This is a genomic window from Micromonospora sp. WMMD998 (assembly GCF_029581235.1).
Taxonomy (GTDB): domain Bacteria; phylum Actinomycetota; class Actinomycetes; order Mycobacteriales; family Micromonosporaceae; genus Micromonospora.
Window position 1 is genome coordinate 5,152,706 of sequence record NZ_CP120740.1, and the last position, 114,607, is coordinate 5,267,312.

Here is a 114,607-nt window from a genome sequence, read left to right on the forward strand (position 1 = left end):
CCACGCCAGCGGACAGAGCGAGACCGCCCAACAGCTCTACCACCAGGCACTGACCATCGCCGAACGGCTGACCGCTACCGAACCAGACAACACCACCTACGCCCGCGACCTATCAATCTCCTACAACAAGCTGGGCGACCTCGCCCACGCCAGCGGACAGAGCGAGACCGCCCAACAGCTCTACCACCAGGCACTGACCATCGCCGAACGGCTGACCACCGCCGAACCAGACAACACCACCTACGCCCGCGACCTATCAATCTCCTACAACAAGCTGGGCGACCTCGCCCACGCCAGCGGACAGAGCGAGACCGCCCAACAGCTCTACCACCAGGCACTGACCATCGCCGAACGGCTGACCACCGCCGAACCAGACAACACCACCTACGCCCGCGACCTATCGATCTCCTACGAACGGCTGGGTGACCTGGCCCGCGACAGCGGACAAGCCGAGACCGCCCAACAGCTCTACCACCAGTCGTCGGCCATCCGCGAGCGGTTGGCCACCGCCGAACCAGACAACACCACCTACGCCCGTAACCTGTCGATCTCCTACAACAAGCTGGGCGACCTCGCCCACGCCAGCGGACAGAGCGAGACCGCCCAACAGCTCTACCACCAGGCACTGACCATCGCCGAACGGCTGACCGCTACCGAACCGGACAACACCACCTATGCCCGCGACCTGTCAGTTTCCTACAACAGGTTGGGTGACCTGGCCCGCGACAGCGGACAGAGTGAGACCGCCCGACAGCTCTACCAACAGACAATGACCATCGCCGAACGGCTGACCACCGCCGAACCGGACAACACCACCTACGCCCGCGACCTGTCGATCTCCTACGAACGGCTGGGTGACCTGGCGCGCCAAGCTGAAGACACCGAGACCGCGAAGAGGCTCCTGACCATGGCAACCCTCATCCGCCGGGCGCTTCATCGCCAAGAGCCGAATCGCGTTGACCTCGCCGAGGAGTTGGGCGTCACGCTCACCCAACTGAGCAGCGTGTTCAACGACGATGATCAGGTTGCCTTGACGACGGAGATCGTGGAACTACTCGAACCCTTCGAGCGGGCCGGCACCACGACACCGAAAGGCGCCGCAGTGCTCCATTGGGCACGGCGATAGCAACACACGCCAAACCGGCCCGTTCGATTCCCCGCCCGGCCTTACGCGCCGATGCGCTGCTCGGGCACCGACAGGCCGTAGAGCGCCATCAACTCCGGACTGTCGATCCGGCTGCCGTCGGCGACCGAGTCGCAGGAGATGTCGACGATCTGGTCCTTGTGCGCCAGCAGGTAGGGCCGCGCGCCGACGTCGGCGCTCGCCAGCGTGGCGATGCCGGGCCAGTGCCGGCGGCCGAAGAGCATCGGGTAGTTGCGCAGCCCCTCGTAGGTGGCGCAGACGAGCGCGTCCGGATACGGCAGTGCGGCCACCCGGCGTACCGCCGCCGCGGTGAGCCCGGGCATGTCCACCGGCACCACGACGACCGCCTCGACGGTGTCGTCGGTGAGCGCCGCGAGCCCGGCCCGGATCGACGAGCCGACCCCGGTCCCCCAGGCCCGGTTGACCACGACGGTGGCGCCGCTCAGGTCGGTGGTCCGCCGCACCTGCTCGGCCGCCGCGCCCAGCACGACCACGACCTGCGCGCAGCCCGCGTCGGCCATCGTGTCGATCATCCGGCTCACCAGCGGCTTCTCGCCCAGGTGCAGCAGCGCCTCGGGTCCGCCGATGCGGCGGCCCCCACCAGCGGCGATGATCATTGCAGCGATCCGGTTCAGCGGTGCCCCCTCGACCAGGGGGACGGACCGGGCACAGCAGCGCCCGGTCCGTCCCGTCGTACGCACACCGGGCCCAACGAGCGCGCTCGGGGCCGGGTAGCGGGGCAAAACGGAAAATTGCGTGACTATGCCGCATCTGCGTAGCAGGCCACCGTGGACAGGTCGAGCGGGAAGCGGACCGGGGTGTCGCCGAACAACAGCGTGGTGGCCCGCTCCCCGGCTGCGGTCACCGCCTCGGCGACCGCGCCGGCCTGGTCGGCCGGGCAGTGCACCACCACCTCGTCGTGCTGGAAGAAGACCAACTCGGCCTCGGTGCCGGCCAGCGCGGTGCGGAGCGTGGCCAGCAGCGTCGAGGCCCACTCCGCGGCGGTGGCCTGGATGACGAAGTTGCGGGTGAACCGCCCCCGCGAGCGGGCCGCCCGCGCCGACGGGCTACGCGGATCCGCGTCGACGTCCGGCGGCACCTCGTCCGCGTCGGCGAACCCGACCGCGCCCGGCGGGCAGGTGCGCCCCAGCCACGACCGGACCAGCCCACCCGCCTCACCGGTGCGCGCCGCCGCCTCGACGTAGCCGAACGCGGTCGGATAGCTCTTTCGCAGCACCGCCAGTGCCGGCACCGCCGCGCCGCCGGTCTGCCCGTACATCGCGCCGAGCAACGCCACCTTGGCCCGGGTCCGGTCACCGGCGAACGCATCCCGGGCCAGCGCGGCGTACAGGTCACCGGCGCCACCGGCGGCGGCCAGCCGCTCGTCGCCGGAGACCGCGGCCAGCACCCGCGGTTCGAGCTGGCCGGCGTCGGCCACCACGAACGTCCAGCCCGGATCGGCCACCACCGCCCGCCGGATCACCTTCGGGATCTGCAACGCCCCGCCGCCCCGGGTCGCCCACCGGCCGGAGACCACACCGCCGGGCACGTACTCCGGACGGAACCGGCCGCCGGACACCCAGGCGTCGCGCCAGGCCCACCCGTGCGCCGTCCAGATCCGGTAGAGCTCCTTGTATTCCAGGACCAGCGGCACCGCCGGGTGCTCCACCCCGCGCAGCACCCACGCCCGGGTGTTCGGCAACTCCACCCCCGCCCGGGCGAACGCCCGCAACAGCTCCGCGGGCGAGTCGGCGTGCAGATGGCGTACGCCGAACGCGGCGGCGATCCGCGCCTGGAGGTCGGCCAGCCGGCGGGGCGGCCCGCCCACCGGGGACGCCTCCCCGAGCAGCTCGGCCAGGATCGCGTCATGCACGTCGACGCGCCAGGGCAGGCCGGCCGCGCCCATCTCGGTGCCGACCAGCACACCTGCCGACTCGGCGGCCACCAGCAGCCGGAACCGGCCGGGGTGGGTGGTCGCCGCGACCCGGGCGAGCTGGTCGGCGTACACCCGGGTCAATGCCGTGAGGCCGGGGCCCGGCGGGCCGGACGGCGGGTCGAAGAGCGCGCCCTGGCCGTGGCCGGGCGGCTCCGGCGGGCGGGGCGTCGGGTCCGGTGGGACCGGCGCCCCGGTCAGCCGGGCCCAGGCGGCGGGCAGCGCGCGCGGCTCGCCCCAGCGGCCGGCGTGCCCGAGCAGCAACGCCTCGGTCAACTCGACGTCGTGGCAGCGGTCGAGCCGGACCCCGGCGCGCAACAGTGCCGGGTAGACGCCCGCGCCGGTGGCCCACACCCAGCGGGGCCGCTCGGCCGCCTCGCGGGCGGCGACGGCGGCGGCCAGGTCGGCCACCTCTTCGGCCGGGCCGGTCGGGCGGCCGTCGACGTCGAGCGGTTGCAGCGTCCCGCCGCCCCGCTCCCCCGCCACCACCGCCACCACCCGCACAAACGCGATTCTGCCTCCCCCCACCGACAGGGTGAGGTGTAAGGCGGGGGCCCCGCTTAACGTTTTCTGCATAGGCGGGGGCCCCGCTTAACACCAGGTGTTAAGCGGGGCCCCCGCCTAACGCGCGGCCCGGCCCGGGCCGGCCCGACCGCCAGGCACGTGGCGCGTGCGGTTACTTGCTGACGCCGGCGGTGAGGCCGGACTGGACCTGGCGCTGGAAGACGATGTACACGATCAGCACCGGCAGCATCGCCATGGTGACGCCGGCGAACAGACCGGACCAGTCGGACTTGTAGCCCTGGTTGACCGACAGCTCGATCAGCCCCTGCGCGATGACCTGGTGCTTCGGCTCACCGGCGACCGACTGCATGAGCAGGGTCGGCAGGTACCACTGGTTCCACTGGCCGAGCACGTTGAAGATGCCGATGCTGATCAGGCCGGGCTTGGCCATCGGCAGCATCACGCTGAAGAACGTGCGCGTGTGCGAGGCCCCGTCGACCGAGGCCGCCTCCGCGATCGACTCGGGCAGCGTCCGGAAGAACGAGTGCATGAAGAAGATCGTGAACGACAGCGACCAGGCCACGTAGACCAGGATCAGCATCGCGTGCTTGTTCGGGCCGAGCAGCGGGAAGCTGACCCCGGTGTTGTAGACGCCCTTGAACAGCGGCACCGCGGCCAGGTAGATCGGCAGCGTCAGCCCGGACAGGAACATCCAGTAGATCGGCCGGTTGCCGCGGAACTCGAACCGCGCCAGCGCGTACGCGGCCATCGAGCCGAGCAGCATCGTCAGGGACACGCTGAAGACGAGCACGACCAGCGTGTTGAGGAAGAAGCTGTCGATCCCGGCCGTCCAGGCCCGGGCGAAGTTGTCCCACTGGAGCGCGGCGGGGATCAACGACAGCGGCTCGCGGATCACCTCCGAGTCGGTCTTGAGCGCCGACATCACCACCCAGAGCAGCGGGTAGACCACCATGACCGCCCAGACGGCGAGGAAGAGGTGGGAGAAGCCGTTGAAGATCCGGCCGCCGAGGCCGTTGCCGATGCCCTGGGTCCGCCGGCCCGCGGAGGGCCCGGACGGCGGCTCCGTGTCGGGTCGGGCCCGGCCGGAGGTGTCTGTCACCGTGCTCATCGTCCAAACCTCCTTAGAACTCGATCCGCTCACGGCGGGTGATTCGTAGCTGGAGGGCGGCCAGCAGGATGGTGAAGATGGCCAGTGCCACGGCGATCGCGCAGGCGTAGCCGAACTGGCCCTTCTGGAACGCGTTGAACTGGATCACCGACGCGAAGATCTCGCTGGCGTGGTTCGGCCCGCCCTGGCTCGGCGTCATGACGAAGACCAGGGCGTACATGTCCAGCGCGATGAAGCCGAGGTAGACCCAGGCGACCGAGATGCTGTCCCGCAGCAGCGGCAGGGTCACCCGGAAGAAGGTGTGGAACCGGCCCGCGCCGTCGAGGATCGCGGCCTCGTAGATGTCCTTCGGGATCGACTGCATGGCGGCGGAGAAGAGCACCATGTAGAAGCCGGCGCCGCTCCACACCGCGATGAGCAGCAGCCACCACAGCACCGCCGGCACGCCGAGGAACGGTTCCGGGTCGGCGGTGAAGGCGATCGGGTTGTCCGCGTCCACCAGGCCGATCTTGATCAGCATTCCGTTGATCAGGCCCTGCCCGTCGGTGCGGTAGATCTGCTGCCACATGACGGCGATGACCACCAGCGACAACACCTGCGGGAAGAAGAAGATGACCTTGTAGAGGCCGGAGCCGAACACCCCGCGGATGCCGGCCCTGTCCTCGCGTCCGCCCACGTTGAGCAGGAACGCGAGGAACAGGGCCAGCGCGATCGTGAACAGCGGCACGGTGACCAGGAAGAACACGTTGTGCCAGAACGCCTTCCGGATCAGCTCGTCGGAGAACAGCCGGACGTAGTTGTCCAGCCCGACGAAGTGCTGGGAATCCGAGTACCCACCCCAGTCGGTGAGCGAGTAGCCCGCCGCCTGGGCGAACGGCCACACCACGTAGAACAGGTACAGCGCGACGGGCAGGGCCAGGAAGCCCGTGACGAAACGCGCGACTCCGTGCCGCATTGAACTCACTTCCTCGACAGCGTCAGGCGGTGCGGGTCTGCTTCTTGATCGACGAGTCCTTGGCGACCTTGTCGGCAGCCGCCTGCATTTTGTCGACGAACTGCGCCGCGGTGAGCCGGCCGGCCATCAGCTCCTCGGAGAGGTTCTGGCTCTCCTTGTCCAGGTCGGCGTAGAAGTCCGGGAACTTCACCGAGATGAGATCCCCGCTGCCGCCCTTGACCAGGGCGTTCGCGCTGGCCAGCGCGCTGTCCTGGACGTTGTCGCCGGAGCCCTTGGTGGATGCCAGCGACTTGGTCAGCTCGGCGAACTTCGCCGACCCGGTCTTGGACAGGATGGCCCGCAGGAACTCCTTCGCGGCCTCCTTGTTCGGCGCCTTGCTGGGCACCACGAAGCCCTCGCCGGAGGACGCGAAGACGTCCTTGGCGGCCTTGTCGCCGGGCTTGCTCCAGTAGTCGGAGATGGTCAGCTCGAAGCCCGGCGGGATGGTCGCCGCCATCTCGTTCTTCAGCCACGTGCCGACCTGGATGAACGCCGCCTTGCCGTCCAGCCACGCCTGCTGCGACTGGGTGTGGTCGAGCTTGCCCGGCAGCAGCAGCTTGTCCTTGACCAGCTTCTCCCACGGCTCCAGCGCGGCGACGACGCCGTCGACCTTCCAGGCCCCGTCCTTGAGGTTGTCGATGTCGACGACGGCCTGCTTGCCGACCGCCTTCCAGATGCTGGCGAACAGCGCCCAGCGCGGGTAGTAGCCGTGCGCCGCGTCGTGCACGTACGGCGCCATGCCCTTGGCCTTGATCTTCGGCGCCAGGGCGAAGAACTCGTCCCAGGTGGTCGGCGGCGTCCACCCCTCCTTCTTGAACAGGGCGGCGTTGTACCAGTTGCCCCAGACCGTGTAGGCGACGTTCACCACGTAGAACTTGCCGTTCTGGGTGCCGTCGGCGACGGTGCCCGGCAGCAGCGAGTCGGCGACCGTGCCCTCGCCGTCCCAGGCCGGCGCGGTGAGCAGGTCGTCGAGCGGCTCGATGGCGCCCTCGTTGATCAGCGTGCTGCGGTCCATCATGTCGGCGCCCGAGTTCATCACCAGGTCGCTCGGCTGGGTCGCCATCTTGGGCTGCTCTTCGGTCTTGATCTTCTGGGTGGAAGACATGTTGACCGTGACGTTCGGGTGCTTGGCGTTGAAGACGACCTTGTCCTCCTTCGCCCACTGGTCGCCCAGGCCGCCGTTGAACACGACCACCTTGACGGCGCTGCCGTCCTTGACACCGAACGGGTTGTCGTCGCTCTTGGCCGCGCCGCCGCTGTCGGACTTGCTCGGCTCGCTGCCGGCGCAGGCGCTGAGCAGACCGGCCGCCGGGATGGCCATCAGGCCGGCCGCGCCGGCGCGCTGGAGCAGGGTCCGACGGCTGAGGTCGGACTTCTCGGGGGTAACCGACATCTTGTCTCTCCTTGTGGTGTCGGGTCAGGCGGTCCGCCGGAGACGCCCGGCGTACCGCGACTCGAGGGCGAGGTTGTGCTCGTCCCCACCGGGGACGTTGGCGGAGAGGTAGATAGGGGGCACCTCTCCGGCCTGGTGGAACCGTCGTACGACCTCGGCGGTCAGGAGCTGCGCCAGCAGCGCCGCGGTGACCGACGAGACCGCACAGACCGCGCCGCCGCCCTCGAGCGGCAGCAGTGCGTCACCGTACGGCGCGCCGTTGTCCAGCACGACGTCGGCAAGGTCGACGAGCCGGCGACCGGAGGGGTGCCGAGGGGCGACCCGGGCCGTGTGCTCGACCGACGTGACCGCGATCAGGGGGTGGCCGCCCCGCTTGACGAGCGTCGCCAACTCGACCACCGAGCCGTTGATGCCGGACTGCGAGGCGACGACGAACACGTCCTCCGGTTGCGGCGCCGCCAGGGCGAGCAGATCGTGCGCCACCGCCGGGTCGCGTTCCAGCTTGGGATCGGCGAGCACGTCGCGGGGCGCGTCGCCGTGCAGCACGAGGTCGTGCAGGGAGAGTCGGTTGGCGGGGACCAGGCCGCCGGCCCGCGCCACCAGCTCGGCGGCGAACGCCTCCGAGTGGCCGGCGCCGAACGCCTGGAGCACGCCGCCGGCGCGCAGGCCGCCGGCGATCAGGTCCGCCGCGCGGTCCACCGCCGTCGCCTGGCTGTCCACCAGCCGGTCGAGCACCGGACGGACGGCGTCGGCGTACCCCTGGGCGCTGATCATGAGAGGGCCCCCTTCGCGGCCTTGTGCCCGTCGACGGCCTGGGCGGTACGCCGGAAGGCCGCGTGGGCGCGGTCGTGGGTGCGCTGCGCCACCGCGATGTAGAGCAGGTCGAGCACGACGAGCTGCGGGTGCCGGGCGGAGAGCGCGTCCGGCCGGAACGTGGTGGCCTGGCTGGCGGTGACCAGGACGATGTCGGCCAGCTCGGCGAGCGGCGAACGGGGGAAGCCGGTCAGCGCGACGGTGGTGGCCCCACGGCTGCCCGCCTCGGCGAGCAGCTCGATGGTCTCCCGGGTCTGACCGGTGTGGGAGATGCCGAGCGCGACGTCACCGGCGCTCAGCAGCGCGGCGCTGGCCAGTCCCTCGTGCACGTCGCTCCACGCCCAGGCGGCCACCCCGATGCGGTGCAGGCTGAACTGCATCTCCTCGCCGACCAGGGCGCTTCCGCTGGCGCCGAAGATGTTCACCCGGTTGGCGCCGGCGATGGCGACCGCGGCGCGTTCCACCTCGGCCAGGTCGAGCAGCGCGGCGGTGTCGTGCATGGCCCGGGTGTCGGCGGCCATGATCTGGTCGAGCACCCGGGACAGCGGGTCGCCCGGTTGGATCTCGCGGCCGATGTCGACGGTCCAGCCGGCGGAGCGGGCCCGGCCGGTTTCGGCGGCGATGCCGAGTCGCAGGTCGGCGTAGCCCTCGAAGCCCATCGCCCGGCAGAACCGGGTGATGGTCGCCGGTGAGGTGCCGCTCCGCTCGGCCAGCTCGACGATCGTCGCGCGGGCCGCTGCCTCCGGGTCGCTGAGCACGTGCTCAGCGACCCGGCGCAGGGCTCCCGTCAGCTCCGCCGCGCCGGCCCGGACCCTGGCCAGCACCCCGTCGACGCCCCGCCGATCGGTCGGAGCGGCGTCGACCACCGCGGTCCCCGCGGAAGTCTCGACCTCGTGCTCGACCATCGGCGGAAGCCTTTCGGAAAGGAGTGTTAACTGTTAGTGGTAAAAGTTCTTACTGAAGGCCCCTCCGTGTCAAGACCGTGGGCGAAGTTTTCAAACTGTTACCTGACGCATGGCCCCGATCTTGCGCCGGGCGGACCGGCCCGACCAGCATGGTGACCATGTCGGACACCGTCGTGGTCGGCCTCGACGTCGGGGGTACGTCCACCCGCGCCACCGCCCTGAGCCTCGACGGCGTACGTCTGGGCTCCGGCCGCGCGGGCGGCGGCAACCCGACCAGTCACGGCGCCGAGCGGGCCGCCGCCGAGCTGCTGTCCGCCCTGCGCGCGGCGCTCGCCGGCATCGATCCGACCCGGGTACGCGCCGGCGTGATCGGCCTCGCCGGCGCCGGCCGCCTCCTCGCTGACCCGACCGGCCGCGCCGCCTTCGACCGGGCCTGGTCCGAGGCGGGGCTCCGGTGCCCGTACGCGGTGCACGGCGACGCCCTGGTCGCCTACGCCTCCGGCACCGCCGCCCCGGACGGCACGGTGCTCATCGCCGGCACCGGCGCGATCGCCGCCCAGGTGCGCGCGCTACGCCTGGACCGCACCGCCGACGGTCACGGCTGGCTGCTCGGCGACGCGGGCTCCGGGTTCTGGCTCGGCCGGGAGGCGGTCCGCCGGCTCCTGGCCGTCCTGGACCGCGCCGACGCGCCGGGCGAACTGGGCCGGCGCGTGCTGGCGGAGCTGACCGGCAGCAGCGAGACGGCCGCCCGCCCCCGAGCGACAGTCGACGCCGTGGTGCAGGCGGTGACCCGACGCCCGCCGGTGGAGCTGGCCCGGCTGGCGCCGCTCGTCGTCGCGGCGGCCCGCGAGGGTGAGCCGACCGGCGGCGCGCTGATCGCGGAGGCCGCCGCGCTGCTGGCGGAGAGCGTGTCCCGGATCCGCCCCACCCGCGCGTCCGACCCGCTGGTGCTCGGCGGTGGTCTGCTCACCGGCGACACCCCGCTCGCCGACGCCGTCCGCGCCGAGCTGGCCCGCCGTTGGCCGGGCGCCCCGGTCCCCACCGCCGGTGACGGCGCGGCGGCAGCCGCCTGGCTCGCCGCCCGCGACCTGCCCGAGGTGTCCGACCCGGCCGCACTGCACGCCCGACTCGTCCCGCCGCCGGCGTAACCCGCACCGCCCTCCGTGCACCCCGCACGCCCTCCGCGCACCCCGCACGCCCTCCGCGCGGACGGCGCGGACGGATGGTGGCCTCCACGCCCTCTTTGGAGCCGAAGCAACCACGACTCAGCACCATCGAAAGCGATGGCCGGTTGAGCGAGTCGTTCCTGCCCCCAGCTCGGCGAGGCACCCGTGAGCGACCCCGGCCGCGTCGCCGAGCGCCCCAGGCGGGAACGCCCTCGGGTGCCTAGAAACTTGATGACGTAGATGGTTCACCGACGTCGGCTGCTCCGATCCGTCCGCGTCATCAAGTTTCTAGCCGCCGATCGGCCACCTCCTCCGCCGACGGCCACGCCGTGGCGGGGCACAGCCGTGGCGGGGCACAGCCGTGGCGGGGCACAGCCGTGGCGGGGCACAGCCGTGGCGGGGCACAGCCGTGGAGCGTGCGCCGTTACGGGCGCGGCAGGTCCAGGGTGCCGTGCCAGCAGAACACCTCGGGGATCGCGGCGTCTTCAGCCGGCACCGGGCGCGAGGCCGCTGCGGTCGGCACCGTGGCGCGGGGACCGCACAGCCGGGCCCGCCGAACCGTTCGGCGCGCCAGGCGGCGGACGGCACGGCGGGCCACGGGACACGGGCCACGGGCACGGGGCACGGGGCACGGGGCACGGGGGACGGGGCACGGGGCACGGGCCACGGGGCACGGGCAACGGGCCAGGCCGGGACGGCTCAGGGCAGGGCGGCCAGCGTGTCGGCGAGCCGGGTCCAGACCTTGGTGCGCCAGCCGCCGTCGAGCAGCGTGAAGGTACGTCGCTGGAGCGGGTCGTCCGGGTCGAAGCCGGCGTGTTCCAGGAACAGGCGGGTGCCCCGGCCCTCGGGCGCCAGCGTCCAGGTCACCACCGTGTCGAGCGTGCCGCCGCGCCAGGCCCACCGCATCCGGTGTGGCTCGTCGAGTTCCAGCACCTCGCAGTGGACCGTCCCGTCGAAGCCCTGCCCGGGGCGCGGGACGGTCCGCAGGGTGAACCGGTGCCCACGGGCCGGCCGGAAGTCGTTCGGCATGAGCCACCGGCCGATCAGATCGGAATCGGTCAGGGCGCGCCATACCTTTGCCGGCGGATGGGGCAGGAACTGGTCCACCGCGATGCGGGTCGGCTCACCCATCCGGCATCCCGTCCAACACCTCGCGCAGGCCCGCCAGGCGGGACCGCCAGAACCGCTCGTACGGGGTGAGCCAGTCGGCCACCTCGCGCAGCGGCTCGGGGCGCAGCGCGTAGAAGCGCTGCCGGCCGATCGGCTGCTCGGTGACCAGCCCGGCCTCCTTGAGCACCCGCAGGTGCTCGGACAGGCTGGGGCGGCGCATGTCGAAGCGGTCGGCGAGGCGCCGCACCGGCTGCTCCCCCTCCTCGCGGAGCAGCCGCAGCAGCTCCCGCCGGGTGGGGTTGGCGAGGGCCGCGAACACGTCCGGCTCAGACACGGGTCTCCTGGAGCACGATGCCGTTGCCGTCCGGGTCGGCGAACGTGACGTAGCGACCCCAGGGCGCGACCTGGACGCCGTCCTCGGCGAACGTCAGGCCCCGCTCGCGCAGCCGGGTGACGTCGGTGTCGAGGTCGTCGGTCTCCAGCACCAGGCCGCGCAGGGAACCGGGCGGCATGCTGTCGAACCAGGTGACGAGCGTCAACGTGGTCGCGGCACCCTTCGGGGCGACCTGGACCCAGCGGCCACCGGGCCCCATCGGATTGTCCCGGACCAGGTCGAGCCCGAGGACGTCGACGTAGAAGTCGCGGGCCCGGTCCTGGTCGCCGACGGGGACGGAAACGATCTGCACGTGGGTGACGGACATGGCCGTCAGCATAGGTAGGAAATTTCCTACCAGTCAAGCCACTTCATTATCCATATCGGTCGTCGATCGCTGGCATAGCCTCGGATGATGCGCCGCCTGCGGCAGCTCGCCGAGCGCACGCCGCCGGAGCGGGAGCGCTACGTCGACCTGCTCCGGGCGCTGGCGATCACCCTGGTCATGCTCGGCCACTGGGGCGTGACCGCGATCGGGTACGACCACGGCCGTCCGTCTGGTCACTCGGCGCTGGCCGACCTGCCCTGGGCCTGGCCGGTGACCTGGCTGGCCCAGGTGATGCCGGTGTTCTTCCTGGTCGGTGGCTACGCCAACGCGGCCTCCCTCACCGCCCTCCGGGGCCGGGGCGGGACCGCGACCGGCTGGCTGGCGGACCGCAGCGCCCCGGCTGGTCCGACCGACCACCATGCTGGTGCTGGTGCTGACCGCCGGCGCCGCGGTCGCCACCGTGCGCGGCGCCGAGCCGGCCGAGGTCCGTACCGTGGTCTGGTTCGCCACCATCCCGCTCTGGTTCCTGATCGCCTACTTCGTGGCGGTGGCGCTGACCCCGCCGATGTACGCGCTGCACCGCCGGTGCGGGCTGGCCGTGCCGGTGGTGCTGGTCGGTCTCGTGGCGCTCGGTGACCTGGGCCGGCTACTCGGTCCGGGCGAACTGGCCGGCGGCAACTACCTGTTCGCCTGGTTGGCCCTGCACCAGCTCGGCTTCGCCTGGTACGACGCCCGCGTACCCGAGCTTCCCCGCCGTCGTCGGCTGCCGCTGTCCCGCCGGGCCGGCGCGACCCTGCTCACCGGCGGCGTGGCCGCGTTGGTCCTGTTGACCGTGGTCGGGCCGTACCCGGTGGCGATGCTGCGCGTGCCGGGCGAGCGGCTGGACAACGCCGCGCCGCCGAGCCTGGCGCTGCTCGCCGCCGCCACCACCCAGCTCGGGTTGATCCTGCTGCTGCGCCGACCGGCCGGGCGCTGGCTGCGCCGGCCCGGCCCGTGGCAGGCGGTGATCGCGGTGAACGCGGTGGTGCTCACCGTCTTCCTGTGGCATTTGACCGCCGTGATCCTGCTGATCGGCCTGCTGGACGCGCTCGGCGTGCTACCCACTCCCCCGGTCGGCTCGTCGGCGTGGTGGGCCTGGCGGATCCCGTGGCTGCTGGCCCTTGCGGTGGTGCTCTCGGCCCTGGTCGCCGTCTTCGGCCCGGTCGAGGTCCGCACCCGCCGCCCGGCCGGCTCGCACCGCCCGGACACGACCGGTGGCCCGCCGGCCGGCAGCCCCGACACGACCGCTCGCCCGCCGGCCGGCAGCCCCGACGCGACCGCTGGGCGCGGGCGGGCGGGTCCGCCCGACGGTGGACACGGTGCGGCCTCGACCGCGCTGGCCGTCGCCGGGTACGCCGGGCTGGTCACCGGGCTGATGCTGAACAGCCTCGCGCCGAAGCGCGCGCCGGAACCGCTCGGCCTGCCCGTACCGACGCTTGTGGCGTACCTGGCCGGCGCGGGACTGCTGCGGCTGCTCAGATGGCGCGCCGCCCGCGGAGTCGGAGCCGACCGCCGGGTGGCTCAGCGGGCGGTGTCGGCCACCGCCCGCGCGAACACCTCCGAACGGTGCTCGAAGTTGCGGAACCGGCCGTAGCTCGGCGCGGCCGGGGACAGCAGCACCACCCCGCCGGCCGGGGTGAGCTTGCGCGCCAGCCCGACGGCGGCGACCAGGTCCTCGGCCAGCTCGGTGCGCACCGCCGGCAGCCCGGCCAGCGCCTCCACGATGCGGGGGCCGCTGTCCGGGATGCCGATCACGGTGATCTCCCGCTCGGCGAGATGCTCCCGCAGCGGCGCGTAGTCGAGCCCCCGGTCGGTGCCGCCGACGATCACGGTCAACGGCCGCCCCTCGTACGCGTCGATCGCGTGCATGGCCGCGTACGGGCTGGTCGCGAGCGTGTCGTCGACGAAGGTCAGCCCGGACGGGTCGGGGATCTCGGTGAGCCGGTGGGCCAGCCCCTGGAACTCGGCGACCGCCACGGCCAGGGTGTCCCGCCGCGCCACCACGTCCACGCCCAGCGCGTCCAGCACGGCCAGCGCGACACACAGGTTGCCCTCGTTGTGCCGGCCGACCAGCGGCAGCACCGCGCGCGGGAAGAGCGGCGCGTCGCGCAGGTGGAACCACGGCGTGCCGTCCGGGCCGCTGGCCACGTGGGTGGTGTCCGGTGCGCCGGCCCGGACCGCGGCCCGGTCGCCCAACTCCACGGCCAGCCGCGGGTCGGCGCCGTTGACCACCACCGTGTGCGGGCCGTGCGCGACCAGGTTCAGCTTGTCCCGGTAGTACTCCCGCTCGCCGCCGTGCGCGTCCAGGTGCTCGGGGAAGAGCGCGGTCACCACCGCCACCCGGGGCGAGTCGGTCAGGTCGGCGCACTGGTAGCTGGACAGCTCCAGCACGTACAGCTCCGCCTCGGGCAGGTCGAGCAGCGGCACCCCGATGTTGCCGCCGAACACGTTCGGCCGGTCCATCGCGGTGAGCAGGTGACTGATCAGGCTGGACGTGGTGCTCTTGCCCTTGCTACCGGTCACCCCGACGGTCCGGTCCGCGTGGTCGGCCATCCAGAGCGCGCTGCCCTGGGTCACGGGGACGGACCGGCGGCGCAGCTCCCCCATCCACGGGTGGGTGTTCGGCACCCCCGGCGAGCGGACCACCACGTCGGCGGCGGCCAGCCGCTCGAAGCCCTCCTCGCCGGTCACCAGCGGCGCCGCCGCCGCGAGCGGACCCTCCCAGGGCAGGGTGAGGAAGTTCGCGCTGTCGTCGACGGCGACCAGACCGGCCGGGCCGTGCGCGGCGATCGCGGTCACCGCGGCCCGGCCCTCACGGCCGGCGCCCCAGACGGCGACATGACGTCCGCGCAGATCAGACAGGCGCACGGGCTCTCCTCGGACTCGGTCGGTGCTCGGCGGGCGGGGTCCGGCCCAGCCGGACACGGGCGGACGAACCAGGGCCTAGTATGGCGTGTGCCCAACGAGCAGCTCCGGCGGATGGACGCCTTCACCTTCCCGTCCTACTCGATCGACTTCGCCACCGGCGAGGTCCTGTTCGACTACGCCCTGACCGGTCCCGACGGCGAGCGGCGGTTCACCGAGGTGATCACGCTCCCGCTGCCGGCCGAGCCGGTCTCCGACGCCACCGCGGCCACCCTCGGACGGGTGCTGGAGCTGCTGCACGTGGTCGCCGGCGTCAGCTACTACAAGGCCGCCGCGCCGCCCCGGCTGGTGCTGCCCGCGCCGCTGGGCGCCGCCGCCGTCGAGCTGGTCACCGCCGTCTACACCAAGGGCCTCGCCGAGTACGCCTACCGCAACGACCTGCCGTACGTGCTGACGTTGCGCCCCGAGGTGCCGGCCGGCTCGGTCGAGGCGGCTGCCCCGCTCGACAACTCCGACCGCCGTCCGCTGTCCGCCGTCGGCGGCGGCAAGGACTCCATCGTCACGCTGGAGGCGCTGCGCCGGGCCGGGTTCGACCCGGTGCCCTTCTCGGTCAACCCCAACCACGTGATCGTCTCCGTCAACGAGGCGTCCGACCTGGTGCCGCTCGCCGCCCGGCGCCGGCTCGACCCGGTGCTGTTCGAGCTGAACGCGGCCGGCGCGCGTAACGGGCACATCCCGGTCACCGCGATCAACTCCCTGATCGCGGTCGCCACCGCCGTGCTGCACGGGCTCGGGCCGGTGGTGATGTCGAACGAGCGTTCCGCGTCCGACCCGAACCTCATCTGGCAGGGCCACGAGATCAACCACCAGTGGTCCAAGGGCGTCGAGGCGGAGGGGTTGCTGCGTGCCGCGCTGGCCGAGCACGCCGGGCTCACCGAGCCGTACTTCTCGCTCCTGCGCTCCCTGTCCGAGCTGCACATCGCCCGGCTGTTCGCCGAGATCGACCGGTACGACGCGGTGGTGACCAGTTGCAACGCCGCGTTCAAGCTGCGCGACGCGAGCGAGCGGTGGTGCCGCGACTGCCCGAAGTGCCGGTTCGTCTTCCTGGCGATGGCGCCGTTCATGCCCCGCGAGCGGCTCACCGGCATCTTCGGCGGCGACCTGCTGGCCGACGGGTCCCAGCTCCCCGGCTACCGGGAGTTGCTCGGCATCGACGGGCACAAGCCGTTCGAGTGCGTCGGCGAGGTGGAGGAGTCGGTGGTCGCGCTGAGCCTGCTCGCCGAGCAGGCTCAGTGGCGGGACGCCCCGGTGGTCCGTGCCCTGGTCGCGGAGCTGCCCGACACCGCCTGGCAGGCGGCGTCCACCTCCGACGTCTTCACCCCCGCCGGCCCGAACTTCGTCCCCGCCCCCTACGCCAAGGCCCTCACCGCCCTGACCTGACCGGCCCCGCGCCGCACGCCCCACGGCCGCGCTTTCACGGAAAGCGTGGCCCTGTCACGCTTCACAGCCCCAGTTTCCGTGAAAGCGCGGCCGGGGGCGGGCGGTCAGATGGGGCGGACGGCGTCCAGGGCCAGCAGGGCCACGTGCAGGGAGAGGCACTGGTCGACCGAGTCGAGATCGGCGTCGAGGATGCGGCCGATGCGCGCCAGCCGCTCGTAGAAGGCCGGGCGGGACAGGTGCGCCGCCGACGCCGCCGCCGACTTGTTCCGCCCCCGCTCCAGATATGCGCGCAGGGTGCCGAGGAGCTGCTCGCGGGGGTGCTGGGCGTCGTAGGCGAGCAGCGCGCCGAGTTCCCGTTCGACGAACGTCTGCAATCGGGGCTCGTCGCGCAGCAGGTGCAGCAGTCCGGCCAGCCCGACGTGCGGCAGCCGGAAGCAGGGCAGGTCCCGCGGGTCGCGCCGGGCCGCCTCGGCGATCTGCCGCGCCTCGACAAGTGACCGGCGTGCCTCCCGCAGGCTGCCCACCCCGGAGCCGGCCGCGACGATGATCGCCGGACGGACCGCACCGTCGACCGGCCGCGCCGGGCGGGGTGCCGACGGGCGGGCCGGGGCGGCGTCGAGGCGTACCCGACGCAACGCCGTGGCGAACGCGGCGAGCGACTTCTCCTCGGCGGCCGGGTCGGGCAGCGCCAGCAGCGCGCCCACGGCCTGGTCGTCGACGGCGCTGGTCAGCGCCGTGAGCTTGGCGTCCCGCACGGCCTGGCCCACGGCTTCGGCGAGGTCGCGCAGCCGGGCCGGGCCGGCCTCCGGGCCGGTGTCGGCGCCCGGCGCGGCGGCGTCGCCGGCCGGGTCGTCGCTGCGGTGCCGGACGACCACGCCGACCAGGTGCCGCCGGTCCAGGGTGACGCCGAGCGCCTTGGCGCGCAGCGCCACCTCGTCCACCGGGCGGGAGTGGTCGATCAGCGCGGTCAGCAGCGTCCGGTGGATCTGCCGTTCCAGGCCCTCGGCGTCGCGGCGGATCAGCCGGCCCAGGGCCAGCGTGGAGGCGGCCCGTTCGATCAGGATGGTGAGCCGGGTCGGTGGGGCGGCCTCGGCCGCCGGCCAGCGCAGCAGCAGCCGTCCCCAGTCCTGCCCGCGCGCGCCGACGGTGGTGACCAGCCAGCCGCTGTCCGGGTCGTACGCGGTGCGCCCGGCCGGGCGGATCCGCCGGGAGTGCTGTTCCCAGCCGTCCAGCAGCAGCTCCGCGTTCTCCCCCGCCGGGTCGTACGCGAGCACCTGCCGGGACAGGTTCTCCAGCACCACCGGGCAGCCGGCCAGCTCGGCGGCCTGGCGCAGCACCTCGGCCGGTTCGGCGCCCTCCACGGACAGTTCGGTGAACCGCTGGTGGATCTCCTCGGTGGCGCGCAGCTCGGTGAGCTGGGCGTCCACGATCAGCGCGTGCACCGCCTCGGTGATCCGGACGAACGGCGTGCCCCGGCGCAGCTCGACCAGGGGCAGCCCGCGCCGTTCGGCGGCGGCGGCCATCACCCGGGGCACCCCGCTGACGTAGCGGCGGCCCAGCTCGACGACCAGCCCGGAGACGCCGACGCCGGCCAGGTCGCCGACGAACGCGCGCAGGCCGGCGTCGTCGGCGGGCAGCCCGATCCCGGTGGTGAGCACCAGCTCCCCGCCGCCGAGCAGGGTGGCGATGTCGGGCACCTCGGCCACGTGTACCCAGCGCACCGGGCGGTCCAGCCCGGCGTCGCCGGCGACGAGGCGCGGCGCGCCGTGGCGTACCGGCTCCAGGGCGAGCACCTCACGCACGGTAGGGAACACGGGCGACACGCTACCGTGCGTCACAACGGTGCCGGATGGGCTGCCCCGGTTCAGTCGACGCCGAACTCCATCGCGGCCCGGTCGAGCAGCTCGTCCTCGGCGGAGGGGACGCCCCGGGAGGCGATGGCCTCCGCGCCGCCCTGCGGCATCGCGCCGATCAGCCCGGTCGAGGCCGCCTGCGCGGCGCCGACCATCCGCTGCGGGGCGGCGCCGCCGACGATGCCGAGCGAGGCGTACTGCTCCAGTTTCGCCCGCGAGTCGGCGATGTCCAGGTTGCGCATGGTGAGCTGGCCGATCCGGTCGGACGGGCCGAACGCGGAGTCCTCGGTGCGTTCCATCGACAGCTTGTCCGGGTGGTAGCTGAACGCCGGGCCGCATGTGTCCAGGATCGAGTAGTCCTCGCCCCGGCGCAGCCGCAGCGTCACCTCGCCGGTGACGGCGGTGCCGACCCAGCGCTGCAACGACTCGCGCAGCATCAGCGCCTGCGGGTCGAGCCAGCGTCCCTCGTACATCAGCCGGCCCAGGCGGCGGCCCTCGGTGTGGTAGTTGGCCAGGGTGTCCTCGTTGTGGATGGCGTTGACCAGCCGCTCGTAGGCGGCGTGCAGCAGCGCCATGCCGGGCGCCTCGTAGATGCCCCGGCTCTTGGCCTCGATGATCCGGTTCTCGATCTGGTCGGACATGCCCAGGCCGTGCCGGCCGCCGATGGCGTTGGCCTCCAGCACCAGGTCGACCGGGCTGCCGAACTCCTTGCCGTTGATCGTCACCGGGCGGCCCTGGTCGAAGCCGATGGTGACGTCCTCGGTGGGGATCTCCACGGCCGGGTCCCAGAACCGGACGCCCATGATCGGACTGACCGTCTCGATGCCGGTGTCGAGGTGTTCGAGCGTCTTCGCCTCGTGGGTCGCGCCCCAGATGTTGGCGTCGGTGGAGTATGCCTTCTCGGTGCTGTCCCGGTAGGGCAGGTCACGGTCGAGCAGCCACTCCGACATCTCCTTGCGCCCACCCAGCTCGGTGACGAAGGCGGTGTCCAGCCACGGCTTGTAGATCCGCAGTTGCGGGTTGGCCAGCAGGCCGTACCGGTAGAACCGCTCGATGTCGTTGCCCTTGAAGGTCGAGCCGTCGCCCCAGATCTGGACGTCGTCGGAGATCATCGCCCGCACCAGCAGGGTGCCGGTCACGGCGCGGCCCAGCGGGGTGGTGTTGAAGTAGGCCCGCCCGCCGGAGCGGATGTGGAAGGCCCCGCAGGTCAGCGCCGCGAGGCCCTCCTCGACCAGGGCGGCGCGGCAGTCGACCAGCCGGGCGACCTCGGCGCCGTAGCTGAGCGCGCGGCCCGGCACGGAGGCGATGTCGGGCTCGTCGTACTGGCCGATGTCGGCGGTGTAGGCGCAGGGCACGGCACCCTTGTCGCGCATCCAGGCGACCGCGACAGAGGTGTCGAGGCCGCCGGAGAAGGCGATGCCGACGCGTTCGCCGATGGGCAGGGAGGTGAGAACCTTGGACACAAGGAAGATTATGCGTCAACGCGCATGGTCATGCAAGCGGATCGTCCCGACCGAGTTCCCAGCAGGCCACCGCCGTGGCCGCGGCCACGTTCAACGAGTCGACCCCCCGGCGCATCGGGATCACCACCCGCACGTCGCTGGCCGCCATCGCCGCCCGGGTCAGCCCGGCGCCCTCCGCGCCCAGCAACAACGCCGCCCGAGCCCGCTGGTCGCCGGTGAGCCGCTGGATCGGTACGGCGTCCGGCGCCGGCGTCATCGCGAGCACGGTGAAGCCCGCCGCCCGCACCTGCTCCAGGCCCGCCGGCCAGCTCTCCAGCTTCGCGTACGGCACCGCGAACACCTCGCCCATGCTGACCCGGACACTGCGCCGGTAGAGCGGGTCGGCGCAGGTCGGCGACAACAGCACGGCGTCCACCCCGAGCGCCGCCACGGCCCGGAAGATCGCGCCCAGGTTGGTGTGGTTGTTGACGTCCTCCAGGATCACCACCCGCCCGGCGGCGGACAGCACCTCGGCCGCCGCCGGCACCGGCTTGCGGTGGAACGACGCGAGCACGCCCCGGTGCACGTGGAAACCGGTGGCCCGCTGGAGCACGTCCGGCGTGGCCGCGTACACCGGGGTCTCGCCGGTGTCGAGGTCGGCGAGCTGGTCCGCGCGCTTCGCGTCGACCAGGTACGACCGGGCCGGGTAGCCGGCCCGCAGCGCCCGCCGCAGCACCAGCTCCCCCTCGGCGATGAACAGCCCGTGCGGGGGCTCCCAGCGGGTCCGCAGCTCCACGTCGGTCAACGCGCGGTAGTCGGCGATCCGGTCGTCGTCGGGGTCGGTGATCTCGTGGACGGGCACCGCACGATTCTGCCGTACCCCTGGCTGCCGACCTGCCGCACCCGCCGCCGGCCGGTCATGCCCGCCCGTAACGCAGCAGCACCGCGCGGCCGTCGAACGGGCGCGTCTCGACCAGCTCGAGTTCCTGGCGGGCCAGGTCGGGCAGCACCCGCTTTCCGCCGCCGAGCAGCACCGGGTGCACGACCACCTGGTATTCGTCGACCAGCCCGAGCGCGGCCAGCGCGGTGGCCGCGCCGGTCCCGCCGGTGACCAGCAGATCCCCGCCGAACCGCGCGCGCACCTCGGCCCACTCCGCCGCGAGGTCGCCGCCGCCGACCACCCGGGCCCCGTGGTCGGCCCCGGCGAGCGTGCGGGAGACGACCACCTTCGGGGTACGCCGCCAGATCGGCGCGAACGCCAGGTCGTGCGGGTGGTCGGAGATCGACTCGACCGCCGGCCAGTAGGACGACATCATCTCCCACACCCGCCGCCCGTAGACGAAGGCGTCGGCCCGCTCGGACAACCCGATGGAGTACGCGGACAGCTCGTCCCCCATCGCCGGCCAGTCGAACTCGCCGTTCACCCTGCCGCGAGTATCCGGGGAAAGTGTTAGGCGGGGCCCCCGCCTATACCGAAAGCGTTAAGCGGGGGCCCCGCCTTATCCCCGGCCCTGGAGCCAGCGGAGGAGGTCGGAGGGGAGGTCGCGGTTGTCGGGGCGGGGCGGGGTGGGCTGCTCGGGTCGCGGGCGCGGCTGCGGGCGCTGCGGGTTGCCGGCCAGCTCTCGGCTCGGCGCGGTGAAGTCCTTCACCGGCTTGCCGGCGACCGCCGTCTTGATCACCCGGGCCACCGCGTCGATCACCTTCGTCTGCACCGCGGAGCCGACCAGGTCGGTCGCGTCGTCCGGGTTGGCCGCGATGCCGGCGACGGCGACCTGCGGGGTGAACCCGACGAACGTCTCGGTGGCGTTCCGCTCCGAGCTGCCCGTCTTGCCGGCCACCGGCCGACCGACGATCCCGTCGACGCCGGTGGCGGTGCCGCCGTTGCACTGCCCGTACGCCGACTGCTGGCCCACCGGGCAGCGGGCCGCGTCGGTGGCCGCCCGGGCCACGTCCGGCTCCAGCACCTGCTTGCAGTCCGGCTGCCCGACGTCGACCGTCGCGCCGTCGGACCCGGTGACCGAGACCACCGGCAGCGGCGAGCAGTACGTGCCCTCGGCGGCCACCGTCGCGTAGGCGTTCGCCAGGTCGAGCGGGGTGGTGGCGGCCACGCCGAGGGTGAACGCGCCCCAGTTGGCGGCGTTGTCGCGGGCGAACGCGGCGTCCGATTCGGCCCGGAAGGTGATGCCGAGGCGCTGCGCCATCTCCACCACCTTGTCCTCGCCGACCTGCTCGGCCAGCCACACGAAGTACGTGTTGACGGAGCGGCCGAAGCCGTCCCACATCATCCGGTAGCCGTCCATCCACTCGGGGTTGGCGTTGCCCGGGCACCACGTGCCGTCGCAGTTGCCCTCGTCGTCGGAGGCGTAGCGGGTGGGCAGCTTGGCCGGCGCGTCGAAGCCGGTGGCGAGCGGCTTGCCCGCCTCCAGCGCGGCCAGCATGGTGAACAGCTTGAACGTGGAACCGGCCTGGTAGCCGTCGACGCTGGCGCCGCCGGAGATCAACGGGTTGACCGTGTTCGGGTGGTTGCCCTGCCCGCCGGGGTTGTCGGCCAGGCTGTAGTGCCGGTTGACCGCCATGGCGAGCACCCGGCCGGTGCCGGGCTCGACCGCCGCGATCGGCAGCGCGCGCTTGTCGTCGTACCCGTAGACCTTGGTGGCCTGCGCCTGCGCGGTCTGCTGGATCTTCGGGTCGAGCGTGGTGACCACCCGGTAGCCGCCGCGGCGCAGCGCCTGCTCGCGCTCCTTCGGGGTGTCGCCGAAAGCCGGCTGGGTGAGCCACCACTGGCGCAGGTAGTCGCAGAAGAAGCCCCAGTCGTCGTGGCCCTGCGCGGTCGCGGTGCAGCCGTTGGGCTGCGCGGTCGGGCGCAACGTGAGCGGTTCGGCCTTCGCCGCCGCGGCCTGCCCGGCGGTGATCGCGCCGGTCTCGGCCATCGAGTCGAGCACGTACGCCCGGCGGGCGAGCGCCTGGTCCTTGTCGCCGTCGATCGGGCTGTACTCGTCCGGCGACTGGACCAGGCCGGCGAGCAGCGCCGCCTCGCCCAGGGTCAGGTCGGCCGGGGAGGTGCCGAAGTAGCGCTGGCTGGCGGCGGCGACGCCGTACGCGCCGGAACCGAAGTACGCGATGTTGAGGTAGCGGTTGAGGATCTCGTCCTTGCTGAGCGAGCGCTCCAGCGCGTTCGCGTACCGGATCTCCTGGAGCTTGCGCCCGACGGTCTGCTCGGTGGCGGCCTGCCGTTCCTCGGCGGTGCGGTTCGGGTCGGTCTTGAGCACGTTGCGGACGTACTGCATGGTGAGCGTGGAGCCGCCCTGCTCGGTGCCGCCGCCTCTGACGTTGGCCACCAGCGCGCGGGCGATGCCGCGCAGGTCGGCGCCGCCGTGGGAGTAGAACCGCCGGTCCTCGGCCGAGACGATCGCCTGGCGCATCACCGGGGCGATCTCGGCCAGCGGCACGTCGGTGCGGTTGACGTCGTAGAACGTGGTGAGCAGCGTCTTGCCGTCGTTGGCGTAGAGGTAGGAGCGCTGCGGCTGCGCGGGGGTCCGCAGCGCGTCGGGCAACTCCGCGTACGCGCCGAGGCCCGCCTTGACGACGAACCCGCCGAGCAGGCCGGTCGGGAGCGCGGCGAGCGCGAGGACGAGCCCGGCGAGCAGGCCCGCGAGCAGCACGGTGAGGAGCCGCGCGAGCGGCGAGCGGGAAGACGGCATGGACTCCAGGATTGCCGCGAAAGCGGCGTTCCGACCACCCTCGGCGGCGGGTTGTCAGCAAGTTCACCGGTAACCGCCGGGCGCCCGGCACCCGATCGTCCCGCGCGTCCCGCCCTGTCCGTCGTGCGCGTGACGGACGCAACATGATTGACACATAGCTATGTTAACGCTAACAATAACCAGGTTCCCCCAACCCACCCCGAACCGGAAGGAACGTCCGATGAGAGGTCCGATCGAGCGGGTCGTGACGGCCGTGGCCCTCGCCCTGGCCGCCACGGCGGTCGCGCCGACGCCGGCCGGGGCGACCGCGGCGGAGGCGACCGCGACCGAGGAGGCGACCGAGGCGGCAGCCGTGGCACCCGAGCCGGTGGTGAGCCGGCCGCCGATGGGGTGGGCGTCGTGGAACACGTTCGCCGCGAAGATCAACTACAACGTGATCAAGGCGCAGGTCGACAGCCTCGTGTCCAGCGGCCTGGCCGCCGCCGGCTACGAGTACGTCAACATCGACGAGGGCTGGTGGCAGGGCACCCGGGACGCCGCCGGCAACATCACCGTGGACACCGCCGAGTGGCCCGGCGGGATGAGCGCCATCGCGGACTACATCCACAGCAAGGGCCTGAAGGCGGGCATCTACACCGACGCCGGCCGCGACGGCTGCGGCTACTACTACCCGACCGGCCGGCCGGCGGCGCCCGGATCGGGCAGCGAGGGCCACTACGACCAGGACTTCCTGGCGTTCTCCCGGTGGGGCTTCGACTTCGTCAAGGTCGACTGGTGCGGCGGCTCCGCCGAGGGGCTCAACCCCCGCACCGCCTACCAGGCCATCAGCGACTCGATCGCCCGCGCCACCGCGCAGACCGGCCGGCCGATGGTGCTGTCGGTCTGCAACTGGGGCGTGCAGAGCCCGTGGGACTGGGCGCCCGGCATGTCCACCATGTGGCGCACCAGCGGCGACATCATCTACTACGGCCAACAGCCGTCCATGGACCGCGTGCTGGCGAACTTCGACTCCGCGCAGCACCCCGCCGCGCAGAGCGTCGGCCACTACAACGACCCGGACATGCTCGTCGCCGGCATGCCCGGCTTCAGCGCGGCGCAGAACCGCACCCACCTGAGCCTGTGGGCGATCTCCGGGGCCCCGCTGCTCGCCGGCAACAACCTCACCACCATGTCCGCGGAGACCCGGGCCATCCTCGGCAACCCGGAGGTCGTCGCCATCGACCAGGACCCGCTGGGCCGGCAGGGCGTCAAGGTCGCCGAGGACGCCGCCGGGCTCCAGGTCTACAGCAAGGTGCTCGCCACCGGCGGCCGGCGGGCGGTGGTGCTGCTCAACCGCACCGGCTCGACGGCGAACGTCACGGTCCGCTTCGCCGACCTCGGGCTGGGCGCGAACGCGACCGTGCGCAACGTGTGGAGCGCCACCGACCTCGGCACCCGGACCACCGGCTACACGACGAGCGTGCCCGCCCGCGAGGCCGTCCTGCTCGTGGTCAGCGGCACCGAGAACCCCGGCGGCGGCGCGCGCACCGGTTCGCTCGTCGGCCGGCAGTCCGGCCGATGCCTGGACATCAACAACTTCGCCACCACGAACGGCACCCAGGCCCAACTCTGGGACTGCACCGGGGCGAGCAACCAGACCTGGACGTACACCGCCGGCCGGCAGCTCATGATCTACGGCAACAAGTGCCTCGACGCGTACAACGCCGGCACCACGAACGGCACGAGAGTGATCATCTGGGACTGCAACGGTCAGGCCAACCAGCAGTGGAACGTCAACTCCGACGGGACGATCCGGGGCGCGCAGTCCGGCCTGTGCGTCGACGCCTCCGGAGCGGCCACCGCGAACGGCACGAAGATCCTGCTCTGGACGTGTGGAACGGCCGACAACCAGAGATGGAACTGGCGGTAGGGACCTCCGGTCAGCCGGCGGCGAGCGGACCGCCGCCGGCACCGGGAGTCGCGCCGCCGGACGGCCCGACGGGCGTCGCGACGCTGGCGCTCGCCGCGTCCCGGGCGATGGTCTCGGGCACGAGGCGACCGCTGCGGTAGCCGATGCCGATGCCGGCGACCAGCACGAAGATCGCGCCGAACGTCTGCAACGACCCGATCAACGCGCCGCCCAACCCGAGCAGCGGCGCGGCGATCATCAGCATGATCCCGTCGCCGTAGGAGAACATGCCCGACCGGCCCACCGACCAGCCGGTGAGGAACCAGCCCACGCTGTAGCAGGTCGCCCCGAACAGCACGATGCCGCGCGCGGTGAGCCCGAACACCGGCGTCTGCTCGGCCAGCCCGGCGAACGGCAGCATCAGCACCATCCCGCCGATGCTGGCGAGCAGCCCGGCCAGTGCCACCCGCCGGCAGCGGGTGGCCGCGAGCAGGCCGGTGAGCGCGAGCAGGGCGAGCAGGCCGAGCCAGATCGACGCCACCCAGCCGACCAGGTAGAGCGGCTGGCCGTCGGCCGGGTACGGGTCGTTGCCCACCCCGCCGTCGCTCGCCATCGCCACCACGCCGTAGAGGATCGCGTACGCCGGCAGCAGCCACACCGCCGCGCGGGCGAACCGGCGGACCGACCAGGCCCAGGTCGCGTCCGTGGCCGGCGCGCCCGGCCCCGGCTCGGAGACGAACGGCAGGACCACGAACCCCCCGCCGGTACGCCGGGAGCCGAGCGGTCCGCCGGGATCGTGCGCGCCGGGGACCGGGGTCCCGGAGAAGAGCCGGTTCGCCGGTTCCTTCATGCGTCACCTCGCTCGCCTCGGGGGCGGCCCGGACCACGCGACGGCGCCCCGGCCCTGCTCACCACCGTCCTTCAGACCGATGGTGGCAGGCGCCGGGGCGCCGGATGAGCGATTCTCGGATTTGCCGGTCAGCCCCGCTCGCGCTGGTCCGCCAGGTCGGTGAGCAGCGTCTCCGGGGACACCGGCTCCGGGGCCGGCAGGCCCTTCGCCGTGTTGCCGCCGGTGGCCTGCGCCTCGGCCACCCGTACCTCGTCGTGGATCTCCTGCGCCGCGACGGCCGCGGCCTGGGCCGCCTCGGCGGCCTCCCGCTCGACCTCGGTGGCGCTCTTGCTCGCCTCCGACGTCGGGGCGTCGCCGACCATTCCGGCCAGCCCGCCCAGCGCGCCGCCCATGCCCTCCAGGGCCTTGGTCAGCTCGGCCGGCACGATCCAGACCTTGTTGGCCGTGCCGTTGGCGATCTGCGGCAGCGCCTGGAGGTATTGGTAGGCGAGCACCTTCTGGCTCGGGTTGGCCTGGTGGATCGCGTCGAAGACGGTCCGGACCGCCTTGGCCTGCCCCTCCGCCTGGAGGATCCGGGCCTGCCGGTCACCGTCGGCGCGCAGCACCGCGGCCTGCTTCTCACCCTCGGCGGTGAGGATCTGCGACTGCTTGTGCCCCTCGGCGTTGAGGATCGCGGCACGGCGGTCCCGCTCGGCGCGCATCTGCTTCTCCATCGAGTCGCGGATGCTCGGCGGCGGCTCGATGGCCTTGATCTCGACCCGGGTCACCTTGATGCCCCACCGTCCGGTGGTCTCGTCCAGCACGCCGGACAGGTGCCTGTTGATCTCCTCGCGGCTGGTCAACGCGCGCTCCAGATCCAGCGAGCCGATCACGTTACGCAACGTCGTGACGGTGAGCTGCTCGATCGCCTGGAGGAAGTTGGAGATCTCGTAGGTGGCGCGCACCGAGTCGACCACCTTGAAGTAGAGCACCGTGTCGATCGAGACGACCAGGTTGTCCGAGGTGATCACCGGCTGGGGCGGGAAGCTGACCACCTGCTCCCGCAGGTCGACCTTGGTGCGCACCGCGTCGACGAACGGCACCAGCAGGTTGAGCCCGGGGTTCAAGGTGCGCTTGTACTTACCCAGCCGCTCCACCACGTCCTGGCGCTGCTGCGGCACGATCCGCACCGCCTTGGCCAGTGTCACCACGACGATCACCGCCACGGCGATCAGAAGGATCGCTGCAAACTCCATATGGTTCACCCTCTCGCTTCGGGCAGCTCGCCCGGGGCGGAAATGTCGTCCTGCCAAACCAGAGCGGTCGCGCCCCGGACCTTTATCACCTGCACCCGCTCGCCCGCCGCGTAGCGCTGCGTCGCGTCGAACGGCCGGGCCGTCCACAGCTCACCATCGATCTTGACCATGCCGTGCTCGGCGTCCACCGGCTCCAGGACCACCGCGGTGGACCCCTCGATCGCCTCGACGCCGAACGGCTGCTCCCCGCTCTCCAGCGCCGACCGGGCGTTCCGGCGGATCACCGGCCGGGCCAGCGCCAGGGAGAGCGCCGACACCACCGCGAAGATCACCGCCTGGAGCGCCACCGGCGCGCCGAGCGCCGCGGCCCCCGCGGCGGCGAACGCCCCAACCCCGAACATGATCAGGAACAGCGTCGTCGTGAAGATCTCGGCGACGGCCAATACCACACCCAGAACGATCCAGAACACGGCGTCCACGTGACCAATCGTGACACGTCCTGTCACGTGTCATCGAACTGTCATGATCGCTAGGCTCGATTCCACCGTACGGCGACGAGGAGGACGAGATGGCGCTACTGCCGGAGACCGCACGCCAGGTGGACCTGCTGGTCGCCCGCGCCCAGGCGGAGGGACGCGGCCCCTCGCTGACCCTCGGCGTGGTCCGCGACGGTGACCTGGCGCACCTGGCGGTCGCCGGCGAGCAGCCCCGGCCCGACGGCGACCTCCAGTACCGGATCGGCTCGATCACCAAGACCATGACCGCGGTGCTGGTGATGCAGCAACGCGACGCGGGGCGGCTGGCCCTCGACGACCCGCTCGACCGGCACCTGCCCGGCACCCCGGTCGGCGCGCTCACCGTCCGTCACCTGCTCGGGCACGCCAGCGGCCTGCAACGCGAGCCGGACGGCGGGTGGTGGGAACGCGCGGCGGGCATGGACCTGGACGCCCTGCTCGCCGGCCTGACCCCGGACAAGATCGCCTACCCGCCGCACCACGTCTACCACTACTCCAACCTGGCGTACGGGCTGCTCGGCGCCGCGCTGGAGCGGATCACCGGCACGCCCTGGATCGAGCTGCTGACCGACCGGCTGATGGAGCCGCTCGGCATGCGCCGCACCACCTTCGCCCCGAGCGAGCCGTTCGCCCGGGGCTTCGTCGTCCATCCCTGGCACGAGACGCTGCGCGCGGAGCCGTTGACCGAGACCGGGGCGATGGCGCCGGCCGGGCAGCTCTGGTCGACAGTCGAGGATCTGGCGCGCTGGGCGGCGTTCCTCGCCGACCCGGACCCGGCGCTGCTCGACCCGGCGACGCTCACCGAGATGTGCGCGCCGGTGGTGATCAACGACCTCGACTCGTGGACCGGCGGGCACGGCCTCGGCATCGAGCTGTACCGGGTCGGCGACCGGGTGTACGTCGGCCACGGCGGCTCGATGCCCGGCTACGTCGCCGGCCTGGTCGTGCACCGCCCCACCCGGACCGCGGTGGTGGACTTCGCCAACTCGTACGGGCTGCGCGGCGGCCACCACATCTCCGGGCTCGCCCGCGACGTGCTCACCCGGGTGCTGGACGCCGAGCCGGCCGCGCCCGCACCGTGGCGACCGGCCGACCCACCCGCCGCCGAGCTGGCCGAACTGACCGGTCGCTGGTGGTTCATGGGCGGGGAGTACGAGTTCCGCGCCGACCCCGCCGGCCATCTCGTCGGCGGGCAGGTGGGCCGGCCGGCGCACCGCTTCACCCCGGAGGGGCCGGACCGCTGGCGGGGCCGGTCCGGTCCGCAGGACGGCGAGATCCTCACCGTCGTCCGCGACGCCTCCGGCACGGCGGTGGCGCTCGACATCGCCACCTTCCTGCTCACCCGCACCCCCGACGAGGCCCCCTGACCCCCTCACGCCGGCCGCCCCGCGCCACCAGACCCGTAGCACCCCGACAGCTCCACCTCACCGCGGTCGGAACCGAGCCGCGAACCCAGCACACGACGGGGCCGGGGGCGACCGTGACCGGCGCAGGGATCAAGCCTGACCGCCCGGAGCCGGGCACGGTCGCCCCCCGGCCCTCAACCGCAACCACTAGGGCCTGTGTCGAAGTCGGTGCCAGGGCTTGAGCCGGCTTGAGGATCTTCGGCGTGTCGGAGATCGAAAGTAGGCGAGGTCTCCGGTAGATGGTTCAGCGACCAAGCAGAACCTGAAAACCGGAGACCTCGTGGACACCCTAGCGGTGACGAGGCGGTTCGACCTGAGCGACGTGCAGTGGGCGGTGCTGGAGCCGTTGCTGCCGGCGCCGAAGCGGCCGGGTCGACCGTCGTTGTGGAGTAGGCGGCAGTTGATTGATGGGATCCGGTGGCGGATCCGGGTGGGCGCGCCGTGGCGGGACGTGCCACCGCAGTACGGATCTTGGTCGGCGGTGTATGCCCTGTTCCGGCGGTGGCAGCGCGACGGGACCTGGAAGCAGGTGCTCACCGCGTTGCAGGCCCTCGCCGACGCAGCCGGCAGGATCACCTGGGATGTGTCGGTGGATTCGACCAGCGCCCGCGCCCACCAGCATGCGGCTGGGGCGAGGAAAAGGGGGATCTACAGGCCGAGCCACCCGGCGGCGTCAGCGTTGAGCCGACCGACCATGCGCTCGGCCGGTCCCGCGGTGGGTTGACCACGAAGCTGCATCTGGGCTGCGAGCAAGGCCAGAAACCCCTCGCCATCGTGCTGACTGCCGGGCAGCGCGGCGACAGCCCTCAGTTCATCCCGGTCCTGACCGCCATCCGCGTTCCCCGCCTGATCCCCGGCCGGCCGAGAACACGACCGGACCGGGTCCTGGCCGACAAGGCGTACACCTCGAAGGCCAACCGGGCTTACCTGCGCCGGCGGGGCATCGCCGCGACGATCCCGAGCAAGGCCGACCAGGACGCGAACCGGCGGGCAAAGGGATCCAAAGGCGGTCGGCCGCCGGCCTTCGACCCGCACATCTACCAGCAACGTCACGCCGTGGAGTGCGGCATCAACCGCCTCAAGCGCAACCGAGCCGTGGCCACCCGCTTCGACAAACTCGCCGTCCGCTACGAGGCCACCATCCACCTCGCCGCCATCAACGAGTGGCTGTGACCGACTTCGACACAGGCCCTAGGGCGAGGTGACGAAGTCGATCAACCGCTCCATGGCGTTGATCAACGGCGTCTCCACGTCGGCGAAACTGTCCACCCGGGACAGGATGTGCCGCCACATGTCCGCCGGCTCGGCCACCCCGAGCGCGGCGCAGACGCCCTCCTTCCACGGCCGTCCGGGCGGCACCACCGGCCACGCCGCGATGCCCAGCGCCGACGGCCGCACCGCCTGCCACACGTCCACGTAGGGATGACCCGTGACCAGCACGTGCGGCGAGGTCACCTGGGCCACGATCCGGCTCTCCTTCGAGCCGGGCACGAGGTGGTCGACGAGCACGCCGAGCCGCCGGCCCGGGGCGGGGGCGAACGCGCGCACCTCGGCGGCGAGCGCGTCGATGCCGTCCAGCGGCTCCACCACCACGCCCTCGATCCGCAGGTCGTCGCCCCAGATCCGCTCGACGAGCGCGGCGTCGTGCACGCCCTCCACCCAGATCCGGCTGGCCTTGGCGACCTGCGCGCGTACGTCGTGCACGGCGATCGAGCCCGACGCGGTGCGGCGGCGGGCGGCGGGGGCCGGCGCGCGGACCGGGCGGCGCAGCGTGACCGGCCGGCCGTCGAGCAGGAACGCGGCGGGCAGCAGCGGGAAGTTGCGCCGTCGCCCGTGCCGGTCCTCCAGCACCACGGCGCCGGAGTCGAACCCGACCACCGCGCCGCAGAACCCGGAGTCGGCGTCCTCGACCACCAGGTCGGGCTCGGCGTCGACCTCGGGGGTCACCTTCCGCCGTCGCCAGTCGCCCGCCAGCACATCCCCGTCGTATCGCCCTGCCATGGCGGCCACGCTAGCCACCGCACCCGGCGTGTCGCTCGCCGACGCGCCAGGCGAGCCCGCATCCGTCGCCACGAAATGGTGCGAAGGGGGTAGTTGGGGGCAGGCCACGCCACTGGAGCGGCAGCCGAGACAGCGGCGGCGGCCACCACGTACCCTTTCCGCATGTCCTCCCCCGCAACGGGCGCGGCCACGCTGGCTGCCCGCCGGTCGAGCCGGTTCGTCGCCTGGGTGCGTGCCTGGCGCGCCGGCCTGGTGCCGTTCGACGAGGTCGCCGACGCCATCGCCGGCGACGAGGAGCACCTCGTCGCGGACGCCCCCGGCACCTGGACCGACGTGTCCCTGCGGGAGGCGTTGCCCAGCCTGGCCAAGCACTCGCCGGACGAGATCCGCCTGGTGCTGCCGGCGCCGGGCGACCCGCGCGGGCTGCCCGGGCCCGGCGAGTTCGCCGGGGCCGCGCTGGTGGCCGGCGAGGCCGTGGTGGCCAGCGGGCTCGGGCTTGTGCCCGAGGTCCGCACGCACACCTCGGGCTCGGGCATGACCTGGGAGACCGTGCTCTGGCGGGTCCACCCGCTGCCGGCCGACGCGCCGAAGGCGTCCCTGACCACGCCGGGCGCGGCGGAGGCCGAGGCCGAGCTGGCCGTCGCGCTGGCCGAGACGACCGCGGCGCTGACCCGGCTGGACGTCGCCCAGTGGCGGCCCGAGCTTGCCGGCGCGCTCGCCGAGCTGCGCCGCCCCGACGGCGGCACCGACCTTCCCCCCGGTTTCGACCCGCGGGCGCGTCGCCTGTTCGCCCGCGCCGCCGTGCTGGACCGGGTGCTCGCCCTGGCCGGGGAGAGCGCGCCGGGCGGCGCGGTGAACACCTACGAGGCGCAGCAGCGGGACGCCGCGCTGCGACCGCTGACCACCGCCTGCCGGCAGGCCCTGGTGGCCGCCTGCAACGCGCCGCTGCGGCCGTAGCGGACCGGCTCAAACCTCGTCGATCAGGTCGGCCACCGAGCCGACGATCCGGGACGGCCGGTACGGGTACCGCTCGGCCTCGGCCCGGCTGCTGATCCCGGTGAGCACCAGGATCGTCTCCAGCCCGGCCTCCAGCCCGCAGAGGATGTCGGTGTCCATCCGGTCGCCGATCATCGCGGTCGACTCGGAGTGCGCGTCGATGGTGTTCAACGCGGAGCGCATCATCATCGGGTTGGGCTTGCCGACGAAGTAGGGGTCCACGCCTGTCGCCTTGGAGATCATCGCCGCCACCGAGCCGGCCGCCGGCAGGGCGCCCTCGACCGAGGGGCCGGTGGCGTCCGGGTTGGTGCAGATGAACCGGGCGCCGTCGTCGATCAGCCGGATCGCCTTGGTGATCGCCTCGAAGCTGTAGGTGCGCGTCTCCCCCAGCACCACGTAGTCCGGGGCGAAGTCGCTCAGCACGTATCCCACCGCGTGCAACGCCGTGGTCAGGCCGGCCTCGCCGATCACGTACGCGGTCCCGCCCGGCCGCTGGTCGGCCAGGAACTGGGCGGTGGCCAGCGCGGACGACCAGATCGCCTCCTCCGGCACGTCCAGCCCCATCCGGGCCAGCCGGGCCTGGAGGTCACGCGGGGTGTAGATGGAGTTGTTCGTCAGCACCAGGAACGGCTTGCCCGAGGCGCGCAGCCGCTTGACGAACTCCGGCGCGCCGGGCACCGGCTGCCCCTCGTGCACCAGCACGCCGTCCATGTCGGTGAGCCAGCTCTGCACCGGCTTGCGGTCATGCATCGTGTCCGTCCCTGGGATGTCGGTGGTCGGTCGGGCTTCAGGGCCGGCGAGCCGGGGGTACGCAGCACAGCGCCGGGCAGGTGTCCCAGGCGGGCAGCTCCCCGAGCCGGCGGCGCAGTCGCTCCCCGTCCGGCGCGATGCGCTCCCGCACCAGCTCGCGGACCATCGCCACGAACCGCGGGTCGGTGCCCGGGGTGCCGGCGCGGACGAAGTCCAGGCCGAGCTGCTTCGCCGTCTCCAACGCCTCGGTGTCCAGGTCCCACACCACCTCCAGGTGGTCGGAGACGAAGCCGATCGGGCTCACCACCACACCTGTCACGCCCTGCTCGGCCAGGCCGGTCAGGTGGTCGTTGATGTCCGGTTCCAGCCACGGCACCTGCGGCGGGCCGGACCGGCTCTGCCACACCAGGTCGTACGCCAGGTCCGGAGCGGCGGCGGCGTGGACCAGCCGGGCGGTCTCCTCGAGCTGGGCGGTGTACCGCCCGCCGTGCGGGCCGGCGGTGGCGGCGGCCGACGCCGGGATCGAGTGCGCGGTGAAGACCAGCCGGGTGGTGTCCCGCCGCGCCGGGTCGAGCTGGGCCAACGCGCCACGGACCGCGTCGACGTGCGGCTCGACGAAGCCGGGGTGGTCCCAGAACTGACGCAGCTTCTCGATCGACGGCGCGTCCGGACCGACCGCGGCCCGGGCGGTGGCGATGTCCTCCTGGTATTGCCGGCAGGAGGAGTAGCCGCCGTACGCGCTGGTGACGAACGCCAGCGCCCGGGTGACCCCGTCGTCGCGCATCCGCGCCACCGTGTCGGCGAGCATCGGGTCCCAGTTGCGGTTGCCCCAGTAGACCGGCAGGTCGACGCCGTTGGCGGCGAAGTCGTCACGGATCGCCGCGAGCAGGTCGCGGCACTGCTGGTTGATCGGGGACACGCCGCCGAAGTGCAGGTAGTGCTCCGCGACCTCGGCCAGCCGTTCCGGTGGCACGCCCCGGCCCCGGGTCACGTTCTGGAGGAACGGGAGCACGTCCTCGGGCCGCTCCGGGCCACCGAACGAGACCAGCACCAACGCGTCGTACGCCATGGCCCCTATTCTTCCCCGCCCGCCGTGACGCCCGTGCGACGCCCCCTGCTCAGCGCGGTAACACCCCCGCTGCCGGGTGTTAAGCGGGGCCCCTTCCTATACCGAAAACGTTAAGAAGGGGCCCCGCCTTACACCTCAGGCGCCGATGGCGTGGTAGCCGCCGTCGACGTGGACGATCTCGCCGGTGGTGGCCGGGAACCAGTCGGACAGCAGCGCCAGGCACGCCCGGGCGGCCGGCTCGGAGTCGGTGAGGTTCCAGCCCAGCGGGGCGCGTTCGGTCCAGGCGTCCTCGAACTGGTCGAAGCCGGGGATGGACTTGGCCGCGATGGTGCGCAGCGGGCCGGCGGCCACCAGGTTGCTGCGGATCCCCTGCTTGCCCAGGTGCAACGCGAGATAGCGGGAGGCGGACTCCAGCCCGGCCTTCGCCACGCCCATCCAGTCGTAGACCGGCCACGCCTTGCTGGCGTCGAACGTGAGGCCCACCACGGCGCCGCCCGCGGACATCAGCGGCAGCGCCGCCATGGCCAGGGACTTGTAGGAGTAGGTGGACACCTGCAACGCGGTCGCCACGTCCGCCCACGGCGCGTCGAGGAAGCCGCCGCCGAGGCAGCTCTGCGGGGCGAACCCGATCGAGTGCACCACCCCGTCCAGGCCGTCGACATGCTCGCGGACCCGGTCGGCCAGGCCGGCCAGGTGCTCGTCGTTGCTGACGTCCAGCTCGATCACGGGCGCCGGCTCGGGCAGCCGCTTGGCGATCCGCTCCACCAGGGAGAGGCGGCCGTAGCCGGTCAGCACGACCTGGGCGCCGTTCTCCTGGGCGAGCTTCGCCACGGAGAACGCGATCGAGGCGTCGGTGATGACGCCGGTGACCAGCAGCCGCTTACCGGCGAGAAGTCCGGACATTGCGCAGTTCCTCCGTGCTCGTGATCAGTGGCCCATGCCGAGGCCGCCGTCGACCGGGATGACGGCGCCGGTGATGTAGCCGGCGGCGTCCGAGGCGAGCCAGGTGACGACCGCGGCCACCTCCTCCGGCTCGGCGAACCGGCCGGCCGGGATGGCCTTGCGGTATGCGGTGCGGCGGTCCTCGGGCAACGCCGCGGTCATGTCGGTGTCGATGAAGCCGGGCGCCACCACGTTCGCGGTGATGTTGCGCCCGCCCAGCTCACGGGTGATCGAGCGGGCCACGCCGACCAGGCCGGCCTTGCTCGCGGCGTAGTTGACCTGGCCGGCGCCGCCGTAGAGGCCGATCACCGACGAAATGAAGATCATCCGGCCCCACTTCGCCCGCAGCATCTTCGGCGACGCCCGCTTGGCGACCCGGAACGAGCCGGTCAGGTTGGTGTCGAGCACCCGGGTGAACTGCTCCTCGGACATCCGCATGAGCAGCGTGTCGTCGGTGATGCCGGCGTTGGCGACGAGCACCTCGACCGGACCCAGCTCGGCCTCCACGGCGGCGAACGCGGCGTCCACCGACTCCGCGTCGGTCACGTCGCACCGCACCCCGAACAGCCCCTCCGGCGCGTCCCCGCCGCGATGGGTGACGGCCACCCGGTCGCCCTGCTTGGCGAAGGCCTGCGCGATGGACAGGCCGATCCCCCGGTTGCCGCCGGTCACCAGCACGGTACGGGCCACGGGTCCCCCTCTGCTCAGCGATCTCCCAGTCGGTCGGAGCCTAGGGGTTACCGACAGGTAAGCGCTAACCCGACCAGGCCCGCCGTCCCCCGTCGACCAGGGCCGCCGTCGACCGGTCGGCCGCGCGCGCGGCGCGTCCGTCCCCGGTGTACGATGATCGCGTCTGCGGGCCGGTCTGCGCCCGCGTTCCGGGCCCCGCCGACCGCAGGAGGTGATCGCTGTGCGAGATAGCGATCCTCCCAGTCGTGGCCGGGCCCACCGTCAGCCCCGCTGAGCCACGGCTCGGTCGACGCGGCTGACCCGCTTCCCGCCCTCCGCACCGCATCCACTCCCCGGCGAGCACCGCCGGCGGTGGCCCTGCCGCGCGGCGGAGCACCCGGTCACGACTTCGTGTGCGTTTCCCGCGTCCCCCCTCGCGGCCCGCCTCACCGGGCCGACCGTCGCCACGGAGCACAACCATGAGCCGTTACGCCGCACCACTGGGATTCACCCTCGCCGCCGTCTGGGTGGCGGTCCTGTTCGTGCTGGCCGGCGGCGGTCACTGACCGCCACCGGCCCCGGCCCGCCTCAGATCAGGCGGGACGTCCAGAGCAGACTCAGCCCGCCGGCGCAGAGCGCCAGCAGCAACGCGATCCCCGCGTACCAGTGGGTGATCTCGCGCGGTTCCGTGCGGTAGCCGATCGAGCTGCCCATGTCCTGATAGACCTGCTTCAGCTCGTTCACCGAGGCGGCCTCGTAGAAGAAGCCCTGGGTGGTCTCCGCCAACTGGGACAACGCGGTGCGGTCCACCGGCACCCGCTGGAGCTGACCGCCGATGTCCACCTGGCCCGAGTCGGTGCCGAACGCGATGGTGGAGACCGGCACGTTCGCCGCCTGCGCCGACGCCGCCGCCTCCTCCACCGAGCGGCCGGAGGTGCGGTAGCCGTCGGAGAGCAGCACGATCCGGGCCGGCGGGATGCCCGCCGCGCCGTCGGCCGGCACCGACCGGATCGCCTCCAGGCAGGTGAACACCGCCTCGCCGGTGGCGGTGGCCTCGGCCAGCACCAGACCGTCGATGGCGGTGATCACCGCGCCCCGGTCCTTGGTCGGCGGCACCAGCACGTTCGCCGACTTGGCGAACGACACCAGCCCCAGGTTGTAGCTCTCCGGCAACTCGCCGACGAACTGCTTGGCCGCCTCCTGCGCCGCCTCCAGCCGGTTCGGCGCCACGTCGTCGGCCTGCATGGACAGTGACACGTCGATGGCGAGCATCACGGTCGCCCGTTCCAGCGGCTCCCGGGTGTCGATCGCCGGCCGGGCCAGCCCGGTGGCCAGCACCAGCAGGCAGAGCAGGAACGCGGTCGCCGCCGCGTGCCGGCGCCAGCCGAGCCCCTTGGGCGCGACGGTGCGCAGCAGGTCGACGTTGGTGAAACGCAGGGCGTACTGCCGGCGGTGCAACTGCCGCCAGACGTACGCGGCGGCGAGGGCGAGCACCGGCAGCACGGCCAGCAGCCACCACGGTTGCAGAAAACGGATCATCGGGTCGTCCCTCGGGTGCGGGCGTGCCGCTGCGCGGCGACGAAACGCACCATGTCCAGCAGCCAGTCTCGGTCGGTACGCAGGCGCAGGTGGGCCGCGCCCGCGGCGCGCAGTTCGGCGGAGATCGCCCCACGCTGGGCGGTCGCCGCCTCGGCGTACCGGCGGCGCAGCTCCGGATCGGCGGTCTGCACCTCGTGCAGCTCGCCGCTCTCCGGATCGACCACCGGCAGCACCCCCACATCGGGCAGTTCCAACTCTCGCGGGTCGACCACCTCGACGGCCAGCACGTCGTGGCGGACCCGCAGCTTACGCAGCGGACGGCCCCACTGCGCCGGCGGCGAGAGGAAATCGGAGATCACCACCGCCACGCCGCGCCGCCGCGGTGGCCGGTTGAGCATGTCCACGAGCGCGCCGAGGTCACCGCGACCGGGCCGGATCTCGGCGCCGGCGACGGCCCGCAGCAGCCCCTGTGCCTCCTTGCGGCCGGCCCGGGCGGGCAGCCGCAGCATCCGCCCCGGCCCACCGGCCGTCGCGCCGGTGCCGACCACCGCGCCGATCCGGTTGCCGCCCCGCACCGTGAGGTGGGCCAGCGCGGCCACGGCGGCGACCGCCACGTCCCGCTTGAGCCACCGACCGGTGCCGAAGTCGAGGCTTGCCGACAGGTCGACCGCCAGCCACGTCTCCAACTCCCGGTCGGCCACCGTACGCCGCACGTGCGGCATGGTGGTGCGGGCGGTCACCGGCCAGTCCATCCGCCGCACGTCGTCGCCGGGGCGGTATTCGCGGGACTCCCCCGCCTCGCTGCCCGGGCCGGGCAGCAGGCCGGCGTAGTCGCCCTGGAGCAGCCCGTCGAGCTTGCGGGTGACCATGAGCTGGAGCCGGGCCAGCGCGGCGCCCGAACGGTCACCGGTGGCCGGCAGCCGGGTGGGCGGGCTCACGGTCGCTGCCCGGGCCACCCGTTGTGCGGCACCGCCGGTGGCGGCGGTGTGGCCTGCTGGCGGGGCGCGACCGCGGGCAACGGGATGGTCGACATCACCCGGTGTACGACGTGGTCGGCCGGCACGTCGTCGGCGAGCGCGTCATAGCTGAGCACCAGCCGGTGGCGCAGGATGTCCGGCGCGATGTCCTGCACGTCCTGCGGCAGCGCGTAGTCCCGGCCGCGCAGCAGCGCCAACGCGCGGGTGGCGCGGACCAGGCCGAGCGAGGCGCGCGGGCTCGCGCCGTACTGGATGAGCTGGGCCACGTCGGGCATGCCGTGCTCGGCCGGGGCGCGGGTGGCGAGCACCAGCCGGACCGCGTAGTCGACGAGCGCGTTGTGCACGAAGACCTGGTCGGCCTTGCGCTGGAGCGCGATCAGCTCGGGGGTGTCGAACACCCGGGCCGGCGCGGGCGGGGCCACGCCCATCCGGTAGACGATCTCCCGTTCCTCGGCGTCGGTCGGGTAACCCACCACGATCTTCATCAGGAACCGGTCCCGCTGCGCCTCCGGCAGCGGGTAGACGCCCTCCTGCTCGATCGGGTTCTGGGTGGCCATCACCAGGAACGGGTCGGGCACCCGGTGGGTCTCACCGCCGATGGAGACCTGCCGCTCGCTCATCACCTCCAGCAGCGCCGACTGCACCTTGGCCGGGGCCCGGTTGATCTCGTCGGCGAGCAGGAAGTTGACGAAGACCGGGCCCAGCTCGACGTCGAACTTCTCGCTCGACTGCCGATAGATCCGGGTGCCCATGATGTCGGCGGGCACCAGGTCCGGGGTGAACTGGACCCGGGCGAAGGAACCGCCGACGACCTGGGCGAGCGTCTCCACGGCGAGGGTCTTGGCCACCCCGGGCACCCCCTCCAGCAGGCAGTGCCCCCGGGCCAGCAGCGCGACGAACATCCGCTCGACCATCCGGTCCTGGCCGACGATCACCCGTTTGATCTCGAAGAGCGCCCGTTCCAGCAGCGTGGCGTCCTGCGCCGGGGTGGTGCCCGCCGGGGGTACGGCGTCCGGCGCCGCCTCGGTCGAGTTCGGCACGTCGGGCGTGGTCGGCTGGGCCACCGGTCCTCCACATCTGGGTCGTCGTCGCGTCGTGGTGCGTATCAAGACTGTCATGCCTCCCTGAGAGCCGAGGGTGGGAGAGGCACGTTTTCCGCCACGCCCGGCAGCCGCGCGGAAAACGCTGAACACGGGTGGACAAAATGGGGTCCGGCGCGTGTACGATTCACCCCGTCGCCGGGCGGCTCCCCCCGTGGCCGCCCGGCGCTAAACTCCCGGCGTGCGGCCTAGACTCGCTCCGGTGAACACTCCCACCCCGGACGACGACGCGCTTGTCTGCTCGGCGCGGGGGTGTCGTGCCCCCGCGACGTTCCAGTTGCGTTGGCAGAACCCTCGGCTGCACAATCCCGACCGGCGCAAGACCTGGCTGGCCTGCCCGACGCACCGCACCTCCCTGGGCGACTTCCTCGACGCGCGCGGCTTCCTGCGCGAGGTGGTGCCGCTGCCCGGATCGCCTACGCTCGAATCGTGAGCGAACAGACGATCAGGCCCCGCGCCGGCGAACACGGCGGTCCCCCTCGGTGAACGGCGACGACCTCGCCGGCCGGCCGACCACCCCGACCGGCCCCTCCAGCCCGCTGGAGCCCTGGCCGGAGACGGTTCCCTGGCAGTCGATCTCCCGCGACCTGATCTGGGTGGAGCTGATCCGGCTCGGCATCGGTCTCGCCGTGGCGCTTGTGGTGCTCGGCGCCGCCTGGGCGCTCTCCGGGCACTGGCTGCTCGGCGCCGCCGTCGGCGTGGCGCTGCTGCTGTCCGCCTGGCGGACGATCACCATCGTGCGCGCGGTCCGCGCCTGGGGGTACGCCGAACGCGCGGACGACCTCCTGGTGCGCCACGGCCTGCTGGTGCGGCGGCTCTCCATCGTGCCGTACTCGCGGATGCAGTTCGTCGACGTGAGCGCCGGTCCGCTGGAACGCGCCTTCGACCTGGCCACCGTGCAGCTACACACCGCCGCGGCGGCAAGCGACGCCCGGGTGCCCGGCCTGCGCCCGGCCGAGGCGTCGCGACTGCGCGACCGGCTCACCGCCCTGGGCGAAGACCGGGCGGAGGGCCTGTGAGCGCGAGGAGCGAGCCGGGGTTGCGAGCCCCGCAGTCGCGAACGGGGGTTCTCCGGTGAGCGCTCCGGGTGTGCCACCGCCGCCGGAGGAACGACCGCTCCCGCCGGCCGTCCCGGGACCGGTGACGAACGGGCAACCGTGGCCGCCGGCACCGGGATACGGCCCGCCCGGTTCCGCCCCACCGCCGGATTTCCCCCCGCAGGGCTACGGGCCCCCGCCCGGCTACGGGCCGCCGTCCGGCCCGCAGGCGCAGCCGTGGCCCGGCCCGGTGCCGGCCGGCGCCTGGGGGCCACCGCCGGGCCCGCAGGCTCAGCCGTGGGGACCGCCGGGCGGGGAGGAGCCCCGGCAGCGGCTGCACCCGTTGAGTCCGGCGCTGCACGGCGCGAAGTCGCTGGTCGTGGTGATCGCCGGGCTCTCCTGGTCGACCCTGTCCCGGGTCGGGTTCGGCTGGTTCGCCGTGCTCGTCGCGGTCTTCGTCCTCGGTGCCACCGTGCTGTCGGTGATCAGTTGGTGGAACACCGGATACCACGTGGTCGGGCGGGAGTTGCGGGTGCACGAGGGGCTGCTGTGGCGGCGTACCCGGGCCATCCCGCTGGAGCGGTTGCAGGCGGTGGAGGTGGTCCGGCCGCTGCTGGCCCAGCTCACCGGGCTGGCGGAGCTGCGGCTGGAGGTGGTCGGTGGCGGCAAGACCGAGGCGCCGCTGGCGTACCTCGGGGTGGCCGAGGCGACCGCGCTGCGACAGCGACTGCTCGCCGTGGCCGGCCAGGCCCCGGCGCCCACGACCGCACCCACCGACGGCGGCGTGCCGGCCGCGCCCGCCCCGGCCGGGCGCGAGCTGCACGTCGTACGCAACCAGGATCTGCTGGTCAGCCAGTTGCTCACGCCGCAGGCGTTCCTGCTGCCGGTCGGCGTGGCCTTCGTGGTGGCGCAGTTCCTGTCCGAGGGCTCGTGGTCGTTCATCGCGGTGGCCAGCACGCTCACCGCGATGGCCGGCGTGGTGCTGCAACCGGTCCGCCGGGTGCTCGACGACTGGAGCTTCCGGCTCGACCGGGACGGCGACACGCTGCGGGTGCACAACGGGCTGCTGGAGACGCGGGTACAGACGGTGCCGCTGCACCGGGTGCAGACCGTCGGGGTGACCTGGCCGCTGCTCTGGCGGGTCAAGGGCTGGCTGCGGCTGCGCCTGGAGGTGGCCGGCTACTCGGCCGGCGAGCCGGACGACCGGAACCGCCCGGACCGGCTGCTGCCGGTCGGCGACGCCGGCACCGGGGAGTTGGTGGTGGCGGAGGTGCTGCCCGGCGTACGGCTGGATGCGCTGCCCGGCACGCCGCCGCCGCCGCGGGCCCGCTGGCTGCGCCCACTGAGCCGGGCGGCGGTCGGCGCCGGACTGGACGAGCGGGTCTTCGTGGCCCGCTCCGGGCTGCTGACCCGCCGGTTGACGCTGGTGCCGTACGCCCGGATCCAGAGCGTGCGGGTCACCCAGGGCCCGGCGCAGCGGCGCCTGCGGCTGGCCACGGTGCACGCCGACACCGCAGGCGGGTCCGGGGCGGCGGCGGTCGACCGGGACCTGGCCGACGCATGGGAGCTGGCCGCGGAGCTGACCGCCCGGTCCCGGTCCGCGCGCCGCTCCGCGTAAGGCGGGGCCCCTTCTTAACGCCTCCGGTATAGGCGGGGCCCCTTCTTAACCACCCGCCGCCCGCCGCCCGCACCGCCGCGCGCGGGGGCGCGGGCGGGTCAGCGGCGGTCGGCGGGGATCGCGTCCTGGTCGGCGGTCAACTCCGTGTCCGGGCCGGCGGCGGGGGCGGTGACGCCGGTCACGGCGGCCGGCCTGCCGTCCCGGCGGGCGCGGCGCGCCCGCCACCAGCGCTCGGCCAGGCCGACCACCAGGAACGTCATCCCCACGTACGCCCAGCCGACCAGCACGTCGATCAGGTAGTGCTCGCCGCTGTAGATCAGGGTGAACGTCATGGCCAGCGGGTAGGCCAGCAGCAGCGGCCACCACCGCCTGCGCACCGAACGCAGGAAGAACAGCACCACGAACAACGCGAACGCGGTGTGCAGCGACGGCATCGCGGCCACCGGGTTGGAGGCGATCTGCCCGGCGTTGAGCAGGTTGCCCGCGCCGTGCATGCCGATCTCCTTCCAGCCCCGGGTGGAGATCCGGGCCACCTCGGTGAGCAGCCCGTTCTGTGCCGCCCACCACGGCGGGGCGGCCGGGTAGGCGAAGTAGGTGACCAGACCGGCCGCGCAGAGGAAGCCCCACCGGGCCATGTAGCCGACCCAGCGGGCCCGGTTGCGCATCCACAGCACCGCGGCGGCGGCAAGCGTGGCCACGAAGTGCGAGAAGTAGATCCAGCTCACCAGCACGTCCCACCAGCGCACCTGGTCGGGGTCGTAGAGGTGCTGCTGGAGCCAGACGGTCGGCACCTCACCGCCGGTGGCCCACCCGGTCAGGAACCGGTCGGCGACGATCAGCTCCATGGCATGCGGGGTGGCGCCGTTGTCGGCGAACCCGCGGGACAGGTTGTACGCGGCGAGCAGCAGCACGACCGGAATCCAGTCCCGGGCGAAGCGCAGGTGACTGCGCCACGGCCGGGCCGAGTTCCAGGCGACCGTGCCGGCCCAGATCCACAGGAACGCGTACGCCGGGTCGGTGGGTAGCCCGATGGCGAACCAGGCGGCCACGAACGCGATGCCCCAGACGGTCATCGCGATCACGCGGCGACGCCCGCCGTCGGGGGACGCGGTCGGTCCGGCGGGGGCGGGGGGCGGAGGATCTGTCAGCACGGCCATCGCGAACTAGGTTAACGGCGGGCGACGGGCGGGCCGACGCCGACCGTCGGAGCGTCGGCGCGCGCCGGGCCGGAGGTCGAACGCCCCCCGTCTCGCTGCACTAGGCTCGGGCGCATGCAGGAGCAGCCGGAGTCGCCCGTCGCACCGGGGCTGACCGCCCGGGTCGAGCTGACCGTGACCGACGCGGACACCGCCCTGGCGCTGGGCTCCGGGGACGTGCCGGTGCTCGGCACTCCCCGGGTGGTGGCGCTGGCCGAGGCGGCGACGGTGGCGGCCGTCGCGACCCGGTTGCCGTCCGGGTCCACCACCGTCGGCGTCCGGGTCGAGCTGGAGCACCGCACGGCCACCCCGGTCGGGCGGACCGTGGCCGCCCAGGCCGAGCTGGTCAAGGTGGACGGCCGCCGGCTGGTCTTCGAGGTGACCGTCACGGACGGGCACGCGGTGGCCGCGCAGGGGCGCGTCGAGCGGGCGCTCGTCGACCGGCAGCGCTTCGTCGAGCGGGCCGTGCGGGCGTCATGACCGCCGGTTTCGTCGAGATCGCCGCCGGCGTACATCTGCTGCGTGAACCGCTGCTGCACGTCAACGTGGTGCTGGTGGTCGGCGACGGCGCCGCGCTGCTGGTGGACACGCTCTCCACCGCCGGCCAGGCGCGGGAGCTGTCGGCCGCCGCGCGGGCGGTGACGCCGCACCCGTGGACGATCGTCAACACCCACCACCACTTCGACCACTGTTTCGGCAACGCCACGCTGGCCGCCGAGCCGGGCACGCGGATCTACGCGCATGCCCAGGCCGCGGCCGTGCTGCGGGATCATCCCGACGAGCTGCGCCGGGCGGCGTACGAGGAGATGCGCGCCGAGCAGCCGGCGCTGGCCGAGGAGTTGGCGCACACCGAGCTGGGGGCGCCGACCGACGAGGTGTACGAGGAGACGGTGCTCGACGTCGGCGGCCGGCGGGTGGTGCTGCGCCATCCCGGGCACGGGCACACCGACGCCGACCTGGTGGTGCAGGTGCCGGACGCGGACGTGCTGGTCGCCGGTGACCTGGTGGAGCAGAGCGGGCCGCCGGCGTTCGAGGAGTCGTACCCGTTGCGGTGGCCGGACGCGGTGGCCGACCTGCTGCGGCTGACCACGCCGACCACGGTGGTGGTGCCGGGGCACGGCGAGCCGGTCGACGCGGCGTTCGTCCGGGAGCAGCACGCGCAGCTCGCGCGGCAGGCGTGGCTGATCCGCGCCGGCCACACCGGCAGCGCCCCGCCGGAGCGGGTGGCCGCCGAGTCGCCGTTCGGGGCCCGGCCCGGCCTGATCGCGGCCCGCCGCGGCTACGCGGAGCTCGACGGCACGGCGTGAGCGGCCGGCCGGCTCAGTCGGCGTCGGCCACGATCGACCGCAGCCGGGCGCGGCACTCGGCGACGAACGTCGGGAAGGTGTGCCAGTAGTACGAGACGCCGCCGGCCGCCGCGGCGATCGCCCAGGCCCGGGCCCGCGCCCAGGTCTCGTCGTCCACGCCGAGCGCCTCCCGGTAGGCGTGCCGGGCCCCGGGCGGCAGGTCCCAGGTCGGGGCGTGTTCCGCGTCGGGATGCCCGACGGTCAGGCCCCCGAAGTCGATGACCGCGTGCAGCCGGCCCTCGCGGACGAGGAGGTTGGTGGGCTTCAGGTCGCTGTGCAGCCAGACGTGCGGGCCGGGCGGCTCGGGCCGGGCGAGGCCGTCGCGCCACAGCCGTTCCAACAGGTCGACGTCCACCTCGTCGGAGATGGTGCGCCGGCAGTCGTCGAGCGCCCCGCTGATCCACTCGTCGCACGGGTGCAGGCTGCCGCCGCGGTAGCCGCTCAACTCGCCCGCGCGGGTCGCGCCGGCGAGGTCGAGCGCGTGCAGCTCCCGGACCGCGGCGGCCAGGTCGGCGCCGAGGGCGGCCCAGTCGGTGACGGTGTCGGGCCTGACCTCGTCGCCGTCGATCCAGCGGTAGACCGACCAGGGCAGCGGAAACGCGGCGGACGGCGCGCCGGCGTGCCTCGGCTGCGGCACCGGGTACGACAGTCGCGGCGCCAGGCGCGGCAGCCATCGCTGCTCCTTGCGCAGGGAGGCGGCCTTCTCGGCGGTGCGGGGTAGGCGGACGAGCAGGTCGTCGCCGAGCCGGTACATGGTGTTGTCGGTGCCGGCGCCGGCGGGACGCAACGGCAGCGCGGCCCATGCCGGGCACTGCTCCGCCAGCAGCGACCGGACCACCGACTCGTCGGCCGGTACCTCGTCCTGGTGCAACGTCACGTGGTGATCATCGGGTCGGGGCCGGCCGGGGGCCACCGATTTCCGCGCCCGCGCCGGTCAGGGCGCGCGCAGCGCGGTGAGCAGCGCGTCCAGGTGCGGGGCGGCGGCGAGCACGGCGGCCCGGGCCGGCGGGTCGAGGCGGGCCAGCGCCTCGGTGAGCAGCGCGGCGCGATGGACCTCGTAGTCGGTCATCCGCCGGTGGGCGGCGTCGGTGAGGCGTAGCCGGATCACCCGGCGGTCGGCGGGGTCGCGGTCGCGGACCAGCAGTCCGGCGTCGGTGAGGTCGCGCACCAGCGTGCTGACCGTGTTGGGCGCGGTGCCGAGACGGGCGGCCACGTCCTTGCCGCTGATCCCGGGCGCGGCGCGCACCAGCAGGAGCACCTCCACCTGGGCCTCGGGCAGCGGCTCCCGGTCGGCGCGGGCGTGGGTCCGGCGGCGCAGCAGGCGGTGCAGCTCCCCCAGCCTCGCCCCGAGCCGGGCGATCTCCTCGTCGGTCGGCACCCGGGTCACCTGCTTCACATCGCAATAGTTCTGACTACAGAGATAAGGTAACCCGGACCGCCGATCCTGGGAGACCCCTCGTGAGCCACACCGTGCGGACCGCCGCGCGCCCGTCCGCCGACCGCCACACCCCGCCCGGCGGCGGCGTGGGCCTGCTGGTGCTGCTCGGGACGCTCACCGCGATCGGCCCGCTCTCGCTCGACATGTACCTGCCGGCGTTCCCGGCGATGGCCCGCGAGCTTCACGCCGACCAGGCCGGCATCCAGCTCTCGCTGACCACCTGCCTGGTCGGCCTGGCGCTGGGTCAACTGGTCACCGGCCCGCTCAGCGACCGCTGGGGGCGACGCCGTCCGGTCCTGGTCGGCGTCGTCGCGTACGCGGTGCTCGCGCTCGCGTGCGCCGCCGCGCCGAACGCCCCGTTGCTGGCCGCCGCGCGGTTCGCGCAGGGGCTGGCCGGCGGTATGGGCGTGGTGGTCGCCCGCGCGGTGGTCCGCGACCTCTACGCCGGCCGGGACGCGGCGAAGTACTTCTCCCGGCTCACCCTGGTCTTCGGCGTGGCGCCGGTGGCCGCGCCGAGCGTCGGCAGCCTGGTGCTCCGGGTCGGCTCCTGGCGGGCGGTCTTCGTCACCCTCGCCGTCATCGGGGCGCTGCTGGCCGTCGCGGTCGCGCTGCGCCTGCCGGAGACGCTGCCGGCCGAACGCCGCAGCACCGGCGGCCTGGCCACCACCGCCCGGACCATGCGGTCGCTTGTCGCCGACCGGGTCTACCTGGGGTACGCGCTGACCCAGGGCTTCGCGTTCGCCGGGCTGTTCGCGTACATCTCGGGGTCGTCCTTCGTCTTTCAGGACGTCTTCGGCGTCTCGGCGGCCGTGTTCAGCGTGGTCTTCGGGGTGAACGCGCTCGCGCTGGTGGCCACCGGCCAGCCGGCGTTAACAAGGGGCCCCGCCTCTACCGAATGCGTTAACAGGGGCCCCCGCCTTTCATCCGAAGCGGGCGGTTACGGCGGGGCGGGTGGGCATGGCGGTGGCGCCGCCGGGTGACTCGCACACGAGGGCGGCCACCCGCAACGCGAACGCGACCCGGTCCCGCCAGCCGGCGGCGTCGGCCGGCTCGCCGACGGCGAGCAGGTCGGCCACGAGCGCGCCCATCACCGAGTCACCGGCGCCGGTGGCGTCCACCGCGTCGACCTTCGGCGCGGGCACGCGGACCACGTCGTCGGCAGCCGCGACCAGGGCGCCGTCCGCGCCGAGCGTGACCACCACGGTGGCCGCGCCCAACTCCCGCAGGTACGCGGCGGCGCCCTCGACCGGCTCGTCCGGGTAGAGCACCCGGGCGTCCACCGCGCTCAGCTTGACCAGGTGGGCGGCGGCGGCGAACTCGGCGACCACGGCCCGCAGCCCGTCCAGCGCGCCCGGCGCGGTGAGCAGGTTCGGGCGCACGTTCGGGTCGAACACCCGCAGCCCGCCGGCGATCGACCAGGCCCGGCGGGCGGCGGCCAGCACCGGCGGGTCGAGCAGCACGATCGAGCCGCAGTAGAGCACGTCCGCGCCCTCGATCAGCGCCACGTCGAGGTCGTCCGGGCCGAGCAGGGCGTACGAGCGCGGCTCGCCGTAGAAGCGGAACTCCGGCTCCGGGCCGGCGAAGGTGGCCACGGCCAGTGCGGTCGGGGCGGGCACGGTCACCGCCCCGGCCAGCCCCACGCCGGCGTCGGTGAGGAAGCCGCGGATCCGGGCGGCGAGCGCGTCGTCGCCGAGCGACCCGACGAACTGCACGTCACCGCCGAGGCGGGCGACGGCCACCGACACGTTGAGCGGCCCGCCACCGATCGCCTGCCGGTAGACGGGTTCCCCGTCGTGCTCGGCGTCGAGCAGGTCGACCAACGCCTCACCGAGCACCACCGCGTACCCCATGCCCGCTCCCTCCGGTTGTCCCGCCGTCGATCCTGGCGCATCCGTGCGGACCGATGTGACGCGACCCGGGGCATCGACTCGCGGCTATTGCGTGCGGCGGCCGGACGTGGTGGGATTGTCCTACCGGGAAGGGCGCGGGGGGCTGCCGCGTCGCCGGGTCGAGCCGACGCGAGGGCATCCACGGTCCGTGACACGGACCGCAGGCGGTGCGCGTCCCCGAAGGCCCCGGCCGACCGCCGGGCGCGGGCACCGCGATCGTCGCATCCGCTCATCGCAGCGGGGCGGACCGCAGGTTGGGTCACGCTCCGCGAGTCAGGAGATCCCCGTGCACCGATCCCGTACGGCCGCGCTGGTCACCGCGGCCCTCACCCTGGCCCTGGGCGCGTTCGCCCTGGCCTCCAGTCCCGACCCGGCCGCCGCGCACGGCGCGGCGATGACGCCGGGCGCCCGCACCTACCTGTGTTGGAAGGACGGCCTCACCGGCAGCGGCGAGATCCGGCCGAACAACCCGGCCTGCGCGTCGGCCGTCGCGGAGAACGGCCCGAACTCGCTCTACAACTGGTTCAGCGTGCTGCGCTCCGACGCGGGTGGCCGGACCACCGGGTTCATCCCGGACGGCAAGCTGTGCAGCGGCGGCAACCCGAACTTCAGCGGCTACGACGCCGCCCGCAACGACTGGCCGATCACGCACCTGACGGCCGGCCGGACGATGGAGTTCCGCTACAGCAACTGGGCCCACCACCCGGGCACGTTCTACTTCTACGTGACCAAGGACAGTTGGAGCCCGACCCGGCCGCTGGCCTGGAGCGACCTGGAGCAGCAGCCGTTCCTCCAGGTGACCAACCCGCCGCAGAGCGGCGCGGTCGGCACCAACGAGGGCCACTACTACTTCAACGGCACCCTGCCGTCGAACAAGAGCGGCCGGCACATCATCTACTCGCGGTGGGTCCGCTCGGACAGCCAGGAGAACTTCTTCGGCTGCTCCGACGTGACGTTCGACGGCGGCAACGGCGAGGTGACCGGGATCGGTTCGGGCAACGGCAACCCGACCCCCACGCCGACCACCCCGACCCCGACGCCCACCAACCCGACGCCGACGCCCACCAACCCGACCCCCACGCCGACCGACCCGACCCCCACGCCGACCATGCCGGCCGGCAACTGCATGGCGGTCTACAAGGTGGTCAGCTCCTGGGGCAGTGGTTTCCAGGGCGAGGTCATGATCATGAACCACAGCAGCCGGACGTACTCCGGATGGACCGCGAACTGGACCTGGCCGAGCGGCCAGACCATCAACCAGGTGTGGAACGGCACGCTGAGCGGCAGCGGCTCGTCGGTGACGGTCACCAACGCCTCCTACAACGGCAGCGTCGCACCGGAGGGCACCACCACGTTCGGCTTCACCGCGAACATCTCCGGCCAGAACACGCTACCCACGGTCACCTGCACCGGCAGGTGACACCGCACTGAGAAGGGCCCCCGGCAGCGCGCCGGGGGCCCTTCGTCACGCCGTGGGTCAGCGCACCATGCTGCCGACGACCGGCTTGGTGAGCAGCGCCGACTGGTTGCGCTGGATGCCCGGGTCGAGGGTCTTCGCCACGAAGATCGCGTGCCAGATGCAGAAGATCAGCACGGTCCACACCTTGCGGGAGTGGTCGGCCTCCTCCCGCTTGTGCTCGTCGAGCAGCCGCAGCGCGTACGACAGGTCGACCAGGTCACCGGCGCCCGAGGTGGACAGCACGTGCCGGGCCCACTCGTACATCTCGCCACGCAGCCACACCCGGGTCGGGGTCGGGAAGCCCAGCTTCTTGCGGTTGACGATGGCCGGCGGCACCACGCCCTGCAACGCCTGGCGCATGGCGTACTTGGTGGCCTCGGAGCGGGGCGGCAGCTTCAGGTCGACCGGGATGCCGGCGGCGACGTTGAACACCTCCCGGTCGAGGAACGGCACCCGGACCTCCAGCGAGTGCGCCATCGAGATCCGGTCCGCCTTGACCAGGATGTCGCCGCGCAACCAGGTGTAGAGGTCGACGTACTGCATCTTGGTGACGTCGTCCAGCTCGGCGCACTCGGCGTAGATCGGCGCGGTCACGTCGGTGTAGCGCACCGAGGGGTCGTAACGGCGCAGCAGGTGCTGCTTCTCCTCCTCGGTGAACATCCGGGCGTTGCCGTAGTAGCGCTGCTCGATCGGGGTGGTGCCGCGCTCCAGGAAACTCTTGCCCTTGACCCCCTGCGGGATGGCCTTGGAGACGGCCCGCAGGCCCTTCTGCACGCCGTCCGGCAGCCCGTTGACCGAGCTGAGCGACAGCGGCTCCCGGTAGATCGTGTAACCGCCGAAGAACTCGTCCGCGCCCTCGCCGGAGAGGACCACGGTGACGTGCTCGGCGGCCTTCTTCGCCACGAAGTAGAGCGGCACCAGGGCCGGGTCGGCGACCGGGTCGTCCAGGTGCCAGACGATCTTCGGCAGCGCCTCGATCATGTCCTGCGGACCGATCTTGGTCGGGATGGTGGTCACGTCGAGGTGCCGGGCCGACTCCTGGGCCACGTCGATCTCGGAGTAGCCGGGCACGTCGTAGCCGACGGTGAAGGTGAGGATGTTCGGGTTGAACTCGCGCGCGAGGGCCACCACGGCGGTCGAGTCGATGCCGCTGGACAGGAACGAGCCGACCGGCACGTCCGAGCGCATGTGCATCCGGACGCTCTCCCGCAGCGTCTCCCGGATCTCGTGGTAGAGCTTCTGCTCGTCGGAGACCGACGCCGGGCGGAACACCGGCCGGTACCAGCGGCGTACGTCGATCCGGCCGTCCGGGCTCCAGGTCAGGTACTCCCCCGACCCGATCCGGCTGATGCCCTTGTGCAGCGTGCCCGGCTCCGGGACGTACTGGAGGGTCAGGTAGTGGCTCAGGTTGGCGGTGTCGATCCCCGCGTCGCCCTGGTAGGCGGAGTGCGCGAACGGCAGCAGCGCCTTCTTCTCCGAGGCGAGATAGAGACCGTCCTGCGTCTGGAGGTAGTGCAGCGGCTTGATGCCGAAGTAGTCCCGGGCGCCGAAGGCCCGCCGCTCCTGCCGGTCCCAGATCACGAACGCGAACATGCCGCGCAGCTTGGTGAGCACCTGCTCACCCCAGTAGTGGTAGCCGGCGACGATCACCTCGCCGTCGCCGTTGGTGGCGAACTGGGCGCCGAAGTCGCGGATCAGCTCGTCGCGCAGCTCGATGTAGTTGTAGATCTCGCCGTTGAAGGTGAGCAGGTAGCGCCCGCCCGCGTACGGCAGGGGCTCGTGGCTGAGCGCCACGTCGATGATCGCCAACCGCTTGTGCGCGAACACGCCGTCCGCGTACCGGCCGGAGGCGTCGCCGACCACCTCGACCCCGGTCTCGTCCGGGCCACGGTGGTGCAGGCACTCCAGTGCGCCGGCGATGTGGTCGCGGTGGGCGGCGGCGTCGCCGCGCGCGCTGAAGAAGGCCAGGAGTCCGCACATGGGGGCCATCTTTCCACGCGCCGGAAGCCACCGTCGCGGCACCGCAGGCACTCCCCGCCGTCGTGCGCGCGGTACCGTCGGGACCAGCGACGAGGCTCAGGGAGGGGCGGGATCATGGCCGAGGATCAGGCGCGGCAGGGCAAGCCGGCGGACGGCACGGAGTCGCACGACCCCGACTTCCCGGAGGCGTTCCTGTCGTTCATGCGGCAGGGCTGGCGGGACACCGAGCTGTCGGTCACCCCCCGCCCGGAGGTGCCCAACCACGCCAAGCGGCGGGCCGCGCTGTCCGCGCTGTTCCCGGACGAGACGCTCGTCATCCCCACGGGCAACGAGAAGGTACGCGCCAACGACACCGAGCACCGGTTCCGGCCGGGCAGCGACTTCGCGTACCTGACCGGGGACCACGCGCCGGACAGCGTGCTCGTGCTGCGCCCGGGCGGCGAGGCCACACTCTTCATGCGGCCCCGGTCGTCCCGGGCCACCGACGAGTTCTTCCGCAGCCGCCACGGCGAGCTGTGGGTGGGTCGCCGGCCGACGCTGCGCGAGACGTCGACCGAGCTGGGCCTGCCGACGGCCGACCTGAGCGAGCTGGACGCGGCGCTGGCCGGGCTGGCCCCGGCACGGACCCGGGTGCTGCGCGGCTTCGACGCCCGGGTGGACGCCGCGGTGCGCCGCTACGACGGGCCGCGCGCCGAGGACCAGCCGCCCCGAGACCGGGAGCTGGCCATCGCGATCTCCGAGCTGAAGCTGGTCAAGGACGAGTGGGAGATCGCGCAGCTCCAGGAGGCGTGCGACGCCACGGTGCGCGGCTTCGAGGACGTGGCCCGGGCGCTGCCGGCCGACCGGGTGATCTCGGAGCGGCTGCTGGAGGGGCTGTTCGCGCTGCGGGCCCGGCACGACGGCAACGACGTCGGCTACGGCTCGATCGTCGGGGCCGGCGAGCACGCGACGGTCCTGCACTGGGTGCACAACCACGGCGTCACCCGTCCGGGTGACCTGCTGCTCATGGACATGGGTGTGGAGAACCGCAACCTCTACACCGCCGACGTCACCCGGGTGCTGCCGGTCGACGGCCGGTTCACCCCGCTCCAGCGTCAGGTCTACGACGCGGTCCACGCCGCCCAGCAGGCCGGCATCGACATGTGCAAGCCGGGGGTGGGCTTCCGCGACGTCCACCTGGCCTCGATGCGGGTGCTCGCCGAGGCGCTCAAGGACCTCGGGCTGCTGCCGGTGAGCGTGGACGAGGCGATGGATCCGGCCTCCACGGTCTACCGTCGCTGGACGCTGCACGGCACCAGCCACATGCTCGGCATCGACGTGCACGACTGCGCCAACGCGCGGAAGGAAAACTACCGCGAGGGCTCGCTGGGTGAGGGCTACGTGCTGACCGTCGAGCCCGGGCTCTACTTCCAGCCGGAGGACGAGCTGGTCCCCGAGGAGCTGCGGGGCATCGGTGTCCGGATCGAGGACGACATCCTGGTCACCGCCGACGGCCCGGTGAACCTCTCGGCCGGGTTGCCGCGCCGCTCGGACGAGGTGGAGACCTGGCTGGCCGAGCAGCGTGAGGCCGGCCCCCGCCTCCCCGGCTGACCCACCCCCGCCCCGCCCGCTGCCACGGAGATCTTGGAAGCAAATGGCCCTCATAGGGGCCATTTCCCACCAAGGTCTTCGCTTGTCTTGAATTCCGGAACACTGATCCCGTAATGCGGGACGGCAGTCGACTCTTGGCGCATGCCGGGGTGGGGTCTTCTGGACCTTATGTGGGGGTTTTTCGGATAAGCGTCCCTCGCGAAGATCTCTCTTTTACGGTGCACATCGGAGGCCGCGTCGTTTGCGGCTTCTCGTGCGGCCCGTGGCCGTATGACCGTTTGAGACGGATCGAAGGGCGGAACGCGCGCATGTCCGACGACGTGACGACTCCCGACGACGGGGCACCGATGGTGCCGCCGCGGACGAGCAGGCGGCGAGGGCTCTGGGTAGCCACCGGCGTGGCCGGGCTGACCGGCATCGTCGGCCTGGCGGCGCTGGGCGGGCTCGCCGCCCGCCACGACAGGGCCGGCGACCCGGAGCGGGTGGCGGACAACCGGGCGACCGCGCCACCGAACGCCGGCGACGACTCCCCCGAGGACGGCCGGACGAGCGAGGACGGCGCCGGCCACGACCCGAAGGGCGAGGACCTCTCCGACGCCGGCCCGGGTCGGGACGACGCCCACGGTCGGGAAGGCCCGGAGTGGGGCGCCCGGGGCGGCGCGGAGGATCACGACGACGTCCGCGAGGTGCCCTGCGACGACGACGCCCTGGTCGACGCGATCGAACTGGCCAACCGCGACCACGGCGGCACACTGAAGCTCGCCGAGAAGTGCACCTACGAACTCGACGTCAAGGACCGCAAGATCGGCGGCGCCCTGCCCGAGATCAAGCAGGACGTCACCATCAAGGGCAACGGCTCCACCATCACCCGCGACGCCGAAGACTCCTTCCGGATCTTCCGCGTCGTCGACGGCGGCGCCCTCACCCTCAAGGACCTCACCATCTCCGGCGGCAACGCCTCCGAGGTCACGGACCCGGGCGGATCGGTGCGGTCGACCCCGGCGGGCGGCGGCGGAAAGCGGTACGAGGGTGACGGCGGCGCGCTGCTGGTCGAGCGCGGCGGCAAGGCCCGCCTCGCGCAGGTGACGCTCGCCGGCAACAACGCCGGAGGTGACGGCGGCGCGGTGGCGAACTTCGGCCGCGTGTGGCTGGAGGACAGCAGGGTCGTCAACAACCACGCCCGGGGCGACGGCGGCGGCGTGTTCAACCGCGGCATCCTCAAGGTCGAGGAGACCAAGGTCGACGACAACACCGCAGGCGGCAACGGCGGCGGCATCGCCAACGGCAGCGGCGGACGTCGCACCGGTGTCGGGCAGGTCGCCGGCACCGTGGAGATCACCGGGGGCTGGGCGGGCAAGGACACCTCGCCGAGCACCCTCAGCCGCAACCGTGCCGGGCGCGACGGTGGCGGGCTGTTCAGCGGCGGCGGGTACGTCACCGTCTCCTTCACCGCGATCACCGGCAACACCGCCTGCGAGAACGGCGGCGGCATCGACGCGGAGAACACCGATCTCGACGTCGGAAAGGTCATCATCGCCGGCAACCACGCCGGCCACGACGGCGGCGGCATGGACACCGGCGAGGGCTTCGCCACCGTCGCCGACAGCGTCATCGTCGACAACACCGCCAACCGCTTCGGCGGCGGCATCTACAACGGCCAGTGGCTCATCAAGATCGAAGACGGCTTCCTCACCCGCCCGCAGGACGAAGACGACAACGCCGCCCTCACCCTGCGCAACACCGTCATCAAGGGCAACACCGCCCTCAACGGCGGCGGCATCTTCAACAACAAAGCGAAGATCACCCTGACCAAGACCCACGTCACCGAGAACACCGCCACCGACACCGCAAAGCTCCACCGCGTCGCCGGCGGCATCCTCAACCACGAAGGACACGTCACGCTCGACGACGAATCCCTCATCAGCAATAACGACCCCACCAACTGCGCCAACACCGTCGAGGACTGCTTCAACTGACCCGACGACCCCGGCGAGCCCTCCTTCCGCCGACCCCGGGCGGGAGGAGGGCTCCCACTTCGGGGCACGGTGTGCCCGGCCGGGGCATCCCGCCCCCGCTGCGCCGGCCGGACCCACCCGCACCCTTATGCGGGTTTTTTTCGTATATGGCCACGAGGCGAAGAACGTTCTCATAAGTTCGTTCTCAGCAGCTACAACCGATTTGTAGCGAAGGCCGCCTCGCTGTGGCGAAGCGACCTTGTCAGGTACAAGGAGAGGGCAGAGAGCTCCGATGTCCAACTACCTTCGCAACAACGATGACGCCACCACTCGCGAGACCGTCTCCCCCTTCCGGCGTCGCCGGCTCTGGCTCGCCACGGGCGTTGTGGGACTGACCGGAGCGGTCAGCCTCGCCGGCGTGGCGTACGCGACCACCGGGGCGACCGGTCCACACCGGCTCGCCGACGTGAAGTGGTCGACCGCGCAGCAGCTCAACGACGGCGACCACGACGCCGAGGCCACCGAGGACGAGCACGGCAAGGGCGAGTACGGCGAGGACGAACACGGCAAGGACGGCAAGGAGGGCCGGGACGAGGGCGAGTGGGGCCGGGGCCACGGCGAGTGGGGCCCCGAGGGCGACCACGGCAAGGCCCGCGAGGTGCCCTGCGACGACGACGCCCTGGTCGACGCGATCGAACTGGCCAACCGCGACCACGGCGGCACACTGAAGCTCGCCGAGAAGTGCACCTACGAACTCGACGTCAAGGACCGCAAGATCGGCGGCGCCCTGCCCGAGATCAAGCAGGACGTCACCATCAAGGGCAACGGCTCCACCATCACCCGCGACGCCGAAGACTCCTTCCGGATCTTCCGCGTCGTCGACGGCGGCGCCCTCACCCTCAAGGACCTCACCATCTCCGGCGGCAACGCCTCCGAGTTCAAGTACCTGGGAGAGCCCGAGATGGTGGCGCCCGCCGTGGCGAACGGCACGGCTGCCCTGCCGGCCCCCGCCGCCCCGGCCCAGCCGGCGGTCGCGGGCGCGGCGGCCACCACCGCGGCCCGGTCCGCCACCGCACCCGTGCTTGCCACACCCGCCGCTCCGGCAGCCGTGAAGGCCGCTCCGGTCGCGGCGCAGGCCACCACGGCGACGGCCACCGCGGCGCAGGCCACCACGGCGACGGCCACCACGGCCAAGGCCACCACGGCGACGGCGGCGACGACAGTGACGACGGCTGCCGTCGAGAAGCGGGAGGGCGACGGTGACGGCGGCGCGCTGCTGGTCGAGCGCGGCGGCAGCGCCCACCTGTCAAACGTCAAGCTCACCGACAACAGCGCCGAGCACAACGGCGGCGCGGTGGCGAACTTCGGCCGCGTGTGGCTGGAGGAGAGCAAGGTCGTCAACAACCACGCCCAGGGCGACGGCGGCGGCGTGTTCAACCGCGGCATCCTCAAGGTCGAGGAGACCAAGGTCGACGACAACACCGCGGGCGGCAACGGCGGCGGCATCGCCAACGGCAGCGGCCTCTCCGGCAAGCACGGCGCCGACGCCTCGAAGCTGAAGAGCTACGTCCCGACCGGCAAGCACGACGAGGCCGGCACGGTCGAGATCATCGGTTCCGACCACGGCAAGGACGGCGGCAAGGACGGCGAGAAGTCCTCGCTGTCGAACAACCACGCCGGCAAGAACGGCGGCGGGTTGTTCAGCAGCGGCGGGTACGTCACCGTCTCCTTCACCCACATCACCGGCAACACCGCCTGCGAGAACGGCGGCGGCATCTACGCCGAGAACACCGACCTCGACGTCGACCACGCCGTCATCGCCAAGAACCACGCCGACGGCGACGGCGGTGGCGTGGTCACCACCGGCGGCAAGCACTGGGGCTACCCGAACACCAAGGACGAGGGCAGCGCCACCATCGCCGACAGCGTCATCGTCGACAACACCGCCAACCGCTTCGGCGGCGGCATCTACAACGGCCAGTGGCTCATCAAGATCGAAGACGGCTTCCTCACCCGCCCGCAGGACGAAGACGACAACGCCGCCCTCACCCTGCGCAACACCGTCATCAAGGGCAACACCGCCCTCAACGGCGGCGGCATCTTCAACAACAAAGCGAAGATCACCCTGACCAAGACCCACGTCACCGAGAACACCGCCACCGACACCGCAAAGCTCCACCGCGTCGCCGGCGGCATCCTCAACCACGAAGGACACGTCACGCTCGACGACGAATCCCTCATCAGCAACAACGACCCCACCAACTGCGCCAACACCGTCGAGGACTGCTTCAACTGACCCGACGACCCCGGGGTACGCACCGGCCCCCTGCCACGGACGTGGCAGGGGGCCGGTGTCGTCGCGCGGTCAGCTCTGGACGAAGACCGCCACGCTGCGCGCCGGCACGGTGAACGTGCCGCCCGCCCGGTCGAACGAGGCCGTCCGCAGCGCCGGGTCGGCCGAGTCGCGCAGCACCGGGTGCAGCGCCACGTTCGCCCCGCGCAGGCCGGCGACCGTCTGCGTCGCCGTCTCCGGGGTGGCGTTGAAGACGACGGTCACCGACTTCCACGTCCCGCCCAGACCCCGGGCGTCCAGGGTCATGGTGAGTACGCCGGGGGTCTCCGTCGCCCCGGACAGCGGGAACGCGACCCGTTTCTGCACCTCCCGAGCGGTGGGCAGCCCGAACACCGGCGAGGACCGGCGGATCCGCAGCAGTTCCGCGTACCGGGCGTCGGTCAGGTCGATCGCCGCGCAGTCCGGCACCAGCGCCGGGTCGGCGAGCAGCGGCTTCGCGTACGGCCACTTGTCCTTGTTGTCCGGCTCCGGTGGCAGTCCGGCACCGAACCCGTTGCCCTGGGCGCAGTCCCAGCGGATCTGGTTGAACCAGTCGCCGGAGTTGAACGAGTTGCGGTCCAGCGACTTCGAGCGCAGCCGCTCCGAGCCGGCGGTCACGAAGCCGGCGCCCTGCCCGAGCGCGGTGGTCGCCAGCGCGAGCACCTGCATCCGGGCCCGGTCCTGCGCCGAGGTGCCCGCCGGCAGCTTGTACGCCAGCGCGTCGTACAGGATCTCGTTGTCGTGCGCGTCGACGTACGTGACCGCCTCGCCCGGCGCGGCGGTGTAGCCGGCCGGCGCGCCGTTGTAGTCGACCTGGGCACCGGTGACCCGCCTGCCGGAGGAGTCGGTGAACCGGTAGTCGCGCAGGTTGCCGGTGAGCCCCACCTTGATCAGGTCGTGGGAGTGCAGCAGCCGGGCCTTCTGCTCGGCCGCCGAGCCGTTGACCTCGTCGCCGTTCGGGTCGGTGAAGAGGCCGGAGGCGAAGCCCTGCACCCGGGGATTGGCGTCGAAGGGTCCGCCGCCGCGCACCGCGTCGCGGAGCCGGTCGTTGAACGTGCCGATGCCGGTGCCGGCCATGTTGGCCTGGGTGGCCTGCACGAACCGGGCGTCGTCGGCGACCTCGCCGAAGTTCCAGCCCTCGCCGTAGAGCAGGATCTTCCGGCCGTCCACGCCGTCGCGGGCGGGCGTGAGCTTGTCGAGCGCGGCCCGCACGGCCAGGATGTTCGCCTTCGGGTGGTGGCCCATCAGGTCGAACCGGAAGCCGTCCACCTTGTACGCCGTGGCCCAGGTGACGAGCGAGTCCACCACGAGCTTGCCCATCATGGCGTGTTCCGGGGCGGTGTTGGCGCAGCACGTCGAGTTGGCGATGGTGCCGTCGTCCAGCAGCCGGTGGTAGTAGCCCGGCACCACCTGGTCGAGCACCGACTTTCCGTCGGTACCGGCGGCCGAGGTGTGGTTGTAGACCACGTCCATGACCACCCGCATGCCGGCCTGGTTGATCCCGGCGACCATCTGCCGGAACTCGGTGGTGCGCTTCGCGCCGTTCGGGTCGACCGCGTAACCGCCCTCCGGCACGGTGTAGTGCAGCGGGTCGTACCCCCAGTTGTAGCCGTCGGTGTCGGCGACCGCCGCGACGCACGCCTGCTGCTGGTCGGAGTCCGGCGGCAGCGTCGCCAGGTCACAGTCGGGCTGGGCCTGGTCGGCCCGCCGCTCCGGGATGGTGGCGAAGTCGAACGCCGGCAGCAGGTGCAGGTAGTTGACCCCGGCGTCGCCGAGCGCCCGCAGGTGCCTCATCCCGGCGGTGTCCGGATTGGTGAAGGCGAGGTAGGTGCCCCGCTTCTCCGCCGGCACGGTGCTGTCGGCGATCGAGAAGTCGCGTACCGACAGCTCGGAGATCTGCGCCTTCGCCGCCGCCACGGGCGTCGGCTTGCGCAGCTTCGCCCAGCCGGCCGGCGCGAGCGCCGGGTCGGTCAGGTCGACGATCTGGCTGTGCGTCGAGTTCGGCGCAAGCGCCACCGAGTAGGGGTCGGTCACCGACGCGGTGACCACCTTCTGCGCCGCCGGCTGCCAGGCTTCGACCTGGTAGCGGTAGTAACGGCCGGTCCACGCCTTCGTGCCGCGCACCGACCAGACACCGGTGCGGTCGTTGCGGGTCATCGCCACCGTGCTCGGCTGCGCGGTGGGCGAGTCGAACAGTTGCAGCGACACCGTCCGCGCGGTCGGCGCCCACACGGAGAGGGTGGGCACGCGGCCGGCGAACGTCGGGCCGAGCTTCGCCGAGGTGGCCGCCGCGTACACGTCGTCGAGCACGCCCGGGATCTGCACTCCGGTGGCGCGCAGCAGCGCGCCACCGGCGTCCCGTTCGGTCACCACGAGTTGCCCGCGCAGCGCCGCCGGCACCTTGGCCAGGTCGGCGCGGTCAAGCGCGAAGGCGCGATGGGCCCAGAGCTGGGGGTACGCCTGCCGTTGCGGCTCGGTCAGCCCGTTGCGCCGCGCCCGCAGCGGGAGCGTGGTGTACGTGCCGGTCAACTCCCCGTCGGTGACGCCGATCCCGCCGGCCGGGGCGGCGACCAGCGCGTACTTCTTGCCGTCGGTCGGCCCGGTGGCCCAGGCGACGGTGGACCTGTCGATCCACTGCGCCTTCTGCTTGGTGAGGTCGACGTCGGTGGCGGCGCCGGTGGCGGCGGCCGGCAGCAGCCGGCCCGGGACGCCGGCGAGCAGCCACACCTCGTGCCCGACGCCGGTCAGGTCGAGCCGCTGGTCGTCCGGCTGATCCTTCTCGTCGCCGCGGTGGATGATGTAGCTCAGCCCGGTCGCGCCGGCGGCCAGGGGCACCCGGAACACCGCGCCGTAGGCGTCGATCTTCTCCGGCTTCAGCGGGGCGGCCCAGTCGGTCGGGTTGGCCGCGCCGTCCCACAGGTGCAGGCCCCAGCCGTCGTAGTCGCCGTCGGCCTTGCGCCAGTGGATGACCGCGGTGTCCTCGTCGACGGGTGGGTCCGGCTCGCCGGTGGCCGCCTCGCGGGTCGGGTAGAGCGCCGGATCGCCCTGCTTGACCCAGACCTCGCCGGCCTGCGTCACGTCGATGGTGCGGTCGTTCGCCACGTCCTTGGTGCCGTCGGAGTCGACCACCAGGAAGCCGACCGACGTCGCGCCGGGCTTGAGCTTCACCCAGGCGAACCGGCCGTACGAGTCCTCGCCGGCGAACGGCTGCCCCTTCGGCCACTCGGTGGCGTACGCCGGGTCGATGTCGCCCCAGGCGTAGAGCCCCCAGTCGGCGTACCCGCCGGCCGGACGCTGGTAGTGCACGATGGCCCAGTCCCGCGACGCGCCCTGCGCCGGGGTGCCGACCGTGCCGGTGGCGCGGGCGGTGGCGGTGCGTCCCCGGCCGTCGCGGACCACCGCCTTGTATTCGACCTCGGTGCCGCCGGCCAGGCCGGTCAGGTCGTGGTGGACGGTGTACGGGGCCCGGTGTGCGCTGCCCAGCAGCGTCCACTTTCCGCCGGGTACCCGCGCGGCGAACGTGACGGAGGCGAGCGGGTCGCCGGTGACCTGGGCGGTGATCGCGGTGGTCGTGGCGACCGGGTCGGCGCCCGGCTCGGTGAGCGTGACGCGGGGAGCCGCGCCGGCGGCCGGGATGGTCCGGTCGGCCTTGAGCACCACCGCCGACATGGCCGGTACGGTGATGCTCAGCTTGCCGTCGGCGCCGGCCGTCGCGGTCGCGGCGTCGCCGTAGATGCCGGTGAAGCGGGTGTCGGCCGACCAGGTGTCCACGGTGACAGTCTGCGGGGTCGGCGCGTTGTTCACCGCCGCGACGTGTTCCACCCGTTCGGCGGGCAGGACGCGGGAGAACGCGAACACGCCCGGGCCGTCGGCCGCGTACCGGGTGACCTGGACGCCGTCGCGCAGCGCGGGGTGCGCCGCTCGCAGCTTGCCCAGCTCGGCGATGGTCCGGTAGAGCGGGTGCCGGGTGTCGTACTGGTCGACGGCGTGGGTGCGGGTGGTGCCGATCAGGTCGTCGTCGAGGTAGTCCGCGGTCCGCGAGGCGAACATGTCCTGGCGGGCGTCCTTGTCCCCGCCGGGGCCGGTGAAGCCCTGCTCGTCGCCGGAGTAGACCACCGGCTGGCCGCGGGTGAGGAACATGAGCTGGTGGGCGAGCTGGTCGCGGCGCAGTTGGGTGGCGTCGTCACCGCCGGCCGCGGCGATGAACGAGCCGATCCGGCCCATGTCGTGGTTGCCGAGGAACGTGGTGAGCCGGTTCGCGTCGGTGTCCCGCGCCGCGTACAGGTCGTCCTTGGCGTAGACGTCGGCGAGCGCCTTGGCCGAGCCGTCGGCGGCGGTGTAGCCGCGCGCCGCCTCCTGGAACGAGAAGTCGAGCGTGGCGGGCAGGCCGCCCTGCCGCACGTAGGTCGACTCGATCGCCTGGTCGGCGCTGTAGACCTCGCCGAACATGAAGAAGTCCTTCTTGCCGGCCTTGGCCGCGGCGGCGTCGATGCCCCGGGTGAACTGCGGCCAGAAGTCGAGGTTGGCGTGCTTGACCGTGTCGAGCCGGAAGCCGTCGACGCCGGCCTTGCCGATCCACTGGCCGTAGATGTCGGTCATGCCCCGGACCACCTCGGGACGTTCGGTCCACAGGTCGTCCAGGCCGAAGAAGTCGCCGTACTCGCTGTTCTCCCCGGCGAAGGTGGAGTCACCGCGGTTGTGGTACATGGTCGGGTCGTTGAGCCACGCCGGGACCTTGACCTTCGCGTCGGCCGGGCTGGCGAACGTCGGGGTGTACGGGAACGACTGCGCGTTCACCGCCGGGAACCTGCGCGTGCCGTCGGCGTAGTTGCGGTCCTCGAACGCCCGCCCCTGCGCGTCGGTGTAGGGCGCGGTCTTCTTGTCCACGTAGCCGTACCTGTCCTCCGCGTAGCGGATGATGTCGGCCGTGTGGTTGACGATGATGTCGAGGTAGACCTTGATGCCGCGCCGGTGCGCGAGGTCCACCAGCTTCGTCAGCTCGGCGTTCGTGCCGAAGTGCGGGTCGACCTGGGTGAAGTCGGTGATCCAGTAGCCGTGGTAGCCGGCCGAGACGTCCGCGCCGGTGCCCTGCACGGGCCGGTTCTTGAAGATCGGGGCGAGCCAGATGGCGGTGGTGCCCATCCCCTGGATGTAGTCCATCTTGTCGATGACGCCCTTGAGGTCACCGCCGTGGTAGAAGCCCTTGTCCGTCGGGTCGAGGCCGGTGGTGAGCCGGTCGCCGCGCAGGCCGCCGGTGTCGTTGCGCCTGTCGCCGTTGGCGAAGCGGTCCGGCAGCACGAAGTAGAACTGTTCCGCCTTCGCGGTGCGGGTCCCGGCCTTGAGCAGCGTCTCGGCGGACGGCTCCCGGCTCCACTGGGGCGCGTTGCCGGCCGCCAGGACGTCGGGGGTGGCGGCGCGGTCGGAGCCGGCGGCGTTCACCTGGTGGAGGGCCACCGGGACGCCGACGAGGGTGAGGACGAGGGCGGAGACCAGGGCGAGCAACGCCTTGGGGGATATCGGCGTCGGTTTCATCGACGGCCTTTCTCTGGTCGCTGATTCGCCCGCACGCTAGCCCTTGCCGAAAGATTCTGCAATGCCTTGCAAACGTCGTCGTAACACGGCAGTCATCTTGCAAACGCGCGCCCGGGTGCCCCTGGCCGGCGGGCGGAGCGACTCAGAGACCGGCGCAGGTCACCCCGTCGACCGTGCAACTGTCCGGACGGGTGGTGCCGGTCTGCTCGAAGTGGAACCGCACCGGCACCGACGCGCCCGCGCCCAGGTCGACCCCGCTGCGGTAGGTGAACACCCGGCCGTCGAAGCCGAACGGGCCCTGCTCGGCGCCCTCCACCCACGCGGTGACCAACCGGCCGCGCGGAAACGTCAGCCGCACCGTCCAGCCGTGCGCCGACCGGCCGGCGTTGACAAGCAGCACCTCGCCGATGAAGCCGCCGTCGAAGGTGTTCACCACGCCGTACCGGCCGGTCACCGCGGACCGCGGGGCCGGCGGCGGAGGCGACGGAGGCGCGGACGGAGCCGGTCGGACGTCACCGCGCGGGCTGCCGGTCGACGCGGCCGGCGTCGGCCGGGCGGGCAGCACCGTCGACCGGGGCGACAACCCGGGCGCCACCGGACGCGACGCCGCGCCCGGCGCCCCACCGGTCACCGATGGACCGGTCGCCGACGCGACCGGGAGACCCGGCAACGACATGGCCGGGTCCGTCGGCCCCTGCGTCGGGAACGTCCGCCGCCCGCGCACCGAGCCGAGCGCCACCACCAGCAGCACCACCATCACGACCACCCCGATGGCGACCAGGACCCAGGGGGACGAGGTGACGGCGGAGGCGGGCGACGGGGCGGCGCGACGCGAGCGGGACATGTTCCTCCTGTCGGCGGGCGAGGAACGCCCGGCTGCCCTCCCCCGTTGGCGGACCGCGCCAGCCTAGCCAGAAGGACCGGTCTGCGGCGACTGTCCGATCCGCGGCCCTGCCGCGCGGCGCAGCCACCTGATACGTTGCACGCCGATCGATGACCACAGTGGCTCGTGCAGCGGCAGGACGGGTGGCCAATGACTGAGTGGCAGGGCAACATCCGGCGTGCGTCCACAGCGGACCACGCCGTCGTGACCGGCATCCTCGCCGAGGCGTTCATGCGCGACCCGGTGAGCGGCTGGATCTTCCCGGCGGACGACCACCGGGCGCGGGTCCACCCCGCCTTCTTCGGGCCGTTCGTCGCGCTGGCGCTGCGCACCGGGGAGGTGCATGTGGCCGGCGACGGGCTGGGCGCCACGCTCTGGCTGCCGGTCGACGGCGACCACGACGGCGACGAGGGCGACGAGCTGGCCGAGTTGGAGTCCGCGATCGGCGCGGAGGCGATGAAACGGTTCGCCGTGCTCGACGAGTTGATGGCCGCGAACCACCCCGGCGAGCCGCACTGGTACCTACCGTTCATCGCGGTGCGCCCCGAGCACCACGGCACCGGCGTCGGCTCGGCGCTGCTGCGCGACAGGTTGACCGATTTGGATCAGTCAGGGACGGCCGCGTACCTGGAGGCCAGCACGCCCCGCAACGCCGCGTTGTACGAGCGGCTCGGCTTCCGGCGCCGCCCCGTCACGCTCGACCTGCCCGGTGGCCCCAGCCTCTACCCGATGTGGCGCGAACCCGCCTGAGCGTGCCCGTCCCGCCCCGGTCCGCCGGGGCGGGACCGCCTCAGCGGCGTACCGTCGTGGTGCTGACGTCGAGCGCGCCCACCACCGCGGCGAGCAACCCGTCGAGCTGCGCCGGCAGGAACCGGCGACAGTCCCGCATCCGGCCGCCGACCTGCGGGTCGAAGATGTGCGCGGCCAGCCCGACCGCCTCGGCGAGACTCGCCAGCAGCAGCGTGCCCGGGTCCAGCTCGGCCGGGGACGAGTGCATCAGCATGGCGGTCAACCGGACCCGCGGCGAGGCCGCCTGGTTCGGGTCGATCGCCGGCCACCGCACCTGACGGCCGATCAGCTTGCCCTGCTCCCGGCGGAGGACACCGGCGGTGACCAGCCGGGTGCCGACCCGCTCGTTGATGTTGAGCTGGCTTCGCAGGTAGCGGATCCACAGCCGGGCGGGATGCGCGCCCTCCCGGCGCAGGATCTCGGTGATCAGCAGGTCGGTCAGCGGCTCCTGCCAGAGCCGCGGGTCGACCGCGGCGATGCCGCCACCGTCGAGGGCGATCCGGCCCTCGAACATCAGCTCGGCGAGCGCGGCGCCGGCCAGCCCGCACTCCAACCGGTCGACGGCGACGTGCGGCTTTCCGCTGAACTCGTCATGTCCGATGAGGAACAGCGCATCGGCGAGCCGGTACGTGGCTTGTGCCCCGGGGTAGGTCATGGTCCATCCTCGAACGGTGGCCGTGATCGTCGACACGGGACGGTACGGCATGACCACGCACAGCTCAATTCCGGTCTGACACGCGCATCCCAATCGATATCGAAGTGGGGTTGTCACGATCCGTGATCACCAATAGCCTGCTTCAGGCTGTTCCTCAATAGACACCTCAAACCCCCTTCCCCTCCCCCTGGAGAAGCCTTGTCCTCCGATCCGTTCTTCTCCGACGGTGGGCTGCGCCGTGGCCGTCTCGGCACCGCCCACCTCGTCTTCTTCACCGTCGCCGCGTCGGCCCCGCTGACCGTCCTCGGTGGTGGTGTCACCACCATGTACGCGGTCAGCGGCAACATCGGCGCAGCGCTCGGCTATGTGCTGCTCGCGGCCGTCCTCGCCGTGTTCGCCACCGGCTACGCCGCGATGAGCCGGCACGTCGCGAACGCCGGCGCGTTCTACGCGTACATCGCCAACGGCCTCGGTCGAGCCGGCGGGGTGGCCGGCTCGGCGGTCGCCCTGGCCGCCTACAACGCGATCCAGATCGGTCTTTACGGGCTGTTCGGCGCGATCATGAAGGACTTCATGACGGCCAAGGCCGGGCTCACCCTCGACTGGTGGGTCTGGGCGCTCCTGGCCTGGGTCTTCATCGGCCTGCTCGGCGTGCTGCGGATCGACCTGAACGCCAGCGTGCTCGCGGTGCTGCTCGTCCTCGAGTGCGTGGCGGTGCTGATCTTCGACCTGGTCGCGTTCGCCCACCCGGACGGCGGCAGCGTCACCACCGCCGGGATCACCCCCGACCACCTGTTCGGGGCCGGGTTCGGGGCCGTGCTCGCGTTCACCATCGCCTCGTTCACCGGCTTCGAGAGCGGTGCCATCTACAGCGAGGAGGTCAAGGACCCGCGGCGCACCGTGGCCCGGGCCACCTACATCGCGGTCGCGTTCACCGGCCTGTTCTACGCCTTCTCCGCCTGGGCGCTCACCGTGCTGACCGGGCCGGAGAACGCGCCGCAGGCAAGCGCCGAGGCGGGCCCGGGCTTGATCTTCGGCGCCCTCGACCAGTACTCCGGCGCCGTCGTCGCGGACATCGCGAACGTCCTGTTCATCACCAGCGTGCTGGCCGCCCTGCTGTCGTTCCACAACGGCGTGGCCCGCTACCTGTTCGCGCTCGGCCGGGAGAACGTCCTGCCCCGCGTCCTCGGCGCGACGTCCAGCCGCAGCGGCGCCCCGATCGCCGGCTCGGTGGTGCAGAGCATCCTGGCCGTGATCGTCTTCCTGGGGTTCGCGATGACCGGCCGCGACCCGGTCATCGACCTGTTCACCTGGCTGTCCGGCGCCGCCGCGGTCGGCGTCGTCCTGCTGATGACGCTCACCTCGGCCGCCGTCGTCGGCTTCTTCCGGGGTCGCGGCGGCCCGGAGTCGGCCTGGCAGCGGGCGATCGCGCCGACGCTCGGCACGATCCTGCTCACCGCCGTGCTGCTGGTGCTGCTGTTCAACTTCGACGCGCTCCTCGCGCCGGACACCGCCAGCTATCTGAAGTGGCTGCTGCCGGCGATCCCGGTGGTCGCCGGTGTGCTCGGCCTGATCTGGGGCGCGGTGCTGCGGACCAGCCGGCCGGACACCTACCGCCGGATCGGCCAGCTCGACGAGGAGGGCCTGCACGAGCCCGGCCTCCACTCGGCCCCCGAGCCCGACCGCTGGGCCGCCAGCCACCGCTGAGCATGTAAGGCGGGGCCCCTTCTTAACGCATTCGGTAGAGGAGGGGCCCCTTCTTAACACCGTCAGGCGGTGCGGATGACGGTGCAGATGGCGGGGCCCTCGTCGGTCGCCCGCAGCAGATAGCGGTAACGCTCTCCGGGCACCGCGCCGCCCTGGCTGTCCAGGAACTCCCACCGCACCGCCACCTCGGTGAGCAGGGCGGACACCTGCTGCACGTCCTCGATCTGCGCGTTGGCGGCGACCAACTCCCGCTCCTGGTAGTCGGGGGCGGCGCCGACGAAGCTGAGCGCCACCGCCGCCGGCGAGGTGAACGAGAAGCTGTACGTGTCCGCGACGACCAGCCCGGGCAGCGCGTAGCAGCCGGCGATCGCCGGCACGTCGGCCGTGGTCAGCGCCACGCCGTACCGGTCGAAGAAGTCGGTGAGCGTCTCGAGGTCGGTGGAAGCCATCACGACGATCACCTTTACCGGCCCGCCACCGAGGCAAACCTGGTCACCGGGGCGGGATGCGCACCTCGATCTCCGCGCCGAGTCGCGCACCGCCGGTCAGCGCCAGGCCGTCGCCGCTCCAGAACCGGCCCGGGTCATACCAGTTGGGCCGTCGTCCGGCCGGCAGCAGCCCCATCGCCTCGTAGGTCACCGCCACCACCTCCGCGCAGTACGCCGTCTCCAGCGCCCGGTCACGCACCGGCGTCCCGCCGTGCCGCGGCCGGCCGGCGCCGGCCCGGTCGGCGTCCGGCGTCCCTCCACCGTCCGGCGTTCTTCCACTGTCCGGCGTTCTTCCGCCGTCCGGCGTTCTCCCGCCGTCCGGCCCGGATCCGCGTCGGCGCGGGTGCGGCACCCGGCCCCGGGCCCAGCGCCAGGCGAGCTGCGCGGTGGACGGGAACGGCGTGCCGTCGAGACGTGCCACGGTACGCAGCACCGCCTCCTCCATGGTGGCGTCGGCGGGCGGTTCGAGCTGGCGCAGCCAGCCGCGCTGGCCGTACCGGTTGGCCCACACGCAGACGGCGTCGCGCAGGTCGTGCAGTTGCACGCCGCGCTGGCGGGTGCCGGTCCACATGTCCGTCAGCGAGCGGCCCAACTCGGCGTGCCACATCAACGGCGGCATGTCGTCCAGCACCACCGCCATGCCCACGTGGTTGACCGGGCTGTTGGTGGTGAGCTGGATCGCGCGGTCGGGCACGCTGCGCCCGCGGAACACCCACAGGTCGCCGGTGCGGGTCAGCTCCACGGCCTCGTCCAGGCTGATGCTCATGGAGGACTACCCTAAGCCGATGCGGCAACGGATGCGGTGGTGGAAGGTGCTCGGCCTGGCCGGTCTCGCCGGCGTGGCGGCGACCGGCGTGGTGGTGGCCCGGGCGGAACGGCAGCGCCGGTCCTACACCCCGGAGGAGATCCGGGACCGGCTACGCGAGCGGCACGCCAAGGCTTCGCCCTCCTGAGTGGAGGGTTCAGGGGGCAGCGCGCGCTGCCCTAAGATCGGCGTCATGGCAAATAGCTTCTGGGAGACACAGTTTGTGCTCGATCCGGCACCCGCGCCGATCGAGCGACACGGTGACGTCGACCTGCACCTGCCGCACGGCGACGGCGGCCACCCCGCGATCGTGGTGGTGCACGGCGTTCCCGGACCACCGCACGCACCCGACGCCCGGGACTGGCCGCTCTACCGCGGCTACGGCGCGCTGCTCGCCGGAGGCGGCGCGGTCGTCGCCATCCCCCGGCTCACCGTGGCGAGCCCCGACGACCTGACCGTGGTCGCCGCCCGGGTCGCCGACACGGCCGACCTCGTCCGCGCCGACCCGCGCGTCGACCCCGAACGGGTGGCCCTCTGGTTCTTCTCCGGCGCCGGCCTGCTGATCGGCGACTGGCTACGCGATCCGCCCCGCTGGCTACGCGGGCTCGCCGCGACGTACCCCCTGCTGGCGCCGTTGCCCGGGTGGCCCCCGGTCGACCCGCGTTTCCATCCGCTCGACGCCCTCGCCACGGGCGGGACCGACCTGCCGCCGCTCGTGCTGAGCCGGGTCGGACGGGAACGGCCCGAGGTCACCCCCGGCGTCGCGGCGTTCACGGCTGCCGCCGGCCGGCGTGGCCTGCCGTTGCACGTGGTCGACGTGCCGAACGGGCAGCACGGGTTCGACGCCCTGGACCACAGCGAGGAGTCCCGCGCCGCCGTACGCGCCGCCCGCGACGCCCTGCTCCACCTGCTCACCACCCCCGACGGCCCTTGATCGACTCCATGTCGCCGAGGTGGCGGTGTCCCGGTCCTTAACCCCCGCCACTTCGGCGTTCTGAGGTCGAGCACCCAGCGTCGCTCGCACTCCGGAATCCGTATCCCGCCAACCGGGGCGGGCGGAGGTCGGCGGTCGGCGGTCGGCCGGGGATTTGGGTGCGGTTGTGGTTGCCAGGGCGACGACAACTGCACCCAAAGGTGAAGGACCCGGCGTGGGCTCGCGCGTGCATGGGCCCCAAAGGGGACATCCGGGCGTGAAGGTCCGACAGCCCTCGGCAGGCGTGGGGAGGATCGATGTCATCGACTGCCCGAATGGGCGGTATGGGTGGGTGGACGGGTTCCGTTGTCTTCGCTTTCGGGCGGTTCGGGGGTGGTGGGTGCCACCGCCAGCGCGGAATCGGTGCCGGGGGTCAGGCGTTATACCCGGCAGACCGCGTGGAGCCCGGCCCCCGCCGAGGCAGCCCCGGTCGCAATGACCGGCCACCGGCCGTCGTTACCCATACCCTCGGGCCGCCCGAGCAGGTCCCCCGATCGCCGGGCCCGCCCACAGTCTTCCCCCGCACGCGGCACCACCGCGTCATCCCCCACCCCCCTTTGGGAGGCACCCGTCATGGCTACCACCCTGCTGCGTAAGACCGTGCTCACCGCCGCCGGTATCGCCGCCACCACCGGCGGCATCGCCGCACCCGCCATCGCCGCCCACGCCACCCCCGCCCACACCACCACCGTGGTCGCCGACCGTAAGAACGGCGAGCGGGAACTCCACGTGCGCTACGAAGCCCAACCCAACTTCTACTACTGCGGCCCCGCCGCCGCCCGCAACGCCATCAGCGTCCTCGGCAAGAACATCGACGTCGACACCATGGCCAAGGAAATGGGCACCACCGAGAACGGCACCAACAGCATCAACGACATCACCCCCGTCCTGAACAAGGAAACCGGCAAAACCTACCGGTCCGTCGAAATCAAGACGCCCAAGGCCGACGACAAGCAGACCGACACCCTACGCACCGACATCGTCCGCACCGTCGACGACGGCCGCGCGGTCGTGGCCAACATCGCCGGCACCACCACCGACACCGACGGCAACCCCCACGCCTTCGAAGGCGGCCACTACATCAGCATCGTCGGCTACCAGAACAACGGCCACACCGTCACCATCGCCGACAGCGCCAACCCGAACACCGCCTCCTACCACATCACCGTCGACCACCTCGCCGACTGGATCGCCACCCGCGGCTACTCGACCTCCTGACCCACCACCAACGCCACAAGGGCCCGACCCCACGCGGGGTCGGGCCCTTCAGCGTTCCGACGCCCCGACCGGCTCGGCCCTGTCCGGCGCCTCGACCGGGGGCAGCCGCCGCGCGCGGCGGCGCAGCCACCATGTGCTGACCAGGCCGGCGAGCACGGCGAGCACCAGCCCGGCCCAGGAGATGTCCTTGAGCCAGTGCTCGGCGGCCCGCCCGACGTAGAACAGCAGGTACGTCGTGCCGAACGCCCAGACCAGGCCGCCGGCCGCGTTCGCCACCAGGAACCTGCGGTACGGCACGTGCAGCGCCCCCGCCAGCGGGCCGGCGAGGATGCGCAGCAGTGCGACGAACCGCCCGAAGAAGACTGCCCACACGCCGTGGCGGGCGAAGCTCTGCTCGGCGCGGGCCAGGTGCGCCGGGCCGAGGTGCTTGGGGAAGCGGCGGCCCAGCCGTTGCAGCAGCGGTCGGCCACCGCGGCGGCCCACGGCGTACCCGATGGAGTCGCCGACGATCGCGCCGGCCGCGGCGGCGGCGGCCACCCACTCGGGCTGGACGACTCCGGTGGCGGCGAGCAGCGCGGAGCTGACCAGCACGATCTCGCCGGGCAGCGGAACACCCATGCTCTCGACGCCGATCACCCCGGCGACGATCAGATAGATCACGCCCGGGGGTAGCGCGGAGAGCCAGTGCTGCACGTCGACCACCCCCCGACCCTACCCGCGCAAGCTCAGCCCGCGGGGGCCGTCACCGTCCAGGTCGGTGCGGAGCGGCGCCGGGTGGGCCTTGCGAGCAGGACGTGGTGGATCATGGTGGTGTCTCGTCGTCCCGGAGCGTGGCACGAGGTTGCGTGAATAGCAAGACGGACGTACGGTTTTGTAGATGCCGACGCAGGTAAGTGTCGCCTAAGCACGGCGGCGCCCCCGCCGGTGCGACAAACTGCTCAGGACTACTCACGGTCGCTGGTGTGAAGGAGTACGACGTGGCGAGCCTCGACACCTTCGGTGCGAAGACCCAGCTACGCGTCGGAGACGCGAGCTACGAGATTTTCAAGATCGGAAAGGTGGAGGGGCACGAACGGCTGCCCTACAGCCTCAAGATCCTGCTGGAGAACCTGCTGCGGACCGAGGACGGCGCGAACATCACCGCCGACCACATCCGGCAGCTCGGCGGGTGGGACCCCACCGCCGACCCGAGCGTGGAGATCCAGTTCACCCCGGCCCGGGTGCTGATGCAGGACTTCACCGGCGTGCCCTGCGTCGTCGACCTGGCGACCATGCGTGAGGCCGTGCGCGACCTCGGCGGCGACGCCACCAAGGTCAACCCGCTCGCGCCGGCCGAGCTGGTCATCGACCACTCGGTCATCGCCGACCTGTTCGGCCGCGAGGACGCCTTCGAGCGCAACGTCGAGCTGGAGTACGAGCGCAACAAGGAGCGCTACCAGTTCCTGCGCTGGGGCCAGAGCGCGTTCAACGAGTTCAAGGTCGTCCCGCCGGGCACCGGCATCGTGCACCAGGTCAACATCGAGTACCTGGCCCGTACGATCATGGAGCGCAACGGCCAGGCGTACCCGGACACCGTCGTCGGCACCGACTCGCACACCACCATGGTCAACGGCCTGGGCGTGCTGGGTTGGGGCGTCGGCGGCATCGAGGCCGAGGCCGCGATGCTCGGCCAGCCGGTCAGCATGCTGATCCCGCGGGTGGTCGGCTTCAAGCTCTCCGGCGAGATGCCGGCCGGCACCACCGCCACCGACCTGGTGCTGACCATCACCGAGATGCTGCGCAAGCACGGCGTGGTCGGCAAGTTCGTCGAGTTCTACGGCCCCGGCGTGAGCGCGGTGCCGCTGGCCAACCGCGCCACCATCGGCAACATGTCCCCGGAGTACGGCTCCACCGTGGCGATCTTCCCGATCGACGCCGAGACCGTGCGCTACCTGGAGCTGACCGGGCGCGACCCGCAGCAGGTGGCGCTGGTCGAGGCGTACGCCAAGGAGCAGGGCCTCTGGCACGACCCGGACCACGAGCCGGACTACTCCGAGCGCCTGGAGCTGGACCTGGGCACCATCGAACCGTCCCTGGCCGGCCCGAAGCGCCCGCAGGACCGGGTCCCGCTCGGCAGCGCCAAGACGCTGTTCCGCTCCGCGCTCACCGACTACGTGGCCGCCGACGAGACCGGCGGCGACCCGGCCCGCAAGCCGGGCGTGCCGCAGCAGCAGAAGCCGTTCGGCACCGACGGCCCGGCCGACGAGGCGAGCGCCGAGTCGTTCCCGGCCAGCGACGCCCCGGCCAACGGGGTGAACGACCCGGCGGACGCGCCGCGCGACCTGGAGACCGCCGCGGTGGGCGCGGGCGGCCGGGCCAGCAACCCGGTCCGGGTGACCAGCGCCGACGGCGTCGAGTACGAGCTGGACCACGGCGCGGTGGTGATCGCCGCGATCACCTCCTGCACCAACACCTCGAACCCGCAGGTGATGATCGGCGCGGCGCTGCTCGCCCGCAACGCGGTGGAGAAGGGCCTGGCCCGCAAGCCGTGGGTGAAGACCACCCTCGCCCCGGGCTCGAAGGTCGTCATGGACTACTACGACCGGTCCGGCCTCACGCCCTACCTGGAGAAGCTCGGCTTCAACCTGGTCGGCTACGGCTGCACCACCTGCATCGGCAACTCCGGCCCGCTGCCGGAGGAGGTCTCCGCCGCCGTGAACGACGGCGACCTGGCGGTCGTCTCGGTGCTCTCCGGCAACCGCAACTTCGAGGGCCGGATCAACCCGGACGTCAAGATGAACTACCTGGCGTCCCCGCCGCTGGTGGTCGCGTACGCGCTGGCCGGCACGATGGACATCGACCTGGCCAACGAGCCGATCGGTGAGGACTCGCAGGGCAACCCGGTGTTCCTGCGGGAGATCTGGCCCAACACCGCCGAGATCCAGGACGTCATCGCCTCCGCGATCGGCGCGACCGGCTTCAGCGCCGCGTACGCCGACGTGTTCGCCGGCGACGAGCGCTGGCAGTCGCTGCCGACCCCGACCGGCGACACGTTCTCCTGGGACGGCGACTCCACGTACGTGCGCAAGCCCCCGTACTTCGAGGGCATGCAGCAGGAGCCGACCCCGGTGCAGGACATCGCCGACGCGCGGGTGCTGGCGAAGCTGGGCGACTCGGTGACCACCGACCACATCTCCCCGGCCGGCTCGATCAAGGCGGACTCCCCCGCCGGCACCTACCTGGCCGAGCACGGCGTGGCCCGGCACGAGTTCAACTCGTACGGCTCCCGCCGGGGCAACCACGAGGTGATGATCCGGGGCACGTTCGCCAACATCCGGCTGCGCAACCAGCTCGTCCCGGGGGTGGAGGGCGGCTACACGGTCAACCACCTGACCGGCGAGCAGTCGTCGATCTACGACGCCTCGATGGCCTACCAGGAGGCGGGCGTCCCGCTGGTCATCCTGGCCGGCAAGGAGTACGGCTCGGGTTCGTCGCGTGACTGGGCGGCCAAGGGCACCATGCTGCTCGGGGTGAAGGCGGTCATCGCCGAGTCGTACGAGCGGATCCACCGCTCGAACCTGATCGGCATGGGTGTCCTGCCGCTCCAGTTCCCGGTGGACACCACCGCGGAGTCGCTGGGCCTGACCGGCACGGAGACGTTCTCGATCAGCGGTGTGACCGCGCTGAACGACGGCGACACGCCGCGCACGGTGACCGTCACCACCGACACCGGCGTGGAGTTCGACGCGGTGGTCCGCATCGACACTCCCGGTGAGGCGGACTACTACCGGCACGGCGGCATCCTCCAGTACGTGCTGCGCCGGATGATCGCGAGCTGATCGGCTGCTGCTGTTAGGCGGGGGCCCTTCTTAACACACGTGTGTTAAGAAGGGCCCCCGCCTTACATCTCAGCGGAGGCGGAGGGCTACGGCGCGCGCCTCGGCGTCGGTCAGCGGCATGAACCACAGGAAGCGCCGCACGATCGCGACCGGGTCCGGTCCGCCGGGCTGCCCGCGCAGGTCGCGGATGGCCTGGCGGGTGATCCGGGAGAACTCGGGGATCAGCGTCGCGCGCCGGGCCGCGTCGGTGGGCATGGCCCGCAGCGGCGGGCACGGCCAGGGCTCGCCGCAGCAGTCGCAGCGCCAGGCCGGACCGCACGCCCGGTGCGCGGGCAGCGGCAGCACCACCCGGGGGTACGCCGATCTCGGTGTCGGGTCAGTCATTCCTCCACCGTGCCGACGGTGGCCACACAATCACACAGCGTTGTGTAATCTCCTTCGGACGCTTCTTTTGCTCCGGGGAGGAACCGGCATGAACCATGCCTTCGTCACCGCGCTTGCCGGCTCGGGCCACACCGCCGAGAGCCTGGCGGAACGGCTCGGCCTGCACCCGAAGACGGTGGCCCGCTGGGCGAACCCGGGGCACATTCCGCAGAGCCGGCACCGTGCGACCGTCGCGAACCTGCTCGGCCTGCCGATGGAGGCGCTCTGGCCGGACGCGGGCCGCCGCCGCGAGCCGGTGTGGTTCCGCCCGTGGGTGGACATCGAACGCGAGGCGGTCGCCCTGCGCGCCTTCCAACTCGCCTGGGTGCCCGGCCTGTTGCAGACCGAGGCGTACGCCCGCGCCACGTTCCTCGGCCAGCCGCTCACCGCCGACGAGGTCACCGATCTGGTCGCCGCGCGGCTGGACCGGCAGGGCATCCTCAACCGGCAACGCGGGCCGCTGTACGTGGTAGTGCTCGACGAGCAGGTGCTGCGTCGCGCCGCCGCCGGCGACCGGGCGCTGATGGCCGCCCAGGTCGCCCACCTGGCCGCCTGCGCCGAGCTGCCGAACGTGCAGCTCCACGTGGTCCCCGCCGACACGCCCACCTATCCCGGGCTGGACGGTCCGTTCGTCATCGCCGAGCTGCGCGACGGCAGCCGGGTGGCGCATGTGGACAGCCAGGCGCAGGCGCAGATCATCGAGCAGCCCTCGGAGATTGCTACCCTGGAGCGTCGGTGGGAACGCATCCGGGGCGAGGCACTGCCCCGCGCGCGGACCCTGGAACTGTTGAGGGAAGTTGCGGCGGCATGGGCCTGAGCGGCGGCATTGACGTGAGCGGCGGCATCGGCCTGAGCGGCGCCCGGTGGCGCAAGAGCACCCGCAGCGGTGGCAACGGTGGCGACTGCGTCGAGGTCGCCGGCAACCTGCCCGGCGTGGTCGGCGTCCGCGACTCGAAGGATCCGGCCGGGCCGGTGCTCACCTTCACCCCGGCCGCGTGGACCCGGTTCGTGACGCTGACCCGCTCCTGAGCCGCCATCCCCCGCGGCTCGGCCCGGTCACGTGTCGGCGTGCTCCACCACGGCCTTGAGCCGGGCCAGGTCGCCCTCGACCAGCGCGGTGTCCCGCGCGAACTCCGCGTCGCTCATGCCCGGGCTCCGACGCAGGCTGAACACCACCTCGGTGCCGTCGCCGTCGGCGATGGCGCGCAACGGCACGTACACCGTCTCGCCGGACGGCGTCCGCACCTCGTGGTCGAGCACGCCGTAGTCGTTCGCCGGCGCGAACGTCAGCCGGGCCCGACCCTCGGACGTCTCCACGAACCAGTCGCCGCCCTCGCGCGTCACCGACCCGCCCAGGCCGGGCGCCCAGCGGGGCAGGTTGGCCGGGTCGGACGCGAACGCGTAGACCGTCGCGACCGGACGGTCGATGTGCACGCTGAGGTGCCGGGACTCGGTAGCCACGCCGCCGATGATGGCACGCCGGCCGGAACTGTCGGGGGTTGATGCGATCCTCTCCCCGCTGTCGGAAGACCGGACGGGGAGGTTCCACATGCCCGCACCACCGGATGCGGTGAACGACGCGCTTGCCGCCTTCGCCGCCGCGACGATGCCGGTGTTCGCGGCCCGGGTGCCCGTCCCGCCGGCGCGGCTGCTGGGGCGCCTGGCCGCGCCAGCGGAGGCGGATCCGCACGGGGCGCACCGCTGGCCGGTCCGGCCGCACGGCGACGAGCCGGACTGGATGGCCGAGATGCGCGCGCTCGGCCCGCTGCCGGTGGAGCGCCTGCTCGGCGCGCTCGAACTGGCCGTGGCCGAGCACGACTGGGATGGGGCGCCGGATCTGGTCGGCGACCTACCCCCGCCACCGGCCGGCCATTACGCGTGGCTGACCACCGGCGGCGGCAACGACAGCGCGGCGGCGTCCGCCGCGACCGTGCTGCACGCGCTGCGCCCCGGGCTGGGCGGCCGGGTGGTCGCCACGGTGCGGGCCCTGGTCCCGCATCCGGCGGTCGCGCCGCTGCTCGCCGGCACGCCGGCCGGGCCGGACGAGCCGTCGATCGCCGCCGCCCACGGCGCCGTCCACCTCGGCCTCGCCGTGGCGGTCGCCGGTGCCGTGGTGCACCAGGCGGATCCGCCGGTGATCGTGGAGCGCGCCGCCGCCGTCGTGGGCCTGGCCGTCGGCGCGGCAGCGCTCGTGCTGCGCGAGGTGCCACTGCCATCGACGTACGCGGCGGCGCTGCGGGAACGGATCCGCGCGGAATACCTGCTGCCGCAGCACCTGACCAGCACCCTGCACGTCGACGGCCACCGCTTCGGGCTGGCCGAGCACGGGCTCCCCGACGAGGTCGACGTCACGGGCAACGGGCTGGTCGCCGTGGTCGACGGTGGTGTGGCGGTGCGCACCGGCGTCGCGACGGGTCACGTGCGCGTGGAGCTTGTCGTGCGCGACGGGCCTCCGGACGAGGTGGAGTCGGGGTGGGAGGAGATCGTCGAGGTCAGTTGGCACGCCGCCACCGGCGACACGTCCTGGGTGCCGGGCGACGGCGGATCGTCGCGGCTCACCCCGCCGTGGCCGGGCGACTACCGGGTCCGGGTGCACGCCCGCGGGCGTGACGACAACGACGCCCAGTTGGAGGGCTACAAGCTCGTCGTCTGGTCGGCCCCGACCGCGCCGGAGGTGGTGCACCGGCGCTCCGATCAGCTCGGGCACCGGCTGCGCGGCGAACCCGAGCCGGTCCGGCCGCCCGAGCACGCGTACCGGTGGATCCGGTCGAGTCCGGTGTCGCAGGCGGCAACCGTCACCGTGGTCACCGGCGTCCCGGTCGATCAGGTGGTGCGCGCCTTCGGCGCGGATCCGGCCCGCCCGGAGCCGGTCGACGCCGTCCGCCGTGACCTGTCGCTGCGCGGGGCGGCCCACACGTGGATCGCCGCCGTGCTGGCCGACGACGACGCGGTGGTGGTCGTCGAGGACAACGGCTACCGGGGGTCGGACGGGCCGGTGCTCTGCGCCGCCTCGACCGGTGGCCGGGCAGCCAGCATGTTCTGGAACGTCAACGCCGTCACCCGGCTTTCCTTCGCCGAGGACGGCCGGCTGCTCGCCTCGTCCGAGCCGTGGGGGCATGACGTCTATCCGCCGGAGGTGTCGACCGCCGTCGCCGGCCTCGACTTCGCCGAGGCCGGCGACCGTGTGGAGAAGGGGCTGGTCGCGGTCGAGCGGTTCACCGGTCGCGGCCTGACCGCGGCCGACCTCGCCCGGATCGACACGGCGGCCGACGGCTACCGGATCACCCACTGAGGACGGCGGCGTTCCGTCGGGTGGGCCGCCGGCACGCCGTCGCCGCGCCGGCTCTACGCCGCGCCGGTGGCCACCGGCGACCCGGTGCTGTGGTGCTGATCGACGGCGGTCACCAGGGCACCACGCCGGCGTCCTCGAAAAATCCGCCGGTCGGCCCGTCGTCGGGCAGCGTGGCCAGCCGGATCGCGATCGCCGCGCCCTGCTGTGGCGTCCGCACCCCGCGGAAGGCGTTCAGGTCGGTCGCGGTGAAACCCGGGCAGGCGGCGTTGATCAGGATGTTCGTGTCGCCGAGCGCCCGGGCGTACTGGATGGTCACCGCGTTGAGCATCGACTTCGACGGCGTGTACGCCACGGACAGCGGCCCGGTCTGGTGCTCGCCGGCGGAGGCGCTCTGCCGGGTGAGGGAGCCGACGCCGCTCGACATGTTGACGATCCGGGGCGACGCCGAGCGGCGCAGCAACGGCAGCATCGCCTCGGTGACCCGGACGACACCGATCACGTTGACCTCGACCGCCGTCCGGACGGTCGCGAGGTCCACGCCGCCGGGCTGCTGCGGCATGCCGCCGGTGACGCCCGCGTTGTTGACCAGCACGTCGAGGCCGCCGGCCTGCTCCTCCAGCAGGCGGGCGGCGGCGGTCACGCTCGCGTCGTCGGTCACGTCCAGCGGTACGCCGAAGGCGTCCACGCCGTCCGCGCGCAGCTTCGCCACGGCGGCCTCCCGGCGCTGTTCGTCCCGGGCTCCGACGCCCACCCGCCAGCCCAGCGCGCCCAGGCCGGCCGCGATCTCGTACCCGATTCCCTTGTTCGCGCCGGTCACCAGCGCGATCCTGCGTTCGCTCATGTGATCGATCCTGTCCGGGTCGCCACCGGCGCTCCAACACCATCCGAGTAGCGTTCGATACCCGGCGGGTATCGGTCCGGCGGTACGGTGGTGGGATGGAGACGCGGGAGCTGCGCTACTTCGTCGCGGTGGCCGAGGAGTTGCACTTCGGCCGCGCCGCGCGACGCCTCGGCATCGCCCAGCCGCCGCTGTCCCGGGCGATCAGAGCGCTCGAACGGCGGCTCGGGGTGACGCTGCTGGAACGCGACAGCCGGACCGTGGCGTTGACCCCGGCCGGCGCGGTGCTGCTGCGGGAGGGGCGCGCCGCGCTCGACGCGGTGGCCGCCGCCGACCGGCGTACCCGCCGGGCCGCGTCCGCCGCGACCGGCGGCCCGGGTCTGGTGTTGGCCGCGAAGGCCGGCGCGTCGAGCGAGCTGCTGCCGAAACTGCTCGACGCGTACGCCGCCGAGCCGGACGCGGTCGCGGTGGACGTGCTGCTGTGCGGCATCGGCGAGCAGGGACGGCTGCTGCGCGACGGGCGGGCCGACGTGGCGCTGCTGCACCTGCCGTTCGACTCGACGGCCGGGCTGGACACCGAGGAGTTGGTGACGGAACAGCAGGTGGTGATCCTGCCGGCCACGCACCCGTTGGCCGGTCGGGCGCACCTGCGGACGGCAGACGTCGAGGCGCTGCCCGACCTGCCGATGCCGCGCTGGCCGCGCTCGGACGGCACGTATCCGGACGGCCCGGGCCCCGAGGTCCGCGACCACGCCCAACTGTTCCAGCTCATCGCGCTCGGCCGTGCCACGGCGGTGCTGCCCGAGTCGGCCCGGACGCTCCTGCTCCCCGACCTGGCCGCCGTGCCGGTGCCGGACGCGCCCGCGGTGACCACGGTGATCGCGTGGCCGCCGCACAGCCGGTCCCGGGCCCTCGCCGCCCTGGTCCGGACCGCCACCCGCCTCTGATGATCTCGGGCCGGTCGCGCGGGGACCGGCCCGGCCCGCCGGACCGGCCCTAGGCGGGCAGGTCCTTGCGCATCTGCTGGGTGACCACCCGGTAGCCGGACGTCTCGTACAGCTTGCGCGCCGTCTCGTTGGAGCCGAAGACGTTCAGCTCGAGCGCCTGCGCGCCCTGCTCCCGGGCTGCCCGCTCGCCCGCGGCGAGCAGCGCCCGCCCCAGACCTCGGCCCCGGTGCTCGGCGGCCACCTCGATGTCGTAGAGGAAGGCGCAGCCGGCGAGCCCGCGCGGATGGGTGAGGCCGAGCCACAGGCGCCCGACCGGCGAGCCGTCGGGCAGCACGCCGAGCAGGAACAGCATGCCGGGTGTGGCCATGCCCTGCGGCAGCAGGACGGCGCTCGCCTCCCGTGCGCGGTCGAGCGCCTCCTCCGGAGTCCAGTTGCCGGCGGCCACATGCTCCTGCGCGTAGCCAGCGGCGAGTTCGTCCTGCCAGCGCTCGAACTCCTCCGGGGACATCGCCCGGAGCGTCACCTCAGTCACCGGCGGCCCTCCGGCGGGCCTCGCGCAGCTTCATGGCGTGCTCCAGCAGCGTGATCAGCACCTCCTTGGCCGACTCCCGTCGCCGCGCGTCGCAGAGCACCACCGGCACGCCCGGGTCCAGGTCGAGCGCCGCCTGCACCTCGTCGAGCCGGAACTCGCGGGCGCCCTCGAAGCAGTTGACCGCCACCACGAAGGGCGTGCCCCGCCCCTCGAAGTAGTCGATCGACGGGAAGCAGTCGGCCAGCCGCCGGGTGTCGGCCAGCACCACCGCGCCGAGCGCGCCGAGCGCCAACTCGTCCCAGACGAACCAGAACCGGTCCTGCCCGGGCGTGCCGAACAAATAGAGCACCAGGTCGTCGCTGAGGGTGATCCGGCCGAAGTCCATCGCCACGGTGGTGGTCGACTTCTCCTCCACGCCGGACAGGTCGTCGATGCCGATCCCGGTCTCGGTCAGCACCTCTTCGGTACGCAGCGGGCGGGTCTCGCTGACCGCGCCGACCATCGTGGTCTTGCCGACGCCGAAGCCACCGGCGATCAGGATCTTGATCGCGGTGGGCAGCGGGGCCGCACCCGCCGGCCGCTCAGAGCGCCCGTAGTCCATTGATTACCGCCTCGAAAACGTGCTCGTCGGGAAGGCCGGCGGGGGTGGCGCGCGGCTCGCGTACCTGCACCAGGCTGCGGGCCGCCAGGTCTCCGAGGAGAACCCGGACGGTGCCCACGGGCAGGTCGAGATGGGCGGCGATCTCGGCCACGGACTGGATCCGCTGGCAGAGGCCGACGATCGCCACGTGCTCCGGGCCGAGCCCGGACTCCGACCCCACCTCGGTGCGGGTCGAGCTCACCAGGGAGATCAGGTCGAACGTGCCGGTCACCGGGCGGGCCCGGCCACCGGTCACCGCGTACGGGCGAACCACCGGACCCGCGTGGTCGTCGACCCACTCCTGCTCCGTGGGCTCCCCGTGGCTGTTCATCGTGCCGCGTTCTCGCCGGCGGGCTGTTCTCGGGTCGGTGAGGCGACGAACCGGCCGACCCGGGTGACAAGCATCGCCATCTCGTACGCGATCAAGCCCACGTCCGCGTCCTCCGACGCCAGCACCGCGAGGCAGGCGTTGCGTCCGGCCGCGGTGACGAAGAGGAAGGAGGACTGCATCTCGATGATGGTCTGCTGCACATGACCACCGCCGAACCGCTTGCCCGCGCCACGGGCGAGGCTCTGGATGCCCGCCGCCATCGCCGCCAGGTGCTCGCCGTCGTCCCGGCTCAATCCGCGGGACGAGGCCATCAGCAGTCCGTCGGTGGAGAGCGCCACGGCGTGTTCCGCCTGCTTGACCCGGCCGACCAGGTCATCCAGCAGCCACGCAAGATCCGCGCCCGAAGCCGTCTTCTGCGCCACTCGTCGTCCTCTTCTCCCCGGCTGGTGTGCCGTTCTCGTCCCGGATCCGTCGGCGTCGACGCCCGGTCAGGTGGCCTGCTCGTCTACGTCGGCCGGCCCGCCGCCGGCCCCGTGCGCCCCGCCGAGCAGTCGCGCCGCGTCGGTGCGACCGCGGCGGGTTCCACTCTGGTAGGAGCTCATCATCTGTCGCACCTGCTCCGGCGCGCGTGCCATGTCCCCCGCCTCGTCGTCGCCCGCGCCGGACGGCTCGTGCCGCAGTCCCGGGTTAAGACTGGCCTGGCGTACCCGGACCGGCAACCCCGCATCGGTCACCGGCGGGGTCTCGTCGGCCGCCGCCGGGGTGGCGCGGGGCTCGACCACGGCCAGCTCCGCGGTCGGCGCGGCGGTCGCCGACTGCCGTTTGCGGGTACGCGCCGGCAGCCCGGACGGGGTCAGCCGGGGCGTCTCCGGTTCCGGCTCGGTCTCGGGCGGGCCGGAACCGGCAGGCGTGGTCGTACCGGCGTCGCCGTCCTCGGCCGCCCGGACCGCGTCGGTGTCCTCGGCGGCGGCCGGCGTCTCCGCCGGCTCGTCGGCCGGCGGTGGCGCGGCGGCGGCGGGCTCACCGGCGTCCGTGGTGATCAGTTCGCGAGGGATCAGCACCACCGCCGTCGTGCCGCCGTACGCCGACTCTCTCAGTTGGACCTTCACGCCGTGCCGTTCGGTGAGCCGGCTGACCACGAACAGGCCGAGTCGGGCCGCGTCGGCCAGGTTCAGCTCGGACCGGTCCACGATGCGGCCGTTGGCGGCGGCCAGCTCGTCACCGCTCATGCCGAGGCCCCGGTCCTCGATCTCGATGGCGAAGCCGTTGGCGACGAGCTGGCCGCGCACCTCCACGGTGGTCTGCGGCGGCGAGAAGGAGAGGCCGTTCTCGATCAGCTCGGCCAGCAGGTGGATCACGTCACCGACGGCGCGGCCGGTCAGTGACACCGCGCCCAACGGCCGCACGGTCACCCGGGTGTAGTCCTCGACCTCGGCGACCGCGCCGCGCACCACGTCCACCATGGGCACGTTGCGTCGCCAGGCCCGTCCGGGCGTCGAGCCGGAGAGCACGATCAGGTTCTCCGCGTTGCGCCGCATCCGGGTGGCCAGGTGGTCGACCCGGAACAGGTCCTCCAGCTCCTCGGCGTCGTGCTCGCGGCGCTCCATCGCGTCGAGCAGGGTCAACTGCCGGTGCACGAGCGCCTGGGTGCGCCGGGCCAGGCTGAGGAACACGTCGCGGACGCTGCGACGCAGCTCGGCCTGCTCCACGGCGGTACGCACGGCGGTTTCCTGCACCGCGTTGAAGGCCCGGCCGACCTGGCCGATCTCGTCGTCGCCGAACTGCAGGGGTGGCGCCTCGCGGGCGACGTCCACCTCCTCGCCGCGACCTAGCCGCTCCACCACGCTGGGCAGCCGCTCCTCGGCCAGCCGCCGGGCCGCCTCGCGCAGCCGTTCGAGCTGCCGGACCAACGCCCGGGCCGTGGTGATCGAGACGATCACGGACGCGACGACGGCGATCAGACCGAGACCGGCCGCGAGCACCAGCCGGACGATGACGCCGACGGCGACCGGGGTGGCCCGGGACACGATGTCCTCACCACCGGCGAGGATCACCGCGCGCAGGTCGGCCATCGCCTGGTCGGCGGCGGCCCGCCAGGCCGCGGCGGTGACCGGCGGGCGTACGTCCTCGCCCTTGGCCGCGAGCACCCGGTCCTGGAGCGTACGGAGCTGGTTGAAGGTGTCGCCCTCAGTCATCCGCTGGTAGCGGGCCTGGTCGGTCGGGGCGAGTTCCCGGGCGGTGCGGTCGCCGAGGAACCACTGCGCGCCGACCAGCCGGGCGAACGCGGTCTGCTCGGCGACGGTCAGCCGGTTGGCCGAGACCGCGCCGGTGAGCAGGGCGTCCTGTTGGGACAGCAGCTCGCGGGAGCGGTTCAGGTCGATCAGCGCGGCGGTGTCCCGGGCGATCTGGTCGTCGTCGAGGCCGCCGAGCGCGTCGAAGACGGCGAAGATGCCGTCGACCGCCTCGTCGTACGCGACGAGCGTCGCGGTCCGGTCGATGGCCTTGCGGCCGACCTCGTCCCGCACCTGGGCGAGCTGGTCGATCTCGCTCTTCAGCTCGGCGAGGCGCTGCTCCAACTCGTCGCTGGCCGGGATCGTGGTGCGCCAGTCCCGCACGGACCGCCACAGCGTGCCGGCGGCCTCGTCGGTGCGTTCACGCTGGGCGCGCAACTCCGCCAACTGCCCGGGGTCGGACTCGCCCAGATAGCGCAGCGAGAGCCGGCGCTCGTTCTGCAACTCCAGCAGCAGCGGATCGCTCGGCTCGAAGACCCGGGCGTTGAGCGCCTGCACGCCAAGCAGGTTGAACCCGTCGCGCACGGTCACCCAGGCGGCGAACGCCCAGAGCGCGACCAACGACGCCAGCAGGGCGATGATCTTCGTACGGAGATTCGTACTGCGGGAACCCATCACACCGTCCTGGCCCGTTTTTCGGTCGGTCCGACATTCGATCGACTCCGGCGCACGCTAGCAGTCGTCGTGAACTCCGTTCAAGCGATCCTGATCATGGCAGGTAGGGGTTGCGTCGATGTCCAACCGGTGCGTCCCGAGGCGGCCAGCACCGCCGCGCGCACGATGAGCGTCGGGCGGTAGAGGTCCTTGTCGTGCCAGAGCGCCGGTCCCTCGTCGCAACTGTCCAGCTCGGACAGCCGGTCCCGGCCCCGCACCAGCGCCGCGGCGATCCGGGCGTCGCCCGGGCGGCCGGCGCGCGCCAGGGTGAGCACCGCGTACGCGGTCTCCTCGGCGGTGCCGTGCCAGCGGCCCCAGGAGCCGTCCGAACGCTGGGTGTCCAGCAGCCACCGCACGCCCCGCTCCACGGCGTCGCGGGCCGCGCCGTCGGGCGCGTGGTCGGCCAGGGCGAGCAGCACCGCGTACGTGGCGTAGTACGCCGAGGCGTGCCAGCGGTCGTCCCACCGCCCGTCCGGCTCCTGCCGTCGCACCAGCCAGGCGGTGACCCGGCGGCGGGCCGCGGTGACACCGGGCTGGCTCGGGTGCTCGCCGAGGGCGTCGAGCACGTGCGCGTTCGTGGTCAGCGACGCCCCGTCCTCCCCCGGCCAGGTGCAGAACTGGCGCCCGGTGTCGTAGCCGGCGAGCGGGGAGACGCAGAGCGGCCGGCCCAGCCGGGCCAGCGTGTAGAGCACGACCGAGGTGGTGTCGGCGTCGGCCGGCAACCCGGGCGCGGTGGCCGCGCCGGACGCGCCGACGGCCGCGCGCAGCTCGGTCAGCACCGGCTCGGGCACGCGCACCGAGACACCGGCCCGGATCAGGACGGCGAGCACCCAGGCCCGCTCGAAGACGGTGATCGGGCTGGCGCAGGGCACCGGCCCGGGACGGGCCACGGCCCGCAGGTAGTCGAGCGCGGGACCGGGTTCGGGTCGGCCGAGCCAGGCCGCCGTGGCCGCCGGGGAGGCGCCCACCGCACCGCTCACCGAGGGCCGGACCCCGGCCGCCCGGTACGCCAGGTCGCCGGCCACCTCCAGCGCGTGCGCCAGTTTCTCCGGCACCGGCCGTCCGGTGGCCAGCAGTCCGCGTACCCGGGTCAGTCGGCCCGGGTCGAGACCGGCCGGCAGCGGCAGGCGGGGCCGGTCCGCCCACTCGGCCAGCCCGGGCGGCGGACCCGCCGGCCCGGTGAGGTGCCGGTCGACGGCGGCGAGCAGCGCGGGCACGATCAGGTCGGTGGCCGGCAGGTCGGGCGGGGCGTCGCCACGCAGCGCGGCGGCCAGGAACGCCAGGCCCCGGCGCGCGGCGGCGGTCGGCACCGGCCCGGTGGACCCGCCCCGGTGCAGCTCGGCGAGCAGGGCGTCGACGGCGCTGAGCGTCGGCACCAGCGCGTAGCCGCCGGGACCACCCCAACCGCCGTCCGGGCGCTGCCGGTCGAGCAGCCAGGCCACCCGCGCGTGGTGACCGGGCAGCCAGGGCGCCAGCGCGGCCAGCCGGCCGGTCTCGTAGACCGACGGGGAGGTCTGCCCGGCCGGGTCACGGGCGAGCGCGTCGACGAGGTGCTGCGCGGCTCCGGCGGGGATCGTGGGCCGGGCGGTGCGGCTCACCGCACGCCCCAGAAGTCGGTGTGGCGGTAGAACCCGGTGGTGAAGCCGAGCTGCCGGGACAGGAAGTCGGCCTCCCGGGGCGCCTCGCCGGCCAGCTTCGCCAGCAGGACGCGGCAGTGGTCGACCTGCTCGGCGAACCGCCGCTCGACCTCCGCCGGGTCGTCCACCAGCAGCAGCGCGTTGAGGTCACCCGACGCCACGTCCCGTCGGTGGGTGCCGAGGTCGTTGACCAGCCGCAGGGCCCGCTGCACCTCGTCGCCGACCTCGATCAGCCGGTCCAGCACGGCGGCGTCGGTCACCGACCCGGTATGGATCCAGTGCGCCACGTCGACCACGGTGGCGGCGAGGTTGTCCGCGTTGGCCAGGTATTCGGCGAGCGTCGGGCGGTCGGTGCGTCGCCACGTCCACTCCCGGGCCATCGCGTCGAGCGTGCGCTCCATCGTGGCGCGCCAGCGTCCGCGCAACGCCGGGTAGGCGGGCGCAGCGGCGACGTCGTCGCGCAGCTCGGCGAGGAACCGCCCCAGCGGGTCGTCGGCGGCGGCGCCGTCGAGCACGTCCAGGCAGGTACGGGCGATCCGGTCCACCTCGGCGCGGCTGGTCGCCTCGTGGTCGACCAGCCAGTCGACGGCGAAGCCCCACAGCACCGCGCGGTTGGTGACCGCCAGCTCCGTGGCCGTGTGCCAGGGCGCGCTGAACGCCATGGCCGAGGCGATGCTGCTGAACAGCGTCGCGTCGAACGGGTCGCCGGGGAACAGGTCGGGGTGCGCGGCGGCGGCCCGGCGCAGCCCGCGCTGGCCGTGCGCGGCGAGCGCGCAGATCCGGCCCTGCTCCGCCGCCGCGGCGATCGGATCCGACGCCGGTAAGCCGGTCACGCCGCCTCCGCCCGGCCGGCGGCGAGCAGGGTCAGCTCGACCCGTTCGCGGGGCCGCAACGCGGCGGCCAGCCGCAACCCGGGCACGTCGGTGCGGTGCAGCCGGAAACGGTAGCGGCTGAGCATGGTGGCGAGGATGAGCTGGGCCTCCAGATAGAACAGGTGCATGCCGAGACACTGGTGCGGCCCGCCGCCGAACGGGAAGTGGGCGTACCGGTGGCGGGCGCGGACCCGCTCCGGCCGGAACCGCTCCGGGTCGAACTCGTCCGGGCGGTCCCAGAACTGCCGCATCCGCTGGGTGATCAGCGGGCTGACCGCCATGGTGGCCCCGGCCTCGATCGGCACGCCGTCGATGACGTCCCCGGCGACCGCGCGGCGCGGGATGATCCAGCCGATCGGATAGAGCCGCAGCAGCTCGTCGAGCACCATCCGGGTGTAGGTGAGCCGGTCGAGGTGCTCGCGGCGTACCGGCCCGCCGCCGACCACCTCGTCGATCTCGGCCTGGAGCCGCCCGGCGACCTCCGGGTGCTGGTGCAGGTGAGGCCAGGCCCAGGTGAGCACGTTGATGGTGGTCTCGGTGGTGGCCGCGAACATGGCCACGGTGTCGTTGCGGACCTGCCGCTCGTCGAGTCGCCGGCCGTCTTCGGTGCGGGCCCGCCAGAGCGTGGAGATGATGTCGTCGCCGGAGTCGGCGTCGTCGCGGGTCTGCCGGACGATCGGCACCAGCACGTCGTCGACGACACGCACCGCGCGGCGGAACGTGCGGTCCCCCGGCATGGGCAGCGACAGCGGCGCGAACGGCACCACGATCCGGGGGATGACCGCCGTGGCGATGCGGTCCTGGGCGTCGATCACGCGCATCGCGTCCGGCACCGAGATCCGGTCGGCGAAGAGCACCCTCATGATCGCTCGGCTGACGATGCGGGCCTGCTCGACGCCGATGTCGACCGGGCGGCCGGCGCGGTACGGCTCGTCCAGCTCGTCGACGGCGTCGGAGATGGCCTCCGCCATGCCGTCGATGAGCGCGTCCACCCGGCGGGCGGTGAACATCGGCTGCAACATCCGGCGGCTGGCCGACCACACCTGCCCCTCGCCGAGGATGCCCTCGCCGAACAGCCGCTTGACCGGGCGCCAGAACAGCCCGTCACCGGCGCGCTCGTAGTTGTCCGCCCGGTCCCGCAGCACGTGCTGCACGTGCCGGGGATGCGTGACCAGGTAGGGCCGGAACGAACCGAGGTTGAGCCGGACCAGGTCACCGCCGGTGCGGTTGCCGAGTTCGATGAGCGCGCCGGCCGGGTCTCGCAGAACCGCCGGCAGGATCCGGCGCAGCGGCACGGTGCGTGGCTTGCGGGGTGATGACGGCAGGGATGATGGGTCGGACGAATCGACCACCTGAACGCTCCCTCGGTATGACTGAGGGTCGTTACCCCGTCTCGACCCGTGAACCTTGCTCGTGAGCATGCCATCCTGAGCGGTGAATCAAAAGGCGGCACAGAGGATATTTCACGTAACAACAATCTCTTTGTCGAGAATGGAGCCGGTGGGATATACGCCGCGCCGCAAGCCTTCCGGCGTGCAAGGAGGGGGCCCCGCTTAACGCATTCGGTAGAGGAGGGGGCCCCTATTAACACGCGCCGCGCGTACGCGGAAACGCGGGGCGCGGGAACGCGGGCGGGGAAGCGTCGGCTGTGCCAAGCTTCGGGGATGGACGACAAGACCATCCTGAGCCGGATCTCGGAACTCGTCGACGAGGAGCATCGGCTGCGCGCCGGCGCGCAGGAGCACGAGGCCGGCACCGACGACGAGGCCCGCGAGCGGCTGCGGCACCTGGAGGAGTCCCTGGACCAGTGCTGGGACCTGCTCCGCCGCCGCCGGGCGGCCCGGCAGGCGCACGGCGACCCGGACGCGCAGGGCGAGCGCCCGGTGCCGGAGGTTGAGCGCTACCTCCAGTGAGCCGGCCACCCGTCCGCACGCCGCCGACCGGCGGTCCGGGCGACGCCCGACGCGCCGACGCGGTGACGCGGTGGCCCGGGCGGCGCCCGACGCGGCGGCCCGGGCGGCGGCCGACGCGGTGACCCGGGCGACGCCCGACACGCCGACGCGGTGGCCCGGGCGGGAGCGGACCCGCCCGGGACCACGGGACGCGGTCAGCGGATGCCCGCCTCCCGCAACAGCGTCTCGGTCAGCGCCGCCGGGTCGGTGGCGGCGGCCGGCAGACCCCGGGCGGTGAACCAGGCAGCGACCACCCGCACGTCCCGGGCCAGGAACTCCCCGCCCTGCGGGTTGGCCACCACGTCCACCACCTGCGGCAGGTCGATCATGACGAGCCGGCCGGCGTGCACCAGGAGGTTGTACGGCGACAGGTCGCCGTGGGCGTATCCCGCGCGGGCCAGCACCACCAACGCGTCGACCATCTGCTCCCAGAGGTCACGCAACTCGCCGTCGGTGGGTCGGACCTGGGCCAGCCGGGGTGCGGCCTCCCCCGCCTCGGCGTCGCCCACGAACTCCAGCATCAGCTCGGTGTCGCGCAGTTGCACCGGGTAGGGCACGGCGATCCGCCCGGAGGCGACGCCGATCTCCCAGAGGCGGGACAGCGCGGCGAACTCGGCCGCCGCCCACTGCCCGGCGATCACCTGCCGGCCGAACGCGGTCCGGCCGGCCATCGCCCGCATCTCCCGCGACCGGCGGACCCGCCGGCCTTCCAGATAGCCGGCGTCCCGGTGGAAGAGCCGGTGCTGGGCGTCCCGGTAGCGCTTGGCCGCCAGCAGGCAACTCCGGTCGGTGTCCGGCACGGCACGACGGACCAGGTGGACGTCCGCCTCCTTGCCGGTCTTGAGCACCCCGAGTTCGGTGTCCCGGGCGGCCAGTTCGGTGACCAGCCACGGGGGATGCGGCTCGGGACCGTGGACGGCCAGGTCCCAGGAGGACCAGCGGTCCTCGGTGTCGGGCTCGGCGTCCGGGTCGGCGAGGGTCGGCTGGGGCCGGCCCCGCTTCAGGAAGTGGGGTTCGTCGTCGTCGAAGCGGCTCTTGCCGCGGCCACGGCGCTGCGGCGCCGGGAGGTCGTGATCGCGCACGGGTGGATCTGTCCTTCGATCGAGGCTGGAAGAGGCAGGTGGAACGACCCTGCAAAGACGGCCATGACCGACCTCCTCTCCTCGACCGGGCGACACCCGGCTGCGCCCTCGCGCGGCACCATGCTCGTGCGCCGGACCCGGGCGGGTCAACCGATTTTCCCGCTCAGCCCGCCAGCACGGCGGCGACGGCCGGGATCAGCCCGTCCTCGACCCGGGTCGGCGCGAACCGCGGGTCCGACCAGCGGCGGCCCCGGTGCAGCCAGACACTCGGGAGGCCGACCGCGGTCGCGCCGCCGATGTCCGCCTCCGGGCTGTCGCCGACCACCCACGCGCCGCGCAGCGGCATCCGGGTCCGCTGGGCGGCGAGCGCGAAGATCCGCGGGTTGGGTTTGCTGACCCCGGCCTCCTCGGAGATCACCCAGTCGGCGATGTAGCGGTCCAGGCCGGTCCGCCGGATCTTGTCGTCCTGCTGGCGCGTCGCGCCGTTGGTGACCACGACGGGCACCCATCCGGCGTCGGCGGCGATCCGCAACGCGCAGGCCACGAGCGGGTCCAGTCGCATGTGCGCCACCACACCGTCGCGCAGCTCGTCGACCAGGTCGATGGAGGGGATGCGCAGGCCGTAGCGGTCACGGATGGCGTCGGCCACGTCCCAGCGGTCGGTCAACCCGTCGGCGTCGACGGAGACCAGCCAGTCGAGGTCGACGGTGGGCGCGCCGATGGTGTCCAGGAAGCGTGCTCCCCAGGCGCGGAACGACCCGTCGCGGTCCAGGAGGGTGTTGTCCAGATCAAGCAGGAGCAACGGCACCTGAGCACCCTACGGGAACGGCCGGGACACCGGCAGGGCCGAGGTGCCCGCGTGGGTGGTCACGCGATGAGCGTCGCGCGGGCGGCCCCGGCGTCGGGCAGCCGGTCGAGCAGCATGGTGTGCGCCGCGCGGGTGTCCGCCAGGACACCCGGGTCCAGTGCCGCCACCAGCACGTCCTCCCCGGTGTCCGCGCCCCGGGCCAGCGGCCGGCCCTCCGGGTCGTAGACCGCCGCGCCCCCGTTGAACCGCCAGGGATCCGCGCCGCCGACCGCGTTGGCGAAGACCACGAACATGGTGTTGTCCAGGGCGCGGGCCGCGTAGTAGAGGTTGCGGCGATGGGCCGAGCCGGCCAGGTAGCCGCTGGGACACAGATATCCGTGCGCGCCGTCGGCCGCCGCGGCCCGGCCGTGCTCGGGGAAGCAGCCGTCGTAGCAGATGCCGAGACCGAACCGCCACTCGTCGACCAGGAGGGTGGCGCCGCGCCGGCCGGCGTCGAACAGCTCGCGCTCGCCGCTCCAGAGCTGTTGCTTGTCGTACGCGGTGGTGACGGTGCCGGTGGGGTCGACGACGAGCGACGAGATGGTGCGCCGCCGGTCGGGGTGGCGGACCGCCGCCCCGATCACCACGGCGGTCCCGGCGTCCCGGGCGGCGGCGCGCAGCGGGTCCAGCCGCGGGTCGTCGACCCGCCCGTCCGGGTCGGCGGCCACGTCCGTCCCGGTCGGGTCCGCGCCGAGGGTCGGCGGGTGGTACGCCGGCAGGAACAGCTCGGGCAGTACGACGACGCGGGCGACGGCGGCCCGGTGGACCAGGCGGGCGGCGGCGCGGGCGTTGCCGGCGACGTCCCCGGGCACCGGCTCGGCCTGCACGGCGGCGACGGTGAGCGGTCGGGTGGGGAGGGACACGACCGGGATCGTAGCGAACCGTACGTACGGTTTGCGTCGGCCCCCTGCCACCTGGGACGATCGTGCCGTGCCCAGAGTAAGTCAGGACCAGCTCGACGCGCGCCGGCAGGAGATCCTCGCCGCGGCGCGGGCGTGTTTCGCCCGGCACGGCTACGAGGGCGCCACCGTGCGGCGGTTGGAGGAGGCCACCGGCCTCTCCCGGGGCGCGATCTTCCACCACTTCCGGGACAAGGACTCGCTCTTCCTCGCCGTCGCCGAGGACGACGCCGCCGCGATGGTGGAGACCGTGGCCCGCAACGGCCTGGTGCAGGTGATGCGCGACCTGCTGGCCCGGGCCGTCTCCCCGGACACCACCGGCTGGCTGGGCAGCCAGCTCGAGGTGTCCCGCCGGCTGCGCACCGACCCGGCGTTCGCCAGGCGCTGGTCCGAGCGGTCGGCGGCGATCGCCGAGGCGACCCGGGAACGGCTGCTGCGCCAGCGGGAGGCAGGCGTGCTCCGCGACGACGTGCCGATCGACGTGCTGGCCCAGTTCCTGGAGCTGGCCTACGACGGGCTGGTGCTGCACCTGGCGATGGGCCGTCCGGCCGGCGACCTGAGCCGCGTGCTCGACCTGGTCGAGGAGGCCGTCCGCCGGCCCTGAGTCTCGGTCCGGTAACTGCCCCCTTCCCAGAGATCGACGCTGGCACGTCTGCTCCACAATGAGCCGCGACCCCCTCGCGACAGGAGCAGACCATGACCGTCCTCGCGGCCGACACCTGGGGCGTACCCGGCCCCGTCTTCCTGCGCTGGTATCTCGTCGCGGCCGTCGTCCTGGTCGTCGGCACGGCGGTGTACCGGTTCCGCGCGCTCGCCGGCACCGCCGTGACCGAGCACGGCGCGCTCGGGCCGCAGCAGGTCGCGTACCTCAACGGGGGCGACCAGCTCGCGGTCTGGACCTCCCTCGGCGGGCTGCGCCGGGCCGGCGCGGTCGGCGCGCACCCGGACCGGCGGTTGGCGCCCGGCGGGCCGCTGCCGGCCGGCGTCACCCCGCTCGACCAGGCCGTCCACCACGCGGCCAGCCAGGGCCTGCGCTCCCGCGAACTGGTCCGCGACGAGTGGGTCCGGCGTGCCCTCGACGAGTTGCGGGACGGCCTGGTCCGCCGGGGCCTGGCCCTGGACCAGGAGCGCCGCCGGTCGCTGCGGCGCGGGTCCATGCTCGTCGGTTTCCTGCTGGCGATCGGCGTCGTGCGCGCCTTCGTCGGGCTGACCCACGGCCGCCCGGCCGGCTGGCTGCTGCTCACCCTGTTCCCGTTGTTCGCCGCGTTCCTGCTGCTCAACCGCGTGCCCTGGCGCACCCGGGCGGCCACCGCCGCGCTGCGCGACATGCGCCGCCGGCACGCCTGGCTGCGCCCGTCCGCCGCACCCGCGTACGCCACCTACGGCCCGTCGGACGCGGCCCTGGGCGTGGCGCTGTTCGGCACCGCGACGCTCTGGACCATGGACCCGGGCTTCGCGGAGCAGGCCGAGATCCAGCGCCAGGCGATGGGCACCGCCGGCGCCTCCGGCACCTCGTGCGGCGGCGGCAGCTCCTGCTCCGGGGGCAGCTCCTCCTCCTGCGGCGGCGGCAGTTCCTGCGGCGGGGGCGGCGGATGCGGGGGCGGCGGGTGCGGCGGATGAGCGGCCCGTCAGGTGTCGGCATCGGCTGGCGTCCCGAGATCGCCGGTTTCGTGGCCGGGCTGCCCGGGCTGCGCTTCGTCGAGGTGGTCGCGGAGACGGTCGCCCCGGCCGGGGCGCCGCCCGAGGGCCTGACCGAGCTGCGCGAGCGCGGCGTCACCGTCGTACCCCACGGGGTGCGGCTCTCGCTCGGCGGCGCGGAACCGGTCGACCCGGCCCGGGTGGCGCACCTGGCCGGGGTCGCCACGGCGCTGGCGGCGCCGCTGGTCAGCGAGCACATCGCGTTCGTGCGGGCCGGCGGGCTGGAGGCCGGTCACCTGCTGCCGCTGCCGCGCAGCCGGGAGGCGGTGGCCGCGGTGGTGGCGAACGTGCGACGGACGCAGGCGGAGCTGCCGGTGCCGCTGGCGCTGGAACCGATCGCGGCCCTCTTCGACTGGCCCGACGACGAGCTGGACGAGGCCGACTTCCTCACCGAGATCCTCGACGCCACCGGGGCGCTGCTGCTGCTCGACGTGGCAAACGTGCACGCCAACGCCCGCAACCGGGGCGGCGACGCCGCCGCGCTGCTGGACCGGCTGCCGCTGGAGCGGATCGCCTACGTCCACGTGGCCGGCGGCGCCGAGGCCGGCGGCTTCTACCACGACACGCACACCGACCCGGTGCCCGCCGAGGTGCTCGACCTGGTCCGCCGGCTCTGCGAGCGCCGTCGACCGCCGGCGCTGCTGCTGGAACGCGACGGCCACTATCCGCCCGCGGCCGAGCTGCGCGGCGAGTTGGACGCGCTGGCCGCCGCCTCCGGCCACCCGGTGGTCACGTGAGCGGCGACCTGGCGGCCCGGCAGGCCGAGCTGGTCGCGGCGCTGGTGGCCGGCGGGCCGCTGCCGCCCGGCTTCGCCCCGGCGCCGGTCGAGGCCGCCCGCCGGGCCCTGAGACGCAAACGGGCCGGCGACGTGGCCCGGCACTGGCCGCTGCTCGCCGCCGGACTCGGCGCCGACTGGCCGGCGGTCTTCACCGGCTGGGCGGCCGGCCGACCCACGAACGGTTCGCTGCGCGACGGCTGGGACCTGGCCCGCGAGCTGCGCGACGCGGGCACGCTGCCGCCGCTGGGCGCCGACGAGCTGGCCGGGCGCGAGGCCGCGAGCCGCTACGACGGCCGCGCCGCCCCTCGGCCCCGCCGCCTGCCGGCGCTCGCCCGCACCAACGGCGCCGTCGCGGTCCAGCTCGCCGGGCGGGTACGCCTGCTGCGGCCCGCCCCGCGCTGACAGGTTCCACCCGATACGGCAGGATCGGGCGCATGGATCTCGGACTCGCCGACCGGGTGTACGTGCTGACCGGCGCGTCCGGCGGCCTCGGTTTCGCCACCGCCCAGCAGCTCGTCGCGGACGGCGCCCGGGTGGTGCTCTCCGCCCGGGCCCCGGAACGGGTGGCCGCCGCGGTCGAGTCGCTCGGCGACCCGACACGGGCCATCGGGCTGGCCGCCGACCTGGCCGACCCCGGCACCCCGGCCCGCCTGGTCGCGGCGGCCCGTGAACACTTCGGCCGGCTCGACGGCGCGCTGGTCTCGGTCGGCGGCCCGCCCCGGGGCACCGCCGCCGAGGTCACCGACGAGCAGTGGCGGGAGTCGTTCGAGACCGTCTTCCTGGGCAGCGTCCGGGTCGCGCGCACGGTGGCCGGCGCGCTCACCGACGGCGGCGCGATCGCCCTGGTGCTGTCCACCTCGGTGCGTGGGCCGCTGACCGGGCTCGGCATCTCCAACGGCCTGCGACCCGGCCTGGCCGGCGTGGCGAAGGACATGGCCGACGAGTACGGTCCGCGCGGCGTACGGGTGCTCAGCCTGCTGCCCGGACGCATCATGACCGACCGGAACCGGGCGCTGCTGGCCGCCACCGGCGACGCCGACCGGGCCCGCGCCGAGGCGGAGGCGGCGATCCCGCTGGGCCGTACCGGCGAACCGGCCGAGTTCGGCCGGGTGGCCGCGTTCCTGCTCTCCCCCGCCGCCGGCTACGTCACCGGGGTGACCGTGCCGGTCGACGGCGGCGCGGTGCGCGGGCTGTGAGTGACCGACGCCGACCCGGAGGTGGGCGGCCCGAGGCCGCACCCGGCCCGGGCACGCCGGCCCGCCGTCATCCCCGGCCCAGCCGGGAGCAGCTCGCCGCCGCGGCCGACCGGCTGCTGCCCGACGTGCTCGCGCCCGGGCTGGACGTGCTCTTCGTCGGGATCAACCCGGGCCTGTGGTCGGCGGCCACCGGCTGGCACTTCGCCCGCCCCGGCAACCGGTTCTGGCCGGCGCTGCACCGCGGCGGGTTCACCCCGCGCCTGCTGCACCCCAGCGAACAGGACGAGCTGCCGGCGCTCGGGCTGGGCATCACGAACATGGTGGCCCGGGCGAGCGCCCGCGCCGACGAGTTGAGCGCGCAGGAGCTGGTCGACGGCGCCCGGGTGCTGACCGACAAGGTCGCGCGTCACCGGCCACGGTGGGTCGCGGTGGTCGGGGTGACCGCGTACCGGATCGGGTTCGCCCGGCCGAAGGCCGGTTTCGGGCCGCAGCCGGAGTCGCTCGGACCGGCCCGGCTCTGGGTACTGCCCAACCCGAGCGGACTGAACGCCCACTTCACGCCGGAGACGCTCGGCGCCGCGTTCGGCGAGCTGCGCGCGGCGGTCGTCGCCGATTAGCAGGTCGTGGGCGCGCTACGTCAGCCGTTCCATGCGGTTCCAACCGGACCAGCCGCGCTCGCGCATCAGCTCCACCAGACGTCGCATCCGCGGATCGGACTCGAAGGCGAGCGCATCCAGAAGGTCGTGCGGCATGTCCTCGTAGTCGACGCTGGTCTCGCCGTGGGCGCTGGCCTCCTCGGCCAGGCAGGCCATGATGTCGGCGGCCTCCGCCAACCGGGGGTCGTCGGCACCGTCACCGTCACCGTCACCGATCTCCGACAGGATCCGGTAGAGGCGAACGACGCGTGGGTCGCCGAGCTGCGCGATCTTGCCGGGGATGAAGTCGCGGACGCGATCCGGCCAGCGGGCGGCGAGCAGGATCCACCCGTCCCGCTCGCCCTCCAGCACCCGCTCCGACGCTCCGATCTCCCGGAGTCGATCAAGGTAGGCGGTGACCTCCGCCGGGAGGGCCAGCGCGTACCCGGCGGCGAGCTGGGCGACCTGCCGACGGCTGGTCTCGAGCCGTTCGATCTGCTCGCGGAGGCGGTCGTCGATCCGCCGGACCGCCCCGGCGAACGTCGCCGCGTCGGCCTCGAGCATCGTGCTGATCTCCGCCAGCGGCACCCCGGCGTCGGCGAGCGTGCGGATCCTGATGAGCGACGCCACCGCCTTGGCGCCGTACCGCCGGTAGCCGGAGACGTCGCGTTCCGGCTCGGGCAGCAGTCCGACCTGGTGGTAGTGCCGCACCGTCCGAACCGTGACGCCGGCATACGCCGCGAGTTGTCCGATCGTCAGCATCGTCTGATCCTGCCCTCGACGTGCCCGATCCCGTCGCCCCGACTCAGGAGGTCCGGCGGCGGTAGGAGAGGGTGGCGAACACGTAGGCCACCACGAGGAGGCCGACGCACCAGGCGAGCGCGGTCCAGATGCCGGTGCCGACGGGTTGCCGGGCGAACAGGGCGCGGATCGTGTCGACGATGGAGGTCACCGGCTGGTTCTCGGCGAAGGCACGGACCGGGCCGGGCATGGTGTCGGTCGGCACGAACGCCGAGCTGACGAATGGCAGGAGAATCAGCGGGTAGGAGAACGCGCTCGCACCGTCCGCGGACTTCGCGGCCAGGCCGGGGAGCACGGCGAGCCAGGTCAGCGCCAGCGTGAACAGGACCAGGATGCCGGCGACCGAGAGCCACCCCAGCACGTCCGCGCCCGTGCGGAACCCCATCACCAGGGCGACGAGGACGACCACCACGATCGAGACCAGGTTGGCGACCAGCGAGGTCAGGACGTGCGCCCACAGGACGGCGGACCGTGCGATCGGCATGGACTGGAACCGCTCCACCAGACCGCCCCGCATGTCGAGGAAGAGCCGGAAGGCGGTGTAGGAGATGCCTGACGCGATCGTGATCAGCAGGATTCCGGGCAGGAGGTAGTTCACGTACGAGTCGGCGCCGGTGTCGATGGCGCCGCCGAAGACGTAGACGAACAACAGCAGGAAGGCGATCGGCATGATCGCGGTCGTGATGATGGTGTCCGGGCTGCGGACGATGTGGCGCAGCGACCGCCCCAGGAGAACGGCGGTGTCGCCGAGGACGTGCCGGTTCATCGCTGGCCTCCGTCCGTGCCCGCCCCGACGAGGGTGAGGAAGACGTCCTCGAGGGTCGGCTGCTTCTCGACGTACTCGACCTCGGCGGGTGGCAGGAGCCGCTTGAGCTCCGGCACGGTGCCGTCCACGACGATCCGGCCCTCGTGCAGGATCGCGACCCGGTCGGCGAGATGTTCGGCCTCGTCGAGGTACTGCGTGGTGAGCAGCACCGTCGTGCCCCGCTCGGCCAGTTCCCGGACGGCTTCCCAGACCTCGATGCGCGCCTCCGGGTCCAGCCCGGTCGTCGGCTCGTCGAGGAAGATGACCGGCGGATCCCCGATGAGGCTCATCGCGATGTCCAGCCGCCGACGCATGCCACCGGAGTACGTCGCCACCCGCCGAGCGCCCGCCTCGGTCAGCGAGAACCGTCGCAGCAGGTCGTCCGCGATCACGCCCGGCGCCTTGAGATGCCGCAGCCGGGCGATCAGGATGAGGTTCTCCCGCCCGGTGAGGATCTCGTCGACCGCGGCGAACTGCCCGGTGAGGCTGATGGACTCCCGCACGTCGGCGGCTTGGGTCACGACGTCGAAGCCGTTGACCCGGGCGCTGCCGGCGTCGGCCTTGAGCAGCGTGGCGAGGATCTTCACCACCGTGGTCTTGCCCGCCCCGTTCGAGCCGAGCAGTGCGAAGATGCTGCCCCGCGCCACGTCGAGATCGACGCCGCGCAGCACCCTGAGCTGCTTGAACGATTTTTCCAGGCCCCGCACCTGGATGGCGGGATGCCCTGTCTGGTTGCTCATGACGGTCAGCATGAGGGGTTGACGCAGCGTCAGGGTCAAGCCCGCGAGGCGAACGGTCGGACTAGTTGGCCGTGGCCGGCGGCATGGTCTCCTGGGCGACGTAGGTGCCCATCGGCACGGTCGTCACCACCGGCTCGGGCTGCTCCGGCTCGGCGTAGGGAGCCGGGGAGTCGGTGACCGCGAACTGGGTGCGGTAGAGCTCGGCGTAGAGACCGCCGACCGCCACCAGCTCGTCGTGCCGACCGCGCTCGACGATCCGCCCCTCGTCGAGGACGAGGATCTGGTCGGCGTCGCGCACGGTGGAGAGCCGGTGCGCGATCACCAGCGCGGTACGCCCGGTCAACGCCACCGACAGCGCCCGCTGCACCGCCGCCTCGCTCTCCGAGTCGAGGTGCGCGGTGGCCTCGTCGAGGATCACGATCGACGGGGCCTTGAGCAGCAGCCGGGCGATGGCGATCCGTTGCTTCTCACCGCCGGAGAAGCGGTAGCCCCGCTCGCCGACCGTGGTGTCGAGCCCGTCGGGCGTGGACCGGACCAGGTCGGCGACCTGTGCGCCGGCCAGCGCCGCCCAGATCTCGTCGTCGGTGGCGTCGGGCTTGGCGTAGCGGAGGTTTTCCCGGATCGTCTCGTGGAACAGGTGCGAATCCTGGGTGACCATGCCGATCTCGTCGCGCAACGAGGCGAGCGTCGCGTCCCGGACGTCCACGCCGCCGACGAGCACCTGACCGTCGCTGACGTCGTAGATCCGCGAGACCAGCAAGGACAGCGTCGACTTGCCGGCGCCGGACGGACCGACCAGGGCGACCATCTGCCCCGGCTCGACGGCGAAGGAGACGCCCCGGAGCACCGGCTCGTTGACCGTCCGGTCGAGCGCGGCCACCTCCTCCAGCGAGGCCAGCGACACCTCGGCGGCGCTCGGGTAGCGGAAGCGCACGTCGCGGAACTCGACCCGGCCGTTGCGCGGCGGGACCGGCACCGCGTCGGGCTTCTCCGCGATGCCGGGGCGCAGGTCGAGCACCTCGAAGACCCGGTCGAAGGAAACCAACGCGCTCATCACGTCGACCCGGACGTTGGACAGCGCGGTGAGCGGGCCGTAGAGGCGGGTGAGCAGCAGCGCCAGCTTCACCACGGTGCCCGCGCTGACCGCGCCCGCGACGGCGAGCCAGCCGCCCAGCCCGTAGGTGAGCGCCTGGGCGAGCGAGGCGACGAGCAGCATCGCCACGAAGAAGGTGCGGGAGTACATCGCGGACTGGATGCCGATGTCGCGGACCCGCTCGGCCCGGCCGGCGAACCGCGTGGCCTCCACCTCGGGCGCGCCGAAGAGCTTGACCAGCAACGCGCCCGAGACGTTGAACCGCTCGGTCATGGTGGCGTTCATCTTGGCGTCGAGGTTGTAGGACTCTCGGGTGATCTCGGCCAGCCGCCGGCCGACCCGACGGGCCGGGATGATGAAGATCGGCAGCAGCACCAGCGCCAGCACGGTGATCTGCCAGGACAGCACGAGCATCGCCGCGGCGGTGAGCACGAGCTGGATGACGTTGCTGACCACCCCGGACAGGGTCGAGGTGAACGCCCGCTGGGCGCCGAGCACGTCGTTGTTGAGCCGGCTCACGAGCGCGCCGGTCTGGGTGCGGGTGAAGAACTGCAACGGCATCCGCTGGACGTGGTCGTAGACCCGGGTGCGCAGGTCGAGGATGATGCCCTCGCCGATGCGGGCGGAATACCACCGCTGGGCCAGCGAGAAGAGCGCGTCGGCCACGGCCAGCACGGCGATGATCAGGGCGAGCCGGACCACGGTGTCGCGGGCGTCGGAGCCGCCGTCGGCGATGGCGTCGATGACGTCACCGGCGAGCAGCGGGGTGGCCACGCCGATCACCGCGGCCACGATGACGGTGATCAGGAAGATGACGATGTCGCGCCGGTAGGGCTGGGCGAACGCGACGATCCGCCGGGCGGTGCCGCGCTTGAGCTGGTGGGCGGAGACCTCGTCGCGGTTACGCAGCGACCGGAGCATGCTCCAGCCGCCCATGCCGCCGCCGGCCATGTGGTTGGACACTCGTCACCTCCGGGTCGTCGGGCAACGGAGAACCGTCGGGGTCCATTCTCCCGACGCCTGTGACAACCTCGCGAGTAACCCGGATCTTCCCGTGCGGTCCTTACTGCTATTCGCCGCGGCCGGCCAGGTCACGGATCCGCCGGGTCTGCGCCTCCCGCTCGGCCCGCTGCTGCTCGGCGTGCGACCGCCCGACCGCGCCGGCGAGCAGCGCCTTGATCTCCACGATCGCGTCCCGGTTGCCGGCGAGCAGCCCGGCGGACAGGTCGCGCACCGCGCCGTCCAGCTCGTCGTTCGGCACCACCAGGGTGGCCAGGCCGACCCGGTCCGCCTCGGCGGCGTCCATCCGGCGGCCGGTGGCGCAGATCTCCAGCGCCCGGGAGTAGCCGACCAGGTCGACCAGTCGACGGGTGCCGGCCAGGTCGGGAACCAGGCCGAGCGTCACCTCGGCCATCGAGAGCCGGGCGTCGGCGGCGAGCACGCGCAGGTCACAGGCGAGGGCGAGCTGGAAACCGGCGCCGATGGCATGGCCCTGCACGGCGGCGATCGAGATGACGTCCGGCCGGTGCAGCCAGGTGAAGCCGCCCTGATAGTCGGCGATCCGGTCGGCGCACTCGCTCTCGGGGAGCGTGGCCAGCTCGGCGAAGGATCCCGGCCCGGACGCGCCGGCGACCGAAAGGTCCAGCCCGGCGGAGAAGGAACGCCCCTCGCCGCGTACGACGACGACCCGGACGTCACCGGGCAGGTCCCGGGAGAACTCGCTCATGGCACGCCACATCGCCGGGGTCTGGGCGTTGAGCACGTCGGGCCGGCACAACGTCACCGTCGCAACCGGCCCGTCGCAGTCGAATCGAACTCCGGTCGTCTCGGCGGTCACCGGACCACCCGGAGCGCGACGCTGATGGACGACGCTGGGGGGCGGGTCACGCCTTCTTGCGGCGCCGGGCGCCGCCGCGCTGCCGCAGCTGCACCCCGGACTCGGTGAGCACCCGGTGGATGAACCCGTAGGAACGGCCGGTCGAGGCCGCCAGCGCACGGATGCTCTCACCCCCGGTGTACCGCTTTACCAGGTCTTTGGCGAGCGTCTGACGCTCGGCCCCGACGATCCGGCGACCCTTCTCAGTGCTGGTGGCTGTGCCGGTGGCTGCCATGCTGATTCCTCACGTCCCAGACTGTGCGGTTCGGATACGGTCCCACCTATTAGACCGCCTCGGACGATCATGCGCCAGATATCAACTATTCGCCAACCGACACGCTACGCATTGTCAGGTTCCCGATAGAGTGATCCTCCCGACCGGCAGATCCGTACCGCAACTCGCCGTCACCCTCCGGGTCAGGCCAGCTCCACCAACTCGAGCAGGTCGTCGGACCAGGCGTCCTCGTCGCCGTCGGGGAGCAGGATGGCGCGGTCCGGCTTGAGCGCGGTGACCGCGCCCGGGTCGTGGGTGACAAGCACGATCGCGCCCGGGTACCGGGCGATCGCGTCCAGCACCTGCTCCCGGCTGACCGGGTCGAGGTTGTTCGTCGGCTCGTCCAGCAGCAGCACGTTGGCGCCGGAGCAGACCAGGGTGGCCAACGCCAACCGGGTCTTCTCACCGCCGGAGAGCACCCCGGCCGGCTTGTCCACGTCCTCCCCGGAGAACAGGAACGCACCGAGGATCTTGCGCAGGTCGGTGTCGGTCTGGTCCGAGGCGGCGCTGCGCATGTGCTCCAGGATCGTCCGCTCCACGTCGAGCGTCTCGTGCTCCTGGGCGTAGTAGCCGAGCCGCAGGCCGTGCCCGGGGCGCACCTCGCCGGTGTCCGGCTCCAGCAACCCACCGAGCATCCGCAGCAGGGTGGTCTTGCCGGCGCCGTTGAGGCCGAGGATGGCCACCCGGGAACCCCGGTCCACCGCGACGCTGACGTCGGTGAAGATCTCCAGCGACCCGTACGACTTGGACAGGCCGGCGGCGGTCAGCGGCGTCTTGCCGCACGGCGCCGGGTTGGGGAAGCGCACCTTGGCCACCTTGTCGGACACCCGGACCTCGTCGAGGCCGGAGAGCAGGCGCTCGGCGCGCCGGGCCATGTTCTGGGCGGCGACGGTCTTGGTGGCCTTGGCCCGCATCTTGTCCGCCTGCGCCATCAGCGCGCCGGCCTTCTTCTCGGCGTTGGCCCGCTCGCGGCGGCGGCGTCGCTCGTCGGTCTCCCGCGCCTCCAGGTACGCCTTCCAGCCGAGGTTGTAGGTGTCGACCACGGACCGGGTGGCGTCCAGGAACCACACCTTGTTGACCACGGACTCCAGCAGCGACCCGTCGTGGGAGATCACGATCAGGCCGCCCTTGTGGTTGGCGAGGAAGCCACGCAGCCAGGTGATCGAGTCGGCGTCGAGGTGGTTGGTGGGCTCGTCCAGCAGCAGGATGCCGCCGCCGTTCTCGCCCGCGTCGCGGAACAGGATCCGGGCCAGCTCGATGCGGCGGCGCTGACCGCCGGAGAGCGTCCCGATGGTCTGTGCCAGGGCGCGGTCGGGCAGGCCCAGGTTGGCGCAGATCCGGGCCGCCTCGGCCTCGGCCGCGTAGCCGCCGAGCGAGGCGAACTGGTCCTCCAGCGCGCCGTAGCGGCGGACCAGCTTCTCGTCGTCGGCCCCCTCGGCGAGTTTGTTCTCCAGCTCGGTCATCTGCGCCATCAGCACGTCCAGGCCGCGGGCGGAGAGCACCCGGTCCCGGCCGGTGACCTCCAGGTCGCCGGTACGCGGGTCCTGCGGCAGGTAGCCGATGGCGCTGCGCCGGTCGATCTGCCCGGCGTACGGCTGACCCTCCCCGGCGAGCACCTTGAGGGTGGTGGTCTTGCCGGCGCCGTTGCGCCCGACCAGGCCGATCCGGTCTCCCGGCTGCACCCGCAGGGTGGTGTCGGACAGCAGGATCCGGGAACCGGCGCGCAGTTCCAGGCCGGTGGCAGTGATCATTTCGGAAGACTCGCTCTCGGGTCCGGAAGGGCTGACTCAGGGCACGCGAAAGCGCCGGCGGGTCGTCTTCTCCCGTCGGCGCGGGGCCGTTCAGCCTTCGCAGCGCAGCACGGCACAAGTGTACCGGGCGCGTCGCACCCGTCCTGCCGGATTACCGCGCAAGATCATCGGGTACCGAATCCGCCGTCCGGACCCGGTCCGGTACCGCAACCACCACATACGGACACATCGGTGATCGGGGTCAACATGGAGCTGAATGAGAACGCGCAGGTCGACACCAGCCAGGTGGACGACCGGCGAGGGTCCGGCGGCGGAGGGGGCGGGATGGGCATCCCGATCCCGATCGGCGGTGGCCGGGGCGGAATCGTGGGCATCATCATCGCCGTGCTCGTCGCCCTCGTGGGCGGCGGTTTCGGCCTCAACGCGGCCACCAACGGCGGCGGAGACGAGCAGGGTGACAACGCCTCGCTGGAGCAGAAGTGCTCCGCGCAGGACGCGCTGGAGCAGCTCGACTGCCGCAACACGCTCTACGTCAACTCCATCCAGGCATACTGGCGCACCGCCATGCCGGAGGTGTTCGGCGAGCAGTACAAGCCGTCCAAGACGGTGTTCTTCAGCCAGAACGTCAGCACCGGCTGCGGCGCGGCGGACTCGGGCGTCGGGCCGTTCTACTGCCCGGCCGACGACCTGGTCTACATCGACCTCACGTTCTACAAGCTGCTCGCCGACCAGCTCGGCGCCGAGGGCGAGTTCGCCCAGCCGTACGTCCTGGCCCACGAGTACGGCCACCACGTGCAGGACCTGCTCGGCACCGAGGCGCAGATGCGCCGCCAGCAGCAGCGTGACCCGCAGAACGCCAACGCGCTCTCGGTGAAGCTGGAGTTGCAGGCCGACTGCTATGCGGGCGCCTGGGCCAAGAACGCCACCGGCACCGCCGACGACAAGGGCCAGAAGATCTTCAAGAGCATCACCGACCAGGACATCCAGCAGGCCGTCGACACCGCCGAGAAGATCGGTGACGACGCCATCCAGCAGCGCTCCGGCCGGCCGGTGAACCCGGACGAGTTCACCCACGGCACGTCCGAGCAGCGCCGGCAGTGGTTCACCAAGGGCTTCACCACCGGTGACCCGAAGGCGTGCGACACCTTCGGCGGCGGCCAGTAACACCCTCGGGGCCGTCGGCCCGCGCCGCGGAACGTCTCCGCGGCGCGGGCCGGCGGCCCCCTGTCGTCAGCCCAGCAGCACCTGGGCCGGGGTGGGCCGCTGGGTGGTGGTGCCGTCGCCCAACTGGCCCCCGCTGTTGTCGCCCCAGCACCACAGGCCGCCGTCGGTGCGGATCGCGCAGGCGTGGTCGGTGACCGCGAGGCCGCCGGTCCAGGTGGTGGCGTCACCGACGCGGGTCGGCGCGGACCGGTGGGTGGTGGTGCCGTCGCCCACCTGGCCCATCGAGTTCTTGCCCCAGCACCACAGGCTGCCGTCGGCGCGGGACGCGCAGGACGTGTCACCACTCGCGGCGACCCGGCTCCACGTGGTGGTCGAGCCGACCTGCACCGGCGAGGTCTGGAAACTGCCGCTCACACCGAGCTGCCCGTAGCCGTTCTCGCCCCAGCACCACAGGCTGCCGGACCGGATCCCGCAGGTGTGGACGTAGCCGGCGGTGACGCCGGTCCAGTTGTTCGCGGTGCCGACCTGCGCCGGCGTCGCCTGGGCGCTCAGGGTGCCGATACCGACCTGCCCGTCCGAGCTGAGACCCCAGCACCACAGCGTGCCGTCGGTACGGAGGCCGCAGGTGTGCGCGTAGCCGGTGGAGACGCTCGCCCAGTTGGTCGCGGTGCCGACCTGCAACGGGGTGGTCGCCACGTAGGGCGAGGCGCCGACGCCCAACTGGGTGGTCCGGTTGAAGCCCCAGCACCACAGCGTGCCGTCGGTGCGCACGCCGCAGGTGTGCAACGGCCCGGCGTCGACCGTGGCCCAGTTGGTGGCGGTGCCGACCTGCACCGGGGCGCTCCGGCTCGTGGTGGTGCCGTCACCGACCTGACCCCGGAAGTTCGAGCCCCAGCACCACAGCGTGCCGTCCGTCCGGACCGCGCAGGTGTGCCCGGTGCCGGCGTCGACCGCGGTCCAGGTGGCGGTGCCCACCCGCGCCGGAGTGTTCCGGTTCGTGGTGGTCCCGTCGCCGAGTTGGCCACCGTAGTTCGAGCCCCAGCACCACAGGCCCCCGTCGGTCACGATCGCGCAGGTGTGCGCGCCGCCCGTGGTGACGCTGGTGACCGTCGGGGCGGCGAGCGCGGCGGCGGAGCTGACGCTCGCGGCAGCCGTGCCGGCGGTGACCATGACGCTTCCGGCGCACATCGCCACCGCGACGGCGAGGAGCCTCGTCGCACGGCGCCACCGGGCCCGCAGCCGGCCGTCCTGTTGTCCGCTCATGAAATTGTTCTCTCCCAACGATGTCGGTGCTCGGATGGCGGAGGCGAAGCTGCCCCGGCGGGTCGCCCGGAGACCCACCGCTTCGTGACACCGACCTTAGGCATCGTCCTTGTTCGATGCACTATCGCTCAGTGGGATTGGCCTGCCTTGATGCGATCTTTCCCGTTCAGCGGACCAGGATGTGGACCGCACGGGCGGCGGCGACGGCGGCCACGAGCACCGCGTGCCGCGGCTCGGGCACGTCGAGCAGGCGCTCCGCGCGCAACGCCGCGAGCGGGGCCAGCCGCCGGTCGGCCAGCACCGTGTCGACCGCCCGCCGGTCACCGCCGCAGACAAGCGCCGCGAGCGTGCCCACGGCCGGCAACAGCAGGCGTACGGCGAGATCGGCCGCGTCGCCCAGGGCCGCCTTCGCCTGGTTGTCGCGCCGCCGGGCGAACCGCTGCTGGGACCAGCCACCCGCGGCGGTGCGGCCCTGCACGTACCGCGTGTCCACCTTGGAGACCATGAGGTCGGCGCCGTCCGCGACGCCGACCGCCACCGCGCCCTTGCGGGCCAGCAGCAGGCCGAGCCGGCGGGGAGCCGTGGCGACGCCGACAAACCCGGGCAGGTCCGGCGCCGGGCGGGCCCCGGGCGGGGAGTGCAACTCGGCGGTGGCGCCGTCCGGGGCGGTCAGCAGCAGCCCGTACCCCAGGGCGGTGATGGTGGGCGGGCCGTGCCGGTCGGCGAAGCCCTCGACCCAGCGGGTGACGCGGGCCGGGTCGACCTCGACCCACCGGCCGCCCCCGGCTGCGGGTCGGCTGCTCATGGCCCGACGGTACGCGGTTCAGCCGGACAGCAGGGTGCTGGCCGCGAGGGCGGCGATCAGCGCGCTCGACACCACGCCGGTGACCAGCCGCCCACGCGGACCGGCCAGCACGCGGCCGACCACGGAGCCGCCGCCGGCCACCAGTAGCTGCCAACTCGCCGAAGCCAGGAACGCGCCGGTCACGAACAGCGCCGCGGTGACCGGATCCGGGTCGGCGGCGTCCCGGCGACCGAGCACCAGGGCGGCGAAGTAGAGCACCGTCGCCGGGTTGAGCAGGGTCAGCCCGAGCAGCGCCGCGTACGCCCGGCCCGGGGTGCGCAGGCCGCGCCCGGCCGGCGCCTGCGGGGTCGCCCGCCGGCCGGACCAGGCGCGCCAGAGGCCGTGCCCGGCGATGCCGAGCAGGACCAGCGCGGCCACCACCCGCAGTGGCCCGGCGACCGGGGCGAGGACGCCGGCCAGCCCGGCGCCGCCCAGCGCGGCGACCGCGGCGTAGAGCCCGTCGGCGGTGGCCACGGCGAGCGCGGCGGCAGCGCCGACCCGGATCCCGTCGCGTGCGCTGAGCCCGAGGATGAGCACCGCGATCGAGCCGACCGGGATCGCGACGCCGTAACCGGCGACCAGCCCGGCCAGGAACGCGCCGGTCACGACGGCGGACGACGGGTCGAGACGGCCGGCAGGGCACGCTGTCGGCGCGCGCGGAAGCCCGCACGGACAGGAGCCTGCTTCGGGTACGCCTCGATCACCCGCTCATCCTGCGACCCGCCCCCACTCCCCCGCCACCCATTTCCCCACCCCGCGCCCACCCCACGAGCCGCTGATTCACGGAAAGAGTGGCTTCCCGCTCGCGGATAGCCACTCTTTCCGTGAATCAGCGCGCATCGAGGTGGGGGTGGGGTGGGGGGTGGGACGCGATGGGCGCGGCGCCCCGGTCGGGGTGCCGCGCCCATCGCGGTGAGTCGAGAGGGTCAGACGTTGAAGCCGAGCGAGCGGAGCTGGTCGCGGCCCTCGTCGGTGATCTTGTCGGGGCCCCACGGCGGCAACCAGACCCAGTTGATCCGGATGTCGTTCACCAGGCCGCCGCCCGGGCCGGTGGTCAGCGCCTGCCGGGCCTGGTCCTCGATCACGTCGGTGAGCGGGCAGGCCGCCGAGGTCAGCGTCATGTCCAGGGTGGCGACGTTCTCGTCGTCCACGTGCACGCCGTATACCAGACCCAGGTCGACCACGTTGATGCCCAACTCGGGGTCGACGACGTCCTTCATCGCCTCCTCGATGTCACCGACGGCGGCCTTGCCACCGCCCGACGTCACCGGGCTGTCGGTCGCCACCGCGCCGGTCTCCGGCGTCGTGGTGGTCTCGTCGTCGCTCATGCCTCCCCCTCGCTTCGCTCGGCGCCGGCATGGGACGCCGCCGCGCTGTGTTGGTGATTCGCCTTCGCCTCGGGGCTCACGCCCACCCCGGCGCGCGCCGCGGCGTCCTTGAACGCCATCCAGGACAGCAGCGCGCACTTGACCCGGGCCGGGTAGCGCGCGACACCCGCGAACGCCACCCCGTCCCCGAGCACGTCCTCGTCCGGCGTGACCTGGCCACGCCCGGACACCAACTCGACGAACGCCTCGTGCACCACGGCGGCGTCGCCCGCCGCCCGGCCGCGCAGCAGCTCGTGCAGGATGCTCGCCGACGCCTGGCTGATCGAGCAGCCCATCCCGTCGTACGAGATGTCGGTGAGCACCGTGCCGTCGGTCGCCACCCGCACGGTGATCTCGTCGCCGCAGGTCGGGTTGACGTGGTGCGCCTCGCCGACCGCCGCCGCCGGATCCACCGCGTCCCGCAGTCCGCGGCCGTGCGGGTGCTTGTAGTGATCGAGGATGATCTCCTGGTAGAGCGATTCGAGCTGCATCACCGGAACACCTTCCGCACCTGCTCCAGGCCCGCCACCAGCGCGTCGATCTCCGCCGTGGTGGTGTAGAGGTAGAACGACGCCCGCGTCATGGCCGGCACCCCGAAACGGGCGCACACCGGCTTGGCACAGTGGTGCCCGACGCGCACCTGCACGCCGAGCGAGTCGAGCACCTGCCCGACGTCGTGCGGGTGCACGTCGCCGAGGGCGAACGAGATCGTCCCGCCGCGGCCCACCGGCACGGACGGGCCGAAGATCCGCAGCCCGGGCACGGTGGCGAGGGCGTCGAGCGCGTACGCCGTCAGCTCCTTCTCGTGCCACCGGATCGCCGGCATGCCGACGCCGGTCAGGTAGTCCACCGCCGCGCCGAGCGCGACCGCCTCGGCGATCGGCGGCGTGCCCGCCTCGAACCGGGCCGGCGGCGCGGCGAACGTCGACCGCGCCATCGTCACCGTCTCGATCATCGAGCCGCCGCCCATCACCGGTGGCATCGCGGCGAGCAGCTCGCCCCGGCCCCAGAGCACGCCGATGCCGGTCGGGCCGCACATCTTGTGCCCGGTGAAGACGATGAAGTCGGCGTCCAGGTCGACCACGTTGATCGGCAGGTGCGGCACCGACTGGGAGCAGTCGAGCAGTAGCAGCGCCCCGACCTGGCGGACCCGCTCGGTGATCCGCGCGGTGGCGTTGACCGTGCCGAGGATGTTCGACACGTGCACCAGAGAGACGATCTTCGTCCGTTCGGTGACCAGGTCGTCCAGGCCCGACTCGTCCAGCCGGCCACCGTCGGTGAGCGGGAACCAGCGCAACGTCGCGCCGGTGCGCTCCGCCAGCAACTGCCACGGGACGATGTTCGAGTGGTGCTCCATCTCGGAGATCACGATCTCGTCGCCGGGGCCGAGTCGGAACCGGTCGTCGCCGCCCGCGCCCAGGGAGGCGTTGGAGAACGCGTACGCCACCAGGTTGATCGCCTCGGTGGAGTTCTTGGTGAACACCACCTCGTCCACGCTCGGCGCGTGGACGAACGCGGCGATCTTCGCCCGCGCCCCCTCGTACGCCCCGGTCGCCTCGGTGCCCAGCGTGTGCACCGAGCGTGACACGTTGGCGTTGTGCATCGCGTAGTGCTCGGCGAGCGTGTCGAGCACCTGCCGCGGCTTGTGCGAGGTGTTGGCGCTGTCCAGGTAGACGAGCGGGTGGCCGTTGACCTCCCGGTCCAGGATCGGGAAGTCGGCCCGCACCGCCGCCACGTCGAAGCGCGGCACGTCGTCGTACTGCGGCATGCCCGCCGGGATCGCGATGGAGGAGGTCATGTCAGGTCAGACCCGCGCCGCGCCGGCCCCGGCGGCGTACCGCTCGTAGCCCTCTTCCTCAAGCTTGTCGGCCAGCTCGCGACCGCCCTGCTCGACGATCCGGCCGGCGACGAAGACGTGCACGAAGTCCGGCTTGATGTAGCGCAGGATCCGGGTGTAGTGGGTGATCAGCAGCATGCCGGTGTCGCCGGTGTCGCGGACCCGGTTCACGCCCTCGCTGACCACGCGCAGCGCGTCCACGTCGAGGCCGGAGTCGGTCTCGTCGAGGATGGCGATCTTCGGCTTGAGCAGCTCAAGCTGCACGATCTCGTGCCGCTTCTTCTCGCCGCCGGAGAAGCCCTCGTTGACGTTGCGCTGGGCGAACGCCGGATCCATCTGGAGCTTCTCCATGGCGCCGCGCAGCTCGCCGGCCCAGGTGCGAAGCTTCGGCGCCTCGCCGTCCAGGGCGGTCTTCGCGGTCCGCAGGAAGTTGGCCACCGACACGCCGGGGACCTCGACCGGGTACTGCATGGCCAGGAAGAGGCCGGCGCGGGCCCGCTCGTCGACGGACATGGCGAGCACGTCCTCGCCGTCGAGGGTCACCTCGCCACCGGTGATCTCGTACTTGGGGTGGCCGGCGATCGAGTAGGCGAGCGTCGACTTGCCGGAGCCGTTCGGGCCCATGATGGCGTGCGTCTCTCCGGAGCGCACGGTCAGGTCGACCCCGTCCAGGATCGGCTTGAGCTCACCCTCGGGCAGCTTGACCGACACCTTCAGGTCGCGGATCTCCAGGGTGCTCATCAGCGGGTCACTCCATTGCTCGGCGTCAGACTGACAAAGATGTCGCCGTCGCGGACTTCGACGGGATAGACGGGTACGGGTTCGGTCGCGGGCAGCCCGGTGGGCTCACCGGTACGCATGTCGAAACGGGATCCGTGCAGCCAGCATTCCAGCGTGCAGCCCTCGACCTCGCCCTCGGAGAGCGCCACGGCGGCGTGCGAGCACTCGTCGTGCACGGCGTAGAACACGTCGTCCTCGCCGTGCACGACGGCGATCTGCACGCCGTCCACGTCGACGCTGATCGCCGTGCCCTTCGGCACGTCCTCGGTCGGACAGATCCGGATCATCAGGCGCCGGCCTTCGCGAGACGCGCCTCGATCGCGTCGCCGAGCCGCTCGCGCAACTCCTCGACCGGGATCTTGTTGATCAGCTCGGCGAAGAAGCCCCGCACCACCAGGCGCCGCGCCTCGGCCTCCGGGATGCCCCGGGCCATCAGGTAGAACAGTTGCTCGTCGTCGAACCGGCCGGTCGCGCTGGCGTGACCGGCGCCGGCGATCTCGCCGGTCTCGATCTCCAGGTTGGGCACCGAGTCGGCCCGGGCGCCGTCGCTGAGCAGCAGGTTCCGGTTGATCTCGTACGTGTCGGTGCCGGTCGCCTCGGCCCGGATCAGCACGTCGCCGACCCAGACCGTGTGCGCCTCGTCGCCCTGGAGCGCGCCCCGGTAGCCGACGTTGCTGCGGCAGTCCGGCACCCCGTGGTCGACCAACTGCCGGTGCTCCAGGTGCTGGCCGGAGTCGGCGAAGTAGAGGCCGTACAGCTCGGCCTCGCCGCCACGCTCGGTGTATTCCACGGTGGTGTGCTGCCGGACCAGGTCGCCGCCGAGGGTCACCTGCACGTGCACGATCCTGGCGTCGCGGCCCAGCCGCACCTTCAGGTGCTGCGCCTGGACCGCGTCGTCGGCCCAGTCGGCGACCGTGACCAGGGTCAGTTTCGCCCCGTCCGCCACCGTCACCTCGACGTTGTCGGCGAGCGTGGCCGAGCCGACGTGCTCCAGCACCACGGTCACCTCGGCGAACCGGCCCACCTCGACGAACGTGTGGCCGAACGCGAGCGCCCCGGCGCTCTCGCCGACCGCCCGCAGGCGCACCGGCGCGTCCACCACGGCATCGCGGGCGACCGCCACCAGCAGCGCGCCCTCGGCCCCGCCGTAGGCGAGCGCGCTGACCCGGTCGAACGGGGTGAGCACGCTGCCCATCCGCGGGTCGTCCCGGCCGATCCGGTCGACGGAGACGCCCTCGGGCAGGTCGGCGTACTCGTGCCGGACCGTGCCGCGCGGCGAGCCGGAGCCGTCACCCGTCAGGCCACGGAGGCGCTTGAGCGGGGTGAAGCGCCACTCCTCCTCCAGGCCGGTGAGGGCCGGGAAGTCGGCGACGTCGTACGAGCGGAGCGCCTGCGACTTGGTCGTGGGCGGCGCGGAAGCCTGGGTAGTCATCTCTTCCTTGGTCTGTTCAGCGACTGCGGTGTCAGTGGGTGCGGGGGGCCGCGGTCAGCCGACCGCGCCCTCCATCTGCAGCTCGATCAGGCGGTTGAGCTCCAGCGCGTACTCCATCGGGAGTTCCTTGGCGATCGGCTCGATGAAGCCGCGCACGATCATCGCCATCGCCTCGTCCTCGCTCAGGCCCCGGCTCATCAGGTAGAAGAGCTGGTCGTCGCTGACCTTGGAGACGGTCGCCTCGTGCCCCATCGACACGTCGTCCTCGCGGATGTCGACGTAGGGGTAGGTGTCGGAGCGGGAGATGGTGTCGACCAGCAGCGCGTCGCACTTGACCGTGCTGCGGCTGCTGTGCGAGCCCTCCAGCACCTGCACCAGGCCACGGTAGGAGGTGCGGCCACCACCGCGGGCGATCGACTTCGACACGATGGTGCTGCTCGTGTGCGGCGCCGCGTGCACCATCTTGGCGCCGGCGTCCTGGTGCTGACCCTCGCCGGCCATGGCCACCGAGAGCACCTCACCCTTGGCGTGCTCGCCGGTCATGTAGACCGCCGGGTACTTCATGGTGACCTTGGAACCGATGTTGCCGTCGACCCACTCCATGGTCGCGCCCTCGTGGCACACGGCGCGCTTGGTGACCAGGTTGTAGACGTTGTTCGACCAGTTCTGGATGGTCGTGTAGCGGCAGCGCGCGTTCTTCTTGACCACGATCTCCACGACCGCGCTGTGCAGCGAGTCGGAGGAGTAGAGCGGCGCGGTGCAGCCCTCGACGTAGTGCACGTACGCGCCCTCGTCGACGATGATCAGCGTCCGCTCGAACTGGCCCATGTTCTCGGTGTTGATCCGGAAGTAGGCCTGGAGCGGGATCTCCACGTGCACGCCCTTCGGCACGTAGATGAACGAGCCACCGGACCAGACGGAGGTGTTCAACGCGGCGAACTTGTTGTCGCCGACCGGGATGACGGTGCCGAAGTATTCCTTGAACAGGTCCTCGTGCTCCTTGAGGGCGGTGTCGGTGTCGAGGAAGACGACACCCTGCTCCTCAAGGTCCTCACGGATCTTGTGGTAGACGACCTCGGACTCGTACTGCGCCGCGACGCCGGCCACCAGCCGCTGCTTCTCCGCCTCCGGGATGCCCAGCCGGTCATAGGTGTTCTTGATGTCCTCGGGCAGGTCCTCCCAGCTCGTGGCCTGCTTCTCGGTGGACCGCACGAAGTACTTGATGTTGTCGAAGTCGATCCCGGTGAGGTCCGCGCCCCAGGCCGGCATCGGCTTGCGCCCGAACAGGCGCAGGCCCTTCAGGCGCAGGTCGAGCATCCAGGCCGGCTCGTTCTTCTTGGCCGAGATGTCCCGCACCACCGCCTCGTTCAGGCCACGCTGGGCGGCGGCGCCGGCGACGTCGGAGTCGGCCCAGCCGTACTCGTAACGACCGAGGGCGGCGAGCTGCTCCTCCTGGGTCAGGGGCTGGACGATCTGCTCGGTCATCTATCTGTCCTCACAGTGGTGACGGTGGAACCGGACTGGGCGGGAATGTGCGTGGTGCACACGCCGTCGCCGTGCGCGATGGTGGCCAGGCGCTGCACGTGGGTGCCGACCAGACGGGAGATCACCGCGGTCTCGGCCTCGCACAGCTGGGGAAACTCGGCGGCCACGTGCGCCACCGGGCAGTGGTGCTGGCAGAGCTGGCCGCCGGAGGCGATCGTGGACGCGTTGGCAGCGTAGCCCTCGGCGGTCAGCGCGCCGGCGAGCGCCTCGGCCCGCGCGAGCGGGGCGTCGCCGGCGTCCTCCATGGCGGACCGGCAGCGCGCCTCGAGCGCGGCGACCTGGTCGGCCGCGAACTCCGCGACCGCCTCGTCGCCGCCGGTGCGGGCGATCCACCGGAGCGCGGCGGTGGCCATGTTGTCGTAGTGGTGGGTGCCGCAGCGCACCCGGGCGGCGTCGGTGAGCACGAAGACCTTGGCCGGACGGCCCCGTCCCCGGCTGCCCCGCACCACCTGCTCGCGGGCGACCACGTCGCCGTCGGCGAGCATCGCGTCGAGGTGCCGGCGGATCGCCGCCGGGCTGAGGCCGAGCGCCGAGCCGAGCTGCGCGGCGGTGGTCGCGCCCCGCTCCAGCAGGAGCTGGGTGACCCGGTCCCGGGTCGGCGGGTCGGCAGGTGCCGTCGCGCCGGCGACCGAGCTGGTCACCGACCCTCCGGACAGCGCTGCCACGTTTTTCACAACGGCAACGTTACGTAATTCGCGCGGGGCCCGCAAACCCGGGGTCCGGTGATCCTGGCCACCGGAGCGGCGGAGTCACCCGATCGGGGTCCACTACGATGCGTAGGATTCGCGGGGTGAAGCGTTCCGTCCGGTTCCCGGTCTCCCCCACGCTGCTGCGCCGGCTCGCCTACACCTCGATCATCGCGAACGTGGCGATCGTGGTCACCGGCGGGGGTGTCCGTCTCACCGCGTCCGGCCTCGGTTGCCCCACCTGGCCCCGGTGCACCGACGAGTCCTACACCACCACGTCCGAGATGGGCGTGCACGGCGTGATCGAGTTCGGCAACCGGCTGCTGACGTTCGCGGTGGGGATCATCGCGCTCGCCGTGGTGCTGGCCGTGCTGGCCCAGCGCCCGCGCCGCCGGGGGCTGCTGCCGCTGGCCGTGGGCGTGCTGCTCGGCATCCCGGCCCAGGCGGTCATCGGCGGGATCACCGTGCTCACCAACCTCAACCCGTGGGTGGTCGGGCTGCACTTCCTCGCCTCGATGGCGGTGATCGCCGCCGCGTACGCGCTGTGGCGGCGCACCGGCGAGCCGGACGGCCCGGTGACGCCGACCGTGCCGGCGCCGCTGCGTACCCTCGCCTGGATCACCGCCGCGGTCACCGCGGCCGTGCTCGTGGTCGGCACCTGGGTGACCGGCAGCGGCCCGCACGCCGGCGACCACGGCGCGGCCCGCAACGGCCTGGACCCGGAGGCGATCTCCCAGGTCCACGCGGACGGCGTCTTCCTGCTGATCGGCCTCTCGGTGGCGCTGTTCTTCGCGTTCCGCGCGGTCGGCGCGCAGCGTGCCGCCCGGGCCGCCGGGGTGCTGCTCGCGGTCGAGCTGGGCCAGGGCCTGATCGGCTTCGTGCAGTACTTCACCCACCTGCCCGCGGTGCTGGTCGCCGCGCACATGCTCGGCTCCTGCCTGGTGCTGCTGGCGATGCTGGGCGTGCTCGGGGCCACCCGGGAGCGGCTCCCGGCCACCCCGCCGACCCCCGCCGCGCCCGCCGCCGAG

At 72.8% G+C, this 114,607-nt stretch carries 103 protein-coding genes and 4 pseudogenes (2 of these 107 cut by a window edge); 37 read left to right on the top strand and 70 right to left on the bottom strand.

Annotated elements, in window-relative coordinates; all coding sequences use genetic code 11:
• On the top strand, positions 1-1,126 hold the final stretch of the coding sequence (locus O7619_RS23180) for a tetratricopeptide repeat protein (RefSeq protein WP_282283407.1). The gene continues 3,260 nt to the left of window position 1, outside the view; 1,126 of the gene's 4,386 nt are visible here — the last part of the coding sequence; its start codon lies off the left edge, out of view; the stop codon is at positions 1,124-1,126.
• 41 nt (positions 1,127-1,167) lie between these two features.
• On the opposite strand, the gene O7619_RS23185 is transcribed toward O7619_RS23180, so the two are convergent.
• From O7619_RS23185 to O7619_RS23215, 7 genes are all read right to left on the bottom strand, one after another.
• Complete coding sequence (locus tag O7619_RS23185) at positions 1,168-1,761, bottom strand: NTP transferase domain-containing protein (RefSeq protein WP_282283408.1); 594 nt, start codon at positions 1,759-1,761, stop codon at positions 1,168-1,170.
• 143 nt (positions 1,762-1,904) lie between these two features.
• Positions 1,905-3,611, bottom strand: a complete 1,707-nt coding sequence (locus O7619_RS23190; RefSeq protein WP_282288913.1) for a bifunctional 3'-5' exonuclease/DNA polymerase — start codon at positions 3,609-3,611, stop codon at positions 1,905-1,907.
• 142 nt (positions 3,612-3,753) lie between these two features.
• Entirely contained in the window at positions 3,754-4,710 is a 957-nt protein-coding gene (locus O7619_RS23195; protein WP_282283409.1) for a carbohydrate ABC transporter permease, read from the bottom strand.
• A gap of 13 nt (positions 4,711-4,723) precedes the next feature.
• Complete coding sequence (locus tag O7619_RS23200) at positions 4,724-5,665, bottom strand: sugar ABC transporter permease (RefSeq protein WP_282283410.1); 942 nt, start codon at positions 5,663-5,665, stop codon at positions 4,724-4,726.
• Positions 5,666-5,687: 22 nt separating this feature from the next.
• Positions 5,688-7,097, bottom strand: coding sequence for an N-acetylglucosamine/diacetylchitobiose ABC transporter substrate-binding protein (gene ngcE, locus O7619_RS23205; protein WP_282283411.1), 1,410 nt, complete (start codon positions 7,095-7,097; stop codon positions 5,688-5,690).
• A 24-nt stretch (positions 7,098-7,121) separates the two neighbouring features.
• Positions 7,122-7,871, bottom strand: a complete 750-nt coding sequence (locus O7619_RS23210) for an SIS domain-containing protein (RefSeq protein ID WP_282283412.1) — start codon at positions 7,869-7,871, stop codon at positions 7,122-7,124.
• Positions 7,868-8,815, bottom strand: a complete 948-nt coding sequence (locus O7619_RS23215) for a MurR/RpiR family transcriptional regulator (protein ID WP_282283413.1) — start codon at positions 8,813-8,815, stop codon at positions 7,868-7,870. Before O7619_RS23215 ends, O7619_RS23210 begins: the two co-directional genes overlap by 4 nt.
• A 158-nt stretch (positions 8,816-8,973) precedes the next feature.
• On the opposite strand from O7619_RS23215, the gene O7619_RS23220 reads away from it, so the two are divergent.
• Positions 8,974-9,963 (top strand): BadF/BadG/BcrA/BcrD ATPase family protein, encoded by a 990-nt coding sequence (locus O7619_RS23220; RefSeq protein ID WP_282283414.1) that lies wholly within the window; start codon positions 8,974-8,976, stop codon positions 9,961-9,963.
• Positions 9,964-10,680: 717 nt separating this feature from the next.
• Here O7619_RS23220 and O7619_RS23225 read toward each other — a convergent pair.
• From O7619_RS23225 to O7619_RS23235, 3 genes are read right to left on the bottom strand one after another with little or no spacing between them, the layout of a single operon-like run.
• Entirely contained in the window at positions 10,681-11,112 is a 432-nt protein-coding gene (locus O7619_RS23225) for an SRPBCC domain-containing protein (protein ID WP_282283415.1), read from the bottom strand.
• Positions 11,105-11,425 (bottom strand): metalloregulator ArsR/SmtB family transcription factor, encoded by a 321-nt coding sequence (locus O7619_RS23230; protein ID WP_282283416.1) that lies wholly within the window; start codon positions 11,423-11,425, stop codon positions 11,105-11,107. Before O7619_RS23230 ends, O7619_RS23225 begins: the two co-directional genes overlap by 8 nt.
• Positions 11,418-11,792, bottom strand: a complete 375-nt coding sequence (locus O7619_RS23235; RefSeq protein ID WP_282283417.1) for a glyoxalase superfamily protein — start codon at positions 11,790-11,792, stop codon at positions 11,418-11,420. Before O7619_RS23235 ends, O7619_RS23230 begins: the two co-directional genes overlap by 8 nt.
• Positions 11,793-11,879: 87 nt before the next feature.
• Between O7619_RS23235 and O7619_RS23240 the strand changes: the two are divergent.
• A pseudogene (locus tag O7619_RS23240) lies at positions 11,880-13,311 on the top strand (acyltransferase family protein); the annotation flags it as partial.
• 41 nt (positions 13,312-13,352) lie between these two features.
• Here O7619_RS23240 and murD read toward each other — a convergent pair.
• Complete coding sequence (gene murD / locus O7619_RS23245; RefSeq protein WP_282283418.1) at positions 13,353-14,699, bottom strand: UDP-N-acetylmuramoyl-L-alanine--D-glutamate ligase; 1,347 nt, start codon at positions 14,697-14,699, stop codon at positions 13,353-13,355.
• An 87-nt stretch (positions 14,700-14,786) separates the two neighbouring features.
• Here murD and O7619_RS23250 point away from each other — a divergent pair, with 87 nt between their 5' ends.
• Positions 14,787-16,136: a hypothetical protein gene (locus O7619_RS23250; RefSeq protein WP_282283419.1), complete on the top strand. Its 1,350-nt coding sequence runs from the start codon at positions 14,787-14,789 to the stop codon at positions 16,134-16,136.
• 104 nt (positions 16,137-16,240) lie between these two features.
• On the opposite strand, the gene O7619_RS23255 is transcribed toward O7619_RS23250, so the two are convergent.
• From O7619_RS23255 to O7619_RS23275, 5 genes are all read right to left on the bottom strand, one after another.
• Positions 16,241-17,959: a PucR family transcriptional regulator gene (locus O7619_RS23255; protein WP_282283420.1), complete on the bottom strand. Its 1,719-nt coding sequence runs from the start codon at positions 17,957-17,959 to the stop codon at positions 16,241-16,243.
• 41 nt (positions 17,960-18,000) lie between these two features.
• The gene (gene argG, locus O7619_RS23260; protein WP_282283421.1) at positions 18,001-19,452 is read right to left on the bottom strand and encodes an argininosuccinate synthase; all 1,452 of its coding nucleotides are present in this window, start codon (positions 19,450-19,452) and stop codon (positions 18,001-18,003) included.
• Between the two features lie 28 nt (positions 19,453-19,480).
• Positions 19,481-20,293 (bottom strand): RNA methyltransferase, encoded by an 813-nt coding sequence (locus O7619_RS23265; RefSeq protein ID WP_282283422.1) that lies wholly within the window; start codon positions 20,291-20,293, stop codon positions 19,481-19,483.
• Positions 20,294-20,348: 55 nt separating this feature from the next.
• Positions 20,349-20,855 (bottom strand): dihydrofolate reductase family protein, encoded by a 507-nt coding sequence (locus O7619_RS23270; RefSeq protein ID WP_282283423.1) that lies wholly within the window; start codon positions 20,853-20,855, stop codon positions 20,349-20,351.
• A 75-nt stretch (positions 20,856-20,930) separates the two neighbouring features.
• Complete coding sequence (locus O7619_RS23275; protein ID WP_282283424.1) at positions 20,931-23,132, bottom strand: transglycosylase domain-containing protein; 2,202 nt, start codon at positions 23,130-23,132, stop codon at positions 20,931-20,933.
• 220 nt (positions 23,133-23,352) lie between these two features.
• Between O7619_RS23275 and O7619_RS23280 the strand changes: the two genes are divergently transcribed.
• Positions 23,353-25,041, top strand: a complete 1,689-nt coding sequence (locus tag O7619_RS23280) for an RICIN domain-containing protein (RefSeq protein ID WP_282283425.1) — start codon at positions 23,353-23,355, stop codon at positions 25,039-25,041.
• A 10-nt stretch (positions 25,042-25,051) separates the two neighbouring features.
• Here the strand turns inward: O7619_RS23280 and O7619_RS23285 are convergent, their stop codons facing one another.
• The 3 genes from O7619_RS23285 to O7619_RS23295 form a co-directional block, all read right to left on the bottom strand.
• The gene (locus O7619_RS23285) at positions 25,052-25,870 is read right to left on the bottom strand and encodes a hypothetical protein (RefSeq protein ID WP_282283426.1); all 819 of its coding nucleotides are present in this window, start codon (positions 25,868-25,870) and stop codon (positions 25,052-25,054) included.
• A gap of 128 nt (positions 25,871-25,998) precedes the next feature.
• The gene (locus O7619_RS23290; RefSeq protein WP_282283427.1) at positions 25,999-27,105 is read right to left on the bottom strand and encodes an SPFH domain-containing protein; all 1,107 of its coding nucleotides are present in this window, start codon (positions 27,103-27,105) and stop codon (positions 25,999-26,001) included.
• 5 nt (positions 27,106-27,110) lie between these two features.
• Positions 27,111-27,584, bottom strand: coding sequence for an NfeD family protein (locus O7619_RS23295; protein ID WP_282283428.1), 474 nt, complete (start codon positions 27,582-27,584; stop codon positions 27,111-27,113).
• A gap of 89 nt (positions 27,585-27,673) precedes the next feature.
• On the opposite strand from O7619_RS23295, the gene O7619_RS23300 reads away from it, so the two are divergent.
• The gene (locus O7619_RS23300; RefSeq protein ID WP_282283429.1) at positions 27,674-28,987 is read left to right on the top strand and encodes a serine hydrolase domain-containing protein; all 1,314 of its coding nucleotides are present in this window, start codon (positions 27,674-27,676) and stop codon (positions 28,985-28,987) included.
• Positions 28,988-29,306: 319 nt separating this feature from the next.
• Positions 29,307-30,199: pseudogene (locus O7619_RS23305) on the top strand (IS5 family transposase).
• 18 nt (positions 30,200-30,217) lie between these two features.
• Here the strand turns inward: O7619_RS23305 and O7619_RS23310 are convergent.
• Entirely contained in the window at positions 30,218-31,027 is an 810-nt protein-coding gene (locus tag O7619_RS23310) for a DUF3097 domain-containing protein (protein WP_282283430.1), read from the bottom strand.
• 162 nt (positions 31,028-31,189) lie between these two features.
• Between O7619_RS23310 and O7619_RS23315 the strand changes: the two genes are divergently transcribed.
• Positions 31,190-31,984 (top strand): hypothetical protein, encoded by a 795-nt coding sequence (locus O7619_RS23315; protein WP_282283431.1) that lies wholly within the window; start codon positions 31,190-31,192, stop codon positions 31,982-31,984.
• Between the two features lie 9 nt (positions 31,985-31,993).
• On the opposite strand, the gene O7619_RS23320 is transcribed toward O7619_RS23315, so the two are convergent.
• The 7 genes from O7619_RS23320 to O7619_RS23350 form a co-directional block, all read right to left on the bottom strand.
• Positions 31,994-32,773 (bottom strand): HAD-IIA family hydrolase, encoded by a 780-nt coding sequence (locus O7619_RS23320; RefSeq protein ID WP_282283432.1) that lies wholly within the window; start codon positions 32,771-32,773, stop codon positions 31,994-31,996.
• A 37-nt stretch (positions 32,774-32,810) separates the two neighbouring features.
• On the bottom strand, positions 32,811-33,842 hold the full coding sequence (locus O7619_RS23325; protein WP_282283433.1) for a ferrochelatase: 1,032 nt from the start codon (positions 33,840-33,842) through the stop codon (positions 32,811-32,813).
• Between the two features lie 135 nt (positions 33,843-33,977).
• Entirely contained in the window at positions 33,978-34,745 is a 768-nt protein-coding gene (gene fabI / locus O7619_RS23330; protein ID WP_282283434.1) for an enoyl-ACP reductase FabI, read from the bottom strand.
• A 24-nt stretch (positions 34,746-34,769) separates the two neighbouring features.
• Complete coding sequence (locus tag O7619_RS23335; protein ID WP_282283435.1) at positions 34,770-35,474, bottom strand: beta-ketoacyl-ACP reductase; 705 nt, start codon at positions 35,472-35,474, stop codon at positions 34,770-34,772.
• Positions 35,475-36,041: 567 nt separating this feature from the next.
• Positions 36,042-36,992 carry a VWA domain-containing protein gene (locus tag O7619_RS23340; RefSeq protein WP_282283436.1) on the bottom strand — a complete coding sequence of 317 codons (951 nt, stop codon included), beginning with the start codon at positions 36,990-36,992 and terminating at the stop codon, positions 36,042-36,044.
• The gene (locus tag O7619_RS23345; RefSeq protein ID WP_282283437.1) at positions 36,989-37,948 is read right to left on the bottom strand and encodes a DUF58 domain-containing protein; all 960 of its coding nucleotides are present in this window, start codon (positions 37,946-37,948) and stop codon (positions 36,989-36,991) included. Before O7619_RS23345 ends, O7619_RS23340 begins: the two co-directional genes overlap by 4 nt.
• Positions 37,927-39,033 carry a MoxR family ATPase gene (locus O7619_RS23350; protein WP_282283438.1) on the bottom strand — a complete coding sequence of 369 codons (1,107 nt, stop codon included), beginning with the start codon at positions 39,031-39,033 and terminating at the stop codon, positions 37,927-37,929. The genes O7619_RS23345 and O7619_RS23350 overlap by 22 nt, the downstream gene beginning before the upstream one ends.
• A gap of 238 nt (positions 39,034-39,271) precedes the next feature.
• Between O7619_RS23350 and O7619_RS23355 the strand changes: the two genes are divergently transcribed.
• The 3 genes from O7619_RS23355 to O7619_RS23365 all read left to right on the top strand — a co-directional run bounded on the left by O7619_RS23355 (position 39,272) and on the right by O7619_RS23365 (position 41,724).
• Entirely contained in the window at positions 39,272-39,502 is a 231-nt protein-coding gene (locus O7619_RS23355) for a hypothetical protein (RefSeq protein WP_282283439.1), read from the top strand.
• Between the two features lie 49 nt (positions 39,503-39,551).
• Positions 39,552-40,088: a PH domain-containing protein gene (locus tag O7619_RS23360; protein WP_282283440.1), complete on the top strand. Its 537-nt coding sequence runs from the start codon at positions 39,552-39,554 to the stop codon at positions 40,086-40,088.
• A gap of 268 nt (positions 40,089-40,356) precedes the next feature.
• Positions 40,357-41,724, top strand: a complete 1,368-nt coding sequence (locus O7619_RS23365; RefSeq protein WP_282288914.1) for a PH domain-containing protein — start codon at positions 40,357-40,359, stop codon at positions 41,722-41,724.
• Positions 41,725-41,822: 98 nt separating this feature from the next.
• On the opposite strand, the gene O7619_RS23370 is transcribed toward O7619_RS23365, so the two are convergent.
• Positions 41,823-42,881: a phosphatase PAP2 family protein gene (locus O7619_RS23370; RefSeq protein WP_282283441.1), complete on the bottom strand. Its 1,059-nt coding sequence runs from the start codon at positions 42,879-42,881 to the stop codon at positions 41,823-41,825.
• Positions 42,882-42,995: 114 nt separating this feature from the next.
• On the opposite strand from O7619_RS23370, the gene O7619_RS23375 reads away from it, so the two are divergent.
• Both O7619_RS23375 and O7619_RS23380 read left to right on the top strand, forming a co-directional pair.
• Positions 42,996-43,400, top strand: a complete 405-nt coding sequence (locus tag O7619_RS23375) for a hotdog domain-containing protein (RefSeq protein WP_282283442.1) — start codon at positions 42,996-42,998, stop codon at positions 43,398-43,400.
• Entirely contained in the window at positions 43,397-44,227 is an 831-nt protein-coding gene (locus O7619_RS23380) for an MBL fold metallo-hydrolase (RefSeq protein ID WP_282283443.1), read from the top strand. Before O7619_RS23375 ends, O7619_RS23380 begins: the two co-directional genes overlap by 4 nt.
• Positions 44,228-44,240: 13 nt before the next feature.
• On the opposite strand, the gene O7619_RS23385 is transcribed toward O7619_RS23380, so the two are convergent.
• Together O7619_RS23385 and O7619_RS23390 are read right to left on the bottom strand one after the other, a co-directional pair.
• Positions 44,241-45,143 carry an aminoglycoside phosphotransferase family protein gene (locus O7619_RS23385; protein ID WP_282283444.1) on the bottom strand — a complete coding sequence of 301 codons (903 nt, stop codon included), beginning with the start codon at positions 45,141-45,143 and terminating at the stop codon, positions 44,241-44,243.
• Positions 45,144-45,200: 57 nt separating this feature from the next.
• Positions 45,201-45,662, bottom strand: a complete 462-nt coding sequence (locus O7619_RS23390; protein ID WP_282283445.1) for a MarR family winged helix-turn-helix transcriptional regulator — start codon at positions 45,660-45,662, stop codon at positions 45,201-45,203.
• Positions 45,663-45,724: 62 nt separating this feature from the next.
• On the opposite strand from O7619_RS23390, the pseudogene O7619_RS23395 reads away from it, so the two are divergent.
• A pseudogene (locus O7619_RS23395) lies at positions 45,725-46,567 on the top strand (Bcr/CflA family efflux MFS transporter); the annotation flags it as partial.
• A gap of 57 nt (positions 46,568-46,624) precedes the next feature.
• Here the strand turns inward: O7619_RS23395 and O7619_RS23400 are convergent.
• Entirely contained in the window at positions 46,625-47,554 is a 930-nt protein-coding gene (locus O7619_RS23400; protein WP_282283446.1) for a carbohydrate kinase, read from the bottom strand.
• Between the two features lie 319 nt (positions 47,555-47,873).
• On the opposite strand from O7619_RS23400, the gene O7619_RS23405 reads away from it, so the two are divergent.
• Complete coding sequence (locus O7619_RS23405; RefSeq protein WP_282288915.1) at positions 47,874-49,013, top strand: lytic polysaccharide monooxygenase; 1,140 nt, start codon at positions 47,874-47,876, stop codon at positions 49,011-49,013.
• 57 nt (positions 49,014-49,070) lie between these two features.
• On the opposite strand, the gene asnB is transcribed toward O7619_RS23405, so the two are convergent.
• The gene (asnB, locus tag O7619_RS23410) at positions 49,071-51,032 is read right to left on the bottom strand and encodes an asparagine synthase (glutamine-hydrolyzing) (protein WP_282283448.1); all 1,962 of its coding nucleotides are present in this window, start codon (positions 51,030-51,032) and stop codon (positions 49,071-49,073) included.
• Positions 51,033-51,146: 114 nt separating this feature from the next.
• Here asnB and O7619_RS23415 point away from each other — a divergent pair, with 114 nt between their 5' ends.
• The 3 genes from O7619_RS23415 to O7619_RS23425 all read left to right on the top strand — a co-directional run bounded on the left by O7619_RS23415 (position 51,147) and on the right by O7619_RS23425 (position 56,873).
• Positions 51,147-52,622, top strand: a complete 1,476-nt coding sequence (locus tag O7619_RS23415) for an aminopeptidase P family protein (RefSeq protein WP_282283449.1) — start codon at positions 51,147-51,149, stop codon at positions 52,620-52,622.
• A 308-nt stretch (positions 52,623-52,930) separates the two neighbouring features.
• Positions 52,931-54,598 carry a hypothetical protein gene (locus tag O7619_RS23420; RefSeq protein WP_282283450.1) on the top strand — a complete coding sequence of 556 codons (1,668 nt, stop codon included), beginning with the start codon at positions 52,931-52,933 and terminating at the stop codon, positions 54,596-54,598.
• Between the two features lie 271 nt (positions 54,599-54,869).
• Complete coding sequence (locus O7619_RS23425) at positions 54,870-56,873, top strand: hypothetical protein (RefSeq protein WP_282283451.1); 2,004 nt, start codon at positions 54,870-54,872, stop codon at positions 56,871-56,873.
• 69 nt (positions 56,874-56,942) lie between these two features.
• On the opposite strand, the gene pulA is transcribed toward O7619_RS23425, so the two are convergent.
• Together pulA and O7619_RS23435 are read right to left on the bottom strand one after the other, a co-directional pair.
• A complete protein-coding gene (gene pulA / locus O7619_RS23430; protein WP_282283452.1) occupies positions 56,943-62,441 on the bottom strand; it encodes a pullulanase-type alpha-1,6-glucosidase in 5,499 nt (1,832 codons plus the stop codon).
• A 142-nt stretch (positions 62,442-62,583) separates the two neighbouring features.
• Positions 62,584-63,285: a cellulose binding domain-containing protein gene (locus O7619_RS23435; RefSeq protein ID WP_282283453.1), complete on the bottom strand. Its 702-nt coding sequence runs from the start codon at positions 63,283-63,285 to the stop codon at positions 62,584-62,586.
• Between the two features lie 189 nt (positions 63,286-63,474).
• Between O7619_RS23435 and O7619_RS23440 the strand changes: the two genes are divergently transcribed.
• Positions 63,475-64,074: a GNAT family N-acetyltransferase gene (locus O7619_RS23440; protein WP_282283454.1), complete on the top strand. Its 600-nt coding sequence runs from the start codon at positions 63,475-63,477 to the stop codon at positions 64,072-64,074.
• Positions 64,075-64,114: 40 nt separating this feature from the next.
• Here the strand turns inward: O7619_RS23440 and O7619_RS23445 are convergent, their stop codons facing one another.
• Positions 64,115-64,768, bottom strand: coding sequence for a GPP34 family phosphoprotein (locus O7619_RS23445; RefSeq protein WP_282283455.1), 654 nt, complete (start codon positions 64,766-64,768; stop codon positions 64,115-64,117).
• A 198-nt stretch (positions 64,769-64,966) separates the two neighbouring features.
• Here O7619_RS23445 and O7619_RS23450 point away from each other — a divergent pair, with 198 nt between their 5' ends.
• Positions 64,967-66,475, top strand: a complete 1,509-nt coding sequence (locus tag O7619_RS23450; RefSeq protein WP_282283457.1) for an APC family permease — start codon at positions 64,967-64,969, stop codon at positions 66,473-66,475.
• A gap of 62 nt (positions 66,476-66,537) precedes the next feature.
• Here O7619_RS23450 and O7619_RS23455 read toward each other — a convergent pair whose 3' ends face one another.
• Together O7619_RS23455 and O7619_RS23460 are read right to left on the bottom strand one after the other, a co-directional pair.
• A complete protein-coding gene (locus O7619_RS23455) occupies positions 66,538-66,927 on the bottom strand; it encodes a hypothetical protein (protein ID WP_282283459.1) in 390 nt (129 codons plus the stop codon).
• Positions 66,928-66,967: 40 nt separating this feature from the next.
• Entirely contained in the window at positions 66,968-67,729 is a 762-nt protein-coding gene (locus O7619_RS23460) for a hypothetical protein (protein ID WP_282283462.1), read from the bottom strand.
• On the opposite strand from O7619_RS23460, the gene O7619_RS23465 reads away from it, so the two are divergent.
• The 3 genes from O7619_RS23465 to O7619_RS23475 all read left to right on the top strand — a co-directional run bounded on the left by O7619_RS23465 (position 67,728) and on the right by O7619_RS23475 (position 69,959).
• Entirely contained in the window at positions 67,728-67,916 is a 189-nt protein-coding gene (locus O7619_RS23465; protein WP_282283463.1) for a hypothetical protein, read from the top strand. The genes O7619_RS23460 and O7619_RS23465 overlap by 2 nt on opposite strands.
• A gap of 45 nt (positions 67,917-67,961) precedes the next feature.
• The gene (locus tag O7619_RS23470; RefSeq protein WP_282283465.1) at positions 67,962-68,702 is read left to right on the top strand and encodes a hypothetical protein; all 741 of its coding nucleotides are present in this window, start codon (positions 67,962-67,964) and stop codon (positions 68,700-68,702) included.
• Between the two features lie 612 nt (positions 68,703-69,314).
• Positions 69,315-69,959 carry a C39 family peptidase gene (locus O7619_RS23475; protein ID WP_282283467.1) on the top strand — a complete coding sequence of 215 codons (645 nt, stop codon included), beginning with the start codon at positions 69,315-69,317 and terminating at the stop codon, positions 69,957-69,959.
• Positions 69,960-70,007: 48 nt separating this feature from the next.
• On the opposite strand, the gene O7619_RS23480 is transcribed toward O7619_RS23475, so the two are convergent.
• Positions 70,008-70,661 carry a DedA family protein gene (locus tag O7619_RS23480; protein ID WP_282283468.1) on the bottom strand — a complete coding sequence of 218 codons (654 nt, stop codon included), beginning with the start codon at positions 70,659-70,661 and terminating at the stop codon, positions 70,008-70,010.
• A gap of 260 nt (positions 70,662-70,921) precedes the next feature.
• On the opposite strand from O7619_RS23480, the gene O7619_RS23485 reads away from it, so the two are divergent.
• Positions 70,922-73,777 carry an aconitate hydratase gene (locus tag O7619_RS23485; RefSeq protein ID WP_282283470.1) on the top strand — a complete coding sequence of 952 codons (2,856 nt, stop codon included), beginning with the start codon at positions 70,922-70,924 and terminating at the stop codon, positions 73,775-73,777.
• A gap of 69 nt (positions 73,778-73,846) precedes the next feature.
• On the opposite strand, the gene O7619_RS23490 is transcribed toward O7619_RS23485, so the two are convergent.
• The gene (locus tag O7619_RS23490) at positions 73,847-74,161 is read right to left on the bottom strand and encodes a hypothetical protein (protein ID WP_282283471.1); all 315 of its coding nucleotides are present in this window, start codon (positions 74,159-74,161) and stop codon (positions 73,847-73,849) included.
• A gap of 88 nt (positions 74,162-74,249) precedes the next feature.
• Between O7619_RS23490 and O7619_RS23495 the strand changes: the two genes are divergently transcribed.
• Positions 74,250-75,017, top strand: a complete 768-nt coding sequence (locus O7619_RS23495) for a DUF5753 domain-containing protein (RefSeq protein ID WP_282283472.1) — start codon at positions 74,250-74,252, stop codon at positions 75,015-75,017.
• A 26-nt stretch (positions 75,018-75,043) separates the two neighbouring features.
• On the top strand, positions 75,044-75,229 hold the full coding sequence (locus O7619_RS23500; RefSeq protein WP_282288916.1) for a DUF397 domain-containing protein: 186 nt from the start codon (positions 75,044-75,046) through the stop codon (positions 75,227-75,229).
• A 27-nt stretch (positions 75,230-75,256) separates the two neighbouring features.
• On the opposite strand, the gene O7619_RS23505 is transcribed toward O7619_RS23500, so the two are convergent.
• Positions 75,257-75,661 (bottom strand): SRPBCC family protein, encoded by a 405-nt coding sequence (locus O7619_RS23505; protein ID WP_282283473.1) that lies wholly within the window; start codon positions 75,659-75,661, stop codon positions 75,257-75,259.
• Positions 75,662-75,749: 88 nt separating this feature from the next.
• Here O7619_RS23505 and O7619_RS23510 point away from each other — a divergent pair, with 88 nt between their 5' ends.
• Positions 75,750-77,492 carry a DUF6461 domain-containing protein gene (locus O7619_RS23510; RefSeq protein WP_282283475.1) on the top strand — a complete coding sequence of 581 codons (1,743 nt, stop codon included), beginning with the start codon at positions 75,750-75,752 and terminating at the stop codon, positions 77,490-77,492.
• Positions 77,493-77,601: 109 nt separating this feature from the next.
• Here O7619_RS23510 and O7619_RS23515 read toward each other — a convergent pair whose 3' ends face one another.
• Positions 77,602-78,333 carry an SDR family oxidoreductase gene (locus O7619_RS23515; RefSeq protein WP_282283476.1) on the bottom strand — a complete coding sequence of 244 codons (732 nt, stop codon included), beginning with the start codon at positions 78,331-78,333 and terminating at the stop codon, positions 77,602-77,604.
• 95 nt (positions 78,334-78,428) lie between these two features.
• On the opposite strand from O7619_RS23515, the gene O7619_RS23520 reads away from it, so the two are divergent.
• Positions 78,429-79,277 (top strand): LysR family transcriptional regulator, encoded by an 849-nt coding sequence (locus O7619_RS23520; protein ID WP_282283477.1) that lies wholly within the window; start codon positions 78,429-78,431, stop codon positions 79,275-79,277.
• Positions 79,278-79,326: 49 nt separating this feature from the next.
• Here O7619_RS23520 and O7619_RS23525 read toward each other — a convergent pair whose 3' ends face one another.
• From O7619_RS23525 to O7619_RS23560, 8 genes are all read right to left on the bottom strand, one after another.
• On the bottom strand, positions 79,327-79,809 hold the full coding sequence (locus tag O7619_RS23525) for a GNAT family N-acetyltransferase (RefSeq protein WP_282283478.1): 483 nt from the start codon (positions 79,807-79,809) through the stop codon (positions 79,327-79,329).
• Positions 79,802-80,410: an ATP/GTP-binding protein gene (locus O7619_RS23530; RefSeq protein ID WP_282283479.1), complete on the bottom strand. Its 609-nt coding sequence runs from the start codon at positions 80,408-80,410 to the stop codon at positions 79,802-79,804. Before O7619_RS23530 ends, O7619_RS23525 begins: the two co-directional genes overlap by 8 nt.
• Positions 80,391-80,780: a DUF742 domain-containing protein gene (locus O7619_RS23535; protein WP_282283480.1), complete on the bottom strand. Its 390-nt coding sequence runs from the start codon at positions 80,778-80,780 to the stop codon at positions 80,391-80,393. Before O7619_RS23535 ends, O7619_RS23530 begins: the two co-directional genes overlap by 20 nt.
• The gene (locus tag O7619_RS23540) at positions 80,777-81,202 is read right to left on the bottom strand and encodes a roadblock/LC7 domain-containing protein (protein WP_282283481.1); all 426 of its coding nucleotides are present in this window, start codon (positions 81,200-81,202) and stop codon (positions 80,777-80,779) included. The genes O7619_RS23535 and O7619_RS23540 overlap by 4 nt, the downstream gene beginning before the upstream one ends.
• Positions 81,203-81,268: 66 nt before the next feature.
• A complete protein-coding gene (locus tag O7619_RS23545; protein ID WP_282283482.1) occupies positions 81,269-83,686 on the bottom strand; it encodes a nitrate- and nitrite sensing domain-containing protein in 2,418 nt (805 codons plus the stop codon).
• Positions 83,687-83,766: 80 nt separating this feature from the next.
• The gene (locus O7619_RS23550; RefSeq protein WP_282283483.1) at positions 83,767-85,323 is read right to left on the bottom strand and encodes a prenyltransferase/squalene oxidase repeat-containing protein; all 1,557 of its coding nucleotides are present in this window, start codon (positions 85,321-85,323) and stop codon (positions 83,767-83,769) included.
• Positions 85,320-86,195 carry a terpene synthase family protein gene (locus O7619_RS23555; RefSeq protein WP_282283484.1) on the bottom strand — a complete coding sequence of 292 codons (876 nt, stop codon included), beginning with the start codon at positions 86,193-86,195 and terminating at the stop codon, positions 85,320-85,322. Before O7619_RS23555 ends, O7619_RS23550 begins: the two co-directional genes overlap by 4 nt.
• Positions 86,192-87,529 carry a cytochrome P450 gene (locus O7619_RS23560; protein WP_282288917.1) on the bottom strand — a complete coding sequence of 446 codons (1,338 nt, stop codon included), beginning with the start codon at positions 87,527-87,529 and terminating at the stop codon, positions 86,192-86,194. The genes O7619_RS23555 and O7619_RS23560 overlap by 4 nt, the downstream gene beginning before the upstream one ends.
• Positions 87,530-87,898: 369 nt before the next feature.
• On the opposite strand from O7619_RS23560, the gene O7619_RS23565 reads away from it, so the two are divergent.
• Positions 87,899-88,147 (top strand): DUF2630 family protein, encoded by a 249-nt coding sequence (locus O7619_RS23565; protein ID WP_091071822.1) that lies wholly within the window; start codon positions 87,899-87,901, stop codon positions 88,145-88,147.
• 194 nt (positions 88,148-88,341) lie between these two features.
• Here O7619_RS23565 and O7619_RS23570 read toward each other — a convergent pair whose 3' ends face one another.
• The 3 genes from O7619_RS23570 to O7619_RS23580 all read right to left on the bottom strand — a co-directional run bounded on the left by O7619_RS23570 (position 88,342) and on the right by O7619_RS23580 (position 90,978).
• Positions 88,342-89,268, bottom strand: a complete 927-nt coding sequence (locus O7619_RS23570) for an RIO1 family regulatory kinase/ATPase (RefSeq protein ID WP_282283485.1) — start codon at positions 89,266-89,268, stop codon at positions 88,342-88,344.
• Between the two features lie 163 nt (positions 89,269-89,431).
• Positions 89,432-90,076, bottom strand: a complete 645-nt coding sequence (locus O7619_RS23575) for an HAD family hydrolase (RefSeq protein WP_282283486.1) — start codon at positions 90,074-90,076, stop codon at positions 89,432-89,434.
• 59 nt (positions 90,077-90,135) lie between these two features.
• Positions 90,136-90,978 carry a carbon-nitrogen hydrolase family protein gene (locus O7619_RS23580; RefSeq protein ID WP_282283487.1) on the bottom strand — a complete coding sequence of 281 codons (843 nt, stop codon included), beginning with the start codon at positions 90,976-90,978 and terminating at the stop codon, positions 90,136-90,138.
• A 67-nt stretch (positions 90,979-91,045) separates the two neighbouring features.
• On the opposite strand from O7619_RS23580, the gene O7619_RS23585 reads away from it, so the two are divergent.
• From O7619_RS23585 to mug, 6 genes are all read left to right on the top strand, one after another.
• Positions 91,046-91,618, top strand: coding sequence for a TetR/AcrR family transcriptional regulator (locus tag O7619_RS23585; RefSeq protein WP_281587619.1), 573 nt, complete (start codon positions 91,046-91,048; stop codon positions 91,616-91,618).
• A 92-nt stretch (positions 91,619-91,710) separates the two neighbouring features.
• Positions 91,711-92,634, top strand: a complete 924-nt coding sequence (locus tag O7619_RS23590) for a TIGR04222 domain-containing membrane protein (RefSeq protein WP_282283488.1) — start codon at positions 91,711-91,713, stop codon at positions 92,632-92,634.
• A complete protein-coding gene (locus tag O7619_RS23595; RefSeq protein WP_282283489.1) occupies positions 92,631-93,449 on the top strand; it encodes a DUF692 domain-containing protein in 819 nt (272 codons plus the stop codon). The genes O7619_RS23590 and O7619_RS23595 overlap by 4 nt, the downstream gene beginning before the upstream one ends.
• The gene (locus O7619_RS23600) at positions 93,446-93,892 is read left to right on the top strand and encodes a hypothetical protein (RefSeq protein WP_282283490.1); all 447 of its coding nucleotides are present in this window, start codon (positions 93,446-93,448) and stop codon (positions 93,890-93,892) included. Before O7619_RS23595 ends, O7619_RS23600 begins: the two co-directional genes overlap by 4 nt.
• A 32-nt stretch (positions 93,893-93,924) precedes the next feature.
• On the top strand, positions 93,925-94,686 hold the full coding sequence (locus tag O7619_RS23605) for an SDR family oxidoreductase (protein WP_282283491.1): 762 nt from the start codon (positions 93,925-93,927) through the stop codon (positions 94,684-94,686).
• Positions 94,683-95,303 carry a G/U mismatch-specific DNA glycosylase gene (mug, locus tag O7619_RS23610; protein ID WP_282283492.1) on the top strand — a complete coding sequence of 207 codons (621 nt, stop codon included), beginning with the start codon at positions 94,683-94,685 and terminating at the stop codon, positions 95,301-95,303. Before O7619_RS23605 ends, mug begins: the two co-directional genes overlap by 4 nt.
• Positions 95,304-95,318: 15 nt before the next feature.
• Here the strand turns inward: mug and O7619_RS23615 are convergent, their stop codons facing one another.
• The 7 genes from O7619_RS23615 to O7619_RS23645 all read right to left on the bottom strand — a co-directional run bounded on the left by O7619_RS23615 (position 95,319) and on the right by O7619_RS23645 (position 102,661).
• A complete protein-coding gene (locus O7619_RS23615; RefSeq protein ID WP_282283493.1) occupies positions 95,319-96,083 on the bottom strand; it encodes a MerR family transcriptional regulator in 765 nt (254 codons plus the stop codon).
• 43 nt (positions 96,084-96,126) lie between these two features.
• Positions 96,127-96,888 carry an ABC transporter permease gene (locus tag O7619_RS23620; protein ID WP_282283494.1) on the bottom strand — a complete coding sequence of 254 codons (762 nt, stop codon included), beginning with the start codon at positions 96,886-96,888 and terminating at the stop codon, positions 96,127-96,129.
• On the bottom strand, positions 96,885-97,667 hold the full coding sequence (locus tag O7619_RS23625; RefSeq protein WP_282283495.1) for an ATP-binding cassette domain-containing protein: 783 nt from the start codon (positions 97,665-97,667) through the stop codon (positions 96,885-96,887). The genes O7619_RS23620 and O7619_RS23625 overlap by 4 nt, the downstream gene beginning before the upstream one ends.
• 61 nt (positions 97,668-97,728) lie before the next feature.
• Complete coding sequence (locus O7619_RS23630) at positions 97,729-99,711, bottom strand: ABC transporter ATP-binding protein (RefSeq protein WP_282288918.1); 1,983 nt, start codon at positions 99,709-99,711, stop codon at positions 97,729-97,731.
• A gap of 118 nt (positions 99,712-99,829) precedes the next feature.
• Complete coding sequence (locus O7619_RS23635) at positions 99,830-100,597, bottom strand: enoyl-CoA hydratase/isomerase family protein (RefSeq protein ID WP_282283496.1); 768 nt, start codon at positions 100,595-100,597, stop codon at positions 99,830-99,832.
• A gap of 46 nt (positions 100,598-100,643) precedes the next feature.
• Positions 100,644-100,871 (bottom strand): helix-turn-helix domain-containing protein, encoded by a 228-nt coding sequence (locus O7619_RS23640; protein ID WP_007072022.1) that lies wholly within the window; start codon positions 100,869-100,871, stop codon positions 100,644-100,646.
• A 182-nt stretch (positions 100,872-101,053) separates the two neighbouring features.
• Positions 101,054-102,661 carry an ABC-F family ATP-binding cassette domain-containing protein gene (locus O7619_RS23645; RefSeq protein WP_282283497.1) on the bottom strand — a complete coding sequence of 536 codons (1,608 nt, stop codon included), beginning with the start codon at positions 102,659-102,661 and terminating at the stop codon, positions 101,054-101,056.
• Positions 102,662-102,907: 246 nt separating this feature from the next.
• Between O7619_RS23645 and O7619_RS23650 the strand changes: the two genes are divergently transcribed.
• On the top strand, positions 102,908-103,825 hold the full coding sequence (locus O7619_RS23650; RefSeq protein ID WP_282283498.1) for a neutral zinc metallopeptidase: 918 nt from the start codon (positions 102,908-102,910) through the stop codon (positions 103,823-103,825).
• 66 nt (positions 103,826-103,891) lie between these two features.
• Here the strand turns inward: O7619_RS23650 and O7619_RS23655 are convergent, their stop codons facing one another.
• The 11 genes and pseudogenes from O7619_RS23655 to O7619_RS23705 form a co-directional block, all read right to left on the bottom strand.
• Positions 103,892-105,088, bottom strand: a complete 1,197-nt coding sequence (locus O7619_RS23655) for a hypothetical protein (RefSeq protein ID WP_282283499.1) — start codon at positions 105,086-105,088, stop codon at positions 103,892-103,894.
• Positions 105,089-105,254: 166 nt separating this feature from the next.
• Positions 105,255-105,893 carry an acVLRF1 family peptidyl-tRNA hydrolase gene (locus O7619_RS23660; RefSeq protein ID WP_282283500.1) on the bottom strand — a complete coding sequence of 213 codons (639 nt, stop codon included), beginning with the start codon at positions 105,891-105,893 and terminating at the stop codon, positions 105,255-105,257.
• A gap of 18 nt (positions 105,894-105,911) precedes the next feature.
• Positions 105,912-106,538 carry a LysE family transporter gene (locus O7619_RS23665; protein ID WP_282283501.1) on the bottom strand — a complete coding sequence of 209 codons (627 nt, stop codon included), beginning with the start codon at positions 106,536-106,538 and terminating at the stop codon, positions 105,912-105,914.
• Between the two features lie 320 nt (positions 106,539-106,858).
• Entirely contained in the window at positions 106,859-107,260 is a 402-nt protein-coding gene (locus O7619_RS23670) for a metal-sulfur cluster assembly factor (RefSeq protein WP_282283502.1), read from the bottom strand.
• A 71-nt stretch (positions 107,261-107,331) separates the two neighbouring features.
• Positions 107,332-107,790 (bottom strand): annotated as a pseudogene (sufU, locus tag O7619_RS23675) (Fe-S cluster assembly sulfur transfer protein SufU); the annotation flags it as partial.
• A complete protein-coding gene (locus tag O7619_RS23680) occupies positions 107,790-109,097 on the bottom strand; it encodes a cysteine desulfurase (protein ID WP_282283503.1) in 1,308 nt (435 codons plus the stop codon). The pseudogene sufU and the gene O7619_RS23680, both read right to left, overlap by 1 nt.
• 6 nt (positions 109,098-109,103) lie before the next feature.
• On the bottom strand, positions 109,104-109,877 hold the full coding sequence (gene sufC / locus O7619_RS23685; protein WP_282283504.1) for a Fe-S cluster assembly ATPase SufC: 774 nt from the start codon (positions 109,875-109,877) through the stop codon (positions 109,104-109,106).
• Positions 109,877-110,203, bottom strand: a complete 327-nt coding sequence (locus tag O7619_RS23690) for a non-heme iron oxygenase ferredoxin subunit (RefSeq protein WP_282283505.1) — start codon at positions 110,201-110,203, stop codon at positions 109,877-109,879. Before O7619_RS23690 ends, sufC begins: the two co-directional genes overlap by 1 nt.
• On the bottom strand, positions 110,203-111,348 hold the full coding sequence (gene sufD, locus O7619_RS23695) for a Fe-S cluster assembly protein SufD (protein WP_282283506.1): 1,146 nt from the start codon (positions 111,346-111,348) through the stop codon (positions 110,203-110,205). The genes O7619_RS23690 and sufD overlap by 1 nt, the downstream gene beginning before the upstream one ends.
• A gap of 54 nt (positions 111,349-111,402) precedes the next feature.
• Positions 111,403-112,833 (bottom strand): Fe-S cluster assembly protein SufB, encoded by a 1,431-nt coding sequence (sufB, locus tag O7619_RS23700; RefSeq protein ID WP_281587602.1) that lies wholly within the window; start codon positions 112,831-112,833, stop codon positions 111,403-111,405.
• Positions 112,830-113,534, bottom strand: a complete 705-nt coding sequence (locus tag O7619_RS23705; protein WP_282283507.1) for an ArsR family transcriptional regulator — start codon at positions 113,532-113,534, stop codon at positions 112,830-112,832. Before O7619_RS23705 ends, sufB begins: the two co-directional genes overlap by 4 nt.
• A gap of 131 nt (positions 113,535-113,665) precedes the next feature.
• Between O7619_RS23705 and O7619_RS23710 the strand changes: the two genes are divergently transcribed.
• A protein-coding gene (locus O7619_RS23710; protein ID WP_282283508.1) for a COX15/CtaA family protein crosses the window boundary here: on the top strand, positions 113,666-114,607 show its 5' portion. It continues 21 nt past the right edge of the window; the window shows 942 of its 963 coding nt (coding positions 1-942); the start codon lies at positions 113,666-113,668; its stop codon lies off the right edge, out of view.

Coding starts and splice junctions, on each gene's coding strand:
- O7619_RS23185 (WP_282283408.1), bottom strand. CDS start 1,761: ATGATCATCGCCGCTGGTGGGGGCCGCCGCATCGGCGGACCCGAGGCG.
- O7619_RS23195 (WP_282283409.1), bottom strand. CDS start 4,710: ATGAGCACGGTGACAGACACCTCCGGCCGGGCCCGACCCGACACGGAG.
- O7619_RS23200 (WP_282283410.1), bottom strand. CDS start 5,665: ATGCGGCACGGAGTCGCGCGTTTCGTCACGGGCTTCCTGGCCCTGCCC.
- ngcE (WP_282283411.1), bottom strand. CDS start 7,097: ATGTCGGTTACCCCCGAGAAGTCCGACCTCAGCCGTCGGACCCTGCTC.
- O7619_RS23210 (WP_282283412.1), bottom strand. CDS start 7,871: ATGATCAGCGCCCAGGGGTACGCCGACGCCGTCCGTCCGGTGCTCGAC.
- O7619_RS23215 (WP_282283413.1), bottom strand. CDS start 8,815: ATGGTCGAGCACGAGGTCGAGACTTCCGCGGGGACCGCGGTGGTCGAC.
- O7619_RS23220 (WP_282283414.1), top strand. CDS start 8,974: ATGTCGGACACCGTCGTGGTCGGCCTCGACGTCGGGGGTACGTCCACC.
- O7619_RS23225 (WP_282283415.1), bottom strand. CDS start 11,112: ATGGGTGAGCCGACCCGCATCGCGGTGGACCAGTTCCTGCCCCATCCG.
- O7619_RS23235 (WP_282283417.1), bottom strand. CDS start 11,792: ATGTCCGTCACCCACGTGCAGATCGTTTCCGTCCCCGTCGGCGACCAG.
- O7619_RS23275 (WP_282283424.1), bottom strand. CDS start 23,132: ATGCCGTCTTCCCGCTCGCCGCTCGCGCGGCTCCTCACCGTGCTGCTC.
- O7619_RS23280 (WP_282283425.1), top strand. CDS start 23,353: ATGAGAGGTCCGATCGAGCGGGTCGTGACGGCCGTGGCCCTCGCCCTG.
- O7619_RS23285 (WP_282283426.1), bottom strand. CDS start 25,870: ATGAAGGAACCGGCGAACCGGCTCTTCTCCGGGACCCCGGTCCCCGGC.
- O7619_RS23290 (WP_282283427.1), bottom strand. CDS start 27,105: ATGGAGTTTGCAGCGATCCTTCTGATCGCCGTGGCGGTGATCGTCGTG.
- O7619_RS23300 (WP_282283429.1), top strand. CDS start 27,674: ATGGCGCTACTGCCGGAGACCGCACGCCAGGTGGACCTGCTGGTCGCC.
- O7619_RS23310 (WP_282283430.1), bottom strand. CDS start 31,027: ATGGCAGGGCGATACGACGGGGATGTGCTGGCGGGCGACTGGCGACGG.
- O7619_RS23315 (WP_282283431.1), top strand. CDS start 31,190: ATGTCCTCCCCCGCAACGGGCGCGGCCACGCTGGCTGCCCGCCGGTCG.
- O7619_RS23320 (WP_282283432.1), bottom strand. CDS start 32,773: ATGCATGACCGCAAGCCGGTGCAGAGCTGGCTCACCGACATGGACGGC.
- O7619_RS23325 (WP_282283433.1), bottom strand. CDS start 33,842: ATGGCGTACGACGCGTTGGTGCTGGTCTCGTTCGGTGGCCCGGAGCGG.
- fabI (WP_282283434.1), bottom strand. CDS start 34,745: ATGTCCGGACTTCTCGCCGGTAAGCGGCTGCTGGTCACCGGCGTCATC.
- O7619_RS23340 (WP_282283436.1), bottom strand. CDS start 36,992: ATGATCCGTTTTCTGCAACCGTGGTGGCTGCTGGCCGTGCTGCCGGTG.
- O7619_RS23370 (WP_282283441.1), bottom strand. CDS start 42,881: ATGGCCGTGCTGACAGATCCTCCGCCCCCCGCCCCCGCCGGACCGACC.
- O7619_RS23375 (WP_282283442.1), top strand. CDS start 42,996: ATGCAGGAGCAGCCGGAGTCGCCCGTCGCACCGGGGCTGACCGCCCGG.
- O7619_RS23380 (WP_282283443.1), top strand. CDS start 43,397: ATGACCGCCGGTTTCGTCGAGATCGCCGCCGGCGTACATCTGCTGCGT.
- O7619_RS23400 (WP_282283446.1), bottom strand. CDS start 47,554: ATGGGGTACGCGGTGGTGCTCGGTGAGGCGTTGGTCGACCTGCTCGAC.
- asnB (WP_282283448.1), bottom strand. CDS start 51,032: ATGTGCGGACTCCTGGCCTTCTTCAGCGCGCGCGGCGACGCCGCCGCC.
- O7619_RS23415 (WP_282283449.1), top strand. CDS start 51,147: ATGGCCGAGGATCAGGCGCGGCAGGGCAAGCCGGCGGACGGCACGGAG.
- O7619_RS23420 (WP_282283450.1), top strand. CDS start 52,931: ATGTCCGACGACGTGACGACTCCCGACGACGGGGCACCGATGGTGCCG.
- O7619_RS23425 (WP_282283451.1), top strand. CDS start 54,870: ATGTCCAACTACCTTCGCAACAACGATGACGCCACCACTCGCGAGACC.
- pulA (WP_282283452.1), bottom strand. CDS start 62,441: ATGAAACCGACGCCGATATCCCCCAAGGCGTTGCTCGCCCTGGTCTCC.
- O7619_RS23435 (WP_282283453.1), bottom strand. CDS start 63,285: ATGTCCCGCTCGCGTCGCGCCGCCCCGTCGCCCGCCTCCGCCGTCACC.
- O7619_RS23440 (WP_282283454.1), top strand. CDS start 63,475: ATGACTGAGTGGCAGGGCAACATCCGGCGTGCGTCCACAGCGGACCAC.
- O7619_RS23445 (WP_282283455.1), bottom strand. CDS start 64,768: ATGACCTACCCCGGGGCACAAGCCACGTACCGGCTCGCCGATGCGCTG.
- O7619_RS23465 (WP_282283463.1), top strand. CDS start 67,728: ATGGAGGACTACCCTAAGCCGATGCGGCAACGGATGCGGTGGTGGAAG.
- O7619_RS23460 (WP_282283462.1), bottom strand. CDS start 67,729: ATGAGCATCAGCCTGGACGAGGCCGTGGAGCTGACCCGCACCGGCGAC.
- O7619_RS23470 (WP_282283465.1), top strand. CDS start 67,962: ATGGCAAATAGCTTCTGGGAGACACAGTTTGTGCTCGATCCGGCACCC.
- O7619_RS23475 (WP_282283467.1), top strand. CDS start 69,315: ATGGCTACCACCCTGCTGCGTAAGACCGTGCTCACCGCCGCCGGTATC.
- O7619_RS23490 (WP_282283471.1), bottom strand. CDS start 74,161: ATGACTGACCCGACACCGAGATCGGCGTACCCCCGGGTGGTGCTGCCG.
- O7619_RS23495 (WP_282283472.1), top strand. CDS start 74,250: ATGAACCATGCCTTCGTCACCGCGCTTGCCGGCTCGGGCCACACCGCC.
- O7619_RS23510 (WP_282283475.1), top strand. CDS start 75,750: ATGCCCGCACCACCGGATGCGGTGAACGACGCGCTTGCCGCCTTCGCC.
- O7619_RS23515 (WP_282283476.1), bottom strand. CDS start 78,333: ATGAGCGAACGCAGGATCGCGCTGGTGACCGGCGCGAACAAGGGAATC.
- O7619_RS23520 (WP_282283477.1), top strand. CDS start 78,429: ATGGAGACGCGGGAGCTGCGCTACTTCGTCGCGGTGGCCGAGGAGTTG.
- O7619_RS23530 (WP_282283479.1), bottom strand. CDS start 80,410: ATGGACTACGGGCGCTCTGAGCGGCCGGCGGGTGCGGCCCCGCTGCCC.
- O7619_RS23535 (WP_282283480.1), bottom strand. CDS start 80,780: ATGAACAGCCACGGGGAGCCCACGGAGCAGGAGTGGGTCGACGACCAC.
- O7619_RS23545 (WP_282283482.1), bottom strand. CDS start 83,686: ATGGGTTCCCGCAGTACGAATCTCCGTACGAAGATCATCGCCCTGCTG.
- O7619_RS23565 (WP_091071822.1), top strand. CDS start 87,899: ATGGACGACAAGACCATCCTGAGCCGGATCTCGGAACTCGTCGACGAG.
- O7619_RS23590 (WP_282283488.1), top strand. CDS start 91,711: ATGACCGTCCTCGCGGCCGACACCTGGGGCGTACCCGGCCCCGTCTTC.
- O7619_RS23595 (WP_282283489.1), top strand. CDS start 92,631: ATGAGCGGCCCGTCAGGTGTCGGCATCGGCTGGCGTCCCGAGATCGCC.
- O7619_RS23605 (WP_282283491.1), top strand. CDS start 93,925: ATGGATCTCGGACTCGCCGACCGGGTGTACGTGCTGACCGGCGCGTCC.
- O7619_RS23615 (WP_282283493.1), bottom strand. CDS start 96,083: ATGCTGACGATCGGACAACTCGCGGCGTATGCCGGCGTCACGGTTCGG.
- O7619_RS23620 (WP_282283494.1), bottom strand. CDS start 96,888: ATGAACCGGCACGTCCTCGGCGACACCGCCGTTCTCCTGGGGCGGTCG.
- O7619_RS23625 (WP_282283495.1), bottom strand. CDS start 97,667: ATGAGCAACCAGACAGGGCATCCCGCCATCCAGGTGCGGGGCCTGGAA.
- O7619_RS23630 (WP_282288918.1), bottom strand. CDS start 99,711: ATGGCCGGCGGCGGCATGGGCGGCTGGAGCATGCTCCGGTCGCTGCGT.
- O7619_RS23640 (WP_007072022.1), bottom strand. CDS start 100,871: ATGGCAGCCACCGGCACAGCCACCAGCACTGAGAAGGGTCGCCGGATC.
- O7619_RS23645 (WP_282283497.1), bottom strand. CDS start 102,661: ATGATCACTGCCACCGGCCTGGAACTGCGCGCCGGTTCCCGGATCCTG.
- O7619_RS23650 (WP_282283498.1), top strand. CDS start 102,908: ATGGAGCTGAATGAGAACGCGCAGGTCGACACCAGCCAGGTGGACGAC.
- O7619_RS23655 (WP_282283499.1), bottom strand. CDS start 105,088: ATGAGCGGACAACAGGACGGCCGGCTGCGGGCCCGGTGGCGCCGTGCG.
- O7619_RS23660 (WP_282283500.1), bottom strand. CDS start 105,893: ATGAGCAGCCGACCCGCAGCCGGGGGCGGCCGGTGGGTCGAGGTCGAC.
- O7619_RS23670 (WP_282283502.1), bottom strand. CDS start 107,260: ATGAGCGACGACGAGACCACCACGACGCCGGAGACCGGCGCGGTGGCG.
- O7619_RS23680 (WP_282283503.1), bottom strand. CDS start 109,097: ATGACCTCCTCCATCGCGATCCCGGCGGGCATGCCGCAGTACGACGAC.
- sufC (WP_282283504.1), bottom strand. CDS start 109,877: ATGAGCACCCTGGAGATCCGCGACCTGAAGGTGTCGGTCAAGCTGCCC.
- O7619_RS23690 (WP_282283505.1), bottom strand. CDS start 110,203: ATGATCCGGATCTGTCCGACCGAGGACGTGCCGAAGGGCACGGCGATC.
- sufD (WP_282283506.1), bottom strand. CDS start 111,348: ATGACTACCCAGGCTTCCGCGCCGCCCACGACCAAGTCGCAGGCGCTC.
- sufB (WP_281587602.1), bottom strand. CDS start 112,833: ATGACCGAGCAGATCGTCCAGCCCCTGACCCAGGAGGAGCAGCTCGCC.